Raw genomic sequence first — 112,188 nt, forward strand, 5'->3', positions numbered from 1 at the left:
TTGCTTCCCGTTATCCGGATTGATGCGCTCGATATACAGATCCTGCACGTCCGGCGCGGTATTCGTGAGTCCCCACGCAATGCGGTCGTTGCGGCCCAGAACGACGGTAGGCATCCCCGGCAGAGTCGCGCCGATCACGTTCAGCCCGGGTGCCGACAGATGCGCGAAGTACCATAGCGCCGGCGCGGACAGGCCGAGATGCGGATCGTTTGCCAGCAGCGGCTTTCCGCTTTCCGACAGCGCGCCCGATACCACCCAGTTGTTGGAACCCATGCCATCGACATACGAAGGCGGCGCGATGCCCGCCACCTTCTGCAACTGACGCGTCGTGCCGGACAATTCGCGATACAGCCTGGTGTAATCCTGCGTCTGCAACACCGGATCGCCCGGATACGGGGGAAGGAATTCATTGATCTGCGCCAACGACAAATGCTGCGCGAGACGCATGCGCAGCAACTCCTGCGACCAGTTCGCCCCCAGATCCCAAGCCATCATGGTTTGCCAGGCGACCGAATCGACCGGCTGCCACGGCGCGGGCGCAGGCGCGCCGGTGAGGATGAATTCCGGCGGCAGCGGCCCCTTCCGATTGGCGAGGTAGGCATTCACGCCTTTCGCGTAGGCATCCAGTGCGGCGCGCGTATCCGGCGACAGGTTGGCCAGAATCTTTTCCGCATTGCGCCGCACGCCGAGCGTGCGCAGGAAGCGATCCGTGTCCAAGGCACTCGGGCCAAGGATTTCGGCCATCCTGCCGGCAGGAATGCGGCGATTGAGCTCGAGCTGCCACAAGCGATCCTGCGCATGCACGAAACCGAGCGCAAAATAGGCGTCATCGGCGGACGCGGCGTAAATATGAGGAATGCCCTCGGCATCGCGCACGATATCGACCGCTGCGCTCAGGCCGGCGATTTTCATGTTGCCGTCAATCTGCGGCTGGCTCGCGCTGCGATACCAGAGGAAGGCAACAATCGCAGCCACCAGCAGCAGGGCCAGCAGGCCGGCAAGTTTTCTGAGTATTTTTGTCATGCTGATTTGCTCCTCCTGCCCTCTTTTCGCTATCGTCTCGATTGACCGCTAGAGCGTATCACAGCACCTAATCAGCGAATTGCTGAATGGTAAGATTCGATCTGCATTGCAACCCTCACAACTTTTGCATTGAACCAAACATGATGAAATTTGATGTCGCGATTGTCGGAAGCGGACTGGCGGGATTGTCGGTCGCTCTGCATCTCGCCGATACCCGCAAGGTTGTCGTCATTTCCAAGCGCAGCCTGCTCGACGGAGCCAGTAACTGGGCACAAGGCGGCATCGCCGCCGTGCTCGACTCGGGCGACAGCCACGAGCAGCATATTTCGGACACCTTGATTGCCGGTGCCGGCTTGTGCGACGAGGGAGCGACCCGCCACATCGTCGAACACGGCCGCGAAGCGATCGAATGGCTGATCGAACAAGGCGTTCCATTCACACGCGATGCCACGGCGGAACTTGGCTATCACCTGACACGCGAAGGTGGTCACAGCCAGCGCCGCATCATTCATGCCGCCGACGCGACGGGACACGCGGTACAGGTGACGCTGGAACAGAAAGTGCGTTCCCACCCCAATATCACCATCCTCGAAGACCATTGCGCAATCGACGTCATCCGATCCGACAAACTCGATGCCAATGCCGTGCCAAGCTGTCTCGGCCTGTATGTGCAAGAGATTGCCAGCGGCAAGGTGAAAACGCTGGCGGCGGACCAGACCGTGCTGGCCACGGGCGGTGCGGGGAAGGTCTATCTGTACACCACGAATCCCGATACCGCGACAGGCGACGGCATCGCGATGGCATGGCGCGCCGGATGCCGCGTTGCGAACATGGAATTCATCCAGTTCCATCCCACGTGCCTCTACCACCCTTACGCGAAATCCTTCCTGATCAGCGAAGCGGTACGCGGCGAAGGTGGCATACTCAAGCTGCCGGCCGCAGCCGGTAGCGCGGCAGGAAAACGCTTCATGCTCGAGCATGACCCGCGCGCGGAGCTTGCGCCGCGCGACGTGGTGGCGCGCGCAATCGATTTCGAGATGAAGAAACGCGGCCTCGATTACGTCGAACTCGACATCACGCACCAGCCGCCGGAATTCCTGAAGACGCATTTCCCGACAATTTACGCACGCTGTCTCGAGCTCGGCATCGACATCACCACCCAACCCATCCCCGTCGTTCCCGCCGCGCATTACACCTGCGGCGGTGTCGTGACCGACATGCACGGCCGCACCGATTTGCCGAGCCTGTATGCGATCGGCGAAACCGCCTATACTGGCTTGCACGGCGCCAATCGGCTGGCGAGCAATTCTCTGCTCGAATGCCTGGTCCTGGGACGTTCAGCAGCCCGGCACATCGAGCAGCAGCCGAAGCCGAAGACGCTCGATCTTCCCGCATGGGACGAGAGCCGCGTCACCGACGCCGATGAGGAAGTGGTGATCACTCAAAACTGGGACGAGCTGCGTCGCTTCATGTGGAATTACGTCAGCATCGTGCGCACCACCAAGAGGCTGGAACGGGCACAGCATCGCATCGGCCTGTTACGAGAGGAAATCTACGAGTACTACTCGCACTTCCGCATCACGCGCGACTTGCTGGAGTTGCGCAACCTGGTCGATGTGGCATCGATGATTGTCGACAGCGCATTGTCGCGCCGCGAGAGCCGCGGCTTGCACTACAGTCAGGATTTTCCGGAAACGCTGCCGAAGGCGCTGCCGACCGTATTGTCACCACCGGCCCGGAAATAGAAGTTCTGTCTTGAACGTGCTGCCAGATTCACCTGGCAGCACGGCTGGCGGAAAAGCACGCCCTTGGCGGGCGCGGCGCTAGCCGACGATCCGCAACGAATAGTCCGTCGCCTGCACGTCCTTCGTCAGGCTGCCGATCGAAATGCGGTCAACGCCGGTCTCGGCAAAGGCCCGCACCGACTCCATGTTGATGCCGCCGGACGCCTCCAGCACGGCCCTGCCGTCGGTAATCTTCACGGCTTCGCGCATCGCATCCAGCGTAAAGTTGTCGAGCAGGATGGACACGGCTCCGGCTTGCAATGCCTCCTCCAGTTCCGTCAGCGATTCGACTTCGATCTGAATCGACACGCCGGCGTTCAGCCTTTGCGCCGCCTGCATCGCAGCCGTAATACCACCGGCGGCAGCGATATGGTTTTCCTTGATCAGAATGCCGTCGTACAACGCAAGACGCTGGTTCTGCCCGCCGCCGACACGCACTGCATACTTCTGCGCGAGGCGCAGCCCCGGCAGCGTCTTGCGCGTATCGAGAATCGCCGCACGCGTACCCTGGATCACATCAACGTACTTTCGCGTCGCACTTGCCACGCCGGACATCAACTGCAGGAAATTCAGCGCGCCGCGTTCGGCGGTCAGCAAAGCCCGCGCCGGCGCTTCGATCGCACATACTTCGCTATCGGCGGCCATCATTGCACCTTCCGCGAACCGCCATTCGATGCGAATGTGAGGATCGAGCTGCTTCATCACGCCTTCAAACCACGGTGCGCCGCACAACACCGCAGGCTCGCGCACGATCACGCGCGCCTTCACCCATTCACTCGCCGGCACCAGCTTCCCGGTCACATCGCCGGTTCCGACGTCTTCCGCGAGTGCCGCATTGATGTTGTTCTCAAACGCTGTTGCAAGCGCCGCGTCGAACGGCGCAAAAGGATTCTGCAAAGTACTCATGCCGGGCCGATTCCTGCAAACAGTTTTTGTTCTTTGGCGAGATCGCTGCCTGGACGGACATTGGCTTTTTGCCTGGCGGCGAAATCGAGCATGCGGTCGATGCACTTGTACGCCTGACGGCCGGTCTCGGGATCAACATGAACTTCATTCCGGCCCGACTCAAGCACATCGGCCAGATTCTGCAAACCGTTCATCGCCATCCACGGGCAATGCGCGCAGCTCTTGCACGTCGCGCTGTTGCCGGCGGTCGGCGCATCGATGAATGTCTTGCCGGGTGCCGCCATCCTCATCTTGTGCAGAATGCCGTTGTCGGTCGCCACGATGAACTCGGTCGCATCCAGGCTGCGCGCCGCCGCGATCAGCTGCGAGGTCGAGCCGACGACATCCGCCTGCGCAACCACCGCTTCCGGCGATTCCGGATGCACCAGTACCTTCGCACGCGGATGCTCTTTCCTCATCAATTCGAGTTCAACGCCCTTGAACTCGTCGTGCACGAGACACGAGCCCTGCCACAACAGCATGTCGGCGCCGGTCTTTTTTTGAATGTAGCTGCCCAGATGCTTGTCGGGCGCCCACAGGATCTTTTTGCCTTGCGCATGCAGATGTTCCACGATCTGCAATCCGATAGACGATGTCACCATCCAGTCCGCGCGCGCTTTCACGGCTGCACTGGTATTGGCATACACCACCACGGTACGGTCGGGATGCGCATCGCAAAACGCCGCGAATTCATCCGCAGGGCAACCCAGATCGAGCGAACAGGTCGCATCAAGATCAGGCATCAGCACGCGTTTTTCCGGACTCAGTATCTTTGCGGTCTCGCCCATGAAGCGAACACCCGCCACCACCAATGTCTTCGCAGGATGATCGCGGCCGAAACGGGCCATCTCCAGCGAGTCTGACACGCAGCCGCCGGTCTCTTCGGCCAGATCCTGCAAATCGGCATCGACGTAATAGTGTGCGACCAGTACCGCCTGCTTTTCCTTGAGGAGCCGCTTGATGCGCTCCTTGAGCGCCTTTCTTTCCGCCTGCGACTGCTCCTGAGGCACACGCGCCCACGCGTCGGCTGTACAACTCGTACCCGCGCTCATTTGAGGCCGCTCGAACTCGACGATTTTGATAGATTGAGTCTGCATAGATTCTTAAAACATCATTCAGGGCACATCGCACTACCGCGCCCGCAACAATCAGGATACTCAATCCCTCTTTCGAGCGGTTGAGTCCTATTTACAGCTTATATTGGATTCACTTTTCGTGCCGACGAAACGGAAGGGATGGGATTGTCAGTGGTCTGCCACAGCTTGTCAGGTATATGGGAATGCGTCTTTGAATATGAAATGCCTTTTTTTGCAACACGCATAAATATTTACGTGCGGCAAAATCGGTAGCATACTGGGCTCCATAATAATCATAACCATGGAGACACCCCTCATTTCAAATGGTCAATTCTATACGTTGCGCCTTGGAATTGACAAACCGTGGGTGTCGCTTTCTCGCGCTGTATTTTTCTAATGAAAAAGCATGCCTATGACGAATTCCGTTTTCGACAAGACCGAGAAAGGCCGTGAAGAAATCGCGACACGGAAACATCACCTCGCGCACCGGCTGCGGACATTACTGCTGTTATTCGACGGCAAACATGCGACCGAAGACATACTGGAAAAAGTATCCGGAATCGGGCTGAATCACGCGAACATCGGTGAGCTTCTGGCCGAGGGTTTCATCCACATCACACAGACCGGCGCACAGGAATCCGCCGAAACGCCAACGCCGCAGCCACCCGCGCAACAGCAACCGGAACCGCATGCCGGGCGCACCCTTGCGAACGGCGAGAGCCAGTTCGAGGCGATCTATCATTTTTACACCGAAACCATCAAGAGCACGATCGGCCTGCGCGGTTACGCGTTGCAGCTCAAGGTAGAACGCGCGGGTTCGCTTGACGAATTTCGCGCCCTGCGGCAGCAGTATCTGGAGGCAGTCTTGAAAGCCAAGGGCAGCGAAACCGCGAAAGCATTGAAGATGCGGCTCGATGAAGTGCTGTACCTCGGCGAGAGCGCACCGCCATTGACCACGATCGCCGGCCTCTGATCGAACCGAACCGGCAACTGCAGCCGATAAAAAACGGCAACGGTTTATGTCCGTTGCCGTTTTTGATCACGCAGAAAGACCGGATTATTCGATGCCCTGGCTGCTCAGATAATCTTCATAACTGCCCTGGAAGTCGATGATCTCGCCATCCTTCACTTCCAGCACGCGCGTGGCAAGCGAAGACACGAATTCGCGGTCGTGCGACACGAAGATCAACGTGCCTGCATATTTTTCCAGCGCGATGTTGAGCGACTCGATCGACTCCATATCCATGTGATTGGTCGGCTCGTCCAGCAGCATCACGTTATGGCGGCCCAGCATGAGTTTGCCGTACATCATGCGTCCCTTTTCGCCGCCCGATAAGACTTTCACGGTTTTTTTCACATCGTCGCCGCTGAACAGCAGCCGTCCGAGAATGGAGCGGACCGCTTGGTCATCGTCGCCCTCCTTGGTCCACTGCCCCATCCAGTCGGTCAGGTTCTTGTCAGTCGCAAAATCCTGCGTCGGATCCTGCGGCATGTAGCCGACGTTGGCATTCTCGGCCCATTTCACCGTGCCGTGATCGACTTGCATATCACCGATTTCACCAGCGATAGAGCGCAGGAGCGTCGTCTTGCCGGCGCCGTTGGCGCCGATGATGGCAATCTTCTCGCCGGCTTCCACCAGGATGTTGAAATTCTTGAAAATGCTGCGATCGTACGCCTTCGACAAGCTCTCCGCCTCGACCGCCTGACGATGCAATTTCTTCTCGCCTTCAAAGCGGACAAAGGGATTCTGGCGGCTGGACGGCTTGACGTCTTCCATCTTGATCTTGTCAATCTGCTTTGCGCGGGAAGTCGCCTGCCGCGCCTTCGACTTGTTCGCAGAGAAGCGGCGCACGAAATCCTGCAATTCAGCGACGCGCTCCTTCGCCTTGGCGTTTGCCGCGAGTTGCTGCGCACGCGCCTGTGACGAGGCCAGCATGTAGTCGTCGTAGTTGCCCGGATAAACCTTCAACGTGCCATAGTCCATGTCCGCCATGTGCGTGCAGACCTGGTTCAGGAAGTGACGATCGTGCGAGATGATGATCATCGTGGAATTGCGCTCGTTCAGCACATTTTCCAGCCAGCGAATGGTATTGATGTCGAGGTTGTTGGTCGGCTCGTCGAGCAGCAGAATATCGGGATTCGAAAACAGCGCCTGCGCAAGCAATACCCGCAGCTTCCAGCCAGGGGCGACGTTGCTCATCGGCCCTTGATGTTGCTCGATCGGCACACCCACGCCCAACAGCAACTCCCCGGCGCGCGCTTCAGCGGTGTAACCATCGTACTCGGCGAATTTCGCTTCGAGGTCAGCCGCGCGCATGTAGTCATCATCGGTTGCATCGGGATTGGCATAAATGGCATCGCGCTCGCTCATCGCCGCCCACATTTCTGTGTGGCCCATCATCACAACATCCAGCACGCGCATTTCTTCGAATGCGAACTGATCCTGACGCAGCTTACCCAGACGCTCATTCGGGTCGAGCATGACAGTGCCTGAAGTCTGCTCCAGATCGCCGCCAAGGATTTTCATGAACGTGGATTTGCCGCAACCGTTCGCGCCGATCAGGCCATAGCGATTGCCGTCGCCGAATTTGACGGAGATATTTTCAAACAACGGCTTGGGGCCGAACTGCATCGTAATGTTGGCGGTGGAAAGCACTGAAAAAGCCTTTACTGTAAAGAATTCGAATAACCGTACATTTTACCATTGCGCAGGGCTGCCTCTGCTGCAGCAGCAAGCATGCGCAAGCGCAAAAATTAACAGACTACCAATTGGTCAATGACAAGAAAGGATACCCACTCATCGTCAAACGGATGCTCTCTCCATTCGACACAAGATGCGCGGTGCAACCAACCGGCAATGTCACCTTGTCGCGAATGTGCCCGAAAGGCAGACCAGTCAGTACCGGCACATTCAACTGCGCCCTGAGGTAGGCAAGCATTGCCGCGAAGTCATAACCATTGTCGTAGTCGCTCAAGCGGTAGTTCGAAAAATCCCCGAACACGATCGCTTTCTGGCGCGACAAGACGCCTGCATGAAACAGCTGGAGCAACATGCGCTCGACACGGTACGGATGCTCGTTGATGTCTTCCACAAACAGGATACCGTTATCGATTTGCGGCAGATAAGGCGTACCCGCCAAATGCGCCAGCATGGCCAGATTACCGCCCCACAGCACGCCGCTGACGTCAACGACGGGATTCTCCCGCACCTCAAATCGGACTGTGCATTCAGGATTGCGCAAGCATTGCCAGAAATGATGCAACGTGAAGTCACTCGGTTCCGGACGCGAAAAATCATCGCAGATCATCGGTCCGGAAAAGCTGACGGCGCCGGTCCGCACCAGCAATCCCATTTGAAATGCGGTGAAATCGCTATGCCCGACGAACAGTTTTCCGCTGGCCGCCAGCATGCTGAAGTCGATGGCGTGCAGCAAGCGCGACATGCCGTAACCGCCGCGCAACGACAAGACGACTTGTATGTCAGGATCATTTGCTGCGGCATGAATCTGCCCAATGCGGGCATCGTCCGTACCTCCGAAGCGCTGATGCTTCGCCGCAGGCTCGTAATAGCTCTTCACATGGCAACCATACGATGCCAGCAACGCCTCGGCGCGCGATAGCGCCATCTCATCAGGCGCATAGCCGCCCGGTGCAACAATCGCCACGCCGACACCGGCGCAAACGCCATCGTTCACGAACATCGATCCAGCCAGGTGCATCGCATTGGGAGCGTACTATGTTTCCGCTGCGATGTTCTTCCGTTGCGACTCACTGCGGCGCTCCACAAAAAATTCCTTCAGCAACGCGCTGCATTCATCGGCCAACGTGCCACCGGTCACCTCAGTGTGATGATTGAGCTTCTCTTGCTCAAACAGGTTGAGCACAGATCCGCAGGCACCTGTCTTGGGATCCGCTGCGCCAAACACGACGCGCGCCAGTCGCGCATGCATCATCGCGCCGGCGCACATCGCGCATGGTTCCAGCGTCACGTAAAGTTCGCAGCCGGGCAGCCGGTAATTGCCAAGGATATCGGCCGCGGCACGCAAGGCCATGATTTCCGCGTGTGCAGTCGGATCATGCGTGCCGATCGGTTGATTGAAGCCGGTCGCGATGACCTGGCCATCCTTGACCAGCACGGCCCCAACCGGGACTTCGCCCAATGCCCAAGCGTTATGCGCCTGGGAAATGGCTTGCTGCATGTATATCGAATCCTGCATCGTGTGAAGTCAGTCTGCGGTGATCTCGGCCCAGCAATTGGGCGTTTCGTGCAGCACCAGTTTTTGCAGTCGCAGCCCGGTACCGTAGCGGTCCTGATAAGCAGCCTTCAATAGGTTGAACGCGGTCCGCGCGAGATTTTCGACTGTGGGGATGCTGTCGATGATGACAGTCTTGTGTCCGGGAATGCTTTCAAGAAATTCGCGAACGGCACTGTCCTTTTTATAGACGAGAAAAGCATGATCCCAGACATCGACCAGATGCTGCTTCGCCAATGCCTTCACATCGGAGAAATCCATGATCATGCCATTGTCGGAACTGCCTTCCTCCTCGATCACTGCCCCCGCGAGCGTGATCTCCACGGTATAGCGATGTCCATGGAGATTGCGGCATTGGCTCTTGTGATCGGGAATTCGATGTCCTGCATCGAATTCAAGCTTGCGGGTAATAGTAAGCATGGCAAGACTCAAGGTATTTGTAGAAGCTTGTGCGTTTGCAGACTCAGCTTCCACTTCGGGTTTTTCTTGCAGATTTCGATGGCAAGGCGCGTATTGCTTTCGACTCGCGGACCGTCCATCGGCTGGATGTAGAAATTGTCGAATTCCAGCTGTTCATAGGCCTCAAGTGTTTGATTGTCCTGTGGAATGACGACCTTCAGCTCATTTCCTTTGCGAACCCGAAGCTCGGAGCCGACTTTGGGACTCACGCAAACCCAATCCACGCCGTGCGGGACCGTCAGGGTGCCATTGGTTTCTATCGCGACTTCAAAACCGTATTCATGCATGCTCTTGATCAACGCATCATCGAGTTGCAGCAGCGGCTCTCCACCGGTGAAGACAACAAATTTGCTCGAAGGATACATCGCGGGCCAAAGTTCGTTGATCGTCCGCGCGAGATTGTCACTATCGGCATATTTGCCGCCCAGCTCGCCGTCTGTTCCCACAAAATCCGTATCGCAAAACCTGCATACTGCGGTCGCGCGGTCACTCTCCCTCCCCGACCACAGATTGCAGCCAGAGAATCGGCAAAATACCGCCGGGCGACCGGCATGCGTGCCTTCGCCCTGCAAGGTGTAGAAAATTTCTTTAACGCTGTAAGTCAAGGTTTGTCTCTGCCGCAATTCGAATACGGTGACGCTCCGATTTTGAAACAGGAGAAAAAATCATCCTGTTCCAATCCCGGCATGCGATGGCATACGACCACGAGACGACTTGCGCCGCCCCGCAACCGATTATTGCATCAGGTCTGGCGGAAAATCAGGCGGATCATTCCCACTCGATCGTGGCGGGCGGTTTTCCGGAAATGTCGTACACCACGCGATTGATGCCCCGCACTTCGTTGATGATGCGATTCGACACCTTGCCCAGCAAGTCGTGCGGCAAATGCGCCCAATGCGCAGTCATGAAATCCTGCGTCTGCACGGCGCGCAGCGCAACGACGTACTCATACGTCCGTCCATCTCCCATGACGCCGACCGACTTCACCGGCAGGAAAACGGCGAAGGCCTGACTGGTCTTGTCATACCAGGACTTGCCCTCCTCATCCTTGGTAGCGCGCAGTTCATCAATGAAGATGGCGTCCGCACGGCGCAGCAAGTCCGCGTAGTCCTTTTTCACTTCACCCAGAATCCGTACGCCAAGGCCAGGGCCGGGGAACGGATGGCGATACACCATGTCGTGCGGCAGGCCGAGCGCCACACCGAGTTCTCGCACTTCATCCTTGAAGAGCTCGCGCAGCGGCTCCAGCAGCTTCAGATTCAAGGTTTCAGGCAATCCACCGACGTTGTGGTGGCTCTTGATCGTGTGCGCGGTTTTCTTTCCCTTGCCTGCGCTTTCGATCACATCCGGGTAAATCGTGCCTTGAGCCAGCCACTTCGCATTTTTCAGTTTGCCCGCTTCAGCCTGGAACACCTCGACGAATTCGCGTCCGATGATTTTCCGTTTGGCTTCGGGGTCGCTCACGCCGGCAAGCTGTCCCATGAACTGCTCGGTGGCATCGACATGAACCACCTTCACGCCGAGATTTTTTCCGAACATGTTCATCACCATCGTGCCTTCATCCAGCCGCAACAGGCCGTGATCGACAAACACACAGGTGAGCTGATCGCCAATGGCCCTGTGGATCAACGCAGCAGCAACGCTGCTGTCGACGCCACCGGACAGGCCGAGAATGACCTCATCATTACCGACCTGCTTGCGAATTGCTTCGACCGCCTCGGCAATATAGTCGGGCATGTTCCAATCCGATTTGCAGCCGCAGATTTCATGCACAAAACGGCCGAGAATCGCCTTGCCTTGCAGCGTGTGTGTCACTTCCGGATGGAACTGAACCGCATACAGCTTGCGCGTCTCGTCAGCCATGGCGGCAACGGGGCAATTGTCTGTCGACGCCATCAGCTTGAATCCAGGCGGCATCTCGTTGATCTTGTCGCCATGGCTCATCCAGACTTTCAGCATGCCGTGTCCCTCGGAAGTCACGAAGTCGCTGATTCCATTGAGCAATGTCGTATGGCCACGCGCGCGCACTTCAGCGTAACCGAATTCACGCACCTTGCCCATTTCCACCTTGCCTCCAAGCTGCTCTGCCATCGTCTGCATGCCATAGCAGATTCCCAGCACGGGCACGCCGGCATCAAACACGGCCTGCGGCGCGCGTGGCGTATCCCCTTCGGTAACGGAGTTGGGCCCGCCGGACAAAATGATGCCGGCCGCGCCGTAATTGCGCACGAATTCGTCGCTCACATCATATGGATAGACTTCCGAAAAGACGCCTGCCTCACGCACGCGCCGGGCGATCAACTGGGTAACCTGGGAACCGAAATCGAGGATGAGAATTTTGGAGTGCATGAATAATTCTTGATAAGAAAATCAGGATAAATCCGGTTGGGCCCGCATGACGCAGTTGCGGCCCGCATCTTTTGCAGCATACAGAGCCACATCGGCGCGGCTGATCAGCTCTTCCGTGGTGGCTGACGGAAACAGGTCCGTCGACGCGATGCCTGCACTGATGGTCAGATTGAGCGTCGTGTCGCCAATGGCCTCCGGTTGCGAGGCAATTGCGCGCCGCATCCGTTCCGCGACTGCCATCGCGGTATTGATCGACGAACCGGGCAAGACGACCAGGAATTCTTCACCGCCATAACGTCCGAGTGCTTCCTGCGGCCGAATGCAGGAACGCAACCGGCTCGCTACTTTCACCAGCACCGCATCGCCGGCCGGGTGACCATAGGTATCGTTGATCTTCTTGAAGTAATCCAGATCAGCCACGATCAACGATAGCGGCGCGCCGGCCTTGTCGCAACGAATGGCTTCGATGGTCAATATCCGCATGATTGCGCCGCGATTCCAGGTTCCAATCAGCGGGTCGATCAGCGACTTCCGTCGCAGGCTCTTGTTCTTTCTTTGCAGGTCAAGCTGCAGCGCACTCATCGAGCGCACCTGCATTTCACGCTCGACCAACGCCGCAAGATCAGCCAGCATTTGCCGGTCACTATCGCGGAAGATTCGCGGCGCATAGTCGATCAAATTCACCGCTCCGATCAACACCCTGTCCTGGTTATAGATCGGATGTGCCGCGTAGAACCGGACATACGGCGCGCCAACCACCAAACGATGCCGGGCAAGCATTTGATCATTCCGCGTATCGGTCACGACGACCGGCTCACCGGATAAAGGAACGCTGTAGCAAAACGCAGTTTCAATCGATGCACTCAAAGCACCCGCGCTGGAAGAATCCGGCGCGGTGCTGCCGAGAGTGACAATGCAGTTCGCCACATCGAACAAGCGCTTGCCGATACGCCGAATGCGAACAATCTCCGGATCGACCTCACCGAGCGGCACGTCGGCCTGCTCGGACATCAGCATGGGTATTTCAGCCTGCCTGAGGCGACCGGAACTTGTCATTTTCGTGTGGCTTCTCGCGGAGTGCGATGAACGATCAGTCCGCGCGATAGTTCGGGGCCTCTTTCGTGATCTGCACATCATGGACGTGCGACTCGCGCATGCCGGCGGCCGTGATCTCCACAAACTCCGCCTTCTCGCGCAACTCGTCAATCGTCGCACAACCGCAGTACCCCATCGAGGAGCGCACGCCGCCGACGAGTTGATAAAGGATGGCCAAAACACTTCCCTTGTAAGGCACACGACCTTCGATCCCCTCCGGCACAAGCTTGTCGGCATTGTTCGACGCGTCCTGGAAATAGCGGTCAGCGGACCCCTCCGCCATCGCGCCCAGACTGCCCATGCCGCGATACGACTTGTAGCTACGCCCCTGGAACAGGATCACTTCGCCCGGTGCCTCTTCGGTACCGGCAAACATGCTGCCCATCATCACGCTCGATGCACCGGCCGCCAGCGCCTTCGATACATCGCCTGAAAAGCGGATGCCGCCATCGGCAATGCAGGGAACACCCGTCCCCTTGAGCGCCTGAGCGACATTGGAGATCGCCGTGATCTGCGGCACGCCTACGCCGGCCACAATGCGTGTTGTGCAAATCGAGCCGGGGCCGATACCGACTTTTACGCCGTCGGCGCCATGTTCGACCAACGCGAGCGCAGCCGCAGCCGTCGCGATGTTGCCGCCGATGACCTCAACTTGCGGGTAACGCGTCTTGACCCATTTAACCCGGTCCAGAACGCCCTTGGAATGTCCATGTGCCGTATCGACCACGATGACATCCACTCCGGCTGCAACCAGCAGATCGATGCGCTCGTCGTTGTCGGAACCGACCCCGACTGCGGCACCCACGCGGAGTTTGCCGTGCTCGTCCTTTGATGCATTGGGGTGCTCGGTGGCCTTCTGGATGTCCTTGACCGTAATCAGTCCGCGCAGCTCGAAAGTTTCATTGACAACGATGACACGCTCCAGCCGATGCTTGTTCATCAGTCGCTTGGCTTCCGAGAGATCAGCGCCTTCCCGGACGTAGACCAGTTTTTCGCGCGGCGTCATCTTGGCGCGGACTTCCGCATCAAGCTCTTCCTCGAAGCGAAGGTCGCGATTCGTGATAATACCCACGACCTGCTTGCCCTCCACCACCGGAAAGCCGCTGATACCGTGCAGTTGCGACAGCGCCATGACATCACGAATCTTCATGGTCGGCGGGATCGTGATCGGATCGCGCACCACGCCCGATTCAAATCGCTTTACCTTGGCGACTTCGCGAGCCTGATCCTTGGGCTTGAGATTCTTGTGGATAATGCCGATGCCACCTTCCTGCGCCATCGCAATGGCAAGCCGCGCTTCCGTCACGGTATCCATCGCAGCCGAAAGCAGCGGGATATTCAGCGTGATATTGCGCGTGAGGCGCGTTTTTAGGGAGGTATCTTTGGGGAGGATGTCCGAATGTGCCGGCACGAGCAGCACATCATCGAATGTGAGTGCTTTTTGGAGGAGACGCATAGTGATTCCTATTGGCGCAAAGCCGCATTATACAGAAAACCGCAACAACCGTCGTACTTCAGCGCAAATTTGGGGTGAAAATGGTGTGAAATGCGGCGCTTGATTGACAGCCCGAATAAAGCATGGCGAAATCGAAATTCTGTTTACCCACAGGAATTCCAATGACTCGCCTGCACCTGAAAAATGTCATGATCGCCCTTGCCACCCTTTGCGTTACCAGCTCGGCTCTGGGGCAGTACGTATGGCTCAATGAAAAAGGCGTCAAGCAATATTCCGACATGCCTCCACCTGCTTCTGTACCCGAAAGTCGCATCTTGAAGGTGCCTGGCAAAACGCTTGGCAGCAGCAAGCCAAATCCGGCACCAGATGCCGACCGCTCTGTTGATGCTGCGACTGCGACCAAAGCGCCGCTTACCACTGCGGAAAAGAATGCGGATTTTCAAAAGCGCAGAAGCGAACAGGAACAAAAGGAAAAGAAGGCTGCCGAGGACGAGAAAGTTGCCGCGGCCAAAGCCAGAAATTGCGAGAATGCTCGCGACTATCAGCGCAGCCTAGAATCCGGTGTCCGCATCACAAAATCGGACAAGAATGGCGAACGCACGTTCCTGTCGGATGAACAACGTACGCGCGAATTACAGGATTCCAGGCGCATACTGGAAGACTGCAAATAACAAAGACATACGTGAAAAAGCCCGCAATTTCAGCGGGCTTTTTTCTGCTCCTTCTTTTCTGCTCTTTTTCGTCTGGACTCTTTGGGGTCGGCGATCAATCGTCGATAAATTTCGATCCGGTCACGATCTCGCAACCTTGTATCCGGCTCCCGCAGCTTGCCGTAGATGCCGACTGCGCAGACCGAAAGGTCCAGCTCCGGTTCGTCTCTCAAAACCCCGCTGCGATGGATCGCCTCGAAAAGAGTGGTTCCCTCAGGAACAAGCAAATCACGCAAGACCTGCATATCACGCTTCGCGAAGCACACCTGGACACGAATGTTTCCGATTTGATCAGCCATAAACGGTTTCCGCGCGTTTGCAGAAGGAATCAACAAAGCTGTTTGCGATCATGTTGAATACCGGCCCGATCACCTGCTCCAACATCCTGCTCGAAAATTCGTAATGCAACTCGAAATCGATCTTGCAGGCATCTGCACGCAAAGACTTGAAATTCCAGGTCCCGTCCAGATGTTTGAATGGCCCTTCCAGCAGCGTCATTTTCATCGAGACAGGCGGGACATTTGTGTTCTCGGTCGTGAACGTCTGCTTGATTCCGTGGTAATTGATCAACAGGGATGCGACCAGTTTGTTGTCGCTGCGCTGCTTGACTTCGACGCCGCCACACCATGGCAGGAACCTGGGATAGTCCTCGACACGATCCACGAGGGCGAACATTTGTTCGGCGCTATATCCCAGTAGTACGGATTTGTGTACGACTGCCATTGAATTAAAACCGTTTGATAGAATGCGAAGTTGAAATTTTAACCGACCCGGCCTCCTTCTCGTATCCATGAGTATTGTCGACAATAAAAAAGCATTCCACGATTATTTCATCGAGGAGCGCTACGAAGCAGGCATGGTTCTGGATGGCTGGGAAGTGAAGGCCATCCGTGCGGGCCGGGTACAGCTGAAGGAAGCCTACGTGATTGTCCGCCAAGGCGAGGTATTTCTGTTCGGCTCCCACATCAGTCCGTTGTCGACTGCGTCCACCCATGTCAACCCGGATCCGGTTCGTACCCGCAAGCTGTTGCTGAATGGGGAAGAAATCAAGAGATTGATCGGCAAGGTTGAGCGCGCTGGTTATACGCTTGTCCCGCTCGATTTGCATTACGCCAAGGGCCGCATCAAATGTGAAATCGGTTTGGCCAAAGGCAAAAAGCAGCACGACAAGCGCGAGAGCGAAAAGCAGCGTGATTGGCAGCGCGAGCAGCAATCCATCCTCAAGCAGAACCGGCGTTGATCGAGTTCCTGCAACAAAACGATACATCGTCGTTTGTACCAACCGGTCCACGACTGAATGCGTTCTTATCAGCCCAACGCATTGTCGAAAAGAAAAGCCCCCGCGACCTGAAAGGTAGCGGGGGCATTTAATACCACCAAGTACAGCTGTTTTTGTTGGTTGTTACCGAACCAAAATGCGGGAAACCAAAACCGGATTCAGTCTAATCGAAAATTACCCGGCTTCACATTCTTTTCTGCCTCTGTTTTGTGCTTCTACAACACATCAGCCCAATAGAAAACGTAGATAACACGAGCGCAAGGCCCGCGATATTCAAGCAGTGACAGCGCTTATTTCACTTCTGCCAGTTTTTGCCACGTGTCGATGACGGTATCCGGATTCAAGGAAATCGAGGCAATTCCCTCCTTCATCAGCCACTCCGCAAAGTCCGGATGATCCGATGGCCCTTGGCCACAGATACCGATGTACTTACCTTGCGCACGACATGCCGATATCGCCTTCGACAACAATGCCTTCACCGCCTCGTCACGCTCGTCGAAGTCGGCAGCGAGCAATTCCATTCCGGAGTCGCGATCCAAGCCAAGCGTAAGCTGTGTCAGATCGTTGGAACCGATCGAGAATCCGTCAAAGTGTTGCAGGAATTTTTCTGCAAGAATGGCGTTGGATGGCACCTCGCACATCATGATCAGACGCAGGCCGTTTTCACCGCGCTTCAGACCATTTGTGGCCAGCAGATTCACGACCTTTTCAGCCTGCCCCAGCGTACGCACAAATGGCACCATGATTTCCACATTGGTCAAGCCCATGTCGTTACGGACCCGCTTCATTGCCAGGCATTCCATCTCGAATGACTCTGCAAAATCGGCAGCAAGGTAGCGCGCTGCGCCACGGAAACCGAGCATCGGATTCTCTTCATCGGGCTCATAGCGAGAACCGCCAATCAGCTTCTTGTATTCGTTCGATTTGAAGTCCGACAGACGAACGATAACGGGTTTCGGCCAAAACGCGGCTGCAATCGTGGCAACGCCTTCCGCCAGCTTGTCGACGTAAAACGCCTTCGGCGACGCATGCCCGCGCGCCACCGACTCAACCGCCTTTTTCAGGTCCGCATCGATATTCGGGTATTCCAGAATTGCTTTCGGATGCACGCCGATGTTGTTATTGATGATGAACTCCAGACGAGCCAAGCCGACGCCACCGTTCGGGATGGACTGGAAGTCGAAAGCCAGCTGAGGATTGCCGACATTCAACATGATCTTGAGTGGAATCGACGGCAGTTCACCGCGCGAGATTTCGGTAACTTCAGTTTCCAGCAAGCCGTCATAAATCCTGCCTTCATCGCCTTCCGCGCACGACACCGTGACCAGCGTACCGTCCTTCAACATGTCGCTCGCATTGCCGCAGCCCACAACCGCTGGCACGCCCAGTTCACGTGCGATGATCGCTGCGTGGCAGGTACGCCCGCCCCGGTTGGTGACGATGGCCGCAGCGCGCTTCATCACCGGTTCCCAGTTGGGGTCGGTCATGTCAGCCACCAGAACATCGCCCGGCTGCACACGTTCCATTTCAGCCGGATCGCGAATGACGCGCACCGGACCTGCGCCGATTTTCTGACCGATCGCGCGGCCGGAGGCAAGAACGGTGCCGCTGCCTTTCAGTTTGAAGCGCTGTTGCGCATCGGTGGACTTCTGCTGAGACTTCACCGTCTCGGGGCGTGCCTGCAGAATATACAGCTTGCCATCGCGACCATCCTTGCCCCATTCGATATCCATCGGGCGGTCGTAATGCTTTTCGATGATGACCGCGTACTTCGCCAGTTCGACGATTTCCTGATCGTTCAGCGAATAACGATTGCGCAATTCGACCGGCACATCGACCGTCTTGACCGAACGGCCGGCCTTGGCTTCGCCGGTGAACTCCATCTTGATCAGCTTGGAGCCGATATTGCGACGAATGATCGGTAATTTGCCTTGCTCAAGCATCGGCTTGTGAACATAGAACTCGTCCGGGTTGACCGCGCCCTGGACGACGGTTTCCCCCAAGCCATAGCTGGAGGTGATGAACACCACGTCGCGGAAACCGGATTCGGTATCGAGTGTAAACATCACTCCTGCCGCGCCAACGTCGGAGCGCACCATACGTTGCACGCCTGCCGACAATGCCACTTCGGCGTGTGTAAAGCCTTTGTGTACGCGATAGGAAATTGCGCGGTCGTTGTACAAGGATGCAAACACATGCTTGATTGCTTCCAGCACATTGTCGATGCCGACCACGTTGAGGAACGTCTCTTGCTGTCCGGCGAACGACGCATCCGGCAGGTCTTCTGCCGTAGCCGACGAGCGGACGGCGAACGACATTTCGCTGGACGAATCGGCGGCAAGCTTTTGATAGAACTCGTGGATTTCTGTTTCGAGGCGAGGCTGGAACGGCGTCTCGACAATCCACTTGCGGATTTCTGCACCGGCCTCCGCCAGCTTGCGAACATCGTTGATGTCCAGTGGCGCAAGGCGGTCGGCGATGCGCTGCGCGAGCGTCGGCCCGCCATTGATGCTGTGTTCAAGAAAATCGCGGAAGGCATCCGCTGTTGTGGCGAAACCTCCCGGCACACGCACGCCAGCACCCGCCAACTGGCTGATCATTTCACCCAGCGATGCATTCTTGCCGCCGACGGACTCGACATCCGTCATCCGCAATTGCTCAAAGGAAGCGACGTAAGTAGCTCCCGGGGTACCCCCTGTAGATACTGCATTGGACATAACAACCTCTAGTTTGATGATGAGAAATCTTCACGTTTGCCATCGCCGTCCTGTTGTTTTTGTTATTCTTCTTTCCAAGGTGCGAGATCAGTAATCTGTTGATCAGCATTTTACAGTGCGCAAGTTCATTTGCCTTACCGACCGCGACTTTTCCTGCTTTATATTTAGCCAAGATTATGCCAGAGCTTCCCTCTCCTCTCATGTCGCCCGCCGACCGCACCGTCTTTTTCGTTTCCGACGGCACAGGTATCACCGCCGAAACATTCGGCCATTCCGTGTTGACGCAATTCGAGTTGCGATTCAAGCAAGTTCGCATTCCGTTTATCGATACGCTCGACAAGGCGCATGACGCGGTACGCGAGATCAATGAAGCATTTGAAATCGATGGCAAGCGTCCCATCGTTTTTTCGACGCTGGTGAAGGCCGAATTGTCCACGGTAATCAGGCAATCCAAAGGCATGCACATGGATCTGATCCAGACGTTTGTCGAACCGCTCGAGCAAGAGCTTGGTGTGAAATCCACGCATACCATCGGCCGCAGCCACAATATCGCCGATTCGGACGACTACAAGAATCGGATCGAAGCCATCAACTTCTCTCTTGCCCACGATGATGGTCAGTCAAACCAGAATCTGGAAGCGGCTGACGTGATCCTGGTCGGGGTATCACGCTCAGGAAAAACGCCAACAAGTCTCTATCTCGCCATGCAGTACGGCATCAAGGCGGCAAATTACCCGTTGATTCCGGAGGACTTCGAGCGCGGGAAATTGCCGAGCGGCCTTGTCCCGTTCAAGCAAAAGATCTTTGGCCTGACGATTGCCGCTGACCGCTTGTCGGAAGTGCGCAATGAAAGGCGGCCCGGCAGCAAATATGCCGCACTGGAAAACTGCCGCTATGAGATCAATGAAGCAGAAAAGATGATGCGCCGCGAAGGTATTCGCTGGATGTCGTCCACTGTGAAGTCGATCGAAGAAATTGCCACAATGATCTTGCAAGAAATCAAGTCAAATCGGCGAGCTTACTGACGACTTGAACCAAAGCATCGCTTCGCAGTTCTAAACGCCGTCGCACACAAGTTGCGGCGGCGTTTTCATTTGCCGATACTCTGCTCCTCCTGCCTTGCCACAATTTTTTCCAGAAGACTTACAAAATCCGATGAATTGGCTATAACAAAAGCAGGGACACGAAGGATATGCAATGGACATCCTGTTAATTGAACTGATTTTATGGGGGGGCTTGCTGCTTCTGTTTTGGTGCTTGAAGGATGGCTTGGGCAAAGTCGAGTCCGAAATCGAATCCTTGGGAATTTTGAAGAATCAACATCACCCCACCGAATCCATGCATCGCATGCGGTTTTCCGTTCCCGATGAAGTGACAGACGTGATCGGCACCTACCGTGACGAAGCGATTTATCGCCATGTCCTTGTCGACGGTAACCGGTATGTGTTTGATCGTGTTCAGATTGCAGAGCAAAGCATGGCATTGGGTGAAAACGAGCGTTGCATTGCGCCTGGACTGGTGTACGTCCGCTGCGACGGTTAGCCTTCTCGCTGCCGCACCTGCTCAAAAAAACACACTGCCGCGCTGGCGGCGACATTCAGCGACTCAATCGCTCCATAGTGTGGAATCGCAACTTGCTGGGTGGCGAGAGCAAGCAGTTCATCAGAAACTCCCTGTCCTTCATGGCCCAGCAACCATCCAACGGGCTGCGTCAAGTCTGCATCGTAAATACGCGTTGTCGCGTGCGAACTGGTGGCAAGAATCGGGATTCTTGCCGATTCCAGCAAGAACGCCAAGTCGGCATTCTCAAAGATATTCAGCAAAAAGTGCGCCCCCATTCCGGCTCGCAACACTTTGGGCGACCAGGCAAATACGGTTCCTTTGCTGCAAAAGACATTCTTGATTCCGGCCGCCGCCGCGCTGCGGAGGATCGATCCTAGATTTCCCGGATCCTGAAGATTGTCCAGCAGAACGGACGATTCGGTGATCTTGTAGGGAATTGCGACCTGCGGTGTGTCGATGACGAATAACAGACCAATGCCATTCTCGACCTGACTCAAATGCTGGTAGAGCGCATCGGGCAAGACGATGCAACGGCCATGCTGCTGCTCGCACTTTTCCAGAATGGGCTCGACCTCCGGATGGTGCTGCGAACCTTCACTCACCAGGCACAGAGATGGTTTACCGGCATGCTGCAGATATGCCTGGCACAAATGCACGCCATCCAGCAAGGTGCGCCCGGCCTTGCGGCGCGCCTGAGAGCTTGACGCCAAATGCTTCAGTTCCTTGTAGAGCGGATTGTCGCGAGAGGTGATGAGTTTCATTGCCAGATATAGTCGTGACGGACCTTAGCTCACCTTGTCTTGGCCGGCCGCCCCATGCAACGCAAGCAATGCGCGCACCGGCGCATAGGATTTGCGATGAACCGGCGATACGCCATGCTGGCGCAAGCGCTCAAGATGAAGTTCGGTCGGATATCCCTTGTGCCGGTCGAACGCATAGTGCGGATATTGTGCATGCAGTACCAGCAATGCGGAATCGCGTGCGGTCTTGGCCAGAATCGATGCAGCGGAAATGGCCGGCACTTTATCGTCGCCCTTGACGATCGCTTCAGAACGGATCGGCATCACGGGACAACGGTTTCCGTCGATCAATGCCAACGTCGGCGTGATCTGCAAGAATTCTACTGCTCGGCGCATGGCGAGCATCGATGCCTGCAGTATGTTCAATTCGTCGATTTCTTCTTCTGAACATTGTGCAATCGACCATGCCAAGGCATCCGCTTTGATCTGCACTGCCAACGTGTCGCGTCGCACTTCACTCAGCTTCTTTGAATCCTTTAAACCGGCAATGGGTTTGGCCGGATCGAGAATCACGGCCGCGGCAAACACCGGCCCCGCAAGCGGTCCTCGACCGGCCTCATCAACACCGCAGATGACTTCACCAGCGGAATCAAAAAGTGACAGGCTCGCTGCGTTCATGCGAGCCTCCCGGCAACCGGATTGCCAATCAATTCCAATACTGCGCGAGCACTTTCCTGCGCGGTATCCCTTGACAGTGCATGGTGCATGTCGGTAAAGCGCTGCTTTAGCCTTGCACGCAAAGCATCATTGTTGAGTTGCTCCAACAATGCGTCCGCCATTGCCTGCGGTGTCGCGGCGTCCTGCAACAATTCCGGCACCAAAAATTCACGAGCGAGGATATTCGGCAGGCCGATCCATGGCTGGTATCCCATATGCCGTAGCACCTCCCACGATGCGCGCATCATTTTGTATGCGATGACCATCGGTTTTTTGTACAAGGCTACTTCCAGCGTCGCTGTACCCGATGCAACCAGCACAGCGTCGGCTGCCGCAATCGCCACATGCGAACGGCCATCGATCAATTGCAGCGGCACATCGGCCAAGCCTGCCTTGCCGATCAATTCATTGAAATAGGCGCGTTGCCTGGCCCCCGCCATCGGCACCACGATCCGAATTGCCGGATCACGCTGCACCAGCAATCTGGCAGCCTCGATGAAGGCAACGGCGTTGTACTTGAGTTCGGACATTCGGCTGCCGGGCAAAATTGCAATCACGGCGGCATCGACAGGCAACCCAAGTGCATCACGGGCTTCAGCAACATCCGGCTCCATCGGTATCACCTCCGCCAATGGGTAGCCGACGTAGGTAACCGGGATGCCGGCCTTGCGGTAAATTTCCTCCTCAAAAGGAAATACCACGAGCATGTGCGATACCGCGCGTGCAATCTTTTTGATTCGTCCGCCACGCCATGCCCAGATCGACGGGCTGATGAAATGCATGGTTGGAATGCCGGCTTGCTTCAGCTGCGCTTCCAGACCAAAGTTGAAGTCCGGAGCATCGACTCCTATGAACGCAGCAGGCCTTTCAACGAGCAGCTTGTCTCGCAGGGAATTCTGGATTCCCTTGATCTCTCGATAATGCACGAGCACTTCGAACAGGCCGCGAACAGAGAGCTTCTCCATCGGCCAGTCGCTCTGAAATCCATACTCGGCCATCTTCGGGCCGCCGATGCCATGAATCCGGGCATCGGGAAGTTGCGGACGCAGGCCACAGAGCAGGCGATTTGCAAGCAGGTCACCGGAAGACTCTCCGGCAACCATTGCAATGGAAAGCTTATCGGACGATGCCACGAGTCGTCGTATCGAGGAATTCGCGCATGAGGCGCAATTCGGCAGCTGCATCCGGCGTATCGGCTTCTGCTGCAGCAAGTGCCGCTTTTGCCTCATCCAGGGTATGACCGGATTTGTAGATCAACTTATACGCATTGCGAATCGCATTGATTTGTTCGCGCGAGAAGCCGCGACGCTTGAGACCTTCGACGTTGATGCCATGCGGCGCGGCCGGATTGCCCGACAACAGCACATAAGGCGGCACGTCCTGCGTCAAACTGGTATTCATGCCGACAAAGGCGTGATCACCGATCTTGCAAAACTGATGGACCGCCGCAAAACCGCTGACAATGACCCAATCGCCGACATGCACATGACCTCCCAATGATGCATTGTTGGAGAAGATCGTGTTGCTACCCACTTGGCAGTCATGCGCCAAATGCACATAGGCCAGAATCCAGTTGTCGTTCCCGAGCCGCGTGACGCCGGCATCCTGGGCAGTACCCAGATTGAAGGTGCAGAACTCCCGGATCAAATTGCGGTCGCCAATCTCCAATCGCGTCGCTTCGCCACCGTATTTTTTATCCTGCGGCATGCCGCCGATCGACGAAAACTGGAAGAATGTGTTGTCACATCCAATCGTGGTGTGCCCTTCAACAACGACGTGTGGGCCGATCCTGGTACGCGCGCCGATTTTCACATTCGGCCCGATGATCGAGTAAGGTCCGACCTCTACCGAATCGTCGAGGTCGGCCTTGGAATCCACTATGGCGGTTGGGTGAATCCTTGCCATTACTGCCCCGCTGGCTGGCTCGCGTCATTGGCGCTACGCATGGTACACATCAGTTCCGCCTCGACTGCCACCTGCCCATCCACCGTGCCCTGTGCCTTGTATTTCCAGATGCCGCGTGCGGTACGCAAAATCTCCACCTGCATCTTGAGCTGATCACCCGGCTCGACCGGCCTCTTGAAACGCGCACCATCGATGCCGACAAAATAGACCACGCTGTTGTCATCAGGTTTTTGCCCCATCGTCAAAAAGGACAATAGCGCGGCAGTTTGCGCCAGCGCTTCGATCATCAATACGCCCGGCATCACCGGTTTGTGCGGAAAATGTCCGTTGAAAAACTCTTCGTTGATGGTAACGTTCTTGATCGCGGTAATCGACTTGCCAGACTCCCATTCCAGCACCCGATCAACCAGCAAGAGCGGATAACGGTGCGGAAGGTATTGTTTTATTTGATTGATATCGAGACTATTCATTGCTATTTCCGGTAAGCGATTTGAGCGTTTTTTCCAGCTCGCGGATTTTCTCACGCATTGATGAGAGGTTGCGCACAATTGCGGCAGATTTTTCCCATTCGGCATTTTTAGCGAGTGGATAGAACCCCGTATATTGCCCCGGCTCGAGTAACGAACGAGACACCATACTGCCTGAAGAAACATGCACGTTATCGACAATGGTCAAATGCCCCAGCACCATTGCCGCGCCGCCGAAGGTACAGAACTTCCCGATCTTCGCGCTTCCCGCGACACCAACACAGCCCGCCATCGCCGTATGCGCACCGATATGACAGTTGTGGCCGATCTGAATCTGATTATCAAGCTTGACGCCGTCCTCGATGACGGTATCTTCCAGCGCCCCTCGGTCGATGGTCGTGTTGGCACCGACCTCGACGTCATTGCCAATGACTACCTTCCCCGTTTGTGGAATCTTGATCCAGACGCCACGCTCATTGGCAAAGCCAAAGCCATCCGCTCCAATTACCGCGCCGGAATGAATGATTCCCCGCTCGCCGATTTCGCAAGCGCCGTGAAACACCACATGTGCATAAAAGTGCGTCAATGCCCCGATTCTTGCTGCACGGCCGACAAAGCACCCCGCATCAATGACTGCATGGTCTGCGATGACAACATCTGCTTCGATAACGGCGTGCGGCCCGATGCAGGCAGTTGATGCCACCTGAGCAGACGGATGCACAGCGGCGGTTGGATGGATCCCCGGAACGACTGGAGTCGCGCGCTGTTCGACAAACAATTGCGCGGCTTTCGCAAAATACGCGTATGGATTCTCGGTGATGATGCGCGCACCTTGATAGTCCGCACCGATGGCTGCATCATCCGCAGATGAAATGATCAGCGCAGCTGCTTTGGTCTGCGCGGCCTGCGTACGCAGTTTTGGATTGGAGAGGAATGTGATATGTGACGCATCAGCGTCACTCAGGGATGCGATGCCGGATATCTCAATGTCCGCATCGCCGATCAGTTGGCCTCCCAAGCGTTCGACCAATTTTCCCAGCCGACTGCTCATGTTGGCCTCTTCCTTGGTTACTTGCCGTTAAGCGCCTTGAGCACCTTGTCGGTGATGTCAATCCGCGGGCTGGCATATACCGCTTCCTGGAATACGATGTCGTACTTTTCCGCTTCGGCAATCTGCTTGATGACCTTATTGGTGCGTTCCAATACGATCGCCAACTCTTCGTTACGGCGCTGATTCAAATCCTCGCGGAACTCGCGTTGCTTGCGCTGAAAATCCTTGTCCAGATCAGCCAGCTCACGCTGGCGCTTGATGCGATCCGATTCGGACAGAACAGCCGCATCCTTATCCAGTTTATCGGACATGCCCTTGAGTCGCGCCGCCATTTCCTGCAAATCCTTGTCTCGGCGTGAAAACTCTTGTTCGATTTTCGCTTGTGCCGTTTTTGCAGGAGCTGCTTCACGGAAGATGCGCTCAGTGCTGACAAATCCGATCCTGGTATCTTGAGCCTGAGCATTCAACAGCGGGAGCAGAAACGCCCCGAGCAACACCGCGTGTTTAGGCATCATCAATGCTTTGGAAAGAAACTTCAAGGTCATTCTCCGCAATTCAAAATACTATTATGCCATTTGGCGATCAGAAGCCTGTGCCAAGCTGAAACTGGAACTGCTGCTGCTTGTCTTCAGGTTTTGCATTCAACGGCTTGCCGTAACTCAGCTTCAAAGGGCCAATTGGTGAAACCCACGTGATACCGATGCCGGCAGAATACCTCAATTCCGATAGTTGAATCCTTTGCCCCTCCCCAAATACATTACCCGCATCTGCGAAGGTAAACCAGCGCAATGTACGATCATTGCCGGAACCCGGGAACGGAAACTGAAGCTCGACATTGGCAATAAGTCGGGATGATCCACCCAGCGGATCGCCATTGTCGGAAGAACGCGGGCCAAGCGACGAGCCTTCATAGCCCCGCACAGACCCGATACCACCGGCAAACCAGTTCTTGAAAATCGGATATGGCTTACCGCCAAAGCCACGACCATAGTCAACTTCACCGTTCAGCGCCAAAGTCATTGTCCGGAACAGCGGCTTGAAATACTGATCCGAGTAGATCGCACGGTAATACTGCAAGCTGCCGCCCGGTGCCACTTCCAGGTTCGCTCGCTGGAGGCGGCCGGTGGTCGGGACCAAGGCGCTGTCGCGACTATCGCGCTGCCAAGCCACCGTCAGAGGAAAACTCGTCGTCTTCGCGGTATGTGTGCCAGGCACACTGGCATCGTCGCCGAATTGCGACACATAATCCCGATAGACCACCGGACTGTCATTGTGGCCGGGCACGCCAAGGAAAGTGGTCACCTTCGTCTGCTCGACTCCCGCGCCAAAATACACGGTGTCCACTTCAGAAAACGGCACACCGAACTTGATGTCCGCCCCATTGGTTTTGATCTCGTAATCGCCCGTATTGACTTCAGGCGGCCGGGTGGTCCGCGTGAACAGGTTATAGCTGCGGCTGATACCGTCATCGGTGAAATACGGATTGGTCTGGGAAAGTGCAATCGTCCGATTTCGCTTGCTGGTATTGACGTCAAGCCCGATCGTGTTGCCACTGCCAAATGCATTCGCCTGCTGGATCGAGCCCGTGAGCGTAAGCTTGTCGCTGCTCGAAAAACCAGCTCCCAGCAAAATATTGCCAGTGGGTTTCTCGGAAACGGTCATGTTGACATCCACCTGATCCGTATTGCCCGGCACTTCGGGAGTCTCGATGTTGACTTCCTTGAAGTAGCCCAACCGGTCAACACGGTCGCGTGACAAGCGGATTTTTTCGCCGTCATACCACGAATCTTCAAACTGCCTGAATTCCCGCCGGATGACTTCATCGCGCGTCTTGTTGTTGCCGACAATATTGATATTCCGCACATAGACACGCTTGCCTGGATCAATCAGCACCGTGAAGCTGACTTCTTTCTTCTCGCGGTTGATATCCGGATTCGCATTCACGTTGGCAAACGCGTAGCCGAAATTGCCCATCCGTTCGGAAATCTTCTTGACGCTCTCCGCCAGCTTTTCACCAGAATAGACATCGCCCGCTTTAAGCTGCAGCAGAGATTTCAGTTCGTCTTCACGACCGAACATCTCGCCTTCCAGTTTCACACCCGAGACAGTGTATTTCTCGCCTTCATTGATATTGACCGTAATGTAGATATCTTTTTTGTCCGGCGTGATCGACACTTGGGTCGATTCGACCTGCATCTCGATGTAGCCGCGGTTCAGATAATACGATTTCAGCGCTTCGATATCTCCGGTCAGTTTCTGCTTCGAATATTGATCCGCCTTGGTGTACCACGTGAACCAACCCGGCGTCCTCAGATTCAGAAGCCCTCGCAACTCGCTATCGCTGAAGGCCTTGTTGCCGACGATATTAATCTGCCTGATGCGCGCCACTTCCCCTTCATCTACGGCAAAAGTGATGTTCACGCGATTGCGCTCGATAGGAGTGACCGTCGTCGTGATCTGCACGCCGTACAAACCGCGCGACAAGTACTGACGCTTGAGTTCCTGCTCGGCACGATCGACCAGCGCCTTGTCGAAAATCCGCGACTCGCCCAACCCGATGTCTTTCAATGCCTTGGTCAGTTGCTCCTTGTCGAATTCCTTTGTTCCCGAGAAGTCAACGCCTGCGATCGATGGACGCTCCTCCACCATCACAACCAGAACATCGCCTTCGACTTCTATGCGCACATCCTTGAAGAAACCGGTGGCGTACAAGGCCTTGATGGCGGCTGCGCCTTTCTCATCGGTGTAGGTTTCACCAACGCGAACCGGCAGATAACTGAACACGGTACCCGCTTCGGTGCGTTGAATACCTTCGACACGAATGTCTTTCACAGTGAAGGGATTGACCGCTAATGCCTGACCTGCACAGATGGAAAATGCAGCGATGGCAATGAGACGACGCGGGAATAAAGGCAGGAAGGAACGCTCTGAATATAATTTCATTGGTTATATTGTTATCAATGCTTTTATCAGTCGCGCCCGTTGGGCATCGCCGACAGAAGCTTACGACATGAGCCGAACTATGTCATTGAAGACAGCGATTGCCATCAAGGTCATCAGGATGCCCACACCGGCTCGCTGGGCAATTTCTCCGAACCGCTCGGGAATCGGCCGCCCGGTCAAAATTTCCAGCGAATAATACAGTAAAAGCCCCCCATCTAAAACCGGGATGGGAAGCAGGTTCATGACGCCCAGACTGATACTGATAAAGGCGATAAACGTCAGGTAGCTGATGAGGCCGATACGCGCAGTCTGACCAGCGTAATCCGCTATGGTGATCGGCCCGGTAATATTCTTCCAGGAAACTTCACCGATGAGCATTCTACCAAGCATCTTGAGCGTAAGCACACTGGTATCCCACGTCCTTTTGACGCCTTTACCCAAGGCGGCGAGCGGAGGATCGCTGGCAATTGTCATTTCCGGCACGAGTGGAACCTCGACCATTACGCGTCCGAAGCTCTTTCCATTTTTGGTAACCAAATCCGGAATCACCATCGTGGCAAACTCCTGCTGGTCGCGCCTACCAACAATGTTGAGCGTCTTGCCGGCCGATACCCTCACAAGCTCAACAAATGCCAGGCCATCATCTATCCGCGAGCCATTTACTTCAAGGACGAGATCCCCTTCCTGCAATCCCGCCCGCATCGCAGGTCCGTCAGGAAGAATCTTGCCAAGGACTGGTTTCGGTCGCGCCAGATCCACGCCAAGCTTCTGGAGAAAATCACTCTCAAGGTCTGACGTAGAGAGCCCATCGAGTTCGAGAGTAATCACACCCACCTGACTACGATCCGATACGCCATTGGTGGATCGCTGAATGTCCAGCCGAGCCGGCACCTTGTCAATTGCCAACTGCAGCAACTTCCAGCGCATATCGGACCAGATCGTCACTGGCTCGCCATTGACTGCAGTAATAAGTTCACCACCGCGCAAACCAGCCTGGTAGGCAGCGGTGTTCTCTGGCACAGCCCGCAGGCGCGGTGTCGGCTCAGGAATGCCGTAGCTGTACAGGCAAGCAAATACCGCGATTGCAAGAATGAAGTTCGCAAGCGGCCCGGCGGCAACAATCGCAATTCGCTTCCAGACCGACTGTCGTGTGAATTCCCGTTTGAGATCTTCGGCAGACAGCGCGTTCACGTCCTGTTCACGCGCGTCCAGCATTTTCACGTATCCACCGAGCGGCAATGCGGAGATTGCCCACTCTGTCTGGTCCGGACCGAAACGGCGGGAATAAACGATCTTTCCCATCCCCACAGAGAAGCGCAACACCTTGACGCCGCACCAGCGCGCAACCCAATAATGTCCCAGCTCGTGCACCACAATCAGCACACCAAGAGCTACGACGAAAGCAATCAAGGTCTGCAGCAGAGTCATGATCAGTAGACCTTACTGAATAAAAGAGTATGCGGCCTCGCGCGCACAGCGGTCCTGCTCCAAGAGTCCGACTATATCTGTAATTTCGCCATGGGGTACTCGGTCCATCACTTGCGCTATCAACCGATCGATCATTCTGAATCCGATGCGGCGGTCGAGGAAAGCCTGGACCGCAACCTCATTAGCGGCATTCAGTATGGCAGGAGCGGTTCCGCCAGCCAACAGGGCGTCATATGCGAGCTTCAGGCACGGGAAGCGATTGAAATCGGGGCGCTCGAATGCCAACGGCCCTGCCCTCACCAAATCGACGGCATCCACACCGGACGCAACCCGATCAGGATAGGCCAAGGCATGCGCGATCGGCGTGCGCATGTCGGGATTTCCGAGTTGCGCAAGTATCGAGCCATCCACATAAGACACCATGGAATGGATCACGCTTTGCGGATGAATGACGACTTCAATCTTGTCCGGAGCCGCGCCGAAGAGCCAATGCGCCTCGATCACTTCCAACCCCTTGTTCATCATGGTGGCGGAGTCCACCGAAATCTTGCGGCCCATCACCCAGTTCGGATGCGCGATTGCCTCCTCCGGTGTTACGGTATCGAGCGTTTCAACAGCACGCGCACGGAACGGTCCGCCCGATGCCGTGAGCAGGATTTTTGCGACACCGCATTCCGATAACGACCTCTGATGAAGCGTCGGCAAACATTGGAAAATGGCATTGTGTTCGCTGTCGATCGGCAGCAGCATTGCGCGGTTTTCAGCAACTGCATCCATGAACAGGCGCCCCGACATGACCAGTGCTTCCTTGTTCGCCAGCAATACTTTTTTACCTGAACGTGCCGCTGCCAAGGTCGGGGCCAAACCTGCTGCACCGACGATTGCTGCCATCACGGCATCGCATTCCCCCGCACTTGCAACAGCGCATAAAGCAGTCTCGCCATATTCGACCACCGTCATCACACCCTTTTGCTTCAAGGAATGTGCCAGTTGGCCGGCTGCATCCGCAGATCCAACCACTGCAACTTGTGGCCGAAACCGTTCGCATTGCAAGGCAAGCTCCTCCACCCGGGAATGTGCCGTCAATGCGTAAACACGATAACGATCCGGGTGACGCGCCAAAACATCCAGTGTCGAGACACCGATCGAACCGGTCGATCCAAGAATCGTAATTTGTTGCATCCTGCCGACACCTATCCTAGAGCCACGAATCAAACAGGACCGCGAGCGGCAGCACTGGTATCAATGCATCGCTGCGGTCGAGAATGCCGCCGTGCCCGGGCAACAGATTGCTGCTGTCTTTCATCCCGGCGCGGCGCTTGAGCTGGGATTCGAACAAGTCTCCCACAATACTGGCCATGACGAGCAAGGTCATCACGATCAAAAATCCGAGCGTGCCCCATTTCGCGTGAACTTTCGGCGCAAAGCTGTCGCCTAGTTGGGGAACCGCCATGCTACCAGCCGCGACAACCAGGACCGCAATCCAGCCTCCGATGGCGCCCTCCCAGGACTTCCCGGGCGAAATGGAAGGAGCGAGCTTATGTTTGCCAAACGCCTTGCCCGCAAAATACGCTCCGATATCGGCGACCCATACGATGGCCATCACGGAAAGCAGATACGCTGGAGAATGTTGAAACAAAACGGCAATCGCGATGAAACAGCCGAGAATTGCAATGCCGTACAAGCCATTCAGCAAGCGATTGCGAAAACCTTCCATTGGCGGTAAGCCAAGCGCCAACGACGGTGCAAGGCGGATCGCCCAGATTGCGGCGCACAGAGCAAAGAGCAACGTTGTTCTGGACAAATCGCCCTTGACCAGCACAAAAACAAATGCTGCGGTCCAAATCAGTGCACCGATTACCGGCTGCTTGTTACCGAACAGGCGAAAGCTTTCCCATGCCGCGGCGGCAAAAAAGGCTGCGGTTACCAGTGTGACGAAAAGAAACGATCGGGAGAATAGAACAGAAAGCAATACCGCTAATAACACCAACGCAGTGGCAACACGCGTTCTCAGCATTATGATGCCTTTTTCTGTTCGATCAGCTGCTCGCTGGTACGCCCGAATCGTCGCTCGCGTTCGCGGTACGAGATGATGGCCGCATCAAGTGCCACAGCATCAAAATCAGGCCAGTATGTATCGGTGAAATACAGTTCCGTATAGGCGAGCTGCCACAGGAGAAAATTGGAAATCCGTTCCTCGCCACCGGTGCGTATGAACAGGTCGGGCTCGGGGGCATAGGCCATTGCCAGATAAGGCGCCAGTTGATCCTCCGAAAAACCGGTTGCGCCGGGGTTCGCCGCAAGCATTTTTTCGACCGCCTGCATGATATCCCAGCGCCCCCCGTAATTTGCACAAATCGTAACCGTCAGTCGTCGATTGTTGGCCGTTCGACGTTCCGCGCCTGCAATAAGAGTTTGCAAATTCGCGTCAAACCGGCTCAAGTCTCCAATGACTTTGAGACGGATATCATTGGCATGCATCTTCGCGACTTCGCGCTCCAGTGCGGTAACAAACAGGCGCATCAGAAGCGACACCTCATCCGCCGGACGACGCCAGTTCTCCGAACTGAATGCAAACAGTGTCAAATATTCGACACCGCGCACGATGCAGGCCTCGACCACGCTGCGTACGGCTTCCACACCTTTTCCATGCCCAGCCACGCGTGGAAGGAAACGCTTGGTTGCCCAGCGTCCGTTGCCATCCATGATGATGGCGATGTGACGCGGCACCGAAGAAATTTCCGGTACCGCTTGCGTTGAGCTCAAATGCGTCATGAGAAATACAAAGCCGAAAAAGAAGGAGAAATCACGCCTGTAATCAAACCGTTAGAAGCTCTTTTTCTTTATCTGTGATCAGCTTGTCGACTTCTGCGACAAACTTGTCCGTGAGCTTCTGCACATCTTCCTGCGCACGACGCTCGTCGTCCTCGGAACAGGCCTTGTCCTTCAACAGCTTTTTGAGCGCCTCGTTCGCGTCCCGACGGATATTGCGAATCGCCACCTTGGCGTCTTCGCCCTCGCCTTTCACAAGCTTGACGATTTCTTTGCGCCGCTCTTCCGTAAGCGGAGGCGTTGGTACGCGAATCAGATCGCCTTGGGTTGACGGATTCAAGCCGAGATCGGATTCGCGAATGGCCTTCTCGACCACCGCGACCATCTTCTTCTCCCACGGCTGAACGCCTATCGTGCGCGCGTCGATCAGGGTAACGTTGGCCACCTGCGTGATTTGCGTCGGTGTGCCGTAATAATCCACCTGAATATGATCAAGAATGCCGGTATGGGCACGGCCGGTCCGAACCTTTGCCAGATCGGCCTTCAAGGTCTCGATCGATTTGTGCATTTTCTGATCGGCGTTTTTTTTAACGTCAACGACTGTCATGTTGTTCTCCTCAATTGCAAGAGTATGGCTGAAGCTTAAACGTGAACGAGTGTGCCTTCGTCCTCCCCCATGATCAAGCGCTTCAGTGCTCCGGGCTTGACGATGGAGAAGACCTTGATCGGCAGTTTCTGATCACGGCACAGTGCGAACGCTGTCGCGTCCATCACTTGCAGGTGCTTGGCAATCGCTTCATCGAACGTAATTGTCGAGTAGCGCGTTGCATTGCGATCCTTGTTGGGGTCGGCGCTATAAACACCATCGACCTTGGTCGCTTTCAATACGATTTCGGCACCGATTTCCGAACCGCGCAATGCGGCAGCAGTATCTGTGGTGAAAAAGGGATTGCCTGTACCGGCAGCAAACACAACAATCTTGCCCTCTTCCAGATATTGCAGCGCCTTGGGCCGAACGTAAGGTTCCACAACTTGTTCAATGGCAATCGCGGACATGACGCGTGCCGTGATGCCAACCTGGCGCATTGCGTCAGCAAGCGCCAGCGAATTCATCACGGTTGCCAGCATGCCCATGTAGTCGGCCGTTGCGCGGTCCATGCCCTGCGCTCCGGGTGCCACACCGCGAAAAATATTACCTCCGCCAATGACGATAGCCAGCTCAACGCCGAGATTCGCCACTTCGGCCACGTCTGCCACCATGCGCTCGATGGTGGAACGATTGATGCCATATGCATCATCGCCCATTAAAGCTTCACCGGAGAGTTTGAGGAGGACGCGCTTGTAAGCTGGTTTTGTCATGAGACTAGACTCCTTTGATGTCCGGTTCAATTTGGTAATCGGTATTACCCGATCTCATCATCTGTCAGCCATTGTGAGGCTGAAGGATGGATGAAATCCAGTGTGGATATTGCACACCGCTATCGATACAACTGCAAATCTGCCAACTGCAAATCCGCTTCACCAGCAATGATCAATCAACTTGGCCATCGCACGCAATCGCTGCTGCCTGGATTGCCCTGTGACGCGAAGTTTCATGAATTGCAATATCAACAACGCGCATTTCCAAGTGATCCGGCAGATTGAATCACCTAGAAAAACGGGCCTTTCGGCCCGCTTTGTCCTGCTTACATCTGCTTGGCTGCGGCAACTTGCGCGGCCACTTCGGCAGCAAAGTCATCCTGTTTCTTCTCGATGCCCTCGCCGACAACATACATCGTGAATGCTTTCACGGTTGTATTGACGGCCTTGAGCATTTGCTCAACCGTTTGCTTGTCGTTCTTGACGAACGGCTGATTGAACAGGGAAACTTCCTTCAGATACTTCTGCACAGTGCCTTCGACCATCTTGGCAACAATGTCAGCCGGCTTCCCGGATTCGGCCGCCTTCTGCGACGCGATCGAACGCTCTTTTTCAATCAGATCCGCCGGCACGTCGTTGGCGGACAGTGCGACCGGCTTCATTGCTGCCACATGCATTGCCACGTCCTTGCCAACCTGCTCGTCCGCACCGTCGTATTCGACCAGCACGCCAATGCGAGTACCATGCAGGTACGAAGTCAGTTTGGCACCGGTTTCATAACGCTTGAAGCGACGAATCGACATGTTTTCGCCGATCTTGCCAACCAAGGCTGCACGCACTTCGTCGACGGTCTTGCCATCCAGCGGCAAAGCTGACAGTGCTGCAACGTCAGCCGGATTCTTTTCCGCGACCAGCTTTGCAACGGCATTGGCGAGACCGATGAATTCTTCGTTCTTGGTCACAAAGTCGGTTTCGCAGTTGACTTCAACAATCGCACCCACGCCCCCCGAAATAAATGTTGTGATCACGCCTTCCGCCGTGATGCGCGAAGCAGCCTTGGACGCCTTGCTGCCCAGCTTGACGCGCAGGATCTCTTCCGCCCGAGCCAGATCGCCGTCCGCTTCTGTCAGAGCCTTTTTGCATTCCATCATGGGCGCGTCAGTCTTTGCGCGCAGTTCACCTACCATCGCTGCAGTAATTGCCGCCATGTCATTCTCCTAATTCAATGAGCGCCATCAGACGCCTTCAATCAACATACCCTCACGCCTGTTCGAAAAAAAGGGGCGAACAGCTGTTGCCCCTTTTTTGCCGCCTGTGGCGCATCAGCCGCGGGCTTACGCCTGTTCGTTGACTTCAACGAACTCGTCTGCACCGCCCTTTACCGCTTCGACCAAATCATTGGTGGCGTTTGCACGACCCTCAAGGATCGCGTCTGCCACGCCACGCGCATACAGCGTGATCGCCTTGGACGAGTCGTCGTTGCCAGGGATGACATAGGCCACACCGTCCGGCGAGTGGTTGGTATCCACCACACCAATGACCGGGATGCCCAGCTTGGCAGCTTCGGTGATCGCGCCCTTGTGGTAGCCGACATCGACCACGAAAATCGCATCGGGAATGCCGCCCATGTCCTTGATGCCGCCGATGGATTTCTGCAGCTTTTCGAGTTCGCGGCGGAACATCAGCGCTTCTTTCTTGCTCAACTTCTCGACGGAACCGTCTTCAATCGAAGCTTCCATGTCTTTCAGGCGCTTGATCGAGGTCTTGATCGTCTTGAAGTTGGTCAGCATGCCGCCCAGCCAGCGCTGATCGACATACGGCATGCCGGCGCGTTGCGCTTCGCCGGCGATGAGTTCGCGCGCCTGGCGCTTGGTGCCGACAAACAGGATCGTGCCGCGGTTGGATGCCAATTGGCGAATGTACTTCATTGCCTCTTGATACATACCCAGCGTTTTTTCCAGGTTGACGATATGAATCTTGTTGCGGTGGCCGAAGATGAACGGGGCCATCTTGGGGTTCCAGAAGCGGGTTTGGTGGCCGAAATGAACACCGGCTTCCAGCATTTCGCGCATAGTAACGGACATGATATCTCCAGGGTTGGGTCTGGAATCCACTCAGTTACCCGAGGTCAATGAATTGACTGCGGGCACCCTTTGAGAGCGGATTCGCGATTTACAAAAAATCAACTTGAATGTCATTCAAGCTAACCCGCAATTCTACTCCAGGAATCTCCCTGTTTTCAAGCTCGGCGAAGCCCACCTTGAGCATCGGCCGGTCGGCTCGTCTATAATTTGATCTTGATCGATTCTCAAGCTGCTTCCGCGACGCTTTTCTCCATGGCTTCCATTTCCATCAAAACCGAAGACGATATCAAGGGCATGCGGGTTGCCGGCAGATTGGCTGCCGAAGTGCTTGATTTCATCCAGCCGCATATCAAATCGGGGATTACCACCGCCGAAATCGACCGGCTTTGCCACGACTACATGGCAAACGTGCAAGGCACGATCCCGGCACCGTTGAATTATTGTCCCCCAGGCTACACGCCCTATCCGAAGGCGATCTGCACTTCCGTCAACGATGTGATTTGCCATGGCATCCCGAGCGACAAGGTGCTCAAGAACGGCGATGTGATCAATATCGATATCACCGTCATCAAAGACGGTTACCACGGCGATACCAGCCGGATGTTTTTTGTCGGTGAGCCGTCCATACTGGCCAGGCGATTGACCGATATCACCTACGAATGCATGTGGCTGGGCATTTCCAAAATCAAGCCCGGCGCGCATCTGGGCGATATCGGCCACGTCATTCAGCAGCATGCCGAAAAGGCAGGCTACAGCGTAGTGCGCGAATTTTGCGGTCATGGAATCGGCAAGGTATTCCATGAGGAGCCGCAAGTGCTCCATTACGGCCGTCCCGGCACGCTGGATCGACTGGAAGCGGGCATGATCTTCACTGTTGAACCGATGATCAATGCCGGACGCCGCGAAATCCGCGAGATGGGCGACGGCTGGACCATCAAGACCAAGGATCGCAGCCTGTCGGCGCAATGGGAGCATACGGTGCTGGTCACCGAAACCGGTTTCGAGATACTGACAGTCTCGCCGGGCATGCCGGCACCGCCCGCGTTCATCCAGCAAGCGATCGCTCCACAATCCATCTCTGCCTGAACGATATGGCGTCTCTTGCGCTGGCGCTCAAGGAACAACTCAGATCAGGGCACCAGGATGTCATTGCTGCATTCAAGGTGGATGGCAAACCCGAAAAATTGCTCATCAAGCTGCGTCAGAACGTTGACGCAGCACTGACGCACGCCTGGCGATCCTTCCACCTTCCGGCAAACGCAGCCTTGGTGGCCGTGGGCGGCTATGGTCGCGGCGAGTTGTTTCCGCATTCCGACGTGGATGTGCTGATCCTGCTCGGCTCGGCACCGGATGCCGCCCTGCAGGGCAAACTCGAGGAGCTCGTTCAGCTCTTCTGGGATATTGGTTTGGAGATCGGGCATAGCATCCGGACCATCGATGAATGTCTTTCCGAGTCCGCTGCGGACATCACCGTGCAGACCAGTTTGCTGGAGGCGCGACTGGTAACCGGCAACCGCAAGCTGTTTCGCTTTCTGCAAGACCGCTTCAAGGCGGCCATGGACCCGCAAGCGTTTTTTCAAGCGAAAACGCTGGAAATGCGCCAGCGTCATGCGAAATACGAAGACACTCCTTACAGCCTCGAGCCGAACTGCAAGGAAAGTCCCGGTGGCTTGCGCGATTTGCAGGTGATTTTATGGGTGGCCAAGGCGGCGGGTTTGGGTGAATCCTGGCGCAAGCTGGCGGAGCGAGGATTGATCACGCCGACCGAGGCACGCCAGTTGACGCAAAAGGAACGCGCCTTCAAGGACATCCGCATCCGGTTGCACATTCACGCCGGGCGGCGCGAGGACCGGCTGGTATTCGACGTGCAGACATCGATCGCCGAAACCTTTGGCTTCAAAACGACCGAAACGCGCCGTGCCAGCGAATACCTGATGCAGCATTACTACTGGGCAGCCAAGGCCGTCACACAGCTGAACACGATCCTGCTGCAGAACATCGAAGCGCGCCTGTTTCCGCAGCCCGGATCGCCGCAACCGATCAATGCTCGCTTCAATGAAATCAATAGCCGAATCGATATCGCAAGCGACGATACCTTCGAAACGACACCGTCGGCGATGCTGGAAGTCTTTCTGCTCCTGGCGCAGCATTCGGAACTGAAAGGCATGACCGCACGCACTTTGCGCGCACTGTGGCATGCCCGCTTCAAGATCGACGGCAATTTCCGCCGCGATCCGGCGAACCGCGCGCTCTTTCTCAAGATTCTCCAAGCACCGCAAGGCATCACACACGCGCTGCGCGGCATGAACCAGACCAGCGTGCTGGGCCGTTATCTGCCGAATTTCCGGCGCATCATCGGGCAGATGCAACATGACCTGTTTCACGTCTACACGGTCGATCAACACATCCTGATGGTGGTGCGCAACGTGCGGCGTTTCACGATGACGGAGCATGCGCACGAATACCCGTTCTGCAGCCAGCTCATGGCGAATTTTGCGCAGCCATGGCTGCTTTACATCGCGGCGCTGTTTCATGACATCGCCAAGGGGCGCGGCGGCGATCACTCGAAACTCGGCATGGAAGATGCCCGCAGGTTCTGCAAGGATCACGGGCTGTCGAAGGAAGATACCGCGCTCGTCGTCTTTCTGGTCGAGCATCATCTGACCATGTCGCAAGTCGCGCAGAAACAGGATTTGTCCGATCCGGATGTGATCCGCAGTTTCGCCAACCTGATGAAGGACGAACGGCATCTGACGGCCTTGTATCTGCTGACCGTCGCCGACATTCGCGGCACCAGCCCGAAAGTCTGGAACGCATGGAAGGGCAAGCTGCTGGAGGATCTGTACTGGATGGCCTTGCGCGTCCTCGGTGGCGAGGATCCTTCAACCGAGCATGAGTTGAAGAATCGGCAGGAGCAGGCGCGTACGACCTTGCGCCTGTACGGCTTGCCGGATGATGCGCACGAACGGCTCTGGCAACAGCTCGACGTCGCGTACTTTCTGCGCCACGATGCCGGAGATATCGCATGGCAAACAAGATCCTTCTACAACAAGACGGACAGCAACGCCGCGGTAGTCAAATGCCGGGTTTCCCCGATCGGCGAAGGCGTGCAGGTCGCAGTCTATGTGAAGGATCAGCCGGATTTGTTCGCGCGCATTTGCAGCTACTTCGACAAGAAGAATTTCAGTATCCTGGACGCGAAAATCCACACGACCAGGAACGGTTACGCGCTCGACACGTTTCTCGTGACCGAACCAGCGTTCGCCAACAGTTATCGTGACATCATCAGCCTGATCGAACATGAACTGGCGGAATTGCTTGAGGCGCATGCTGCATTGCCACCGCCCAGCAAGGGGCGCCTGTCGAGACTGTCGCGGACATTCCCGATGACACCAACGGTCGACTTGAGGCCGGATGAACGCGGCCAGTACTATCTGTTGTCCGTGTCGGCCAACGACCGCAACGGCCTCCTGTATTCGATCGCCAACGTGCTCGCCAAATACCGGGTCAATCTGCATACCGCGAAAATCATGACCCTGGGCGAACGCGTGGAAGATGTTTTCCTTGTCGATGGACCGGTCCTGAACAATCCTCGCAGCCAGATCCAGCTCGAAACCGACTTGCTGGAAGCGCTGCGTGTGTGAGCACGCAGCACGGCCCTTTCTTCAACTTGCAATCACACCTCTACCATGACTGAACCTGTTCGCCTTTCCAAACGCATGTCGGAACTCGGCCTATGCTCGCGCCGCGAAGCAGACGAATGGATCGAGCGTGGCTGGGTGCGCGTCGATGGCATCATCGTCTCCGAACTCGGCAGCAAGGTCTTGCCGCATCAACGCATCACGGTTGAACGCCAGGCTGCCGCGCAGCAGGCCAAGCGCGTCACGGTTCTGATCAACAAGCCGGTCGGTTATGTGAGCGGCCAGGCCGAGGATGGCTACAAACCGGCGGTGACGCTGATCACTGCCGACACCAGATGGAAGGAAGACCGCGCGCCCACGGAATTTCACCCAAGCCAGCTGCGCAGCCTGGTGCCGGCAGGACGGCTGGATATCGACTCCGTCGGCCTGCTCGTTCTGACGCAGGATGGAAGAATCGCCAAGCAGTTGATCGGCGATGATACGTCGATCGAGAAGGAATACCTGGTACGCGTTCAATACAGCAAGCCGGGACGCCTGCCGGATGCGGATCTCAAGCGTCTGAATCATGGTTTATCGCTGGACGGCAAGAAACTGTTGCCGGCGAAGGTGCGCTGGCTGAACGACGATCAGTTGAGTTTCGTTCTGCGTGAAGGGAAAAAAAGGCAGATCCGACGCATGTGCGAAGCGGTCGGCCTCAAGGTTCTGGGATTGAAGCGGGTGCGAATCGGGCGAGTGATGCTGGGAGACTTGCCGCCCGGCCAGTGGCGCTATCTTCGCCCCGACGAACAATTCTGAAGTCAGTTCCAGCCGCCATGCCTGTCATTCTTCGCCGCCTCGGCATCACGCGCGAACATTGCTTCAAGCTCCTCACGCGCCTGTGCGGCAAGCGAGATCATTTGCTGCTGATCCTTGTAATACGGATAGACGGCATGCAAGGTCTTGATGTTATGCGAGCGAAATTTCATTGCGGCCTGACGCGCCTCGAACGCGCCGAATCCGAGTTCGTGCAGCACGTCTCGCCCTAGTTGCAGCGCCGATTCGAACGTTTCCCTTTCGATGACGGTCACGCCGCGATCCATCAGGTCGTAGTAATGGGTGACGTTGCGCGCACGCGCGACGATTGCCAGATGCGGAAACTCCCTTCTCACCGCGTCCACCAATGCCATGCTGTCCTCGACATCGTCAACGGCCACCACCATCACCCTCGCCTCACGCGCGCCCGCCGCGTGCAACAGATCGACGCGAGTCGCATTGCCGTAAAAGACATTGAAGCCGAACCGGCGCAGCAGATCCACCTGATCCGGATCGTGATCCAGCACGGTAACGCCGATGCGATTGGCGCGAAGCAGGCGGCCCACGATCTGTCCGAAACGGCCAAAACCCGCCATGATGACCGGATTGTGCTGCGGCGCGATCGTGTCGTCCGGCCGCGCTTTCGCGGATTGAAAACGCGGTGCGATCAGCTTGTCGTGCAGTATCAGCAAGAGCGGCGTGATCATCATCGATAGCGCGACAACAGCAACCAGCAGCGACGCCGTTTCCTTCGAAAAGACTTGCGCTCTTTCCGCCGCGCCGAATACCACGAAGGCGAATTCCCCGCCCTGCGACAGGATGAACGCAAAAAACGCCTGCTGTCCCCGCGGGATGTTGAACAGCTTGCTCAAACCGTACAGCACGCCGATCTTGAGCGCGAGGAACGCAGCCAACATGCCCGCCACCAGCCAGGGCCGCGTCAGAAACACGCCAAAGTCGATCGACATGCCGACCGCGATGAAGAACAGTCCGAGCAACAAACCCTTGAATGGTTCGAGATCGGTTTCCAGCGCATGCCGGTATTCGGAATCCGCCAGCAACACGCCCGCGAGAAAGGTTCCAAGCGCCATCGACATGCCGACAGACTCCATCAGCAGACCGATCGCGATCACCAGCAGCAGCGCGAACGCGGTAAAGATTTCGCGCATGTCGGTCTTGGCGATGATGCGCAGCACGGGACGCAAAAAGTAGCGGCCGCCGATGATCAGCGCAGCGATGACGGCCAATACCTTGAGCGCATTGAGCCACCCGAAACCATCGCTGCCACCTCCCGCGGTCCCGAGCATCGGAACGATGGCAATCATCGGAATTGCCGCAATGTCCTGAAACAACAGGATGGCAAACCCGGCTGCGCCAGCGGACGTTGCCATCAGGTTGCGTTCCTCCAGCGTTGCCAACGCAACTGCGGTGGATGAAAGCGACAGGCCGAGCGCGGCGATCAATGCCGTTTTCAGTTCGATGCCGAATGCGAGTCCTGCCGCGAACAAGACTGCTGTGACGGCAAGCACTTGCAGCACGCCCCATCCGAAAATGGAACGCCGCAATGACCACAGGCGCTTCGGCTCAAGTTCAAGCCCGATCAGGAACAACAGCAGGACCACACCAAATTCGGAAAAGTGCAGGATGTGTTCTACCTCGCTGATCAAGCGCAGGCCCCACGGACCGATGGCAATGCCGGCAAGCAGATAACCCAATACGGCACCGACGCCAAACCGTTTGGCGATGGGAACCGCGATCACGGCAGCGGTCAGATACACCAGCGCATTCAACAGCAAGTTGTTTTCCATGTCAGTCCCTGGTGCGGTTAATTGCCGACCGCCGCGCTGCCATTCGCATCGTTCACCGCAGTCGACTCTGGATAGCTCGCAAGATATTGTCGATAGGTTTCCGCATGCGCCTCAACCGTGTCGTCATTGACATCACGTGCGCCATACAGCACAAACGGTGTCAGCCAACGCATTCCGCAAAGCGTCGCCATTTGCTGGAACGATGGAAGAAATGCCGAAAACGGATAACCGTGATAGCCGCTTGCCTGATACGATCCGATGTCGCCGCCGGCAGTCGCCACCAGCCGGAAATCCTTTCCTTGCAAGGCGGTGCCGTCATTGCCATAGGCCCAGCCTTCCTCAAGCACGACATCGATCCATTCCTTGAGCAGTGACGGCATGCTGTACCACTGAACCGGATACTGGAAGACAATCAAATCGGCATCCCGCAACAAGGCCTGCTCGTGTTCGATGTCGATATGAAAATCGGGATAGGACTCGTAGAGATCGTGCACCCGCACATTGGGCACGCTCCGGGCAGCATCGCTCAACCGGCGGTTGACCCGCGAATGGTTGTGCATCGGATGGGCATACACGACAAGGATGCGCGGCGCTGTAGTCATGAAGATCCGTCGTTCAAATTGTCGCCATTCCGATAACAGACAGCATCGCGAACGTTACCGCCTGAATGGAGCCGCCAGCGGCCATCGCAAGACGCAGTCGAGTCAAATCCGGACGATCAACTGACACGATCGGTGCAGCCGATTCTAGCGGTTGCCGCGCACCGGGCCTTAAGCCAGATCAGTCGTCCGCGCTCGCGTCGAGTCCGGGAAACAGGATATCCACAAATCCGAATCGTGAGAAATCCTTGATCCGCATCGGATACAGGATGCCGGCAAGATGGTCGCATTCATGCTGCACGACGCGGGCATGGAAACCATCGACGTCGCGGCTGATCCGGTTGCCATATTGATCGGCCCCCTCGTAGTGGAGCTTGCTCCAGCGAGGAACCACGCCGCGCAGCCCCGGCACGGACAGGCAGCCTTCCCAATCTTCCACCATGTCGGTGTCGAGCGGATCGAGTACCGGATTGATAAGCACGGTTTCCGGCACTTGCGGCGCATTCGGATAACGGGGATTTTGCTTGAAGCCGAAAATGACAACCTGCAGATTCACCCCGATCTGGGGAGCGGCGAGCCCTGCACCGCTGGCTGCCCGCATGGTATCGAACATGTCCGCGACCAAGGCATGCAGTTCGGGAGTATCGAACTGGACTACGGGTTCGGCCTGCCGCAGCAGGCGCGAATCGCCCATTCTCAGAATTTCCCTGACGCTCATTTGATCTGCTCGAGATAATCGGAAAATGCCTGACCCGTTTCTGGATGTTTTTTACCCATCGCAACGGTCGCCTTCAGGTAACCCAGCTTCGACCCGCAGTCATAGCGCGTACCTGTGTAGCGATAAGCCAGAACCTGTTCAGCCCGCATCAATGCAGCAATGCCATCGGTGAGTTGAATTTCGCCGCCGGCTCCCGTGCCCAGACCTTCGAGGTAATCGAAAATCCTGCCGCTTAATACGTATCGGCCGACGACTGCCAATGTAGACGGCGCCACATCCGGCATGGGCTTCTCGACGATGCTGTTGATGCGTTCAAGATCGGGCTTGTAAGGAGTAACGCTGACGATGCCATATTGTTTGGTTTCACTGCGCGGCACATCTTGCACCGCCAGCAAACTATGACCTTCACGCGCATACACTTCCGTCATCTGCGCCAGGACTGGTGTTTGCCCCTGTTCGACGTCCATGAAATCGTCCGCCAGCAGCACCGCAAACGGCTCATCGCCGATGACCGGCCGCGCGCACAGCACGGCATGCCCCAAGCCCAAGGGTGCCGACTGGCGAATGTAGATGCAATTGACGTGACTCGGAACGGCATTGCGCGTGACCTCCAGCAATGCCGTCTTGCCTGCGGCCTCCAGCTCCGACTCCAGTTCGTACGCGGTGTCGAAGTGGTCTTCGATTGCGCGTTTGTTGCGTCCGGTAATGAAAACGATATCGGTGATACCGGCTGCCACAGCCTCTTCCACCGCATATTGAATCAATGGCTTGTCCACGATCGGCAGCATTTCTTTCGGTTGCGCCTTGGTGGCCGGCAGGAATCGCGTACCCATTCCCGCCACGGGAAAAACGGCCTTTTTTACTTTGTTCATTTTCGGTCCAATAGTTGAAACAATCCGGCTTCATCAAGAATCGTCACTCCCAGCTCCTGTGCTTTCGCAAGTTTGCTGCCGGCCTCTTCGCCCGCGACGACATAACTGGTTTTTTTGGATACCGAACCTGCCACCTTGCCGCCGGCGGTTTCGATCAATTCAGCCGCAGCATCCCGCGTGAGCGTAGGCAATGTTCCAGTCAGAACAAACGTCTTGTCTTGCAGCGGTTTCGGCTGATTCTCGACAGGTGCGCTTTCGGGCCAGTTCACGCCGGCAGCGCGCAATTGTGCGATCAACTCCACGTTCATCGGGTCCGAGAGGAATACGCGGATGGAATGCGCCACCACCGGGCCGATGTCCGCGACTTCGAGCAACTGCTCCTCCGATGCGTCCAGCACTGCATCGAGGCTGCCGAAATGGCTGGCGAGCTCCTTCGCCGTTGCTTCACCGACATGACGAATGCCAAGCGCGTAGATAAAGCGCGCCAGCGTGGTGGATTTCGATTTCTCCAGTGCGTTCAAGACATTCTGCGCGGATTTGGTCGCCATGCGGTCCAGTTCAGACAGCGCGCTCAAGCCCAGTTTGTAGAGGTCTGCGGCAGTCGTGATGACATGCTTGTCCACCAGCTGATCAACAAGCTGCTCTCCCAATCCCTCGATATCCATCGCGCGGCGAGATACGAAGTGCAGCAAACCGCCCTTGCGTTGCGCCGGGCATTTGATCCATCCGCCCGAGCAGCGGGCAATGGCCTCGTCTTCCAGTCTGACAATGGGGGAATCGCAGATCGGACAGGCGTCCGGCATGAGGAATTTCCGCGCGGTCGCAGGGCGCAGTTCGGGCACATAGGCGACCACCTCGGGAATCACGTCGCCGGCGCGACGCACAATCACTGTATCGCCAATCTGAATGTCCTTGCGATTGACTTCATCTTCGTTGTGAAGCGTCGCATTGGTCACGGTCACGCCACCCACGAAAATCGGAGCAAGACGAGCAACGGGTGTAATCGCGCCTGTGCGCCCCACCTGTACCGCAATGCCCTGCACAACCGTCATCGCTTCTTCGGCAGGAAACTTGTGCGCAACCGCGAAACGCGGCGCACGCGAGACGAACCCCAGTTTTTGCTGCAGCTCCAGACGATTGACTTTATAAACGACGCCATCGATGTCATACGGCAAGGCCTTGCGCTTCTCGCCGATCCCCTGGTAGAAATCCAGCAGACCCTGCGCACCTTTCACAACCAATCTTTCCTGACATACGGGCAGGCCGAGCGAGGCATACCATTCAAGCAGCGCTTCGTGCGAAGGCGGCATCTCCGCGCCCTCCAGCACACCAATTCCATAGGCAAAAAATCGTAAAGTCCGTTGTGCCGTGATGCGGGGATCGAGTTGGCGCAGGCTGCCTGCGGCTGCATTGCGCGGATTGGCAAATTCCTTTTGGTCGGCATCACGCTGGCGCGCATTCAGCTTGGCGAAGTCGGACTTGTACATCAATATTTCACCGCGCACTTCGAGTACCTTGGGCGCATGTTGCACATGCAGCCGCAACGGAATGGCCCTGACCGTGCGTACATTCGCGGTCACGTTTTCCCCGGTTGTACCGTCGCCACGCGTCGCTGCCTGGACGAGAACTCCCTCTTCGTAACGCAAGCTGATCGCCAAGCCGTCGAACTTCAGCTCGGTCGAATATTCAATGTCTGCAGCCGCTTGCAGGACTTCCCTTGCGCGCCGGTCGAAGCCCGCAATGTCGGTCTCATCAAATGCATTGTTGAGCGACAACATCGGCATGGAATGCCGAACCTGTTCGAATTGCGGCAGCGGCTTGCCACCGACACGCTGAGTGGGGGAATCCGAGGTGAGCAAATCGGGATGCAGCTGCTCGATCTCGACCAGTTCGCGAAACAACCTATCGTATTCCGCATCGGGAATGGTGGGATTGTCGAGGACGTAGTAGGCGTGGCTATGCCGGTTCAACTCGCTCTTGAGCCACGCGGCACGCGCGGCCCAGTTCTTTGCCTCGGGAATTGCAGAAGTATCCACTGCCTCGGTCCGGCCTGAAAAAAAATCCGGCTGCATCTTAGCTGAACAAGCGCAAGGCTCGGCTCGATCCCGCCGGGATGCCTGAATTTTCCATATGACTGTAGAACGCCTTCACCTGCCCGGCAATCTCTTCCAATGCCGCATCCTGCAAGGGTTGACCACCATCATCAACCACGGTTCCGCCAAGTCGCCCGGCAAGCACGCGCGCGCAGGCCGTTGTCGCACCGAAACCGTCATGCGATGGCGCAACACGCGGCACGTCGAGCAACAAGGTCAGGCGCGATGTCGTTTCGGCAGCCAGCGTCACATTGGTGGAAAGCGAAAACAGCACACCGCCATCGCCATCCGGCATCACCAGCCTGCCATCGGGTCGCAAATCAAAACCTTGCCGTTCAAGCGCTGCCAACAAGGTGTTGATTTCCCATGGCGCTCCATTGGATTGAACATTGACGCTGAGTTGCGCATCGTATTCGCTGACAAATTGATGCAGCGAACGCGCCGTCGACATCACTTCGGACATATCGGGAACATCCGGCTCCGCCTCGATCTCGTCGGCAATCTGCCGCAAGCGCATGATCAATTCGGAATACTCGATTTCGTTCAGCGCACTCATGCGGTTCGCCAATTGCACGCCCGCCTTCAGCGAAAAATAGATACCGCCATGTGCAATCGACTCCCACATGCCATCGTCCCGCTGACCAATGAAATGCACGGGTTTGTTGCCGACATGGCGCAGCGATTGCAGGCGCGGCAGAATCTTGTCGCCACGCACGGGCGCATCGACTGCGAGCGGAATGAGGCAATCGATCAACTCATCAACCGGAAGGTCTTTTTGGAGCGGCGCAGGCGCAACGCCGTGGTTCGGCATCAATGGCGCGCTATCCATCGGCGACGGACCGTTCTCCTCTTCACTTGCAACTGCAGTCGCATTTGCAGGCAGGCCATCCGGCTCGGTCAAGGTCGGCTCATGGCGTTCCACGTTGATCGGTGGCTCACTTGGCGAAGGGCTGTTCATCAGCACATCGTCGTGCTCTGACGAAAATGCCTTCTCTACACTTTTTCTCGCCTTGTATTCCTGCCATTTGTTGTAGGTGATCACACCCACGACTATCGTGCCGCCGATTGCCATCAAGCTGGTTTGAAGGTCTGTCATGCCGCTGAAATCCTGGAAAAGAAATTCAAAAATGATTGCCGTGCCATTGCGCAAAACTCAGCGCCGGACTGGATGGGAAATGCGGATGAAAGCATTGACGAAATCCAAAGAATTGATGCGACCATGAAGTTTATCGCAGAGAAAATCAGCGAGAATATTTCGATACAGAAAACACAAGACATGTAACGGCGAACTATCTCGACAAATTTATGCCATCTGCAGGAAAATAGAATCGAAATCACCCTGAAAGCCGCTTGGGGTCTGTTTGCAACAGATCCCTGCACGTCTCACTCATCAAGCGACCGAGGGTAGTGACGCTCTATAAAGTTGTCAAGCAAGATAGTATTTTCGGCCTCTCCGTACATTCGCAATCATGTCTGTGAGCAATATTTTCTCAGAACTTGATACAGATGGCACAAGGAAAGTTCGACGGTTGACATGAGTCAATGCAGGAAACAGAGCGTCCAAAATAAAATGGCAACTATTCCAGCGCGACACTTGCGCTCGAAGAAGTCTTCCTCGCTACAGCACCGCATTGTTGTTCATTCGATTTCGGAGTTCAGTTTGTCCGCCGCGATGCTCCGAAACCTACTTGATGATACGGAGAAGTACATGCAACCCAGCTATAGAGAACGCATGGCCACGTCCCATTCGGCCAGCATGTCGAAAGAAGAGCTCATCCACCACTCCCGTGACTCGAAAACAAGCGTATCGAGCCAGAAGGAATTCAAGCTCCACGAGCTTGCAATGCTCTCCTTCAGCCCGATCATTCGCGTCGTTCAACATTGGTGGCTGCAGCGTGCCGAACGGCACTATCTGATCTGTGCCGACGTTGAACAGCAACGGGCACGTGAAGCACAAATGAATGTTGCCTATTATCAAAAACGCGCTGCCTTGGCGCGTTCGGCACGCAACTGATCGAATCTCACTTTTTGCCGTCGCCGGGACACCACGCAAATCAAGGGCCCGGCGCCGAGCAACATCATTTCGGCGAAGTCATGAACCTAGTGTCCTGAATTCGAAAATCGCTGCATAAAAGATGACGAGAATCGCACCGATACCGCGTCAAAAATGCTCGCAAGGCCTCGGCCTTGCTGCGCTTTTTTTCCTTGTCTCGTCGCGATTTCATCACTTTTATTTGCAACGAATTTCAAACTCAGGACATTAGTGCCTGAGCTACGCCGCCTGCGCCTCCGACGCGAAGTTCGCCGCCGACTCCATATCCACTGCCACGATACGGGACACACCCTGCTCCTGCATCGTCACACCGATCAGTTGCTGCGCCATCTCCATCGCAATCTTGTTGTGCGAGATGAAGAGGAATTGCGTCTGCGATGACATGCGCTTGACCATGTTGCAGAAGCGTTCGGTGTTGGCGTCATCCAACGGCGCGTCCACCTCGTCGAGCAAGCAAAACGGCGCGGGATTCAACTGGAACATGGAGAACACCAGCGCAGTCGCGGTCAGCGCTTTTTCGCCACCCGACAGCAGATGAATCGTCGCATTCTTCTTGCCGGGCGGCTGCGCCATCACCTGCACGCCGGAATCGAGAATTTCTTCGCCGGTCATGGTGAGCTTGGCGTTGCCGCCGCCGAACAGGATCGGGAACAGTTCGCCGAATTCCTTGTTGACCCTATCGAAGGTATCCTGCAACAGCTCGCGGGTTTCCTTGTCGATCTTGTGGATCGCATCTTCGAGCGTCGTGATTGCTTCGGTCAGATCGGCATTTTGCGCATCGAGGAAATTCTTGCGCTCGGATGCCTGTACGAGTTCGTCGAGCGCAGCGAGGTTGACCGCGCCCAAGGCAGCGATGGCATTGTTCAGGCGCGTGACTTCACCTTGCAGATATGAGGCCTTCATGTCCGGACTGAGCTTTTCGGCCAGCGCGGCTTCGTCGGCCTGCGCTTCGGCGAGCTGCTGCGTGTACTGTTCCTGATTCAGACGCGCCGCCTGCTCCTTCAGTTGCAATTCCATGATGCGATCGCGCTGTGGCTGCAAGCTGCGTTCGCCTTGCATGCGCGCCTCTTCCTGATGGCGCAATTTCTGCGTCAATTGATCCAGTTCGTGGCGAGCATCCGCTAACGCCCGCTCCTGGTCGGTCCGCTTTTCCAGCAGCGATTGCAGGCCGGCCTGTGCCGCCTGATCATCCAGGCTTTCCAGCTCCAGATGCCCCTGCTGCATGTTCGCGAACAATTGCGCCGCCTGCTCCTGCGCGGTGGCAATGCTGCGCCTCAATTCCTCGATCTTGTTGCGATGCGATTTTTCGGCGAACTCGGCTTCCTGCGCCGCACGCTCAAGTTCACGCAGACGCTGCCGCGCATCATTCAACTGCTGCTCTTTGGAGAGATAGTCGGTCTGCCCTTCTTCGTGCTTTTCCTGCAGCTCAGCCAGTTCGATATCCAGTTGCTCGAATTTCGCTTCCGATTCGACCTTGATCTGCTGCTGCTCGGCTTCCTGCGCGGCGATTTCGGCGAGATCGGTTTCGATCTGCGAGCTGCGCTGGTTGAAGCGTTCCTGCACTTCCGACAGTTTCATCACGTCGATCTGCAAACCGTGCACGGTCTGCGTCAGCGTATTGACGCGCTGGCGCATTTCCTGCAGCCGCTGTGTCGCCTGCGATACGGCAGCTTCCGCGCGGACGGCGCGCGATTTCGCCTCGTCGGCCAGCATCTGCTGCGCGCGCAGCTGTTTGGTGATGTTGTCGATTTCCTGCTGGCGCGCGAGCATGCCGTCCTGCTCGGAATCGGACGCATAGAAACGCACGCTCGACTTGCCGATCACATGCCCCTGCTTCGTCACGAAACAGCCGCCGACCGGTAACTTGGCGCGATCGACGAACGCGGCATTGACATCATCTGCAACAAAGACGTTGCACAGCCAGTCCTGCATCAATGCACGCAGCCCCGGATCGTTCAATTGCAACAGATTCAGGAACGGCTTCAGTCCCGCCGGGGCTTCGGTGTTGGCAGCTGCACTGCTGCCGTTTGGCGTAAACAAGGCCAGCTTCGCGGGAGGAGCGTCGCTGAAAAACGCCTTCGCCCAATCCAGATTCGACACTTCCAGCGCCGAGGTTCGTTCGCGCAGCACCGACTCCAGCGCGGTTTCCCATCCCTGATCGATATGCAGCTTTTGCCACAGGCGCGGCAGCTCGCCGAGCTCGTGCTTCTTCAGCCAAGGCTGCACCTTGCCTTGCGTCTGCACGTTCTCCTGCAATTGCTTCAAGGCAGCCAGACGCGCCTCCAATTGCGCATTGTTCGCGGTTTCGGTATTGACCTGCTGCTGCGCGGCACGACGCTCTTCCTCCAGCTTTGGCTGCTGTTCCTGCGCAATCTCCAGATGCTGCCTTGCCTCTTCCATGGCTGCCTGCTTTTCTTCCAGCTGCATCTTCATGTTGGAAAGATGCGCCGTATCCGGCAGGCTCAAGCCGCTTTTCTCCTGCGACAGGCGCTCGCGACGCGTCGTCAGATTGGCGAGAATATTGGAGGCATTGCGTTGATGCGCGGACTCCAGTTCGATCTGTTGCTGAATCTGCATGATCCTGCCGCGCGACTCGGTGGTTTTCAATTGCGATTCGCGCCAGGCTTGCTCCAGTTCCGGCAGGCTGTCATGACGCTGCTGCGCCGCCTGCTGCGCCTGCTCGACGCGGGCGGCAGTTTCTTCCAGATGCATTTCGGCTTCGGCCAAGTCTTCCTGATGCTGCTGACCCTGACGTTGCCACTGATCGCGCTGTGCGGTCAGGGAATTGAGTTGCGATTGCAGCCGGTTGCGCGATTCGATGACGAACTTGATCTGTGCTTCGAGACTGCCAATCTCTGAATTGGTCTGATACAGGTGACCTTGCGCCTGATGCATGCGGTCGCCGGCGCCGTAATGTGCCTGACGCATGTGCTCGAGTTCGGTCTCGACATGACGCAGTTTCGCGGTCTGTTCTTCGAGATCGATCTGCGCCCTTTCGATATCGCGAAAATGCTTTTCCTGCTCCGCCTTGGCTTCATTCTTGCGCAACAGCCACAGCAATTTCTGCTTCTCGTCCTGATCGGCTTGCAGCTCGCGGAATTTTTGCGCCACTGCGGCTTGGGCTTCCAGCTTTTCCAGGTTGGCGTTCAATTCGCGCAGGATGTCTTCCACGCGGGTCAGATTCTCGCGCGTATCGTGCAACCGGTTTTCCGTTTCCCGACGACGCTCCTTGTATTTGGACACGCCGGCGGCTTCTTCCAGGAAGATGCGCAATTCTTCCGGGCGCGCTTCGATGATGCGCGAAATCATGCCCTGCCCGATGATCGCGTAGGCGCGCGGGCCAAGACCCGTGCCGAGGAAGATGTCCTGAATGTCGCGGCGGCGTACCGACTGGTTATTGATGTAGTAGGTAGAGGTGCCATCGCGAGTCAACGTCCGCTTGACCGCAATTTCCGCATATTGGCTCCATTGTCCCGCCGCGCGGCCATCGCTGTTGTCGAACACCAGCTCGACCGAGGCGCGCCCCGCCGGTTTGCGGTTGGTCGAACCGTTGAAAATCACGTCTTGCATCGATTCGCCGCGCAACTCGGACGCCTTGGATTCGCCCAATACCCAGCGCACTGCGTCGATGATGTTGGACTTGCCACAACCGTTGGGACCGACGACGCCGACCAGCTGGCCCGGCACCTGGAAATTGGTTGGATCGACGAAGGACTTGAATCCCGATAATTTGATGGAAGTTAGACGCACGTTATCGACTGTTCCGAAAATAAGCTGGCAAAAACCTCAATGCCACGCTTGTATTTGAAAATGACGGGAAACCCGAAACGAAGGGCTGAAGAAGCGGCTAATCATATCATTTCAGAGTTGCCGTCCATCACGTCCCGCATGATTGCCGCAGGCGCTGCAAGGGGGTGAACGGTATAATTCTGCCTTTGGCCTTTTGACACCCATTCGCCCCCAAATTCCAAGTGAATCCGCTACTCGACAAGCTTCAACCCTACCCTTTCGAAAAGCTGAAACAGCTCTTTTCCGACATCAAGCCGAATGATGCCTACAAGGCAATCAGCTTGGGTATCGGCGAACCAAAACATCCGACTCCGGCATTCATCCAGAAAGCCTTGGCCGACAATCTGAACGGTCTGGCGAACTACCCCACAACGGCCGGCTCCGATGCCTTGCGTTCCGCGATTGCCGGCTGGCTGGAACGGCGCTATGGTTTGCCAAAATTCAATGCCGCCACGCAAATCCTGCCGGTAAACGGATCGCGGGAAGCGTTGTTCTCTCTCGCGCAAACCATCGTGAATCCGGTGCCGGGTGCATTGGTGATGTGCCCCAATCCGTTCTACCAGATCTATGAGGGCGCAACTTACCTGGCCGGCGCGCAACCGTATTTCGTCAACTCCGATCCGGCCCGCAATTTCGCCCCCGATTTCAAGACCGTCCCGGCCGACGTATGGCCAAATGTGCAACTGCTTTACATCTGTTCGCCCGGCAATCCGACCGGCGCGGTGCTGACGCTGGAGGACTGGAAAGAGCTGTTTGACTTGTCAGACCGTTACGGGTTCGTCATCGCAGCGGACGAGTGCTATTCAGAAATCTATTTCAAGTCCGAAGCGCCGCTGGGTGGACTTGAGGCGGCGCACAAACTCGGGCGAACCGGCTATCCGCGTCTGATCGCCTTTTCCAGCCTGTCGAAGCGCTCGAATGTACCGGGCATGCGCTCAGGCTTTGTCGCGGGTGATGCCGACATCCTGAAAAAATTCCTGCTTTACCGCACCTACCATGGCAGCGCCATGAGTCCTTCCGTGCAGGCCGCTTCAGTCGCCGCATGGCGTGACGAAGAACATGTGGCGGAAAACCGCGCGAAATACGTCGCAAAATTCACGCAAATCACGCCGATGCTGCAGGAAGTGCTTGATGTCCAGCTGCCGGATGCCGGTTTTTATCTGTGGGCAAAGGTCGACAGGAACGCCGTTATCTCCGATACCGAGTACGCCAGACGCCTGTACGCTGAATATAATGTCACGGTATTGCCGGGCAGCTACCTTGCGCGTGAAGCGCACGGCCTTAATCCCGGGCAAAACCGCATCCGCATGGCACTGGTGGCCGAGGTAGACGAGTGCCTTGAAGCCGCGCGCCGCATTGTCGAATTCACAAAGAAACTTTCCTGATCATTTCACTTAACGAGTCTCAAATGACCCAACAACTTCAACAGATCATCGACCAGGCATGGGAAGACCGCGCCAACTATTCCCCCAAGTCTGCTCCGGCAGAGGTCCGCGATGCAGTTGCGCATGTGCTTGAGCAGCTCAATCAGGGCACGCTGCGCGTGGCGCAGAAGGACAGCGGCAACTGGGTCGTCAACCAGTGGATCAAGAAGGCAGTGCTGCTGTCCTTCCGTCTGGAAGACAACGTGCCGATGCCGGCCGATGGCAGCATGCAGTTCTACGACAAGGTTCCCACCAAGTTCGCCAACTACACGGCGGAAGACTTTGCCAAGGGCGGCTTCCGCGTCGTGCCGCCCGCCGTGGCGCGCCGCGGCAGCTTCATCGGCAAGAACGTCGTATTGATGCCTTCCTACGTCAACATAGGCGCCTATGTCGATGAAGGCACGATGGTTGATACCTGGGCCACCGTTGGTTCCTGCGCACAGATCGGCAAGAACGTTCACCTGTCCGGCGGCGTCGGCATCGGCGGCGTGCTGGAACCGATGCAGGCCAACCCGACCATCATCGAGGACAACTGCTTCATCGGCGCCCGTTCCGAAATCGTCGAAGGCGTGATCGTCGAGGAAAATTCCGTGATTTCGATGGGCGTCTACATCGGCCAATCGACCAAGATCTACGACCGTGCAACCGGCGAAGTCAGCTATGGTCGCATTCCGGCCGGCTCGGTCGTGGTCTCCGGCAGCCTGCCCTCGGCGGATGGCAAATACAGCTTGTACTGTGCCGTGATCGTCAAGCGTGTCGATGCCAAGACCCGCGCCAAGACCGGCATCAATGAATTGCTGCGCGACGCCTGATCGTCCCACGCATTGTATGCATTGAGTTGTTTCGTTCCTCTTTCCTTGGGAGTGCGTAATGGCAATGGATCGCTTGTTCCAGCTGATGAAGGACAAAAAGGCGTCGGACATGTTTCTGACGGCGAACTCCCCGATCCATATCAAGATGAACGGTCATGTTTTGCCGATCAACCAGCAGAAGATGGACGATGCGACCATCAAGGCGCTACTGGCCGAAGTTGTGACGGCGGCGCAGCTTGAGCAATTGCAACGGGACAACGAGCTCAATCTTGGCATCCCGGTGAAAGGGGTCGGCAGCTTCCGGCTGTCGGCCTTTCGCCAGCGCGGCAGCGTGTCGGCAGTGTTCCGCTACATCCCGGGCGACATTCCGCGCCTCGCCGACCTGCATGTGCCGCCTGTGCTGGCCGACATCATCATGGAAAAGCGCGGACTGGTGCTTGTCGTCGGCGCAACAGGTTCCGGCAAATCGACCACGATTGCCGCAATGCTGGATCACCGCAACGCGATGAAGTCGGGACACATCTTGACGCTGGAAGACCCGATCGAATTCCTGTTCACTAACAAGAAGTCGCTCGTGAATCAGCGCGAAATCGGCACCGATGCGGAAAGCCTGAAAGTCGCGCTGAAGAATGCGTTGCGGCAAGCGCCGGACTGCATTCTGATTGGCGAGATTCGCGACAAGGAAACGATGTCGAATGCGCTGGCCTATGCGCAGTCAGGCCATCTCGTCGTCGCGACACTGCATGCGAACAACAGCTATCAGGCGTTGACCCGCATCATTAATTTCTATCCGCTGGAAACCCGCCCGTCGCTGCTGTCTGACCTGGCAGTCACGATCAAGGCAATCGTGTCGCAACGCCTGGTGCTCGCCAAGGATCAGGGACGCCGGGCTGCGGTGGAGGTACTGCTGAATACGCGCCATATCGCGGAATTGATGGAGCAAGGTGAAATCAGCCAGATCAAGGAAGCGATCGAAAAAAGCATGTCGCCGGGCTCGCAGACTTTCGAACAGGCCTTGATGCAGTTGATCCAGGCTGGCGTGGTTACGCAGGAAGAAGCCCTGGCCAACGCGGATTCCGCCACCAATCTCTACTGGCTCCTCAACAATGCCGAGGCGAGCAAGAAAACCCAGGCGGAGCCCGAGGACAACAAGGATGACGGCCCGACATTTACCGAATTCACACTCAACGTATGACACGATGACAATGACTCTTTACGGCATCCCGAATTGCGACACGGTGAAGAAGGCGCGCACATGGCTGGATGCAAATGGTGTCGACTACGCTTTTCACGATTTCAAGAAAGCCGGGCTCGACAGCGATACCATCAAAGGCTGGCTTGCCGATGTCGCGTGGGATGTGTTGGTGAACCGCAAAGGCACGACCTGGCGCGCGCTTTCCGATGATCGCAAGGCATCCGTCGTCGATGCACGAAGCGCGACCGAGCTGATGCTCGAATCGCCATCCGTCATCAAGCGCCCCGTCCTCTCGCATGACAGCGGCACGCATGTCGGATTCTCCGCCGACACCTACCAACAGATTTTCAAGAAGTAATCCATGAGCAAAACCCTCGCGCTCACCGAAGAATTGATTTCCCTGTCCTCAGTGACCCCGGAAGACAAAGGTTGCCAGCAACGGCTGATCGAACTGCTGTCGCCGCTCGGCTTCCAATGCGAAACCGTGCAGTCCGGCGACGTCACGAACCTGTGGGCGCGCAAAGGCACTGCGCAGCCGCTGATCGTCTTTGCCGGCCATACGGACGTCGTGCCGACCGGTCCGCGCGAGCAGTGGCAATCCGATCCGTTCAAGCCGACGCATCGTGATGGCAAGCTCTATGGCCGCGGCGCTGCCGACATGAAGACCTCGATTGCGGCAATGGTTGTTGCGGTCGAGGAATTCACCGCCGCGCATCCGGATCACAAGGGCTCTATCGGCTTTCTCGTTACAAGCGACGAAGAGGGACCCGCCGTCGATGGCACGGTCATCGTGTGCGACAAGTTGAAGGAGCGCGGTGAACAACTCGATTACTGCATCGTCGGCGAGCCGACCTCGGCGGAGCAACTGGGCGACATGATCAAGAATGGCCGCCGCGGCACGATGTCGGGTCGGCTGACCGTCAAGGGCATTCAAGGCCACATCGCCTATCCGCAGCTGGCAAGGAACCCGATCCATCTGGCAGCGCCGGCACTGGCGGAGCTGGTTGCGGAAAAATGGGACGAGGGCAACGAATACTATCTGCCGACCTCATGGCAAATGTCGAACATTCATGGCGGCACCGGTGCATCGAACGTCATCCCAGGTGAAGTCGTGATCGACTTCAACTTCCGTTTTTCCACCGCCAGCACGGTGGAGGACTTGCAAAAGCGGGTCCATGCGATTCTGGACAAACACGGCTTCGAGTACGGACTGAAGTGGACGGTAGGCGGATTGCCTTTCCTTACCCCACGCGGCAATCTCAGTGAAGCACTCAGCGCGGCGATCAAGGCGGAAACCGGGATCGATACCGAGCTGTCAACCACGGGCGGTACCTCCGATGGTCGTTTCATCGCACAAATTTGTCCGCAAGTCATCGAGTTCGGCCCGCCGAACGGCAGCATCCACAAGATCGACGAGCATATCGAAATCCGCTTCATCGATCCGTTGAAAAACATCTACCGTCGTACGCTGGAAAACCTGTTGACGTAAGCTCCTTGCCGACACATTGAACCACCCGCTTATTGTCATTCCGAGTGCAGCGAGAAATCCCGGCGCTCGGAATGACACATTCTGAATGCACCTCATGAGCACAGCCAATTTCTCCACCCTGCGCGACCTGCTTCGCTACGCAGTCAGCCGATTCAATCAAGCCAAGCTGTTTTTCGGCCATGGCAGCAGCAATGCCTTCGATGAAGCCGCGTATCTTCTGCTGCACACGCTCGCATTGCCACTCGACAAACTCGAGCCGTTTCTCGATGCCAGATTGCTGCCGGAAGAAATCGATGCCGTTTTGAAGGTGATCGAGCGCCGCGCGACCGAACGCGTGCCAGCCGCCTATCTCACCAACGAAGCCTGGCTGGGCGATTATCGCTTCTACGTGGATGAACGCGTGATCGTGCCGCGGTCTTTCATTGCCGAACTGATCCCTGAACAATTCGCACCATGGGTCGACCTCCCGGAAACGGTAACGAACATTCTCGAACTCTGCACCGGTTCCGGCTGCCTGCCAATCATGCTGGCCGACGCATTTCCCAATGCGCAGGTCGATGCAGTCGATATTTCCGCCGACGCGCTGGCCGTGGCCCGGCGCAATGTCGAGGACTATCACCTCGCGGGGCGCATCAACCTGATCGAATCGGACCTGTATGCGAAGGTGCCGGACAAGAAGTACGACCTGATCATCAGCAATCCGCCGTACGTCAACGCCGGCTCGATGGGCAAGCTGCCGCAGGAATATCTGCACGAGCCGCAAATTGCGCTGGCAGGCGGCACTGACGGCATGGATCTGGTGCGCAAGATCATCGCGGGCGCGGCTCAGCGTTTGACCAGACAAGGCGTGCTGATTGTCGAAATCGGCAACGAACGGGAATTCGCGGAAGCGGCATTTCCAGACCTTGACCTGACTTGGCTGTCGACCAGCGCCGGCGACGACATGGTCTTCCTGCTGACGGCCGACAAGTTGAAACAGCCATGATTCGTTTTCAGCAAGTCAGCCTGATGCGCGGTGTGAAGCCGTTGTTCGACAGCGCGGACCTCACGCTCAATCCCGGCGACAAGATCGGGCTGATCGGCGCGAACGGCGCAGGCAAGTCAAGTCTGTTCGCGGTGTTGCGCGGCGAGTTGCACGCGGATCAGGGCGAGATCGATTTCCCCGCGAAATGGCGCATGGCCTACGTGGCGCAGGAAACGCCTGCACTCGATCGTCCTGCGCTCGAATATGCCATCGATGGCGACGCCAACTTGCGCAAGCTGGAAGCGGAACTGGCGCAATTGGAAAGTCATCCCGAGAGCGATGCCAACGGCACCCGCATCGCGGAACTGCACGTTGCATTGGGCGATGCGGACGCCTACACCGTGCGCTCGCGCGCCGAGCAGTTGCTGACCGGTCTGGGATTTTCGCTGGAGCAGATGCAGCAGCCGGTGGCGAGCTTTTCCGGCGGCTGGCGCATGCGCCTCAACCTGGCGCAAGCCTTGATGTGCCCGTCCGATCTGCTCCTGCTTGACGAGCCGACCAATCACCTCGACCTCGACGCGATCATCTGGCTTGAAGACTGGCTCAAACGTTATCCGGGCACACTCATCATCATTTCGCACGATCGCGATTTTCTCGATGGCGTGGTCAACGTGATCGTCCATATCGACGACCGCAAGCTGAAGCGTTACACGGGCAACTACACCTCGTTCGAGCAGCAGCGCGCGACCCAGATGGCATTGAGCCAGGCAGCATTTGAAAAGCAGTCGCGCCAGCGCGCGCATCTGCAATCCTTCATCGACCGCTTCAAGGCCAAGGCATCCAAGGCAAAGCAGGCGCAAAGCCGCATGAAGATGCTGGCGAAGATGGAAGAACTGGCACCGCTACGCGCCGCTGCGGAATTTTCGTTCGAGTTCCGCGAGCCCTTGAGCGCGCCGAATCCCCTGCTCGTGATGGAAGACGTCAACGCAGGTTATTTGATTGCGGAGAACGGCGGCGCGCAAGAGATGCAAAAGACGATCGTCTCGGGCATCAATTTTTCGCTCCAGACAGGGCAGCGTATCGGCCTGCTGGGCGTGAACGGCGCGGGCAAATCGACCTTGATCAAAACCGTTGCGGGCGAGCTCAAGCCGCTGGCCGGCGACGCCCGCCTGGGCAAGGGCCTGTCGATCGGTTACTTCGCCCAGCATCAGGTGGAAATGCTGCGCCACGACGAATCGCCGCTCTGGCATCTCGCGCGCATTGCGCCGAATGTGCGCGAGCAGGAACTGCGCAATTTCCTGGGTGGCTTCAATTTCGGCGGCGAGATGGTGACGAGCAAGATCGCACCGTTTTCCGGCGGCGAGAAAGCGCGTCTCGCGCTGGCCCTGATTGTCTGGCAGCGGCCCAATCTCCTGCTGCTGGACGAACCGACCAACCATCTGGACCTCGAAACGCGGGAGGCGCTGACGATGGCCCTGGCGCAATTCGAGGGAACGCTGGTTCTCGTCTCGCACGACAGGCACTTGCTGCGCGCAACCACGGATCAATTCATCATCGTTGCCGACGGCAGGCTGCAGCCTTTCGACGGCGACCTGGACGACTATCGCGACTGGCTGTTCAAGACCAAGCTGAACAAGACCGACGCGCCACTTCCTGCGAAAGAAGGCAACGACAAAACGCCGACAAATCCCGCTTCACGGGAGGACAAGCAGGAACGCCGCCGTCTCGAAGCAGAGGAACGGCAGCGCCTGTCGAGCCGCAGGAAACCGATCGAGTCCCGCATCAAGCGGCTGGACGAGCAAATGGCAAAGCTGAATGCGCGCAAGGAAACGGTGGATGCCAGGCTGGCCGATCCGGCGATTTACGATGATGCAAACAAGGAAGAACTCAAGGCCTTGATTCTGGATCAGGCGTATATCGCAAGGGAGCTTGAGCAGATGGAGAGCGAATGGCTGGAGCAACATGAGGCGCTGGAACAACTGACTGCATGAAGTTCGTCGAAGTCGGGAGGGCCGCTGCACCTGGTCCGCAAGACTTCACTCAGCGCTGAATGGTCGCGTTCGACGGAGCGACGCTCGTGGTGGCACATGCTTGGAGGATTGCATATGGCAAATGTTCAGGACATTCACGGCAATGAGGAAAGCGCCTATTCCGGAGCCGTACAGCCAGCCGGAAAACCCCTCGCCGGCATTCGCGTTCTTGATCTGACCCGCCTGCTTCCAGGTCCTGTCGCCACGATGCATCTGGCGGATATGGGTGCCAAAGTCATCAAGATCGAGGATCCCGGCGTCGGCGACTACGCGCGTACGATGGGACATGTGCGGCATGAAGTGTCGCAATTCTTCATCGCCGTCAATCGCGGCAAGCAATGCATCCGGCTCGACCTCAAGGACTCTGCGCAACGCGAGGAATTCCTGCGCATGACCGAAACGGCCGATGTCGTGGTCGAAAGCTTCCGCCCCGGCGTGATGGACAAGTTCGGAGTCGGCTGGAATATCCTGAAGCAACGCAATCCGAAACTCGTCATGTGTGCCATTTCCGGCTATGGCCGCAACGGTCCGTTCGCGCATCTGGCCGGCCACGATATCAACTACATCGGCTATGCCGGCATGCTGGAGCAGAACGTCGGCCCGGACGGCGTGCCGGCATTGCCCAACCTGCAGATCGGCGATTTGCTCGGCGGCGCGCAAACCGCGGTGCAAGGCATTCTTGCCGCGCTGATTGGAGCAAGAAGCAGCGGCCTCGGACGCTTCGTTGATGTGTCGATGACGGATGCCGTGTTTGCGCACAACATCATGCCTCTGGTGGCGGTCAACAATTTCGGCCGTCCGGCTGCGCCGGGACGCGACCTGCTGACCGGCGGCGTGCCCTGCTACAACGTGTACCGCACGAGCGATGACCGCTTCATGGCAGTCGGCGCGCTCGAACTGAAATTTTGGCAGGCATGCTGCGATGTATTGGGTCGTCCGGATCTGAAGGACAGGCATTGGAGCCTTGGCCAGGAAATCGGCGGCGACGATGCGATGACCGTGAAAACGGAACTCGACCGGATGTTTGCGGAAAAATCCCTGTTCGAATGGACGAAAATCTTTGCTTCCGCTGACTGCTGCGTCACGCCGATCCTGCGCGCGGACGAGGCGCTTGCGCATCCGCTGTTCCAGTCCCGCGGCATGGCGAGCCGCAAGACGCATCCGACCGAGGGCGAATACTGGGAAACCGGCCCGGCGGTAAAGTTCGAGAATTGATTTACACTGACGTCATCGCCGTTACGCCCAGGTCAGTGGGCTGAAATGATGAGTCAACCTTTCCCCCTGCTCCTCACCGAACGCCTGCGCTTGCGGCAAATCGTGAACTCCGACGTCGATGAGCTGTTCAGGCTCAATTCTGACGCGGACTGGATGCGCTGGTCCGGCAACGACCCGCTCACCGAGCGATCGCAAGTCGACCATATCCTGGAATGGTACGCAGCGCTAATGACTACCGGCACAGGGCTGCGATGGGGGCTTGAGCGAAAGCATGACGGACGACTGATCGGCACGTGCGGATTTTTCGCCTGGAACAAATTTTGGCAGAGCTGCCTGACCGGCTATGAAATCGCACAGGATTGCTGTGCGCAAGGCTATATGCGCGAAGCGCTGACCGCGATCTTCGACTATGGATTTGAGGATTTGCAATTGCATCGCGTGCAGGCGGAACCGCATCCCGACAATACCGCTTCGATCGGACTGGCGACCCGCCTCGGTTTTCGCTTCGAAGGCGTGCATCGCGAGCAGGCATTCTGGTCCGGCCGCTTCCATGACTTGCACTGCTACTCGCTGCTCAAACAGGAATGGCACGCAGTCCGATCAAACCATGTCGGGTAAAACACAAGCACCGGACATCTTGTCACCCCCTGGCGGGGAAAGGGCTGCGTCGTGCGCAAGACACTAAGTATTGTCGGTTGCGGCAATGTCGGCAAGACGCTCGGCCGCTTATGGCATTTGAACGAAACCTTTATCGTTCAGGATGTGCTGAACCGTTCGTTCGAGAGCGCGCAGCGCGCCGTTTCCTTCATCGGCAACGGCCGCCCGGTTGCGGAGTATGCCGACCTGCGGCGATCCGACATCTACATGATTGCAGCGACTGACGATCAGATTGCGGCTTGCTGCGAAGCGCTGGCCGACGCGGGATGGCTGACGCCTGGTACGGTCGTGTTCCATTGCAGCGGCGCACTGCGCTCGACGGAATTGAAAGCCGCGATCAGATGCGGCGCGTCCGTCGCCAGCATCCATCCGATTCGCAGCTTCGCTTCGCCAAATCAGGTAGTACAAACATTTGCAGGGACCTGGTGCGGCGCAGAAGGCGATGCGAATGCAATCAACCAGTTAACGGAAGCCTTTTCGGCCATCGGGGGGCAGTTGGTAGCGCTTGATGCGGACTTCAAGATCATTTATCACTCCGCCGCGGTGTTTGCCAGCAATTACCTGGTGACCCTGCTTGATGTCGCACAGCAAGCCTACGAAAAGTCCGGCATCCCCCGGGACGTCGCACTCAAATTGATGGAGCCGCTGGTCAAGGAAACGGTGGAGAATGTTTTCCGCCTGGGCCCGCCGGAAGCATTGACTGGCCCGATCGCGCGCGGCGATGTGGCGACCGCCATGAAGCAATATCGCGCGGTAGGCGACTGGAACAAGCGCTTCGGTGCGCTCTACAGGCAGTTGGGAAAGTTGACGGTGAATCTTGCTGCCCGGCGTTCGCGCAAGCGTGGCAAGGATTGATTCGCGAAGGCAGCGAGGCCTTGCAAAGAGTTAGCGCCTCGGCGCGTAAATATCGTGCCCCGCTTCGTCGATCTGGCGGCGCAGCGCGCGGCGTTCCTCCGGCGACATCTTGCCTTGCTTGCGCTGTGAATCATAGGCGTTATTCTGATTCGAAAAATTATCGCCAAGTGAGCCGAACCCGCTGTTTTCAGGATTGCCGGATTCTCTCCCGCGGCGGTCGTTGGCGCGTTGCGCTTGCTGCTCGCCGCCATGCGCCCCCTTGTCGGTGAGCAGCTGAACAGAATACATCCGCCCCGCATCGCGGTCGTGACGGCCGACCTCTACAGCCTGCTTCGTTTGCGCGAACACACCGCCCATGCCTAAAATCATCAGCAAGGAGATGGCGATTGGCTTGAATCCCATTTTCATAACTGCATTTCCGCGAAGCATGAAATTACTTCCTGCATTGATGCCGCGCCGGATTTCATCTATATACATCTCAGGTTCGAAGGGTGATAACAAAGTGTATGTCGCATTGTGCGATGCGATAACCTGATTAAGGTAAAGTTTGTAACACTTTGTAATGCTTTTCATCATGGTCATTGCCGCCGGTTTTTCTGACGTTACCATAGCGCTATGAATACGACAAATCTGACAAGCAATCCTCCCCCATCCCAAACCGCCAGCGGTCATCAGGCGCGCATTCTGGTGGTCGATGACGACTTGCGTCTGCGCGATCTGCTCAGGCGCTATCTGGCCGAACAGGGATTCAACGTCGTGACTGCGGAGAATGCGCAGGCGATGAACAAGCTCTGGATCCGCGAGCGCTATGACCTGCTGGTGCTGGACCTGATGCTGCCCGGCGAGGATGGCCTGTCGATTTGCCGGCGGCTGCGCGGTGCCGGCGATCAGACGCCAATCATCATGCTGACCGCCAAGGCCGAGGACGTGGACCGCATCGTTGGACTCGAAATGGGCGCGGACGACTACCTGCCCAAACCGTTCAATCCACGCGAACTGGTTGCCCGCATCAACGCCGTGCTGCGCCGCAAGGGGCCGGACGAGATTCCCGGTGCGCCGTCGGAAACGCCGCAAACTTTCCAGTTTGGCGATTTTCTTTTGGACCTGGGTACCCGCACGCTGAAAAAGCATGGCGACACGATTTCCCTGACAACGGGTGAGTTTTCGGTGCTGAAAGTGTTTGCGCGTCATGCGCGACAACCGCTTTCGCGCGAGAAACTGATGGAACTTGCGCGCGGACGAGAGTACGAAGTATTCGACCGCAGTCTCGATGTGCAGATTTCCCGTCTGCGAAAACTGATCGAGCCAGATCCGTCCAACCCGATCTACATTCAGACCGTGTGGGGACTGGGCTACGTGTTCATCCCTGAAGGGCAACCGCGCTGAATTGCATGAACCGCCTGCGCCTTGCGCACCTGCGATACCCTGTGCCGCAAGATCGTTGCAATAGAATGTGACGAACTCGCGCTGACTTGCGCGCATCCTTGACGCCGTATCGGCGTGGCGTTCATCGCTTCTTATGCAATAAATCTGCGGAACAAATCACGAGATGCCCATCCACCGAAATCGCCTCAACTGGCTGCGCAGCGGCCTCTTCTGGCGCACCTTCTTCCTGTTGGCGTTTCTCATCACCGCCAGCATGGCTGCATGGGTGGCGAGCATCAGCATCGTGGAACGCACGCCGCGCGCGCAGCAACTGGCGGCGCAGGTCATTTCCATCGTCACCGTTACCCGCGCCGCGCTGACCCATTCCGCGCCTGACCTGCGGCGCGAATTGCTGTTCGATCTCGCCAGCAACGAGGGCATCCGCATCTATCCCCTGGAAAAGACCGACGTCGTCGAGCCATTACCAGACAGCACCCTGCTGCCCGTGCTGAAAGACAGCGTGAAGGCGCGCCTCGGCAGCGACACCAAGTTCGCGGGCAGCGTCAACGATGTGGCCGGTTTCTGGGTCAGCTTCATGATCGAAGACGACGAATACTGGCTGAGGCTGGACCGCGAGCGCATCGAACGCGTCTCGGGCATCCAATGGCTCGGATGGGGCACGATCACGCTGATCCTGGCACTGCTGGGTGCCGTGTTCATTTCGCGCCTCATCAACCAACCGCTCGCGCGCCTGACCAGCGCCACGCGCGCCATCGCGAAAGGGCAGCAGCCGGATCCGTTGCCGGAAAGAGGTCCTACCGAAATCCGCGAAGCCAACCACAGCTTCAATCAAATGGTCCGCGATCTCAATCAGGTCGAGTCCGACCGCGCCATCATCCTGGCCGGTATCTCGCATGACTTGCGCACACCACTGGCGCGCATGCAGCTGGAAGTCGAAATGGCGAAACTGCCTGACGAAGCCCGTACCGGCATGCAATCCGACCTCGGCCAGATGGATGCGATCATCGCGCAATTCCTGGATTACGCACGGCCGACAGATACCGCGAATTTCACCCTGATCGATGTCAGCGGCCTGCTCGCCGACAGTGCGCGGGAAGCGTCGCGTCTGCCGGATACTCAGGTCAACACCGTCATCACCGCCAATGCGGAGGTCTTCGGCAACCCCACCGATTTGCAGCGCGTGATCAACAATCTCGTCGAGAACGCACGCCGCTACGGCAAGATGCCGGACAAGGAAACAATCGAAATCGACATCACGTGCCGTGTCGATGCGGATCAGGTACATATCCAGATCGCCGATCGCGGTCCCGGCATACCGGATTCAGATATGGAACGGCTGGTCCGTCCTTTCACCCGCATGGACGTCGCTCGCAGCCAGGCCAACGGTGCCGGTCTGGGTCTGGCGATTGTCGATCGCGTCGTAAAGCGCCACGGCGGACAGCTTCGCCTTTCCAATCGCAAACCACATGGCTTGATGATCGAAATCATCATCCCCGGTGGCAAACGACGCATTGCAGCCGCAGAAAGAGCCTGAATCTTCTGCGCAGGGCTTTCCCCACCCTTCAGCATGGCGAACGATCAACAAGCGAACCGCCCTGCTGCACCGACATGCCATTTGGGCTACAGTCACCATTTGCAACGAACAGCGCTTCGTTTCACTTCCCAAGAATACGATGACGAAAGGTATGCCATGCTGAATTTCGATTTCTATAATCCGACGCAAATTCTTTTCGGCAAAGGCAGAATTGCCGACTTGAACAAAGTCGTCCCGGCAGATGCCCGCGTGCTGGTGTTGTACGGTGGCGGAAGTATCAAGAGCAACGGCGTATTTGCCGAAGTCATGGCCGCGCTGGCTGGCCGTACCGTCAAGGAATTTCCCGGCATCGAGCCCAACCCCAGTTACGAAACCTTGATGCGGGCGGTTGAAATCGTGCGCGAGGAAAAACTGGATTTCCTTCTGGCGGTAGGCGGCGGTTCCGTGATCGACGGTACCAAGTTTGTCGCCGCAGCGGCGAATTTCGAAGGCGAGCCTTGGGCAATTCTTGAAACGCGCGGCAGGAACATCAAGCAGGCGCTGCCCTTCGGCACAATTCTCACCTTGCCGGCCACCGGCTCGGAAATGAACAACGGCTCGGTGATCACGCGCAAATCGCTCAAGGCCAAGATGGCGTTTTCGAGCCAGCTGGTATTTCCGAAGTTTTCCATCCTCGACCCGGCCAAAACCTTCACGTTGCCCGTGCGGCAAATCGGCAACGGCGTGGTCGATGCCTACGCGCACATCATGGAACAGTACCTGACCTATCCGGTCAATGCGCCGGTGCAGGATCGCTTCGCCGAAGGCTTGCTGCTGACCCTGATCGAGGAAGGTCCGAAGGCGCTGGCCAACCCGGAGGATTACGATGTGCGCGCCAACATCATGTGGTGCGCCACGCTGGCACTGAACGGCCTGATCGGCGCCGGTGTGCCGCAGGATTGGGCAACGCACATGGTCGGGCATGAACTCACCGCACTGTACGGACTGGATCACGCGCAAACGCTGGCAATCGTGCTGCCCGGCATGCTGCGTGTGCGCAAGGAAAGCAAGCGCGCGAAGCTGCTTCAATACGCCGAACGCATCTGGAACATCACCGCTGGTACCGAGGATGCACGCATCGACGAAGCCATCAAGCGCACGCAGGATTTCTTCGAGCAGATGGGCGTGAAAACCCGCCTGTCCGACTACAAGCTTGGCTCGGGAAACATCGACGAGGTCCTCCAGCAACTCGAAAGCCATCGCATGGTGGCACTTGGGGAGCAGCGCGATGTCACGCTCGACGTCAGCAGAAAAGTACTGGAATTGAGCGTGTAAAAGACAGTGACCAGCTTGAACGCCACCGGCAACAGTGGCGAACTTCGCGGCGATTCATCAATCTACCTGGTTGAATGGATTGGTCATCGGCATGGACGGTCATGCCATGCCGAATGTTTCCTCAGGAGGTCACATGAATTTGCCAGCGTCAGGTGCGTCAAACGATCCGCCGAACCATCTCAAGCCTGGAGATGAAGCGCTGCCGGGCACGCCCGGCACCGGCGAAGACATCTGTCCGACATGCAGCGGCAGCGGGAAAATCGAGGGTGGCAAGGAGTGCCCGACCTGCGAAGGCACCGGCGTCATCATTCAAGGCATTGGCGGCGGCTGACGTCACGCCGCACTATGCGCGATAAAGCAGCGCAATCGCCTCCGTCGCAATACCCTCCTCGCGCCCAAGAAAGCCGAGTTTCTCGTTCGTCTTGGCCTTGATGTTGATCTGCGCTTGCGCCACATCCAGATCGACAGCGATGTTTGCCGCCATCAGCGGAATGTGCGGCGCCATTTTCGGCGCCTGCGCGATGATGGTCGCATCCACATTGCCGATCAGGTAACCGGCTTCGCGCACCCGCTTGCACGCTTCGCGCAACAGCACGCGCGAATCCGCGCCCGCAAAGCGCGGATCGGTGTCGGGAAAATGTCGTCCGATATCGCCCAGGCCCGCCGCACCGAGAATCGCATCGGTCACCGCATGCAGCAACACGTCGGCATCGGAATGCCCCAGCAGCCCCGTTGCATGCGGGATGCTCACACCGCCAATGATGAGTTTTCTGCCCGGAACAAGGGTGTGGCAGTCGTAGCCTTGCCCGATTCGAAATGGTGGAGTGGACGTGACGTTCATGCGATTCCTTTCAGATACAGTTCCGCCAGCGCGATATCGTGCGGCAGGGTTACCTTGAAGTTGCGCGGGCTGCCTTCGACCAGCTTCGGTTGCAAGCCCATGGCCTCGACCGCGCTGGCCTCGTCGGTCACTTCGGCCGGCTGCTCCAGTGCGCGTCGCAACAATGCATAGCGAAACATCTGCGGTGTCTGCGCAGCCCACAATCCTTCACGCGACACGGTGTTTTCAATGCGGACATCTCGGGCCGCACGCTTGAGCGTATCGACCACGGGCAGCGCCAGGATGCCGCCAACCGGATCATCCCGCAGTGCATCCACAAGGCGGTCGATCAACTCAACTGTCAAACCGGGACGAGCCGCATCATGCACCAGCACCCAATCGTCATCGCCCGCCTGTTCTCGTATTGCGTGAAGGCCATTCAGCACCGACTGCTGCCGGGTCGCGCCGCCGTTGTAGATCACCGTGACGCGCCCGGCGAGGTGCGGCACCGCCGCCAGCGCATCGCGGATATAGCCATCCTCCGCGCTCACCACCAGAAACACATGCGCAATCGCCGACGACGAGGCGAACGTTTCCAGCACGTGCAGCACCATCGGCTTGCCCGCAATCGGCAGATACTGTTTCGGATACCCGGCCCCAAGGCGCGCACCGACGCCGGCAGCGGGGATAAGAGCGAAATGACGGGGCAAACTCATTGTTTTTTTGCAATTCGAGATGGACGTGCGACGAATACGCAATGATACGCGAAGGTTCCCCCTTCAACGGCTGGCCGGGAGGGCATCGTTTATAATCGCATCTTGATTTCCATCGCCAATCGGGGTGCAAACGCGGCGCTCCGACCGCCCTCCCCCGATGTCATTTGACCTGAAAAAATCCCTTCCCAAACCAGGCAATCGCTTCGCCCTGCCCGCTGTGCACGGTTCGGCCGACGCCTTTGCGCTGGCACAGGCAGCCATCGAATTGAAATCGCAGCATCGCATGCTGGCCGTCGTCGTCGCCAACGCGACCGACGCGCAGCGACTGCTGGCGGAAATTCCGTGGTTCGCCAACAAGGATGGCGCAGAGCTGCGCTGCAACCTGTTGCCGGACTGGGAAACATTGCCTTACGACGCGTTTTCCCCGCACCATGACCTGGTGTCCGAGCGGCTCGCGACCCTGCATGAAATCCGCAACGGCCAGTGCGACGTGCTGATCGTGCCGGCGACCACGGCACTCCTGCGCATGGCTCCGCCATCGTTCCTCGCCGCGTACACCTTCTTTTTCAAACAAGGCGAAACACTGGACGAGGCACGCCTCAAGTCGCAGCTGACGCTGGCGGGCTATACCCACGTGACGCAGGTCATGTCACCCGGCGAATATTCGGTGCGCGGCGGATTGATCGACCTGTTTCCGATGGGCTCTGCGCTGCCTTACCGCATCGACCTGTTCGGCAATACGATCGAAACCATCCGCACCTTCGATGCGGATACGCAGCGTTCCCTGTATCCGGTCAGGGAAGTGCGGATGTTGCCGGGCCGCGAATTCCCGATGGACGAAGCCGCGCGCACCGCATTTCGCGGCCGCTGGCGCGAAGTGTTCGAAGGCGATCCGACCAAGTCCTCCATCTACAAGGACATTGGCAACGGCATTGCGTCCGCGGGGATCGAATACTATCTGCCGCTGTTTTTCGAAGAGACGGCGACGCTGTTCCAGTACCTGCCGGAGGAAACCACGTTCGCCCTGGTCGGCGATATCGACAGCACGATCAAGCGCTTCTGGAGCGATACGCAGTCGCGCTACAAGTTCTTGAAGGCGGACCGCGAGCGCCCCCTGCTGGCGCCGGAAGAATTGTTTCTGAAGGACGAGGATTTTTTCACGCTTGCCAAGCCTTATGGACGCTGGGTGATTCAGCAAGGCGAGCTTGCGTCTGAAATATCCGCACCGATTCCGAACATCGCCGTCAACCGACGTGTAGACGATCCGCTCGTCAATCTGCGTTCCTACCTGCTGCAAACCGGCAAGCGCGTGCTGATCTGCGCAGAATCCAACGGACGGCGCGAGACACTGCAGCAGTATTTCAATGATTTCGACCTGCCGCTCGCCGTGTGCGACGGCTATGCCGATTTCGTGACCGCCTCGGCAAAGCTGATGCTGGGCGTCGCGCCACTGCATGCCGGCTTCGAACTGAGCGCCGATCTCGGCAATCTGGCATTCATCACCGAAACCGAACTGTACGCAGGCTCGGGCCGCCGCGCGGGACGACGCAAGCAAGAATCGGTCACGCAGGTCGAGTCGATGGTGCGCGACCTGTCGGAACTCAAGATCGGCGACCCGGTGGTGCACGTCAATCACGGCATCGGCCGCTACGTCGGCCTGCTCAGCATGGACCTCGGGGAAGGCGAGACGGAATTCCTGCACCTGGAATACGCCAAGGAAACCAAGCTGTATGTGCCGGTGTCGCAGCTGCACGTCATCTCGCGCTATTCCGGCGCATCGCCCGAAGACGCCCCCTTGCATGCGCTCGGATCCGGCCAGTGGGACAAGGCCAAGCGCCGTGCCGCGCAACAGATTCGCGACACGGCGGCCGAATTGCTCAATCTCTATGCGCGCCGCGCGCTGCGCCAGGGGCATGCATTCCAGTATTCGGCTCGCGACTATGAGGCATTTGCGGAGAGTTTCGGCTTCGAGGAAACCGCCGATCAAAGCGCCGCGATCAATGCCGTGATCAAGGACATGACCGGCGGTAAACCGATGGACCGCCTGATCTGCGGCGACGTCGGCTTCGGCAAGACCGAAGTCGCGCTGCGCGCCGCATTCGTGGCGGTCATGGGCGGCAAACAAGTAGCGATCCTCGCGCCGACCACGCTGCTGGCTGAACAGCACGCGCAAACCTTCGCCGACCGCTTCGCGGACTGGCCGGTCAGGATCGCGGAACTGTCGCGCTTTCGTACCGGCAAGGAAGTCACGCAAGCGATCAAGGGCATGGGTGACGGCACGATCGATATCGTGATCGGCACGCACAAGCTGCTGTCGGACGACGTGAAATTTTCCCGCCTCGGACTGGTCATCATCGACGAGGAACACCGCTTCGGTGTGCGGCAGAAGGAAACATTGAAGGCGCTGCGCGCCGAAGTCGATGTGCTCACGCTGACCGCGACGCCGATCCCGCGCACGCTCGGCATGGCGCTGGAAGGATTGCGCGACTTCTCGATCATCGCCACCGCACCGCAGAAGCGCCTTGCCATCAAGACATTCGTGCGCAGCGAAGGCGAATCGATCATCCGCGAAGCCTGTCTGCGTGAATTGAAACGCGGCGGCCAGGTGTACTTCCTCCACAACGAAGTGGAAACCATCCTGAACCGCAAGGCAATGCTGGAAGAGCTGCTGCCCGAAGCACGCATCGCGGTCGCGCACGGCCAGATGCACGAGCGCGATCTGGAAAAAGTCATGCGCGATTTCGTCGCGCAACGTTTCAACATCCTGTTATGCACGACGATCATCGAAACCGGCATCGACGTCCCTACCGCCAACACCATCATCATGCACCGCGCCGACAAGTTCGGTCTTGCACAATTGCACCAGTTGCGCGGCCGCGTCGGCCGTTCGCATCACCAGGCGTATGCCTACCTGCTGGTGCACGACGTACAGGGACTGACGAAGCAGGCGCAACGCCGGCTGGACGCAATCCAGCAGATGGAAGAGCTGGGCAGCGGCTTCTACCTCGCCATGCACGACCTGGAAATCCGCGGTGCGGGCGAAGTGCTGGGCGAGAACCAGTCGGGCGAAATGCTGGAGATCGGTTTCCAGCTGTATTCCGACATGCTCAACGAAGCCGTGCGCTCGCTCAAGAACGGCAAGGAACCCGATCTGGCCGCGCCCCTTTCCACCACGACCGAAATCAATCTGCATGTGCCGGCGCTGCTCCCCAACGATTTCTGCGGCGACGTACACGAGCGCCTTTCGCTCTACAAGCGCATGGCCAACTGCGAAACGCAGGACAGCATCGACGATATGCAGGAAGAATTGATCGACCGATTCGGCAAGATGCCGGAGCCGGTCAAGGCGCTGATCGAAACGCATCGCTTGCGCGTCGCCGCCAAGCCGATCGGAATTGTTAAAATCGACGCCCACACCGAATCGGCAGTGCTGCAGTTCCAGCCGAATCCACCGATCGACGCGATGCGCATCATCGACCTGGTCCAGAAGAACCGCCACATCAAGCTTCATGGGCAGGACAAGCTGCGCATCGCAGTCAGCATGCCGGACCTTGCTGCCCGCGTCTCGCAGGTGAAGGCGACGATCCGCTCGCTGGTGGCATAGAAACCGTTTTTGATAATTGAATAAACTGCATCGAGCAGCCTGATAATGAATCTGATTTTGCAAGGACTGGCAACCGACCGGTCCACCATTGAACGCATTGCCGGCATGGCGGATGCAAAGCGCCTCATCCCTCTTCACTCCAACGCGTATCGCTGCGAAGACGTCGCATGGTCGCCGGTGCTGAAGGAAAAAATCGATGCGGAATGTTTCGCCGCCAAACTGGATGGCACTTTCATCGAGAGCGGCCGCAAGCTGTCCGACTTCAAGCTGGTTGCAATGGACATGGACTCCACGCTGATCACCATCGAATGCATCGATGAGATCGCCGACATGCAGGGATTGAAGCCGCAAGTCGCGGAGATTACCGAAGCGGCCATGCGCGGCGAAATCGAGTTTCGCGAAAGCCTGACGCGGCGCGTCTCGCTACTGAAGGGTCTGGATGCATCGGCATTGCAGCGCGTCTACGACGAGCGGTTGCATCTTTCGCCAGGCGCGGAAAACATGTTGAATGCCATCAAGGCGGCCGGTTTGAAGACGCTGCTGGTGTCAGGCGGCTTCACCTTCTTTACCGATCGGATGAAGACGCGGCTTGGACTGGATTTCACGCATTCGAACGTGCTTGAAATCGTTGACGGCAAGCTCACCGGCAAAGTGCTTGGTGGCATCGTTGATGCCGACGAAAAGAAAAGCACGGTCGAACGCGTCTGTTCCGAGCTTGGCATTACCCCAGAACAAGCGATCGTCATGGGCGACGGCGCCAATGATCTGAAGATGATGGACATTTCCGGCATGTCGGTGGCATTCCGAGCAAAGCCGGTTGTGCGCGCGCAAGCCGACGTGGCCTTGAACTTTGTCGGGCTCGACGGCATCTTGCCATTGTTCGAATAATCCCGACCGCGAACCACCAATCAATTGGAGGCATTGCATGGCCCAGGAACTGGTACTCGACATGAAGTTGCAATCTGTCAAAAACCTTGCATGGTGGTTGTACATAGCGCACGGGATCAGCTTCATATTTTCGCTGGGCGCCTTTTCCTGGATTCCGCTGATCCTCAACTACGTCAAGCGCGACGACGCGGCCGGCACGTTCGTCTACAGCCATCACGGCTGGCAGATACGATCCTTCTGGTGGTATTTCTTCTGGATGGTGGCGGGCGGCATCCTGTTCATCACCATCGTCGGCATTCCGCTCGCCTATCTGGTATGGGCGGGAGCATGGATCTGGAAAGCCTATCGACTTATCAAGGGCATGGTTGATCTGAACGACAACAAACCCATGCCGACATAGCGGCAGGCTGCTTTCTATAAAGCCGAAAAAACCTGCTCGATATCTGCAATCAGATCGGCCGGATCCTCCAGGCCGATATTGAAGCGCAGCAGTTGCCCTTGATCTGTCCAGTTTTTCCGCATGCTCTGGATGCGGTAAGGCACGCACAAGCTGCCCGGCCCGCCCCAGCTGTAACCGATCTTGAACAGCTTCAGGCTATCGATGAAGCGATCCGTCTGCTCCTCCGTGTAACGCGCGTCGAAGATGACGGAAAACAATCCACCCGCACCGCTGAAATCGCGTTTCCAGTTTTCGTGTCCCGGACAATCGTCGAATGCCGGATGCAGCACCCAGGCAATCTCGGGCCGCGCTTTCAACCATGCAGCAACCTTGCGCGCCCCCGCATCATGCGCATCGAAGCGCAATTTCATCGTCGGCAAACCGCGCAGCACGAGATACGCATCGTCCGCACTGACACCGAATCCAAGCCGCATGTGCGCCAGTGCAATGCGCTGAATCAGTTCCTTGTCCTGCGTAATGACGGCGCCCATCAGTACATCCGAGCCGCCGGACTGGTACTTCGTCAACGCCTGCATCACGATATCGATGCCATGCTCGAATGCGTTGAAGGCGATTCCCGCCGACCAGGTGTTGTCGAGCGCGACATGAACCTTCTGTCCGCCTGCGCTCTTTTCGGCGGCCGCCTTGCAAATGGCAGGAATGTCCGGCACTTCCATCGTGACCGATCCCGGTGCCTCGGTCCAAATCAGGCGGGTATTCGGCTGAATCAGGCCGGCAATACCCGCTCCGATCATGGGATCGTAGAAACGCGCGGTCACGCCGAAGTCCTGCGTCAGCCAACGTGCAATGTCGCGGTTCGGGTTGTACACGTTATCGGGGAGCAGCACGTCATCGCCGCTTTTGAGCAGCGCGAAATCGACCATTGCAATCGCCGCCAAGCCGCTGGGCGCCAACAGGCAATGCTTGCCATTCTCGATTTCCGCCAGCCGCGCCTCCAGCGTGAAGGTCGTCGGCGTGCCATGCAAGCCGTAGGTATAGCCCGTCTTTTCCTGCCAGTTGCGTGAACGCAAGGCGGCGACATTCTTGAACAGTACCGTCGAAGCGTGGTGTATCGCGACGGGAAACGCGCCGAATCCGGCGGGCGGTGTGTAATCGCTATGGACGAGTTCTGTTTGCAGGGATTTCCGATCCGTCACACCGCCTCCGTATCTGCATCTGTATGTATTTATGGTTGTGTGCGAGCCGTCGGCTTGATGCCGCGCACCTGCTGCTGTCCCGCCTTCGACTTGTCGTCGATTCGCACGATCTTCAATGCGAACGGCTTCGACACAGATCCATCGGCAGACTGCCAGTCGCCGCGGAACGTGCCGGCGTCGACCGTGCCGATCCATTGACCCGACACATCGGTGCCGTTTTCCGACTCTTCCATCAACACTTCATTGCCGTCGACTTCCCCGGCCAGCAGAATTCTCTGCGACTTGCCGAAGACAAAATAATCACCCTCGATGCCATCCTCGGCCGGGACTTTCGGACGCAGGTTGATTTGAATCTGTTCGCTACCCAGCGTGCCGCGAAGTGAAACCGGGTTGGCAAATGTCTGTGCAAGCATCGCGCCGGATGCCGTGTGCGAATGCGCCGACACATTGCCTTGCGCACCTTCACCTGCGGCAAATGACGCGCCGCTGATACACAGGACCGCAACGACTGCCGCGCAAATCGGTGCTACACAACGCATCTCAGGCTTCCGCCCACAAATCGTGCGCATCCGCAGCCGTCACCCTGACCTCGACGAACTCGCCGACATGAAGCTTTTTATGCGGCTCGTACGGTGGCTTCACATACACCACGCCATCGATCTCGGGGGCGTCAGCCACCGACCGAGCGACTCCACCCTGGCGGGTCACTTCATCGATCAAGACGCGCATGGTCGCGCCGACCTTCGCTTGCATGCGTTTTTTCGAAATCTCTTCCTGCAGTTCCATCACGCGGCCGCGGCGTTCCTCACGCACTTCTTCCGGCACCGGATCAGGCAATGCATTTGCTGTCGCGCCTTCCACGGGAGAATACGCAAAGCAGCCGAGGCGGTCGATTTCCGCCTCCTTCAGGAAGTCGAGCAGATACTGGAACTCCGCTTCCGTCTCGCCGGGAAAGCCGGCAATGAAGGTCGAGCGGATCGTCAAGTCGGGACACATCTTGCGCCACGCCTGAATCCGTTCGATATTCTTTTCGCCATTTGCGGGGCGCTTCATGCGCTTCAGCACATCGGGGTGCGCGTGCTGCAATGGCACGTCCAGATACGGCAGGATTTTTCCTTCTGCCATCAACGGAATCACGTCATCGACATGCGGATACGGATAGACATAGTGCAACCGTACCCACGCGCCGTATTGCGCGGCCAGTTCGCCCAGCGCCGTGACCAGCTGCGTCATGTGGGTCTTGACCGGCTTGCCGTTCCAGAAGCCGGTACGGAATTTCACATCCACGCCATACGCGCTGGTGTCTTGCGAAATCACCAGCAATTCCTTGACGCCGGCCTTGAACAAATTCTCCGCCTCCAGCATCACGTCGGCGATCGGGCGCGACACAAGGTCGCCGCGCATTGATGGAATGATGCAGAAGCTGCAACGGTGATTGCAGCCTTCGGAAATTTTCAAATACGCATAGTGCTTCGGCGTCAGCTTGATGCCTTGCGCCGGCACCAGATCGATGAACGGATCGTGCGGCTTGGGCAAATGCTTGTGCACCGCTGCCATCACCTCGCCCACCGCATGCGGACCGGTGACTTCCAGCACCTTGGGATGGACGCTCTGGATGATGTCGTTACCGGCCGCATCCTTCTTGGCACCCAGACAACCGGTGACAATCACCTTGCCGTTTTCATTGAGCGCTTCGCCGATGGCATCCAGCGACTCCTGGACCGCAGCATCAATGAAGCCGCAGGTATTGACGATGACAAGATCGGCGCCGTCGTACGACTTGGCGGTTTCATAACCTTCCGCGCGGAGCTGCGTCAGTATCTGTTCGGAATCGACCAATGCCTTTGGACAGCCGAGAGATACCATACCTATACTTTTGCGTTCCCCTATGGGAAACTTCTTGATTGTCATAAATATTGCCAAAATTCGGATGGAAAACACCAAAGTATACAGCTACTTACGATTCTCCGATCCAAAACAAGCTGCGGGAAGCAGCGCAGAACGCCAGTTGAAATACGCCGAAAAGTGGGCGACCGATCGCGGCCTTCCGCTCGACAGCGCCCTATCGCTGCGTGATGAGGGCCTATCCGCCTATCATCAAAAGCACGTCAAGCAAGGCGCTCTCGGCACGTTCCTTGCCGCGATCAGCGACGGGCGAATCCCGCCCGGTTCGGTCCTGGTCGTCGAAGGACTGGACCGCCTGTCCCGCGCCGAGCCGATTCAGGCACAGGCCCAGCTCGCGCAGATCATCAATGCCGGAATCACGGTCGTGACGGCAAGCGACGGTCGCGAGTACAACCGCGAGCGTCTCAAGGCCCAGCCGATGGACCTTGTTTACAGCCTGCTGGTCATGATCCGCGCCCACGAGGAGTCCGACACCAAGAGCAAGCGCGTCAAAGCGGCCATCCGGCGCCTATGCGAGGCGTGGATTGCAGGCACCTATCGCGGCATCATCCGCAATGGCAGGGATCCGCATTGGGCCCGATGGAACGGCAAGGCGTTCGAGCTGGTGCTCGAGCGGGCTGAAGCGGTCAAGGTTGCCCTGCAGCTGTTCAAGACAGGATATGGCGGCACGCGTCTGGTAAAGGCATTGGACGAGCGCGGACTCCGTGTGTTCGATACCGGCAATTACTCGGCGTCACTCTACAAATTGTTCAAGCGGCCGGACCTCGCCGGCATCAAGGTGCTTGAACTCGATGGCGAGGAATACCGTCTGCACAACTATTACCCGCGGCTGATCGACGACACCGAGTTAGCCGAGCTTCAATCAATGAATGCGACCCGGAAGCGTCGCAAAGGCAAGGGAGAAATTCCCGGCATCATCACCGGCTTGTCGACTCTTTACTGCGGCTACTGCGGATCAGCCGTCGTCGGTCAAAACCTGATGGGGCGTGCGAAAAAGCCGGACGGAACCCTGCAGGACGGTCACCGTCGGCTAATCTGCTGCGGGCACTCGATAGGCGGCCGTTGCTCCATACCCGGCAGCTGCAGCGTGGTCCCAGTTGAGAAGGCAATCCTGAGCTACTGCTCGGATCAGTTCAATCTGTCGCGGTTGATGGGCAACGACGACCGGGCGCAGACTCTCCACGTCGAATTGATCGCAGCTCGCGGGCGGATCGTGGATCTCGAGCGCCAACTCGCCCGCGTCACCGAAGCACTGCTCGCAGATGAAGGAGGCGCTACGCCGCTTGTCTTCGTGCGCAAGGCACGCGAACTTGAGGGCGCGATCGCGCAGACCCGTTCCGAAGAAAACCGCATCGAGGTTGAAGTCCGTCGCGCAAGTCAGCGCCACATGCCAGACGTGGCGCAAGCGTGGGCGGAGCTGGTCGATGGCACCCTTGCGCTCGATTACGACAGCCGCATGCGCGCGCGGCAGCTCGTCGAGGACACGTTCGAGCGAATCGTAATCTACCAGCGAGGCATGACACCGGGCGATACGGACGTGAGGCCGATTGATCTGCTGCTAATTGCCAAGGGCGGCCGTCCACGCGCGCTGCGGATCAACCGCAGGACGGGAGCATGGATTGCCGGCGAGGAGGGAGGGATATAGCTGGCGACGATTGTCGCCAGCCTCCTTTGCTGGTCGCGCTCAGGATCTCGCATGAGGCAGCTCATCCCAATGCGTTGTATATCTCGGCGTTCGGCTCTCGAACCGCGCTGCCCATCGCTGTTGAATGCCGGCTGATCCCAAAGAAACGGTGTTGCGTCCGTATTCCCGGTTGAGCAAGTCCATGGTCTGCATCAGCTTATCTGACCGCGGATTCTCTTCCCGGAAAAGCAATTGCTGCCGAACCGCCGCCGGCGTCAAATCCAGCAGCATCACGCCGGCCTTCTTGTACAGATATCCGGGCCGGTAAATACTCTTGAGACCATGCAACACCGCAGCCACCAGCCGGCGGGAATCGCTGCTGGCTTCGGTCAGCGGCACGGTCACCCCATTGCTGTATTGCGCATCCTGCTCCCGAAAGCGATTGGTGTGGATGAAGACGTGCACCGCGCTGCACATCGAATGCTGCCGGCGCAATTTCTCGGCGGCGCGCAGCATGTACGACGTGACGGATTCCCTCAGCTCGTCATAGGTCACCACTGGTGCGCCGAAGGAACGGGATGCAATGATCTGCTGATTGGCTGGCGCGACCTCGTCCAGCTCCAGGCAGGACATGCCCTGCAGCTCGTTGACGGTCCTTTCCATCACCACGCCGAAGTGCAGCCGGATCTGCTTCGGGCAGGCTTGCCGAAGTTGCTGGACGTTTTCGATGCCCATGCTCCGCAACCGCGCCGAAATCTGGCGGCCGACGCCCCACACTTCGCCGATGTCCAACGATGCGAAATACTCCGCCTGCTGCATTTCGGTCAATGACGTCAAATCGCACACACCGTCAAATTCCGGCCGCTTTTTCGCCAGATGGTTCGCCAGCTTGGCCAAGGTCTTCGAGCCGGCACCGGTACCAACACACACAGGCAGGCCCGTCCATATCCTGATCTTCTGACGGATCGCCTGCCCCATCTCGCCATACGACTTCCAGACCCCGATCAGGCCGTCGATCTGCAGGAAGCTCTCGTCGATCGAATAGACCTCAATGTTCGGCGAAAAGTCACGCAGGATCGTCATCACGCGGTTCGACATATCGCCGTAAAGGCAATAATTGGACGACAGCGCGATGATGCCGTGTTGGCGCGCAAGGTCTTTCAACTGGAACCATGGTGCGCCCATCTGGACACCGAGTGCCTTGACCTCGTTCGAGCGGGCGACGCAGCAGCCGTCGTTATTGCTTAAAACCACAACCGGCTTTCCTTCCAGCTTTGGATTGAATACCCGCTCGCAGGACACGTAAAAATTGTTGCAATCGACCAGCGCGAACACGCTACACCTCGAACCGGCGAACCGTACCGATAGCCACACCCCACACCACCAACTCCTGCCCTTCACAGAGACGAATCGGCTCGTAGTCGGGGTTTTCCGGCCGGAGCTCGATGACACCGGCACGGCGATACAGGCGCTTGACCGTGAAATCGCCGTCGATGGACGCCACGACGATATGATGATGCTTCGGTTTGATGGATCGGTCGGCCGCCAGAATGTCGTTGTCGAGGATGCCGGCGTTTCTCATCGAATGGCCACGCACGCGAAAGAAGAATGTCGCGGTCCGATTGCGGACCAGGTACTCATTGAGATCGAGGGCCGCTTCCAGATATTCTTCCGCCGGAGACGGGAAGCCTGCCTGGATACGCTGCGCGAAAAACGGCAGTGCGCAAGGTGGCGGCATGTCGGCGACCGTAATGAACGGATGCGGCAAGGATTCGTCTTTTGTTTGATGTTTGCTCATGGATATATACTGTATATAAATACAGTATATTTGGCAAGCCATGATGGTCAAGATCAATTCATCGTGTTCAAACTACCGTACATCGATCACCAATTCTTTTCCGAGCGCACGAAGCGCCTGCTCGATCGTATCGATCTTGGTCGCGTGATCAAGGTTAAGCAATCGGTTCACGTCCTGCGGGCTCGTATCGAGCATGCGTGCCAGTTCTGTCGGCTTTACCTTCTGCGACAGCATTTCATTGAGCAGCAAGACCTTTGCCGACATGCTGGCCGGCAAATCGACCGCTTGCTGGCCGCGCTTGATTTTGCTCGGCAATGGTACCGGCCGCCCGTCTTCGAAGTAAAACTCCATCGCGGTAGCAAGCGCATCCTTTGCCATCTCCAGCGCCTCCTCTTCGGTAGCGCCGGAGGTCAACGCCTCCGGAATATCTGGAAAGGCTGCCATAAAACCATCGCCGTCTGGCGTCAAAACTACCGGGTAACGCATCGTGTATCTCCCATGTGGTGAACAAAGATGCCGTGAACAATCGCGAGTTTGGAAGCCCCTTGCGGGGCTCCCTTCATTTCAATCCTAGCTGCCTCAAGATTGCCTGCCTCAGTCCTTCACCGATTTCATGGCTCGGGTGCCGTGGCAGTGTGGTTTGCTTCCCGTTCAGGTAGACCTTCAAGTGTCTGCTTCCATCCTTGAATGTCGCCCCTTGGTCAGCGAGCCACCTTTTGAACTCGCTTTGTTTCACCGCACCTCCCTTATTCGTTGAACATGGAGAAACTATAAACATTTTTGTTTATATACGCAAGAGATTTTTTAAACATTTTTGTTTATTTTTATAAGGTGCCTTTTACCGCGTTGTATTTGTCGATACAGGCGTTGAGGTCGCGCACCGCGTCGTCAGCCTCTCCGATGATGCCGACAATTCGGTCAGCAGCCGCTGGCAAAAGTTCGGCGCGCGCTTCTGAATTCCCAGCTCCGGAAGTTCCGGTCTGACAGGCAGCGACGGCGAGGGACAGCCGCTCAGTGCCATTGCGCATATCAGCGCGCAAACTAGCGATCGTAGCGTTTGCATTTTCCTTTTCCTTTTGACTGTTGACCGTGATGGCATCGAACGCGCGACGCGTCTCGCGTGCCAGGTCTGCCGCCGCTTCGACTCGTTCGCGATCCGCCGCCGCCCATTGCGCTCGCACGCTGTCGCCACCCATCTTGAAAATGAACAGCGCGGCGGCGATGAAGGCAGCGGCGCGGATGAATCCGATGTACGGCGCAAGCGCGTTCATCCCTCCTCCATCATCTTCGCCAGCCGTTCGGCACGTGCACCGACCTGATTGGCCCACGACGAATCCCGCATGCCGCGTGCTGCGACCTTGTAGTCGCCGCGCTGCATTGCTGCCAGCGTGTTCCTGAAGCTCAACAGGCCGCGCTTCGAATTGCCGATGCCCATGTTGAAGCACATGTTGGAGAGTACCTGTTGCCGCACATCGCTCATGCCACGCCACCACGGCAAGCAACGATCAAGATCGGCTTCCACCCGATCGATGTCCGCGCCAAGCAGCATCATGGCTTCGGACTTCGTGATACCGACATCATCGAGATTGCGCCCGACACCGATGGTGAGCCGTCCTGCGGTGCAGCGATAGGGCTTCAACCGGATGTCTTCATCGATCACCAATTGGTTTGCCAGTGCGTCACGATTCATATTGACTCCTTTGCTTCACGAACAATCTCGACGATGTCCTTGTCCTCTCGCTTGCGCAACGAGAGGGCCACGGCGCGCGTGATCCACCAGAATGGCGCGCCGACCAGCAGGTACACGGCGCTCGTATGCTGATCGGCATGCAAGCTTGGCAGGTACAGCATGATCTGCTGCACGGCGACATCGCCGAAAAAGCACGACCCGATTCCGGCCGCTGCCAGCCGCACTACGAATTCCTGTTGACTGAAGCGACCGTCGGACCTGAGCGGCGGCAGCACGAAGTACAGTAGCGCGGCACCGACCATGCCGAACACGGCTTTCAGTCCATAAAGTTTGATGATGGCGAATCCGGCCACGCTGGATGTTGGTTCAGTCATGTGAGGTTCTATAGTGAGCGGAAGAAAAAACCCGCCGGAGCGGGTTCAATGCGTTACTGCTGAAATTACGGTCTAACGTGCAGGCCGCGAGGGTCGAACGGGTCGAGCATGACACGGGCGAACCATTCTGTAAGCGTGCGCCGCCAATCAGTTCTCGGTTCTGCGTGAGCGACGACCACATAACAAATCCGCAGCCTGCCGTCCTCGCGCACGATGCGCAGGCCTTTGACTGCGCCGCCATACTTGTATCGCTCCATGCGCGCCGTCAGCAACGGTTCTCGCGGCAGGTCGAGGTATATCAGTGTCGCCCATGTCCAGTTAAACGCGAGATCGAGGAACAGGCCGGGATACAGCACCAGGTTCCCCAATACTGTTTCCACTTCTTTCGGCAGCCGCCCGTCGTCGCGAATATGCTGCAAGTGCATCACGGCGAGGTAATGCACCCACAGCAAATAGGTGTGCGCGAACACAGCGGCGGGGATCCACGCAATCGCGGCGATCATGCCAGCACCTCGATGAATGCGCTTTTGACGCTCGCCGGCGCGTCGTCGGCAATGGCGCGGTACTCATCCATAATGGCAGCGTACATTTCATCGTAGACAGTCGCCGCGAGAAATGCCGGTAATACTGTGATGTTGAGCAGCTTTTGCGCAGCGGCGTCGGATGCTTCGGCCGTCGCTGCGTCACCAGCGCGAGCAGCGCGGCTGGCGATTCCATTCAGCGCATCGAGAAGCGGGGCGCGATTGCGGCGAATCCCAACCAGCGCACGAGCGCGGGTTTGTTCGACGGTTTCCGGCGGGGGGAACACTGCGACCGGGTGGCCGCTCTCACTCGGTTGTATCGTCGCGCTAGGCTGACCGTCCGGTTGCACCCCCTGTGCCGCCATCAGGGCGCGATAGTTTTCGTCCTCCACTTCACGGGCATCGGACGGAATTTTGCATTCGGGATTCGGAACTTCAATCGTGCGCGGCACTGCGTCAGGATCATCGATCATGTAACGGTCGAGGGTGAATCCCGTGTCGGGGTCGGTATCGACCTGCTCAATCTGCGGGCAAACCCACGAAGGATCGATGATGCGCAATGTGCGCGTACCGTGAATGTCGTCATCATAGAAACCGCGCGTCGTCGGCGAGTAGTATTTCATCTTGAATCCCTCTCAGTAGCCTATAGCCATCCAGTCGATATTTGACGACGACGGAACACCGTTGTAGTCGTACACGTACACCGTTATTCCGACATTCGTCGGTCGATGCGCGGACACGATGTAGCCCGCGCTATGCGCGGAGCACGTCGCCGCTACACTGAATGTCGGAAATGCGATTGGAAAACCAACCGACTGGCCGCCCCCGCTAGTGATCGTTGCCGAACCGCATTGCAGGATCAGACCGCCCGGCAGCTTTTGATATCCGGGCGTGCTGAGAAGCGATGCGAATCCCGCGTCATATGGAAATGCGGCGCTACCCTCTGCATACCATGTGCTGCTACCGTTGCTCGTCAAGGTCAGGTTCTGGCCGGGCCTCACCAAGAGAGACGTCAGTGGCGAGTTAGCCGGGAATATGCTGTCTGTCCCGCCACGTTGAATGGTGTGCGTGCCAGAGTTGATACTCTTGAAGCTGAACGTCGTGCCTGACGGAAGCGAGTTTGCGGCGGGCAACGTAAGCGTAAATGCGGAGCTGTTGTCGAGATAGATCAGCGCGCCCGCATCGGCGGCAGTCAGACTCCCGGTCGCATTCCTTGAACGCACAGATGCATATTGAAAACCTGCCGCCTTCAAAAATTCAGTCGTCGCCGGTCTCGTCGAGCTGTTGAACTGCGCAGGCGATTGGAAGACACCTGCAGACCGAAGCGCGGCAAGTAGCTGCGTCCGGTTCGCCGGGTCCAATGCGATACCTGCCGCTTCGACGACACCTGCAATTTCTTCCTGCACGTGGTCGAACCACCCAGCTTCTAAATCAGTGGGCCAAATACCGCCAGCCGCATTTCCATCCGTAAATCCATGCCTCCCCGCGCCAAACTTGTCGACCACCTTTGTAGCCGTTGAAATTCGCCTCATGCGTCACGCTCCATAAGAAATGAAAAGAATCGTATGCGCTGGCTTGTACTTCGCCAGCAGGCACATCAGCCCCGGGTCACCCCACGATGCCAACGGCTCATTACAGCGCCCAGTCACTGTCAGCACCTTTACCGTCACCGCTTGCGGCACATTCACGCGCCACGCATACCGCCAGCCGCCCTGGTTAATTGCGGCATTGCACTTGCTATTGGCCCGCATCGGCCGGAACTCGGTGATCGTGCAGCCGGGATAGCCGAGCGCGTCGAGCAGGGAAATAAAAAAGGCGGCCGACTGGCCGCCTCTCCATGAGACACGCTGATGCAGCCGCCGCCTTCGCTCATCGACGCCGGCCGCCGGTGTCAGGCAGTCATCCGGCAGACCAAAGCTCTTCTCCCAGTCCGGCAGCATCTCGCTGGTCGAGCGCGGATCGTTTTCCTTGACCAGGTCATCGACGCGCGCATCGATCCGGGCCAGTTCCTCCGCCGAAGCCGCAATCAGCCGCTGAACCCATGAGGCGTCGATCCTCGGCCAGGCAGGACCGTGCGGCAGGAGTGACGCCAGATGGTCCTTGTAATCAGCAGCCGTCATACCCATGCGATGACTCCTAGCACCGGGATTTCACCAACCGCCGGAACGATGTCCGCGGTCGGCGACGCCAGGACATGATCCGCTTCGCCAGCCGCGACACTGATTGCCTCGCGGCTGTGCGACAGATAAAGCCTGCCGCCCGGCTGCGCCTCCCTGTCATACAGCCCTGCCAACTCGGCCTGCACCGCAGCCCGCACCTCCAGCGTGTCCGGCGTGATGTCGATGGTGTAATCCACCGGCAGCGGCAGCGGCGCAACGACATGGACTTCCGCCGTTACCGGCTTGCGCGCATCGATATAGGCCTGCACCGCAGCGACTTCGCCGGCATCCGGAATGATCGAAGCATCGTTATCCCGCACGAAGCGCACCGTCACCGTGCCCGGCCCCAGTTCGCCGGGATAGACCCAGGCACGCGTTACGCCGGGCACTTCCAGCGCCCAGGCGACATAGTCGTCGCGCGACCCGCCGTTCGGCGGTTGCCGCAGCCGTGACAGCAAGCGGGCGCGCAAGTCATCGATCTCTTCGATGTCGGAGCCGTTGACGATTCCGCTAGCCGCTACCGCGGCGTCTGACTGGACGCCGACCACCGGCGACAGGAACGCGAGACGCGTTCCTGAAACAAGGTTGCCTGCGGCGCCTGCGGCAATTGCGACGACCGACACCGTCTGCGACGATGTGGTCAGCACCTGTTCGCCCTCGACTGCATACTCGCGGCCGTCCGCGTGCTTGATGAGCGCGCCGTCCGCAATCACCGATCCGACGATCCCGGAAACCGACACCAAACCCGAGGCCACCTGCGGATCCTTGCGCTGCAGGCCGAAGATCGACGCCCATCGGATCAGGAATTCATCCTCGGAGGAATCCGGCAGGATCTGCCTGGCGATGAAATCGAGATAGCCGTGCAGCTCGTGCGATGCGCCGGCCAGCACGCGCGCGAGGATCTCCGCATCGGAGAACCGCAGCAGCTCGTCCTGACTCAGGCGAGAGAAAGTGTCCGCGCGCGTGCGCGTGACGATCTCGGAAAGAGATGGCCTATTAAACATTGATCAAGCTCCATGCATTGTCAAAACGAAGGTCACGCACGGATCCATCCTCCCGGTAGATCCGCACCAGGATCGCGAGGCCATCGACGCCCATGCGCTCGACCGTGACGTCGTAGCGGCTGGCGACGTCATCTTTCACGAGCCAGGCAAGCGCCTCGATGCCATAGTCACGCGCGCGGTTGATGACCTGCGTCGTCAGCTTTTGCCTGGCCAGCAGCCACAGCCGCGAGCCGATCTGATCTGAAGTGAACTGCGAAACGTTGTCACCCCACCAGCCCCAGCGTTCGCCGTCGTGCTGATCGTCCGGTGCAGCGCGCCGCCATGTGAACAGCGATACAAAGACAGCGCGCACCAGCGGATCCTCCGCGGCGAGTGCAGACGTCTGCATTCCATCGGTCACGATGGAGAGGTCTTGCGAGTAGCTGGCCATTACATCCCCTGAGTCGGTGTTCCGGTGGTGCCGCCGCTGTCGCCCGGATGCTTGTGCTGGTCAAAGGAGGTCCGCATGCCTGCCATCGACTTGGTGCCACCCTGGTCCTTGACGTCGCGTCCGGCCACGATGTCGCGCACGACACGCAGATCCTGCGGCACATGCACGACGGGAGCGTTCTGGATCGTCACGTCCATCCCGGCGCCGTCGATGATGATGCCGTTGCGCGTCAGATGGATCTTCTGTCCGAGGTCGTCATACATCGCGACCTCGCCATCCTTAAGCCCCTTGAGACGGTAACGGCGATCGGCCGCAACAATGACGACGCCATGCGAGCGGTCGCCGTCGAAGAACATGGCCAGCACTTCCGCGCCCTGCTTCGGCCTGGAGGTGTAGCCGTACGGCTCGAAGTGTTCAAGGTCGTCGGCCGTCTCGCCGTCGAGCAGCTTGGCCTGAAGTCTCTGCATCTTTTGCGACGGTTTGACGGTAATCACAGTTCCGCGCACAAGCATGTTCGACAGCCGCCGATTCGTCGGCCCGAGCATTTTCCGGATTGTTCTTTCGTTCATCACTTCCCCGCCTTTGCATCCGCCCAGCCGCCCGACTTGACGCCGGCGGTCTTGACCGGCCTGCCGACCTGACTGTCAGCCGGCTGCACGTCCGTCCACTGACCGCTGTCGGATTTGCCCTTTGTCCGCGTCGCGGTGTTCATGACGAACGCCTCCGGCGGGCAGACCTTGAGGTGGCAGAGCGTGCCCTGCTCGCCCTTCTCGTACGTCACTTCCGAGATCAGCAGGTCATTGTCAAAGCCGATGATCGGATCGATGACGCGCACCAGCTGGTTGTGCCGCCAGAGCGATCCATCCTCCTGCCGCCATCCCTGCACGCTGTAGCTGGTCGCAAAGGCCTTGCCGCGCCTGTGCGCCTTTTCCCACTTGACGCGATCGGCGGCGCTGCCGCCGTCGGTCTGTCCGCTGGACTTGATCAGCATGACGCGCCGGCGCGCGATCGTGTCATCCTTGAGCGAGGCCGTCACGCCAGCGACGGCGTCACCGAAGTCGAGGTCATCGCCGGCGCGCTGTCCCTTGCAGATGTACTCGCTGTAGACATCCTTGAAGTCCAGTTCGGCCGCGCCGCCCAGGACGTTGTGTCCGACCCTCAGCGCCGTCCCTGCACGCCCGCCGCTGCCGACGGCGATGAACACCAGCCGTCCGCGCGCGTCATCCGTTGCCAGCAGCTGTCGCAGCTTCAGCATGCGTTCGATCGACTCGAACACCGTCTCGCCCTGGTCGATGGCATGCGTCAAGGCAGCGCCGACCGCGACCTCGGCGATGACATCGACCCCGTACGGCCGCGCGAGATCCGCCGCGATACGGTCGATGGTCGCGCCACGCCACTGACCCGGCGAATTGACGGCGGAGCAGTCAACCAGGTCGCAGGTCTTGCTGCGCCCCTTGACGCCGACGGAGATACTGCGCGCGTCATAGCGGATCGGTGTGCCATCGACATAGCCGGTCAGCAGCTTGTCATTGTCGATGTAGACTTCGCAGCGATCGCCAGGACGAATCCGCCGCGGCAGATCCTGCTGACCCGGCCATTTATCGGTTACGGACAGCGTGAAGTCGCGCACCTGCCGCTCGATGCCGGCCGTGATCTCGACCGCCTTCCAGCCGCCGTATTCCCGGCCGCTGATGATCAATCGGACATTGTTCATGCGGAAAGCACCTTCAAGGGTTCGGCCGGCACGAAGCCGGGCCGTGCGAGCCGGTTCGTCTCGACCAGCTGCTGCTCGCGTCCGACATCCTCGTAACGGTCGTAGGCGAGCACCAGACCCGGCATCACCGACACCGGCCGGATCGTCTGCAGCCGGGCCGACGACCCGAGCCGGTTGGTGACATCCGCATGCACTTTTGCGCGCAGATCCTGCAGCGCCACATAGACGGCATCATTCGCCGTCATCGCATCGCCGTCGAGCGCGCCGGTCAATTGCTGGCGGAGCTGGATCGCGTCGTCATGGACCGGCAGATCCATCGTCGCTGTCATGCCCGAGGCCTGCACCAACGCCGCGCGACTCATGAGCGCATTGATCGCCTGCCTGTTCTCGACGATACGTTGCCGGCTGGGCGAGGCGGTTGCCGATGGCAGCGGCGCTGCCTGAAATTGCCTGCTGACCGACGTCAGCGCACGCACGGCATCCCGGTTCATAGAGTAGGAGCCACCGCCGCCAAACAATCCCTGCGCCGACGCGAGAACCGCTTCGCCGCGCCGGAACATGCCGAACACCGACGTGCCCAGCGCGACCGGATCTCCCAGCAGATCCGGGAGCTGCTTTTGCAGAAAGCCGAGCGGATTGGCAAACAAGCCACGTGCGCCCCCAAGCGCTCCCTCGATGCCCGTCAAGCCATCGCCGAGCGCGCCCAGCGCGTCGGCCGTCACGAATGACGGCATCTGCCGCAGGGAAAAGGAGCCCGCAAAGTCGGAGATCGCGACCTCCTGCGCCTTGTCGGCCGCAAGCAGCGTCTGCGCGCCATGCGAGTCTCTGGCGCTCGGGAAGGCGAGCTCGCCCGCCTCGACGAACGACAGCGTGATCGTGCACATGCCGCCGTTCTTGCTGATGTGCGAGACACGCGCCGGCTCTTTCAACGCGACCTTGCGCTCCCCATACCAGGGATGAATCAAGGTGCCCGGACCGGCCTCCTCGATCGCCGCCAGCAGCCGGTCCCGCTTGTCCATGTAATCGGCGCCGATCAGGAACGCCGCGATGTTCATCTCCCTGGTCGCGCGGCCCAGATCCTCGACATATGGCTCGTTGCGATCCGGATATTCATGGACCTGCACCCGGCGGCCGAAGCTGCCGTCATCCGACTCGACCTCGAACGGCACGCCGCGAAACGACGCCGGCTGCAATTTGTCTTTCCAAGCCATGGCGTTGCACCATAAAAAAGGCCCGCGACATGCGGGCCGGAATCAATATGCCAGCCGATACCCGACGTCCGGATTGAACGCGACCGACCGCTGGTTCGTCGTGCCCTGCTCGACACGCATGCCGGGCGGCGCATTCTCGAAACGCACACGCATCTCGCCCTTCAGATTGGCGGAAGGGCTCATCGCACCGGCGCTCGCAAGCGGCGTCCGGTTCGCGCCAGCCTGCAGCCCTGACAATGGGCCGCCTGCGCCCACGCCAGACCGGGATGCGGCCATACCTTGTTGACCAGCCGGCAAACTCTCGTCGCCGCCAACCCAGCCGGAAACCGCTTTCCCTGCCTGCAGGATGGGATCGACGAAGCCGCTGATCCGGTCCCACAGGCTGGAGAACCAGCCCACGATCGGCTCCCAGTTGTTGATGATCAGGCCGAGCGGCGACCAGCCGAAAACGGTCTTGAGCAGCTCCCAGCCGGCGGAGAAATAGCCGCCCAATTGCTCCCATAACGCAGCCGCCCATGGGCCGATCTTGTCCCAGTTGGCGTAGATCAGGTACGCCGCACCGGCTATCGCGGCCGCGATGATGCCGATGGGTGTCGTCAGCATCGCTCGCCCCATGAGCAGCATGCCTTTTCCAACCATCAGAAACGCCTTGAGCAGCAGCGGCGCCACATAGGTCGCCATACGACCGAATACCATCAGCAGCTGCCCCATCGAGGCCACCGGCCCGATCAGGATCAACGCGCCAAGCCCGAGCAGCAGGTTCTTGACGCCGCCGATGGCGCTGATGAATGTCCCGATGCCGGAGACCACATCGCCGATCCCTTCCTTCAGTCTGGTCAGGCCGCCGCCGGCGACCCATGCCTTGACCGATTCAGCGACATCCCTGACCCATGCGCCAACTTCGGAGCGGATCAGATCCTTGTTCGCCGCGATCCATTCCTTGACGTCCGTAATGATCGGCGTCAGGAAGGGCGCCATCTCGCCGAACAGCTCCGCCGTCTGCGAGCGGACCTGCTTCATAACGAGACCGATCTCGTCGCCCATCTCGTCGAGCGCGCCGATGGAATCCTTCGTCACCACCGTGCCGAGCCGGGCCGCCTCTTCCTGCATCTTGCGGATGCCGTCGCGGCCTTGCGCCAGGATCGGGATCATCTTCGCGCCCGACTTGCCGAACAGCTCCATCGCCATCCGGGTGCGCAGCGCCGGGTTCTCATTCCTGGCGAAGGCGTCGGCCAGCGCCGGCAGCGCCTCTTCGACGCTGGTGATCTCGCCCCTGGCATTGCGCAGAGGTATCCCCAGCCGCTGGAACAGTTCGGCAAAGCCCTTGTCCTTGCCGGCCGCGCCGTCGGCCATGCCCTTGTTCAGCTTGGTCATGGCCTCGTTGACGCCGTCGGCTTCGACGCCGGCGGCAGAGAATACGGTCTGCAACGACTGCAACTGCTCGACCTGCATGCCCGTGACCTCGGCCGCGTCCTGGATCGCGCCGGCATAGTCGAGCGAGGCCTGCGCGGCGCGTTGCGCGCCGAAGGCGACCGCGGCGAAGGAAAGCGACGCCGGGACGCCAAGGCTGCCGAGCAGGCCGCGGCTGGCGCCGCCGAGATCACGGAAGGTCTTGTGCGTCGCATTGATGCCCTGCCGGATGCCCTTCAAGGCCGGCGAGATCTTGTCGACCGCGCTGATGATTGCTTGCAGGTGAAATTTATTCGACATCGTCTTCCCTCATTTGCCGCTGCTTCTCGATGATGCCGACGGCCTGTCGTTCGTACTGGAGGAATCTGGAGAGAGGTTTTCGCGCGAGCAAATCGGGATCGATCCGCCAGAAGTGCGCTAGTTCGAAGACGCGCTCTTCGAACTGATCTTCCCTTCCTCCGAGACGCCGAAAAAACCCATGACCACTCCCTGCATCTGCTGCAGGTCGGCAATCGCCATCTGCTTGACCGACGACATCGGGATCTTCGCCAGCCGCGAGACGTAGCGGCCGACCACCTTCGGCCGCAACTCGATGCCGGTGTCATCGGTATCGCTCGGCACCACCAGGTACGGATAGCCCAGCTCCATGACGTCTTCCGACGTCGGGTCCGCCAGATCCAGTTCGGAGACTTCCGCGCCGTGCGCAATGATCGGTTTTGACAATCGGATTTTCATTGCCAGATCCCCTTGTTGCCCTCGAAATGGAGCTCGACTTCGCCCTCGTCGCCCTTGACGTCGGATTCGCCGACCAGGTAGCCGCCGGACAGCGTGTAGACCTTGCCGTTCGCGAGCTCTGCCGTGACGGTCAAGTCGGTGTTTTCCGCCACGACGTCCGTCGGAAAGTCATCGCGGAAGATGGCGGTGAGCTTGACGAACGGCGTGCGAACTTCCTCTTTGTAGCCGGCCGGTCCGGCCGGGCCGGAAACTGTCTCGCGCTTCTTGTCGGTCAGCGGCACCTCGATGCTGCCCTTGACTTCCAGCTGCGCGCCGTTGACCTTGATGTAGCAGATGCCTGCAACTCTCTTACCCATGATTGCCTTTCAGTTTTTGAAAACGGGATGACGTCAGTTGCTTGCCGGGTACTGCTGCCGGAACTGCGCCAGCACGGCAAACACGCGCAGCTGGTCGACCAGATCAGGCGGCAGCAGCACGTTCAATCGCTTCGGATCGTTGCTCGGTCGCTCGACGATCAAATGTTCCTTGAAGGCCTTCGCATTCTCGACAATGCCCGCCTCCTCCAGCTCCGCATATTTCGCGATCAGTTCGCCGCGAATCACCGACGGTGTAACTATCGCCTGCCCTGCACCGTAGCGCGTGCCGTCGTCGGCCAGCTTGTGGCGCGGGTACTTGCTTGTGATCGCACTGCGAAGACTGCGCAGGATGTATGCCAGCTGGTGCATCGTCTCGCTGTCCAAGTAGGACGGGTCCGCCTGGTTGAAGGCGTTTTTCTGGTACGTCGTCACCGCACGTTCGACGCGCACCGCGCCGCCGCCGACATAGCTGGTCGCGATACCGGAGTTCAGCAGCGTCTGTCGCTCGGTCTGGATGAAACGGTTCGGCCCCGGCGCCGGCAGGATGCCGACCAGCTCACCGGTCTGGGTTGGTCGCGCAGGATCGGCAGCGATGAACACCGCATTGCGGGCACCGTAGGCTGCCGCATATTCCCACGCAGGATTCGGCACGCCGGTCTCGAAGCCTGCGACCGTCACATGCTGGTCATTGCGTGCGACCCCGAAGGTCTGCAGCGCGGCGAACGTGCCGCGCTTGGCCGCATAGACGTGACCGTAGATCTGCCGGTTCCATGCCCAGCGGCCGGTCGTGTCGTTCATCAAGGCCATGAGCGCGTCCAGAGTTGCGCTGTCGGTGTACGGGCAGATGATGAAGTCGAACTCCTCGTCGCCCATTGCCGCGATCCCGGCTGTCAGCGACGGAGTCGTCGTGCCACCCGCCATCGCAGTGATCACGACCGTCAGCCCGGCCGGCGTCGTTTCGCCGCCGGCCGCACCGCGGTAATTCATCTGCAGCAGGATGTCATTGCCCAGCTCGCCCTTGTGCTTTGCCGTGACCGTGACGGCGCCGGCTGCGGCTGCGGCCGTGACAGGCAGGTCCGAGTTCGCATTGATGGCAGCAGCCAGCGCGGTCGCTGCTGCAGCTGCAGTATCGGCTGCGGCGACCGCAACCTGCACCCGATCCCCGCCGATGTAGGCACTCAGCGTCCCGGCCTTGGAAGCCGAGCCGGTGAGCCCGATGGTGCCAGTCGCCACGGCACCGGCGCCATCGGCCAGCGGCAGGCACCACACCTCGCCGAACGCATCGTTCGCGCGGTATTTGGCGTGCATGGCCGCCAACATGGACCCGACGCCGAACTGCTCTTTTGCTGCATCGGTGCGGGACACCAGCTGCGGCATGTTGGTAGCCGCGACGCCGGAAGGGAGCATCTGCCCGATGATCAGCGTGCGCAGGGTCTGCGAGAAGTAGCCGGCCTGAGAGTTGTCGACCTCCGCGTAAAACAGCGGAACACGCAGATTCTGCGGCGTATTGTTAAAACTGATCATTGCTTCGCTCCTTTCTTCGGTTGAACTTCGATGACGTCGCCGTCAACGATGCGACGCAGCCAGTACTGCGACGCTTCGACGGTGCGGCCGTCTTCGGACAAATAGCCGCCCCGATCCGGATCGGGCACTTGCCGACCGGGCACAGGTTTTACAAACATGGAATTGCTCCTACGGTGGAGGGAAATTGATGGATGTCTTTGCTTCGATCTGGCCGTCCGGTTCAGCGACATCGACCTCGATGTCGAGGCCTTGCCAGTCCGGCAGCTCGCTGTCACGCACAGCGAGCCACGTGTCGTCTTCACCGATCTCGTAATCGACGACGAACTCGAACTGAAAATAGAGACGCGCGCGATCCATGTGCAGCAGGTTGCCGCCGTCGTATTCGATCGCGTCATACTCTTCTGCAGGTCGGAATCCGAGAAGCGCCCTGAACAGCAGCGCGCGCATGTCATGCACCGACAGCAAGGCGCTCTGCCCCCGCTCGTCCGCAACATTGCTGACAACGACGATGACCCCAAAGCCTTCCTGCACTCTTTGCCGATATCCGTTTCCGCTTTGATTGCGCTCGGGGCTCTCATCCATCGGGATGACATACGCAGCAGGGGCGTGGAAGTTGGCGGCCTCCGGAAGAATCTTGAAGTTTGCCGCACCGCCGACACGGTTCCCGAATTCCGGCACGCGAGCGCGCAGCTGCGCAATGATGAGACTGAGATTCATCGTGGTTTAAGCGCATCTTTCAGCGCTTCCCTTATCCCGGTTTGTGCAGCCTCACGCCGCGCATCAAGTGCGGCAGTCATGTAGTTCTTTCGCGGAGCCACGACATAATTGCCTTTTTCCGCTCGTGCTGCGACCAGCGCCGCTCTTTCACCACGGCGCCGACGATTGCTTCTGCCGACTCCCTCGCCAGGGGCAAGCCGCTCAATGCGTCCAAGGCCTCGCGTGCCATACCAGAGATAGGCCGGATAAAAATCCTTTCCCATTTCTGCTGTTTTGTAAGGCGCCACACGCACAGCAAAACCATGTCGTGAAAGAATCTTGAACTTGATCGACCGCTGCAGCGCACCCGAGTCTTTACCCGGAAACTCGCCCGGCTCTGATATTGCGCGCCTTGCGACAAGCCGTCGGGCAATTTTTCGAACGGCTTGCGCTTCGGTACGCAAAGCCTTGCGCACCCGCTTGCGATCGAAGTCAATCCTGCTGTGCCCGGCAAGCGTGACATTTACTTCAGCAATGCTCATGGAATCGCCCCCAGCAGCTCGCACTCAACATGCAGGAACCTGCCATTGCCTTTCGCATCCATCGATCGCTTGACCCGATATCGCAAGCCTGCGGTAACGTCGTCAATCACATGGTTCGGCGTGACGGTCGCCTCCCGCACACTGGATGAGATCCTCATTGCGATGAGATGCGTAACGTCATTGCCGGTTTGCTTCGCGCCGTAATAAACGGATCCTTTTGTCGGCTCAATCGACGCCCAAGCGTCGATGCCCGCATCGAAGGTTTGCTCGATGCCGAAGGCCGCTGCCGGCATGTCCTGCCATGCGCGAATTTTCACCTGCTTGTTTAACTTGCCAGCTGACATGTCACCTCCAGACCTTGTAGCGATCGAGGAGGCCATCGATATGCGGCAGCTCCTGGATTGACGCACCGACAATGACGCTCTCGCGGTTTTCGTACAGCGTGCCGATCAGCAGCAACATCCATTGCCTGATTGCCTGCGGCACCTCAGCCGCATTCTCATAACCCGCCGTGAACTGGATCCGGACCGCGTTGATTTGTCCGAGCGTAGCGGGCCAGCTGCGCCCGGTAGCCGGCAACAGACGGCCAGGCTCTGAGAAGTCGTCGAGCACATAGGCGCTCGGATCCAGTGTCTGCAGAGCGCCATTTCCATCCAGGTATTTGACGCTACCAATCGACTGGACGGGCGACTTGTCGAGCTCGATGACCGGCGCAAAGCGGTCAAGCGCAAGCTCCCATGTTTGCGTCATGAGCGCGCGGCCGGTCAAGTGCTCGGCACGCTGACCTGCCGCAGCGATCAAGGACTTGATCAGGCTGTCATCCGGATGCGCCGACGTGTCTGCAGGATCCACGATGAGACGCACATGCAGCCTCGCCTCGTTAAGCGAGATCGGGTCTTCTGTCGCAGGAGCAATGAGGCGGAGGTTCATGGTCATTCGCGGCTTGTCCGGCATGATGGTCTGGGTGTTATTGCTGGTTCACTACCGGGTCGGCGGGATCGGTTGGCTTGGATGAGTCGGTTGGCGCGGATGAATCGGCCGGATCGACGGGGTCGGTCAGCTTGGACGGACCGCCAGTCTTTTTGGGCTCTCTGTACTCGACCGCCTTTTTCTCGGCGATCAGCTTTTCGGCGACTTCCGGATCAAAGCCCGCGATCTCGCCGGACTGATATGGACTCACCGTCTTCAAGAATTTGACGACAACTTTTTTCATGGACACCTCGAAAAGAAGGATTCACTTTGTGCAGACGTCTGCACAAATAAAGAGGCGGACCGCTCGGCCCGCCCTCTGCTATTGCGCGTTCGTCAGCTGGCGATTACGGCGCCCACTTGACGCCCGTGAGCACCGCAACTGCCACGTCATGGCGTGGCTGGATATCGTGCTCGGTGATCGCCCGAATCAGCGTGAGATCCTGAGAGAAAGCCGACACCATGGTCGCGCCGCTCTTGAACGATGCCTCGGTCGATACGTCGATGATCAACCCGGTCGCCTCGCCGATGATGACTTCATTGAAGTCAACCAGATAAATCTCAGACTCATTGCTGCCGGCACCCAGGTTTTCCGGGATCTGCGTCGTCAGTCGGAACGGCTTGCCGCGCAGCTGCCCTGCGTCGATCTCGGGGAATGCCTTGTTGCCATTACCGTCGACCAGGTTCTGCAGATAGACCATGGTGCGCGGGGAGAATACCCATCCCGGCTTGATCATGCGGACCTTGCCGGTCAGCAGTGCCAGCTCCAGCTTGCCCAGATCGTTCTTGACATTCTGCAGGTTGACTGTCGCATTGGCGGCGATCACATTTCCGGCAGGCGCCCAATAGCGAAGACCCTTCGGCAGATTGCCGGTGCCGTTGTCGCGCAAGAATCCGATATCCTCGCGCAGCGCGATCGCTTGCAGCATGTCGTCGCGGACCATCGTGTTTGCTTGCGGATTGGAGAAGCGGATCAGGTCGTTGGAAACCGGAACCAACGCGGTCAACTTCTTTTTCGACAGCGTCATCTGGCCGAAGGTTTGCTCGGAGGCCGCAATGTCGTCGTTCTCGCCCTGATAGTTCGCCGAGGCGCCACCGACGATCTTTGGCATGGTCAGCGAGCCATTCGGCATCGGGATGGTTCGCGCGCCGGAGGCTCGCACGACCGACATCGGCTGCAGCAGTTCGACGAACTCCGGAACATAACCCGGTGGAACGATGAAGCCGCCGGCGGCGCCGGTGCCGGTGTTGAGGACGGCGGCAATCTCGGGGAACCCATTGGTGTCCGCATAATGCGCAGCCCCGCGGGGGTCGCCCTTCGACGCGCACAGCGCACGGACGATCATGCCGATGTCTTCGCCTTTTTGCTTGGCAGCCTTCGGTACTGCCGACATGGATGCCAGTGGCGTCGCGGTCACGGCTGCCATTTTTTCGGCTGCCTGGATACGATCAATTCTGGCGGTCAGGTCATTGAACTCGGCTTGCAGCTGATTGAACTCGGCGAGCTGCTCGGCAGTGAGGTCGGTTCCGTCGGCTTCAATCGCCGCCAATTCCGCGACACGTGCTTGCACCCCCGCGCGGCGCTGCAGAAGACTGGTGATGTCTTTCATTGCTTTCCTTTCGCAAATAAAAAAGCCGCCCGAAGGCGGCGCTATACCCCTCGCGGGGATCCTGATGGATTCTGTTGCGCGCCGATTATCTGCATCGCCTGCGCGGCGCGCTGGACACGCCCGCCGGCTTTGCCTTGCGGCTGAGTGTTCACGTTGCGCGCAATGATGTCGCGTAGCGCATCCTTGGCCGTCATGACCTTGTCCGCGAGTCCGATCCTGATCGCGTCGTCACCGCGGTAAGTGTCTGCCTCGGTCGCCCTGACTGCGGCAGCGGTCATTCCGCGATTCTTCGCGACCGTCTCGACAAAGAGCTCGTAAGCTCGATCGACTTCGGCCTGCAGTCGGGACAGCGCCTCATCGGTCAACGGTGAGTCGGGCAGACCGTCGGCCTTGCGCGCGCCGGCATAGATCGGCGTGACCTTGATTCCGGAGTTGGCCAGCATGGCGCTGCGATCTACGTGCGCGGCAATGACGCCAATCGAGCCGACACCGCCCATGCGCGGCACGATGATCTCGTCAGCCGCAGAGGCAATCGCATAGCCTGCGCTATAGGCGGACTCATCGACGATCGCGGATATCGGTTTGATGCCGCGTGCGCTGCTGATCTCATCGGCCAGGTCGAACAGACCGTTGACCGAGCCACCCGGTGTGTTGAGGTCCAGCACGATATGCCGCACAGAGCCGTCGTTGACCATTGCATGGAAGTCTGCGGAGAGTTGTTTATAGCTCTGGATGCCGGACATCGCATCGAGGCCGCGCGTGCGATGCGTCAGCGAACCATAGATCGGCAACACCGCGACGCCATGACCGACGTCCTGGAATGCCGGACCGGACTTTGCCGCATTCAGCGACGCCGGCAGTTCGTCATCCTCCATGGCACCGATCTCGGCGATGTTGAGATGCGCTTGCAGGACGTTGAGGATGATCTCCAACTTGCTGCCGTGAATGGCCAATGGCGTATTGAAGATCAATTCGGCCAGATATGCTTTTTTCATGCTTGCCCTTCCCGCGGCGCTCCTGCGCGCTGCATGTTGAGAGGTTCCAGATAAATGTCGCCACCCTCGTAAGGATCGCGGTCCTCCAGATCGCGGATCTCGTTCGCGTTGTAGACGCCGATCTCTCGGCCGGTGCGATATGCCTCAAAGCGGGACTTCATGTCTGCCCGCATCAAGGCGTCGACATTGAACTTGAAGAAATACCCCTCGCTACGCTCGTCCTCTGACAGCAGCGACAGGTTGAGGCGCTGCTCCCAGCGCGCGATCCATGGAATCAATGTGTATTTCAGGAACTGCAGATCCTGATGTTCGATATTGCTGAACGTTGCTTTTTCCAGGTCCGCCAGCATGTGAGGCGGGATCCGGAACATCCGCGCGATCTCCGTCACCTGAAATTTTCGCGATTCCATGAACTGCATGTCCTTCATGTTGATGCGCAGATCGTGCAGCTTCATGCCAGCGCCGAGAACAGCGATGTCGTTGCGGTTGCCGGCATGGATATCCCGCCACGACTGGCGGATATCGTCTCGCTGTTTTTTGTCGGGATTGCCGACAACTTCGATTGCCGCCGGCGGAACGATGCCGCGTCCGACCGTCTCTGCGCCGGCCCGCTCGCCAGCGATCGCCAGTCCGACCGTCTCGCGCGCGAGCTCAATCGGATTCAGGCCGATCAAGCCATCGAGCGAGAAGCCCCGAAGATGCAGCATCCGTCGTGCCGGGATACCGTTCTCGCCCCCCGAGATGTCGTAGTAGATCGAGCCGTCGTCCGGATTGCGCCTTACCGTCACCTTGTCTGGCGCCTGCGGATACAGCGCGCCGACTTCGCCCTTTCCATCGCGCTCGATGAGCGAGTAGGCATTGCCACGCAGGCCCATGTGCGCCTGCTTCATTTCCTTGAAGTCGAACGCTGTCATCTGCGGGTTCGGCGCATCGTGCAGCAGCGCATGAAGCGGATGATCATCTGCATCGACGCGCTTGCCGCCCTTCTCCTTCATTTTCAGCGATAGCGGAAGTGAGGCGATCGACTCCGCCAGGATCCGCACGCTGGCATAGACCGCCATCACGTGCATCGCGGAGTCCGGCGTTACGTACTCGCCGGAGATCGACTTGCCGCCGCCGAACAGACCGACAATCCATCCGGCCGGCTTGCTCGGCGTGCCGCCGCTTGCGTCTGCGCGCAGGCTTCCGCCTCGGTTGAAAAAATTGAACATCACTAGACTCCGTCCGGTATGGTTTGCGCCTGGTCGGCGATCGCGCGATTGAGGCACATCAGGAGGGCGACAACGCCGTCGATCTTGTTCTCCTCGCGCTCCTTGCGCGGGAATATGTTGTCCTTCGCGTCGCGATGGCAGACCACATTGCTGACCATCCACGTCAAGACCGGATCCCCGTCATGATGGAACCGCCCTTCGAGGACCAACGCCTCCAACCATTTCATCGGCTCGCTGAAGTTCTTGACCGTCTGCCCGACTTCTACCATCGGCAGGTTCGCCGCGACCATGCGCTGCGAGAACTGCGTTGCCTGGAATGGATCGTAAGGTGCCTCCTGAACGCGGAACCGCGCCGCATCGATGAGTAGATCGTCCTCGATAACGCCGAAGTCGGTCACGTTGCCCGGCGTGACCGTGATCAAACCGCGGCGCGCCCAGCCGCTGTATTGCGAATTGCGGCCATCTTCGATGGCTTGCTCATTGAGGTAGTGCTGCGCAAAGGCGTAGTAATGCCGTCGCCCCTCAATGTCCCTCCAGAACAGGCGGACCTTGTCGGCGATATCGACCTTGGATGCCAGATCGTGCGCGATCAGGCACTCCGCGCCCTCGAACTGCTCCAGCGTCAAGACTGGATCGCCGCATGCGTCCCACGCGCGCATGTCCATCCACGCGCTGTCGGCATTGACCCATACATTGAGCCGCTTGGTCAGGAAGCCATTGACCGCGCTCGGCATGGACATCGCCTTGCGGCAAGCCGCTTCCATGTCGTCCGGCAGGACCGAGACCCCATAGTTCGGATTCGCCTTCGCCCAGACGGCGGGATCGGCCCAATCGTCCTCATCGTCGATCGTGTAGATGATCCCGAAGAACGACTCATCCTCGAATACGCGCTCCAGCACCTTGATCACGTGCGCGCGCTGCTCGTAGCAGATGCCGCTGCGATCGCTGCCGGCGGTCGTGATCATCCACAGCAGCGGCTGCGATCGGGAGCCAGTGCCGGAATCCAGTACGTCGTACAACTCGCGTCGTTTGTGCGCATGCAACTCATCGACAATGGCACAGTGAATGTTCAAGCCGTCGAGCGTCGATCCTTCTGCGTTCAATGCGCGAAACGTGCTGGCGGTTTCGGCGATCGTGATGTCGTAGGTCGCCACACCGACACCGAACCGCTCCAGGAGCGCGGGCGAGCGCAGCGCCATGCGCTTCGCGTCATCGAACACGATGCGCGCCTGCTCGCCGGTCGTCGCCGCGCTGTAGACTTCCGCACCCGGCTCGCCATCCGCTGTCAGCATGTAGAGCGCAATGCCGGACGACATGGTGGACTTCGCGTTCTTGCGCGGAACCTCGACATAGACTCGCTTGAAGCGCCGCTTGCCGCGCTGGTCGATCCATCCGAAGACGACGCAGATAATGAAGCACTGCCAGTCTTCGAGATTGATGGTCGGATAGACCATCACGCCATCGACATTCACCGGCCTCGCCCAATCGCCCTTGATGTGCGGCAGAAGTTCGACGTACCGGCAGACCCGATTCGCCCGCGCAGCGTCAAAGCGATATTTCCAACCCTCGCGCTGCAGGTCGTCCAGATGCCGCTGGCATGCCAGCTTGACCCACTTGCAGGCGATGATCTCGCCCGAGGTCACGCCAGCCGCATAGCGGAGCGTGCGATCGACGTAGTCCATTCAAAACTCCGCGAAGCTCTGCGGTCCGTCTTTCTTTTCCTTGCCGTCGCCATCGGCCTTGCCGCCCTCGAACAGTGTGAGCTGCTTCGCGCCGGGCTGGCCGAGAACGACACGCGCACGCATCGCCGGCGACAGGCCGAACTCGCCGAGCAGTTTCATGAGAATTTCGCGCTCTTTGTTCAGCAGCTGATACTCGATGCACTGCATCTCATAGCCTTGCGAGGTTCGCGCGATGTAAGCTTGTGCCGGATCCTGTTCCTGATCTGACGGCCGCTCCTTGTTTTCCGTGAGGATGCGAAGCATGCGCCGCTGCAGCGCGGTCTCGAACAGCGCAACCCGCTCGACCGCCTGGCACAGCATGCCGAGCATCTGCTGGTCGAGTCTGGAGATGATGTTGTAGCGAACCAGCTCGACCGTGATGCGCTTCCACTCCTTGCGTGCCTCCTTGCCCAGATGCTTCGGCGGGTCCGGCGTCTCGACCATCGGCCGCAGTTGACCGTCCGCAATCATCGGCCGATGGCCGCGATTTCCTTCCAAGACCTTGAGCTCGGTTGGTTTTGATTTTGGTCCTCGAAGACCCATGTCAGACTCCTGTCAATACCCCCCCGTCCGAAACTTGCGCGGCCAAAAAAAAGACTAGGCAGACGGTCTTCAATGGGAGGCTGTAGAGATTGGACCGCCCCCCCTATCGACCGAAGCCGCCATCCTCGCGGGCTGTCTTGCGGTCATGGCACGGCTTCGACATCGCCTTCCAGTTCTTCCGATCCCAGAAGAGCGCGAAGGCTTTCTTGATCCGCACCGGATCGCCGCTGTCTTTCGCTTCCTTCAATCGATGCGGAATTGTGTGATCCACGACGGTCGCAGCAATCAAGCGACCACGATCGCTGCACTCATCACACTCGCATAACGAATGCTCACGCAGGAATGCATCGCGCGCCTTGCGCCATTTGCCGTCATAGCCGCGCTCATGTGCAGAGCCGCGATCGGCATCGGCTTTCTGCTGCACCAGCTTCGCGTGCTTCTCGCAGCGTCCCGGTTCATCGATCAGCTTTCCGCATCCCGGATGCCTGCAGATCGACTTTGCGCGAGTAGCCATGACAGACCAAAATGAAAAAGCCGCCGCATCGAAGGAGATGCGACGGCGAATCCGATGCAGGAAGGAGACATCGGAGGAGACACAAAGATGGTGGCCACGTATTGCGGCGCGCGAAGCCGGAAAACAAAAAGCCCCGATCAACGTGATCGGGGCTTTTGACGTACTGGCTTCGAGGTTGGTGAAATTTTGAGGCAACTGTAACAACCTTGTCAAACACTTTTTGATTTTTCTCAATTCGTCGACTGGCAAGCGACAATGCCCTGCTCCTCGAAGTGTGGCTGCAGGCGCGCAATCGCCATCGCTTCCAGCGGCTTGAGCAGCGCCTTCACCTTCGGGAACGCGCGCGCATACGACATATGGTTGCCGCCGAACTCAATTGCCAATTGCCGAAAGCTGATCTCGGTCTTTTTGTGATTGGCGTAGAACTTGGCCACCATGCAATCCAGTGCCAGCCGCGGCACACATTCGAGCGCCCTTCTCTCTGCAAGCCAGCGCGCCACATTGCGAATCGCCGCCGCCTTCTCCTTCGAGAATGCGTAACGTCTGCTTTCAATCGGACCTTCGTAATCCGTGCGGCTGTACTTGGCCTGCAGCGCCCAGATCTCCGCTTGCGGCAAAAGAGCATGGATGGCCGACATGATCAACGCGCACTGCGCGCGAATGTCATTCGACGACAATCCCTCGAAGTCCACCGTCGAATCGGCCCGCGTCCCGCGCAACTGTGCCAGCCATTCGCTCTGCTCGTCGGACTGGAGGTTGATCGACTCCATGACGCGGATGAGCGCCTTGCGCATGGTGCTGTCCTGCTGCTCGCTGCCATGGATCTGGAAGGCCACGTAAATGGCTTGCCCCGTCGTCTCAAAAATCGGCTTCATCATCCCCTGCCCTTTTTCTTCGCTTGTTCAATCAAATCCCGCAGTTCCCGCGCCTCGCGCTCCAGATCGCCCGGCATCAATGGATCAGCCTCACGCACATCAGCGCCGCACTTCTTCGCAAAGGCCCGCGCCTCGATGATCCATTCGGCGGTCACCGAGCACGACAGGCCGCGCTCGTCGTACCGGATCGCAGACGTATGCACGGTGCATCGCGTGCCGAGCCGATGCCCGTTTTCACGCGCCCAGAATGTCGGCTCACCCTTCAGCCCCCTCCGTATCTGTGCATCGATCGCCTCCTTCCCGAACGCCGCTCTGAGGTCGTCGAGGAATGCTGCTGTCAGAGGCATTTCTTGCCGAAGGTCCTTTGTCATCTGTCCAACCCCCTTTTTGGTTGGACGTGGGGTTGGACGACGCAAAGCCGCTTCAGACCTTGATCCGCCAACCTCCCAACCTGTCCAACCTGTTTTTGAGTTTTATCAATAGCGTTTTGTCGAAAATGATCCGTCGCGTATACGCGTGCGTGTGTGCGCATGTGTGAGCGGAAACGGTTGGCGAGGTCGGGAGGTTGGCGAGGCCAATAACCACGCGGGTTTGCGCCGTCCAACCTGCTGAAAGCGAGGTTGGACGAGGTTGGGAATCTGCCTGTCATTCCGAACGCAATGGCCTTTTCCGCCCGCCGCGATGCGGCGCACGATCTCTGGCGCAAAGATGCCCGTTTGAAAGCAAAATCCTTAAATCGGGAGCGGATCATCACCCTCCCCTTGTGCCGCTTGCGCCGACGGCGCTGGCCTCGTATAGAAGCGTTCGCGCGCCCCGCTCGTCTCGCGATCCTTGATCCACCCCAGCTTGCGCATGCAATTCGCGATGCGCATCTGCTCCTGCTTGGCCGGTCCCAACTTGCCGATCTCGATATGCAGCGCCTTCGTCAGCAGCTCGCGCATCGTGGCGCGATCCAGCCGGTTATGCACCGAAGGCTTGCCATCCGGCCCGATCGCTTCGACATAGTCATAGATGCGGCCGACCCAGATGTCCGCGATTTCGCGCGTCTCCTGCTGCGGATCGATGAGCGTGCGCTGCTCCTGCGGCGTCGGATACCAGAGCTCGCCACTGCGCATCAAATGGACCGCCTCACCCAGCAGCTGCTCGCGATCACGCCGCAATGCCTCCAGGTCGATGCGGCCGGTTTCAACCGGCCAGAAGCGCCGGTTTCCGGTCGGATCCTTGAAGTACTCAGCCTCATTGGTCGTGGCAGCAAAGACCGTCCGGCGTGCGACGTTCTTCATCCGTCGTCCATACGGCTCCCGGTAGCGGTCCGTCTGGCTCGACATGAACGCCTTGATGGCCGTGACCTCGGATCGGTTGAATTGCTCCAGCTCGGCAATCTCGTACAGCAGCACGCCCTGAATGGCGAGAAAGCCGTCCTTGTCCCCCATCTTGAACGGCGTGTCCGCAAACCACACGCCGCCCAGCACCGCCAGCGCCGTCGATTTGCCCTGCCCCTGCCCGCCCTCGAACACGGGCGCATAGTCATGCTTGACGCCCGGGCAGAATGCACGCTTGGCGAGGCCCACGAAGAACATCAGCGAGATCAACCGCATGTAATCCGAATCCGGCGCACCCCAATACGTGCTGAAGGCCGTCACGACGCGCAGCTGCCTGTCCCACTTGTCCGCGCACTGGTTCAGGAAGTCGGTGACCGGATTGAACGCATTTTCCCGAGCCGCCTGAGAGACCGCCTTCTCGATCTCGCTAACCGAAGCCACCACAAGCCGGTAAGTGTTCGCAAGGTACATCCCGAGGTGAAAGTCATCCGCCTCGGTCCATTCGCCTTTTTCCGATTGCCACGGAGTGGCCTTGCGCTTCATCTGCAACTGTGAGAACTGATCCAGCGCCACAAGGCCCGCGAGTCGACGGTCATGCTTCAACGCCATGTAGACATTCTCGCGGCACCCCTTCACTCCGCCATTCGCCGTCTCGATCATCATCGCGCGCAGCTCTTCCCAGCTCAAGCCGCCCGCGCAAGCGGGATCAGGGGTGGAAGAGCCTTCTAGCCCCTCCGTCACCCAGGGCGGAACATCCGGCCCATCCGAAGCCGATGCAGCCACCTGCTCCGACGCAGAGAGATTCTCGACCGGCACGGGCCGCAGTCTTTTCAGCCAGGCCGCGACATAATCCTCCGATACCCCCTCCTCAATCAGATCGTAGATATCCCACCCATCCGGCTTCACGCCCGGTGCGGGAATGTCGATCAGCCGGACCTCGCAGCCGAGACCGATCAGGATCTCGCGGATCTTCAGCGCCGTGCCCATGCCCGGCTGCTCGTGCTCCGGCCGGAGCTCGCCTGCGCGTGGATGCCCATCCTTGTAGACCTTCGCGTCGGCATCCGCCCAGATGAGCACCCTGCGCCCGGCCAGCGGGCTCCAATCGGCCTTGCCGGCCGCCTTGCCTCCGCCCGGCCACGACACCGTATCGATGAGATCGGCAAGCATCTCGAACGCCGCATCGGCGCACTTCTCCCCCTCCACCACCAAGACAGGAAAGCCGTCACGCAGCGGCCCCGGCAGATACAGCGGGCGCGGCTCAGGGAACGACATCCAGCGCCACTCGCACTTTCCGCTGTCGGGATGGCGTGCATAGACGCACGGAATGATCTCCTTACCGCCGTCGGATGTCTTGAATCGATAGATGCCGCCGAGGAGGCGGCGCTCCTGGTCGCGATACTCCCAGACCCGCTCCGGCCGGCCGCGAACGACATGCGCCACTGGATACGGACCTGCATCGTCAGGCACCGGCAAGACCGGCATCCACTCCGTTTTCGCCTTCCTCGGCGGAGCCCCTACCCCCTGTCCCGCTTGCGCATGCGGCGATTTCTGTTGTGCCTTGGCAGGCGGCAGATGCGCACGCCCTTTTTCATCTTGATGAGCGCGAGGAGCAAGCTCGATGCCAAGTTCCTGTGCGAGTTCCGCGCAGGCCTTGCCCTGCGTGATGCCATGGATATAGGCATAGAGCGAGATCAGATCACGGCCGGCGTCGCCGCCTGCGCTTCCGTCGTAATACGTAAAGTCAGACCAGTATCCGGCCTTATGGCCGGATAGACGAATACGCATCGACTTGCCGGCTTCGCCGGACTTGGAACCGATACAGAACTCCTGCCCATCGATGACACCCAGCGGAAACCACTTGCTCAGCAACGACTCGATGGAAACGAGCGCAGCGTCTGCGACGCGGCCAAAATCGTCGAGATTCACTTGTCGCTCACCCCGCTGTACGACCCTGTATAGGGCACACGCTCATCACCCATAACGGATGGATAGGTTCGATAATCCATCGACCCCGCACGCTTCGCATCGACCGAATAGTGCTTCGCCAAGTCAAGCGGCTTGGTATTGACGGACACGACGCGCGGCGTCGGCATGGAACGGCGATACGCCTCGACCAGCACGCGCCCTTCAGCCGTGATCATCATCGTGTCGCGCTTGCCTAGCTTGACGAGACCGCGCATCGTGAGGGGCACCATCGCGACCTGCTCGAATTGCTTCGGTGATCGGAAGCCGCCGAACAGGATATTTCTCAGCTGCAAAATGGGCGCGACGCCATTCAGGTCATACAGACGTGAAAGCACCTTGAAGCCGGCACTGTCCGGCGCCATCGGAGTCATCTTTGCCATCTAGCCCTCCCAGGCTTTTTTCTTGTTGATCGCAGGCTTGCGCCCGAGCGTCGCTTTGTATTTGGAATGCGTTTGTGCAATCAGGGTTGAGCCCGGCTATGGATGCGATATCGCAGCTCCTCAATCGCTGCGAGCGCCTCCTGCGCCTCCTTTTCGATGGCTTCCATCTCCGCGTGAGTGATGTTCCGGTGCGAGACCGTTTCCGATGCGGCGGACGAGAGATCGGAAAACTCCTTGACCGCCTTGCACAGGGCCTTGGTCAAATCGTCGTCTGATAGAACGTCAACAGGTGGGCGCGGGAAAGCAATCAATCCGTGCCGCCAGTTCTTTGCGACGAGCGGCTGCAGCGCATCCGCGACCTTGGCCTCCTCGCAAAACTCGATGATCAGCGACTCTTCCTCGCTGTTGATATGGTGCGTATTGATTGACGGCCGCAGCTTGTTGCGCAGGACATTGACCGACATGCCCATACGCAAAGCCAATGCCTCCAACCCACCCGGATATGCACGCGCCACTGTGTAGAGCGCGTCAGCCTGATTCATCGACGAATAACGAAGCGTCACGGTAAACCTTTCCTTTTTTTGCCGATGCACACTTGTTGGCATCGGGATATCTTTCGTTCAAACATCAACTTGCAATAAGGCGGGAGATTCCAACGTGATAAATTGCCATTCCCCAACAACAAAATCTCAACAAAGGAACTCCCATGAAACCAGGCATCACCTACGAACTATTATTTACAAACGAAGCGAAAGCCCGCATCAAGAATCCCGCATCGATCAAAGCCAACATTCCACATATCGAAGAATCGGCATTCCCGATAACCGGCGAATTCATTCAAATCCTCTGCGACGGGCAGCTAACCCGCTTCCAGGTTGTGTCCAGAGACTTCATTTTTTTGGAAGGGGAAAATGTGGTGATTCAAGCCGTACTCGCATTTCCCCTCTAAGCGCCCCTGTCAGCTCCGTCTGCATACTGTCGAGGGACGCTGCATCGAATTTGGTAACCGCGACGCGATGCTTTTTGTCGTCCACATTCATGGCGATCCTTCCGGCATTGAGCGCCAGCGCCGGCCGGATCAGCCAGAGCATGAACCGTGCGTAAAGAGCCTTCATGAAACCTCCTTCAAAGAAAATGACAAAGCGGGAGCGCCGGCTGGCGCAAAGGGACGGCCTGCCCGCCAAGGGCAAGCTGAATCGGCGGACGTTCGCACGACTGGCAGGCCGCACTGGAATGGGGCTGCGCGCATGGCGGGAATTGCGATCAATCCTGAGTGCAAGCGATGAAACGTCATGCAACCGCCTGTTCTGATTGATCGGGAACAGGTGCTGCCGGCAGTTGGAGCAACTGACTCCGCGTTATTTGTCCCTGCGTTTCGCGCTCAATAACCAGCGAGTATTGCGTTTCGCCGGTCCACTCGGTGCGAGGAAGCCGTCCGGCTCGCTCCCACTTTCTGATTGCCGGATACGTAACGTTGCAGGCTTGTGCGAGCTTGCCCAACCCGACAATTCGCACGGCTTCACTTATGAGGTTTATTGTTTCCATCACAAAATAATACCTAATGTATTACTTTGCGTCAAATACCGAATGTATTTTCTTAATAGATAAAGTACAGGGATGACAGAAGAGAAAATGCAATTCGTAGCGCGGCTCGTTGATGTGACCAGCATGCTTGGATACCCCGAGCATGGACGCCAAACCCAGTTGGCGTCGCACTACAAAGTGACCCAAGGCGCAGCTCGTAAATGGTTTGCTGGCGAAACCATGCCGAGCTATGAGATTTGCGCGGATATGTGCAAACGCGCACAAGTCCACTACGAATGGTTAATGACGGGGCGAGGCACAAAATCCATTCATGCAGCGCAGCCATTGCTTGCGCTGGTATACCTCGACCCCGAGGAGTTGAGCATCATTACTGCATTTAGAGAAGCGACCCCCATAGGGAAGGCCTCTATTTCAACGGCCGCGGAAACCGCACCCCGCGCAGAATCACTAAATATTGCTCCAGTTCGAAACCAAGCGTAGCACCACCTCCTGCGGTGCCGGATACTTTGCAGCCAACGCCTGCGCATAACGCAGCAGAATCACCCTTGCTTCCGGCGACATTTGCCGCACAGCATCCAGCACTTCCAACTCCAACTTTTGCATAATCCCTTTCCTTATTCCACATTATGGAACGAGGATACTCAGCGATGCCCGGCGCATCGAGAATCCCATGAATATGGGATATAAAAATTGATCAACAGAATTGATCACCCCACAGAAACTTAAGCCGCGCCAAATTATACAAAATTAATACAATTGGTATTTACACCAAATAATACCTTATGTATTATTTGCTCCGTCGAAACCTTATTGACGGAGCGAACGATGAAGAAGCCCAAAAGCACCGCCCCTAACACCTTCCTCGAAAGGGTGGTCGAGCGAGAAGAAAGCCGGCATGCCGGCCGCCGCAAGGAAATCAAGCAGATGCGCTCCGCTTTAGTGATGGCGGAACCGACCATCCGTTCACTGGAAGCACAAGGGCTGCGCATCGCCACAGAGAGCAACTGGCTGTCAACGTGCGATCGTGTTCTGATAATAGAGCTCGTGGCAGCAGCCGGCTTCAACAATCCCAAGCTGTATAACGCCCTGGTCGACCTTGGCTTCAAGGAAGTCAAACGCTACGAACACGCATCCTTCGCCACCGCTCACCTTAAGAAGAGCCGCCTGACGCTCTCGGTTTCCATTCCTCCGAACTACCAATACGCACCGCAACAGGGGGCAGCATGAACGCCTTCTCCGTCACGGTTCGCACAAGTGATTGCCGCCTTGCCTATACCGCCATCGGGCAAAGCAGCGGCGCCATTCACGAAGTTGCACTGGACCATTTTGGCGGCCTGTGCAGCGTCACAGTCATTCCTCTCAAGGAGGGCGCATGCCAGTGATCCAGCCCGACGCTTTCTCTGCCGCCGGCGCGGTCAAGGTGCGCGCCAAGGCCGTCGATCCGCTCGAAGGCTTGAGCGGCCATGCCTATGTCGCCGCGCGCAAGCTCAACCAACCGGTGCCCCGCCTGGATGCGGCCGATCCCGCCAAGGAGGCAGCGGCGCGAGACATCATCGCCACAGTCAAGCGGCATCCGCCGTCCAATGCCGTCTTTCTGTCCGGTGACAGCGACTATCTGCCGAATCCGGACCGCCGATTCTTTGCCGTCAGCCTTCGGAGGTCGAAATGAGCTCTCTCTACGGCAAGCTGGCCAGCCAACTCACGCGCCAGCACGAAGTGCAGACGTCTGCATTCCATGCGAACGCCGCCACCATCAATCGCTTCGGCGATGCAGTTCAGCCGCTTGACCTCGTGCCGCATGTGCAGGCGCTGGACGCGGGCAAGGTTCGGCTGTCCGCCAACTGCACCCGAGGCCGCGACCATCAGCCGGTGTTCACCGCGCTGGCCGGGCATGGATACACCATCGGCGAGCCGGAGCTGCTGCCGCAGCAATTCAATGACGGCTACCTGATGTGGACCGTTTCCGTCACCGGCAGCACGCTCCAGTTCAAGCTCCTTTTCTACACGCGCACCGATGTGCGCCACGCGCCCCACGCGCATCAACCTTCGCTCGTCTGATCTATCCATGACTACCCACAACAACATCCAGCGCAATACGCCGGTCGAATTCGACTGCGATGACGGCCGGCTCACCGGCACCGTCATCGACATCCAGCGCAGCGTCGAGAATGCGCGCGCATTCGCCATCATCGAGATCGATCACGAACTGCCCGGCGTCGTGCGCAGCGTCCCGCTCGACCAGCTACGGAGGGCGGCATGAAGCACCTCAGACGCCGCAACAAGGCATACCGCCCGAAGCACGTCCACGTGCCCGTCATGCCGGAGCTGCAGCAGGAGTTCGCCTACTCCGGCCATGGCGCGCTGGCCGCGCTGCGCCTGGCACCGAATCCCGACGCCTTCGAGCAACTGGCGGCCATCTTCAACGTGGTCTACCTCGGACTCGCAGCGAAGGGCGACAAGAGCCTCATCCTCGAATCCGGCATGCGCGCCATGCAGGACATCTCGGTCCGCGCGGACCGGACCGGCACGGTCGGACTGGCGCGCCACGAACTGCCGCCGATCCGGAACGCCGTGCTCGAGTGCGAGAAGCTGATCCGCGCACTCGACATCGTCACGCTGCACAACGCCCGCGTGAAGTCGCTTGCGCTGGCGCAGCAAAGCCGCGCACAGAACCGGCAGGGAGCGTCGGCATGAAGGCCGCGATCAGGCATGACCACGTGCATCGGTGCGTGATGGTCTATCCGGACGGCATGCGCCTGACCGAGCCGCGCCGCACCGCCAACCTTCGTATCTGGATTCTCAGCAACCGAACTTTTCACCCGACCGCCGCCCTCTTCGTCGACGGCAAGTGTCGTTACCGTGGCCATCTATCCGACGAAGCCATCCATCAACTCGAAGGAGAATTCAAATGACAGCTGTCGCCTCAAATTTCAGCAATCCGCATTTCGGCAACATACCTCTGGCCTGCGTCATCCCGTCGAAGACCAACCCGCGGAAGCACTTCAACGAGGCAGATCTGGCTGAGCTCGCAGAGAGCATCAAGAACCACGGCCTCGCACAACCGATCCTCGTCCGCCCGCTGCCGACCAGCGAAGACATGATCGATTGCGTCGAGATCGTCGCCGGCGAGCGCCGTTACCGCGCCTCGAAGCTGGCCGGACTGGAATCCATTCCGGCCATTGTGCGCGAGCTCACCGACGTGCAGGCGCTGGAGCTCCAGATCATCGAGAACCTGCAGCGCAAGGACGTGCACGAGATCGAGGAGGCCGAGGGCTACGACCAGCTGATGAAGCAGCACGGGTACACCGCCGACAAGCTGGCAGACAAGGTCGGCAAGAGCCGGTCATATATCTATGGCCGCTTGAAGTTCTGCGCGCTTTCGCCGAGCGTGCGCGAGGCATTCTTCGACGGCAAGCTGTCTGCATCGACGGCCCTGCTCATCGCCCGCATCCCGGTCGAAAGTCTGCAGGACCAGGCGACGGAAGAGATCGTCAATGACGGCGATCCCATGTCCTATCGCAGCGCCTTCGAACACATCCAGCTGCGCTACATGCTCACACTGGACCGCGCACGCTTCCCGATCAAGGACGCCAGGCTGGTCGCAGACGCCGGCTCGTGCGACGCCTGCCCGAAACGCACCGGCAATCAGCCGATGGTGTTCAAAGACGTCGCTGCAGACGTGTGCACGGATCCGAATTGCTTTGCCTCCAAGTGCCGCGCGCACGACAACAAGGTGCTGGCAGTCGCGGAGAAGAAAGGCACGCCGGTCTACGAGGGCGAAGAAGCGAAGCAGTTCAAGAAAGATA

122 protein-coding genes (2 of these 122 cut by a window edge) are annotated in these 112,188 nt (G+C 58.2%); 41 read left to right on the forward strand and 81 right to left on the reverse strand.

Features of this window, described 5'->3' with window-relative positions:
• Window positions 1-1,023, reverse strand: the beginning of a protein-coding gene (locus D3870_RS09270) for a penicillin acylase family protein (protein ID WP_119738503.1). Its footprint begins 1,410 nt before the window's first position; 1,023 of the gene's 2,433 nt are visible here — the first part of the coding sequence; its start codon is at window positions 1,021-1,023; its stop codon lies beyond the left edge, outside the window.
• A 143-nt stretch (window positions 1,024-1,166) separates the two neighbouring features.
• Here D3870_RS09270 and nadB point away from each other — a divergent pair, with 143 nt between their 5' ends.
• On the forward strand, window positions 1,167-2,768 hold the full coding sequence (gene nadB, locus D3870_RS09275) for an L-aspartate oxidase (RefSeq protein WP_119741904.1): 1,602 nt from the start codon (window positions 1,167-1,169) through the stop codon (window positions 2,766-2,768).
• Between the two features lie 78 nt (window positions 2,769-2,846).
• Here the strand turns inward: nadB and nadC are convergent, their stop codons facing one another.
• A complete protein-coding gene (gene nadC, locus D3870_RS09280; protein WP_119738505.1) occupies window positions 2,847-3,713 on the reverse strand; it encodes a carboxylating nicotinate-nucleotide diphosphorylase in 867 nt (288 codons plus the stop codon).
• Complete coding sequence (nadA, locus tag D3870_RS09285; RefSeq protein WP_119738507.1) at window positions 3,710-4,849, reverse strand: quinolinate synthase NadA; 1,140 nt, start codon at window positions 4,847-4,849, stop codon at window positions 3,710-3,712. The genes nadC and nadA overlap by 4 nt, the downstream gene beginning before the upstream one ends.
• A 385-nt stretch (window positions 4,850-5,234) precedes the next feature.
• Here nadA and D3870_RS09290 point away from each other — a divergent pair, with 385 nt between their 5' ends.
• Window positions 5,235-5,801 carry a hypothetical protein gene (locus D3870_RS09290; protein ID WP_242489920.1) on the forward strand — a complete coding sequence of 189 codons (567 nt, stop codon included), beginning with the start codon at window positions 5,235-5,237 and terminating at the stop codon, window positions 5,799-5,801.
• Window positions 5,802-5,885: 84 nt separating this feature from the next.
• Here the strand turns inward: D3870_RS09290 and D3870_RS09295 are convergent, their stop codons facing one another.
• The 8 genes from D3870_RS09295 to guaB form a co-directional block, all read right to left on the reverse strand.
• Window positions 5,886-7,484 (reverse strand): ABC-F family ATPase, encoded by a 1,599-nt coding sequence (locus tag D3870_RS09295; RefSeq protein WP_119738510.1) that lies wholly within the window; start codon window positions 7,482-7,484, stop codon window positions 5,886-5,888.
• A gap of 106 nt (window positions 7,485-7,590) precedes the next feature.
• Complete coding sequence (ldcA, locus tag D3870_RS09300) at window positions 7,591-8,523, reverse strand: muramoyltetrapeptide carboxypeptidase (protein ID WP_277986354.1); 933 nt, start codon at window positions 8,521-8,523, stop codon at window positions 7,591-7,593.
• A gap of 39 nt (window positions 8,524-8,562) precedes the next feature.
• A complete protein-coding gene (tadA, locus tag D3870_RS09305) occupies window positions 8,563-9,045 on the reverse strand; it encodes a tRNA adenosine(34) deaminase TadA (protein WP_119738514.1) in 483 nt (160 codons plus the stop codon).
• Between the two features lie 9 nt (window positions 9,046-9,054).
• On the reverse strand, window positions 9,055-9,501 hold the full coding sequence (gene queD / locus D3870_RS09310) for a 6-carboxytetrahydropterin synthase QueD (protein WP_119738516.1): 447 nt from the start codon (window positions 9,499-9,501) through the stop codon (window positions 9,055-9,057).
• Between the two features lie 8 nt (window positions 9,502-9,509).
• On the reverse strand, window positions 9,510-10,145 hold the full coding sequence (gene queE, locus D3870_RS09315) for a 7-carboxy-7-deazaguanine synthase (RefSeq protein WP_119738518.1): 636 nt from the start codon (window positions 10,143-10,145) through the stop codon (window positions 9,510-9,512).
• A gap of 163 nt (window positions 10,146-10,308) precedes the next feature.
• Window positions 10,309-11,889, reverse strand: a complete 1,581-nt coding sequence (guaA, locus tag D3870_RS09320) for a glutamine-hydrolyzing GMP synthase (RefSeq protein WP_119738520.1) — start codon at window positions 11,887-11,889, stop codon at window positions 10,309-10,311.
• 21 nt (window positions 11,890-11,910) lie between these two features.
• Window positions 11,911-12,906: a GGDEF domain-containing protein gene (locus D3870_RS09325; protein WP_158590421.1), complete on the reverse strand. Its 996-nt coding sequence runs from the start codon at window positions 12,904-12,906 to the stop codon at window positions 11,911-11,913.
• A 73-nt stretch (window positions 12,907-12,979) separates the two neighbouring features.
• On the reverse strand, window positions 12,980-14,440 hold the full coding sequence (gene guaB / locus D3870_RS09330; RefSeq protein WP_119738523.1) for an IMP dehydrogenase: 1,461 nt from the start codon (window positions 14,438-14,440) through the stop codon (window positions 12,980-12,982).
• 161 nt (window positions 14,441-14,601) lie between these two features.
• Between guaB and D3870_RS09335 the strand changes: the two genes are divergently transcribed.
• A complete protein-coding gene (locus D3870_RS09335; RefSeq protein ID WP_119738525.1) occupies window positions 14,602-15,111 on the forward strand; it encodes a DUF4124 domain-containing protein in 510 nt (169 codons plus the stop codon).
• Window positions 15,112-15,140: 29 nt separating this feature from the next.
• On the opposite strand, the gene D3870_RS09340 is transcribed toward D3870_RS09335, so the two are convergent.
• On the reverse strand, window positions 15,141-15,449 hold the full coding sequence (locus tag D3870_RS09340; protein ID WP_119738527.1) for an RnfH family protein: 309 nt from the start codon (window positions 15,447-15,449) through the stop codon (window positions 15,141-15,143).
• The gene (locus D3870_RS09345) at window positions 15,442-15,873 is read right to left on the reverse strand and encodes a type II toxin-antitoxin system RatA family toxin (RefSeq protein WP_119738529.1); all 432 of its coding nucleotides are present in this window, start codon (window positions 15,871-15,873) and stop codon (window positions 15,442-15,444) included. The genes D3870_RS09340 and D3870_RS09345 overlap by 8 nt, the downstream gene beginning before the upstream one ends.
• A gap of 67 nt (window positions 15,874-15,940) precedes the next feature.
• Here D3870_RS09345 and smpB point away from each other — a divergent pair, with 67 nt between their 5' ends.
• A complete protein-coding gene (smpB, locus tag D3870_RS09350) occupies window positions 15,941-16,390 on the forward strand; it encodes an SsrA-binding protein SmpB (protein WP_119738531.1) in 450 nt (149 codons plus the stop codon).
• Window positions 16,391-16,719: 329 nt separating this feature from the next.
• On the opposite strand, the gene ppsA is transcribed toward smpB, so the two are convergent.
• Window positions 16,720-19,146: a phosphoenolpyruvate synthase gene (gene ppsA, locus D3870_RS09355; protein WP_119738533.1), complete on the reverse strand. Its 2,427-nt coding sequence runs from the start codon at window positions 19,144-19,146 to the stop codon at window positions 16,720-16,722.
• A gap of 176 nt (window positions 19,147-19,322) precedes the next feature.
• Between ppsA and ppsR the strand changes: the two genes are divergently transcribed.
• Both ppsR and D3870_RS09365 read left to right on the forward strand, forming a co-directional pair.
• Entirely contained in the window at window positions 19,323-20,171 is an 849-nt protein-coding gene (gene ppsR / locus D3870_RS09360) for a posphoenolpyruvate synthetase regulatory kinase/phosphorylase PpsR (protein ID WP_119738535.1), read from the forward strand.
• A 172-nt stretch (window positions 20,172-20,343) separates the two neighbouring features.
• Window positions 20,344-20,688 carry a hypothetical protein gene (locus D3870_RS09365; protein WP_119738537.1) on the forward strand — a complete coding sequence of 115 codons (345 nt, stop codon included), beginning with the start codon at window positions 20,344-20,346 and terminating at the stop codon, window positions 20,686-20,688.
• On the opposite strand, the gene D3870_RS09370 is transcribed toward D3870_RS09365, so the two are convergent.
• The 14 genes from D3870_RS09370 to pyrH form a co-directional block, all read right to left on the reverse strand.
• On the reverse strand, window positions 20,685-21,470 hold the full coding sequence (locus tag D3870_RS09370; protein ID WP_119738539.1) for a TrmH family RNA methyltransferase: 786 nt from the start codon (window positions 21,468-21,470) through the stop codon (window positions 20,685-20,687). The genes D3870_RS09365 and D3870_RS09370 overlap by 4 nt on opposite strands.
• A gap of 24 nt (window positions 21,471-21,494) precedes the next feature.
• A complete protein-coding gene (gene rnhB, locus D3870_RS09375; protein ID WP_119738541.1) occupies window positions 21,495-22,127 on the reverse strand; it encodes a ribonuclease HII in 633 nt (210 codons plus the stop codon).
• Entirely contained in the window at window positions 22,124-23,269 is a 1,146-nt protein-coding gene (gene lpxB / locus D3870_RS09380; protein WP_119738543.1) for a lipid-A-disaccharide synthase, read from the reverse strand. The genes rnhB and lpxB overlap by 4 nt, the downstream gene beginning before the upstream one ends.
• A gap of 13 nt (window positions 23,270-23,282) precedes the next feature.
• Entirely contained in the window at window positions 23,283-24,071 is a 789-nt protein-coding gene (gene lpxA / locus D3870_RS09385; protein WP_119738545.1) for an acyl-ACP--UDP-N-acetylglucosamine O-acyltransferase, read from the reverse strand.
• A complete protein-coding gene (fabZ, locus tag D3870_RS09390) occupies window positions 24,071-24,541 on the reverse strand; it encodes a 3-hydroxyacyl-ACP dehydratase FabZ (RefSeq protein WP_119738547.1) in 471 nt (156 codons plus the stop codon). The genes lpxA and fabZ overlap by 1 nt, the downstream gene beginning before the upstream one ends.
• On the reverse strand, window positions 24,534-25,589 hold the full coding sequence (gene lpxD, locus D3870_RS09395) for a UDP-3-O-(3-hydroxymyristoyl)glucosamine N-acyltransferase (RefSeq protein ID WP_119738548.1): 1,056 nt from the start codon (window positions 25,587-25,589) through the stop codon (window positions 24,534-24,536). The genes fabZ and lpxD overlap by 8 nt, the downstream gene beginning before the upstream one ends.
• A gap of 17 nt (window positions 25,590-25,606) precedes the next feature.
• Window positions 25,607-26,104 carry an OmpH/Skp family outer membrane protein gene (locus D3870_RS09400; RefSeq protein WP_242490056.1) on the reverse strand — a complete coding sequence of 166 codons (498 nt, stop codon included), beginning with the start codon at window positions 26,102-26,104 and terminating at the stop codon, window positions 25,607-25,609.
• Between the two features lie 67 nt (window positions 26,105-26,171).
• On the reverse strand, window positions 26,172-28,532 hold the full coding sequence (gene bamA / locus D3870_RS09405) for an outer membrane protein assembly factor BamA (RefSeq protein WP_119738550.1): 2,361 nt from the start codon (window positions 28,530-28,532) through the stop codon (window positions 26,172-26,174).
• A gap of 60 nt (window positions 28,533-28,592) precedes the next feature.
• Window positions 28,593-29,960 carry an RIP metalloprotease RseP gene (rseP, locus tag D3870_RS09410; protein WP_119738552.1) on the reverse strand — a complete coding sequence of 456 codons (1,368 nt, stop codon included), beginning with the start codon at window positions 29,958-29,960 and terminating at the stop codon, window positions 28,593-28,595.
• A 12-nt stretch (window positions 29,961-29,972) separates the two neighbouring features.
• Complete coding sequence (gene ispC, locus D3870_RS09415) at window positions 29,973-31,142, reverse strand: 1-deoxy-D-xylulose-5-phosphate reductoisomerase (RefSeq protein ID WP_119738554.1); 1,170 nt, start codon at window positions 31,140-31,142, stop codon at window positions 29,973-29,975.
• A gap of 16 nt (window positions 31,143-31,158) precedes the next feature.
• Complete coding sequence (locus D3870_RS09420) at window positions 31,159-31,977, reverse strand: phosphatidate cytidylyltransferase (RefSeq protein WP_119738556.1); 819 nt, start codon at window positions 31,975-31,977, stop codon at window positions 31,159-31,161.
• Window positions 31,977-32,735: a polyprenyl diphosphate synthase gene (uppS, locus tag D3870_RS09425; RefSeq protein WP_119738558.1), complete on the reverse strand. Its 759-nt coding sequence runs from the start codon at window positions 32,733-32,735 to the stop codon at window positions 31,977-31,979. Before uppS ends, D3870_RS09420 begins: the two co-directional genes overlap by 1 nt.
• Window positions 32,736-32,778: 43 nt before the next feature.
• Complete coding sequence (frr, locus tag D3870_RS09430; protein WP_119738560.1) at window positions 32,779-33,339, reverse strand: ribosome recycling factor; 561 nt, start codon at window positions 33,337-33,339, stop codon at window positions 32,779-32,781.
• Between the two features lie 35 nt (window positions 33,340-33,374).
• Window positions 33,375-34,091, reverse strand: a complete 717-nt coding sequence (gene pyrH / locus D3870_RS09435; protein ID WP_119738561.1) for a UMP kinase — start codon at window positions 34,089-34,091, stop codon at window positions 33,375-33,377.
• A 90-nt stretch (window positions 34,092-34,181) separates the two neighbouring features.
• Between pyrH and D3870_RS22030 the strand changes: the two genes are divergently transcribed.
• Window positions 34,182-34,376, forward strand: coding sequence for a hypothetical protein (locus D3870_RS22030; protein WP_147375757.1), 195 nt, complete (start codon window positions 34,182-34,184; stop codon window positions 34,374-34,376).
• Window positions 34,377-34,417: 41 nt separating this feature from the next.
• Here D3870_RS22030 and tsf read toward each other — a convergent pair whose 3' ends face one another.
• Complete coding sequence (gene tsf, locus D3870_RS09440) at window positions 34,418-35,299, reverse strand: translation elongation factor Ts (RefSeq protein WP_119738563.1); 882 nt, start codon at window positions 35,297-35,299, stop codon at window positions 34,418-34,420.
• 126 nt (window positions 35,300-35,425) lie between these two features.
• Complete coding sequence (gene rpsB, locus D3870_RS09445; protein WP_119738566.1) at window positions 35,426-36,175, reverse strand: 30S ribosomal protein S2; 750 nt, start codon at window positions 36,173-36,175, stop codon at window positions 35,426-35,428.
• A gap of 252 nt (window positions 36,176-36,427) precedes the next feature.
• On the opposite strand from rpsB, the gene map reads away from it, so the two are divergent.
• From map to D3870_RS09460, 3 genes are read left to right on the forward strand one after another with little or no spacing between them, the layout of a single operon-like run.
• Window positions 36,428-37,261, forward strand: coding sequence for a type I methionyl aminopeptidase (gene map, locus D3870_RS09450; RefSeq protein WP_119738568.1), 834 nt, complete (start codon window positions 36,428-36,430; stop codon window positions 37,259-37,261).
• A gap of 5 nt (window positions 37,262-37,266) precedes the next feature.
• A complete protein-coding gene (locus D3870_RS09455) occupies window positions 37,267-39,819 on the forward strand; it encodes a [protein-PII] uridylyltransferase (RefSeq protein WP_119738570.1) in 2,553 nt (850 codons plus the stop codon).
• Between the two features lie 45 nt (window positions 39,820-39,864).
• Entirely contained in the window at window positions 39,865-40,611 is a 747-nt protein-coding gene (locus D3870_RS09460) for a pseudouridine synthase (protein WP_119738571.1), read from the forward strand.
• A 2-nt stretch (window positions 40,612-40,613) separates the two neighbouring features.
• Here the strand turns inward: D3870_RS09460 and kefC are convergent, their stop codons facing one another.
• From kefC to D3870_RS09490, 6 genes are all read right to left on the reverse strand, one after another.
• Window positions 40,614-42,416: a glutathione-regulated potassium-efflux system protein KefC gene (gene kefC, locus D3870_RS09465; RefSeq protein ID WP_119738573.1), complete on the reverse strand. Its 1,803-nt coding sequence runs from the start codon at window positions 42,414-42,416 to the stop codon at window positions 40,614-40,616.
• 17 nt (window positions 42,417-42,433) lie between these two features.
• Window positions 42,434-43,018: a glutathione-regulated potassium-efflux system oxidoreductase KefF gene (kefF, locus tag D3870_RS09470; RefSeq protein WP_119738575.1), complete on the reverse strand. Its 585-nt coding sequence runs from the start codon at window positions 43,016-43,018 to the stop codon at window positions 42,434-42,436.
• Between the two features lie 178 nt (window positions 43,019-43,196).
• Window positions 43,197-43,733, reverse strand: coding sequence for a peptide deformylase (gene def / locus D3870_RS09475; protein ID WP_119738577.1), 537 nt, complete (start codon window positions 43,731-43,733; stop codon window positions 43,197-43,199).
• Window positions 43,730-44,605 carry a UTP--glucose-1-phosphate uridylyltransferase GalU gene (gene galU, locus D3870_RS09480; RefSeq protein WP_119738579.1) on the reverse strand — a complete coding sequence of 292 codons (876 nt, stop codon included), beginning with the start codon at window positions 44,603-44,605 and terminating at the stop codon, window positions 43,730-43,732. Before galU ends, def begins: the two co-directional genes overlap by 4 nt.
• A complete protein-coding gene (ligA, locus tag D3870_RS09485) occupies window positions 44,602-46,677 on the reverse strand; it encodes an NAD-dependent DNA ligase LigA (RefSeq protein WP_119738581.1) in 2,076 nt (691 codons plus the stop codon). The genes galU and ligA overlap by 4 nt, the downstream gene beginning before the upstream one ends.
• 1 nt (window position 46,678) lies before the next feature.
• Window positions 46,679-47,794 (reverse strand): cell division protein ZipA C-terminal FtsZ-binding domain-containing protein, encoded by a 1,116-nt coding sequence (locus tag D3870_RS09490; RefSeq protein WP_119741908.1) that lies wholly within the window; start codon window positions 47,792-47,794, stop codon window positions 46,679-46,681.
• Between D3870_RS09490 and D3870_RS22035 the strand changes: the two genes are divergently transcribed.
• Window positions 47,780-47,980, forward strand: coding sequence for a hypothetical protein (locus D3870_RS22035; protein WP_147375758.1), 201 nt, complete (start codon window positions 47,780-47,782; stop codon window positions 47,978-47,980). The two genes, D3870_RS09490 and D3870_RS22035, sit on opposite strands and share 15 nt — an antisense overlap.
• 426 nt (window positions 47,981-48,406) lie before the next feature.
• Window positions 48,407-48,712, forward strand: a complete 306-nt coding sequence (locus D3870_RS09495; protein WP_147375759.1) for a hypothetical protein — start codon at window positions 48,407-48,409, stop codon at window positions 48,710-48,712.
• 258 nt (window positions 48,713-48,970) lie between these two features.
• Here D3870_RS09495 and smc read toward each other — a convergent pair whose 3' ends face one another.
• Window positions 48,971-52,501 carry a chromosome segregation protein SMC gene (gene smc, locus D3870_RS09500; RefSeq protein WP_119738585.1) on the reverse strand — a complete coding sequence of 1,177 codons (3,531 nt, stop codon included), beginning with the start codon at window positions 52,499-52,501 and terminating at the stop codon, window positions 48,971-48,973.
• Between the two features lie 221 nt (window positions 52,502-52,722).
• Here smc and dapC point away from each other — a divergent pair, with 221 nt between their 5' ends.
• The 10 genes from dapC to D3870_RS09550 all read left to right on the forward strand — a co-directional run bounded on the left by dapC (window position 52,723) and on the right by D3870_RS09550 (window position 63,181).
• Entirely contained in the window at window positions 52,723-53,925 is a 1,203-nt protein-coding gene (gene dapC, locus D3870_RS09505; RefSeq protein ID WP_119738587.1) for a succinyldiaminopimelate transaminase, read from the forward strand.
• A gap of 23 nt (window positions 53,926-53,948) precedes the next feature.
• Window positions 53,949-54,776, forward strand: a complete 828-nt coding sequence (gene dapD / locus D3870_RS09510) for a 2,3,4,5-tetrahydropyridine-2,6-dicarboxylate N-succinyltransferase (protein ID WP_119738589.1) — start codon at window positions 53,949-53,951, stop codon at window positions 54,774-54,776.
• Window positions 54,777-54,834: 58 nt separating this feature from the next.
• Window positions 54,835-55,971, forward strand: a complete 1,137-nt coding sequence (locus D3870_RS09515; protein WP_119738591.1) for a PilT/PilU family type 4a pilus ATPase — start codon at window positions 54,835-54,837, stop codon at window positions 55,969-55,971.
• A 4-nt stretch (window positions 55,972-55,975) separates the two neighbouring features.
• Complete coding sequence (locus tag D3870_RS09520) at window positions 55,976-56,329, forward strand: ArsC family reductase (RefSeq protein WP_119738593.1); 354 nt, start codon at window positions 55,976-55,978, stop codon at window positions 56,327-56,329.
• Between the two features lie 3 nt (window positions 56,330-56,332).
• A complete protein-coding gene (gene dapE / locus D3870_RS09525) occupies window positions 56,333-57,460 on the forward strand; it encodes a succinyl-diaminopimelate desuccinylase (RefSeq protein WP_119738595.1) in 1,128 nt (375 codons plus the stop codon).
• Between the two features lie 94 nt (window positions 57,461-57,554).
• Window positions 57,555-58,445, forward strand: a complete 891-nt coding sequence (prmB, locus tag D3870_RS09530; RefSeq protein ID WP_119738597.1) for a 50S ribosomal protein L3 N(5)-glutamine methyltransferase — start codon at window positions 57,555-57,557, stop codon at window positions 58,443-58,445.
• Window positions 58,442-60,415: an ATP-binding cassette domain-containing protein gene (locus tag D3870_RS09535; protein WP_119738599.1), complete on the forward strand. Its 1,974-nt coding sequence runs from the start codon at window positions 58,442-58,444 to the stop codon at window positions 60,413-60,415. The genes prmB and D3870_RS09535 overlap by 4 nt, the downstream gene beginning before the upstream one ends.
• A 114-nt stretch (window positions 60,416-60,529) precedes the next feature.
• Window positions 60,530-61,669 (forward strand): CaiB/BaiF CoA transferase family protein, encoded by a 1,140-nt coding sequence (locus D3870_RS09540; protein WP_119738601.1) that lies wholly within the window; start codon window positions 60,530-60,532, stop codon window positions 61,667-61,669.
• Between the two features lie 48 nt (window positions 61,670-61,717).
• Complete coding sequence (locus D3870_RS09545) at window positions 61,718-62,287, forward strand: GNAT family N-acetyltransferase (RefSeq protein WP_119738602.1); 570 nt, start codon at window positions 61,718-61,720, stop codon at window positions 62,285-62,287.
• A gap of 51 nt (window positions 62,288-62,338) precedes the next feature.
• On the forward strand, window positions 62,339-63,181 hold the full coding sequence (locus D3870_RS09550) for a Rossmann-like and DUF2520 domain-containing protein (protein WP_119738604.1): 843 nt from the start codon (window positions 62,339-62,341) through the stop codon (window positions 63,179-63,181).
• A 30-nt stretch (window positions 63,182-63,211) separates the two neighbouring features.
• Here D3870_RS09550 and D3870_RS09555 read toward each other — a convergent pair whose 3' ends face one another.
• The gene (locus tag D3870_RS09555) at window positions 63,212-63,757 is read right to left on the reverse strand and encodes a hypothetical protein (protein ID WP_147375760.1); all 546 of its coding nucleotides are present in this window, start codon (window positions 63,755-63,757) and stop codon (window positions 63,212-63,214) included.
• Window positions 63,758-63,796: 39 nt separating this feature from the next.
• Here D3870_RS09555 and ompR point away from each other — a divergent pair, with 39 nt between their 5' ends.
• From ompR to D3870_RS09575, 4 genes are all read left to right on the forward strand, one after another.
• A complete protein-coding gene (gene ompR / locus D3870_RS09560; RefSeq protein WP_119738608.1) occupies window positions 63,797-64,567 on the forward strand; it encodes an osmolarity response regulator transcription factor OmpR in 771 nt (256 codons plus the stop codon).
• 163 nt (window positions 64,568-64,730) lie between these two features.
• Complete coding sequence (locus D3870_RS09565) at window positions 64,731-66,101, forward strand: ATP-binding protein (protein ID WP_119738610.1); 1,371 nt, start codon at window positions 64,731-64,733, stop codon at window positions 66,099-66,101.
• Between the two features lie 156 nt (window positions 66,102-66,257).
• Window positions 66,258-67,415, forward strand: a complete 1,158-nt coding sequence (gene yqhD / locus D3870_RS09570; RefSeq protein ID WP_119738612.1) for an alcohol dehydrogenase — start codon at window positions 66,258-66,260, stop codon at window positions 67,413-67,415.
• Window positions 67,416-67,548: 133 nt separating this feature from the next.
• Window positions 67,549-67,746: a hypothetical protein gene (locus D3870_RS09575; protein WP_119741910.1), complete on the forward strand. Its 198-nt coding sequence runs from the start codon at window positions 67,549-67,551 to the stop codon at window positions 67,744-67,746.
• Between the two features lie 12 nt (window positions 67,747-67,758).
• Here D3870_RS09575 and ispF read toward each other — a convergent pair whose 3' ends face one another.
• Window positions 67,759-68,256: a 2-C-methyl-D-erythritol 2,4-cyclodiphosphate synthase gene (ispF, locus tag D3870_RS09580; RefSeq protein WP_119738614.1), complete on the reverse strand. Its 498-nt coding sequence runs from the start codon at window positions 68,254-68,256 to the stop codon at window positions 67,759-67,761.
• The gene (gene ispD / locus D3870_RS09585; RefSeq protein ID WP_119738616.1) at window positions 68,253-68,951 is read right to left on the reverse strand and encodes a 2-C-methyl-D-erythritol 4-phosphate cytidylyltransferase; all 699 of its coding nucleotides are present in this window, start codon (window positions 68,949-68,951) and stop codon (window positions 68,253-68,255) included. The genes ispF and ispD overlap by 4 nt, the downstream gene beginning before the upstream one ends.
• Before the next feature lie 157 nt (window positions 68,952-69,108).
• Here ispD and mfd point away from each other — a divergent pair, with 157 nt between their 5' ends.
• From mfd to D3870_RS09600, 3 genes are read left to right on the forward strand one after another with little or no spacing between them, the layout of a single operon-like run.
• Window positions 69,109-72,555 (forward strand): transcription-repair coupling factor, encoded by a 3,447-nt coding sequence (gene mfd, locus D3870_RS09590; protein ID WP_119741912.1) that lies wholly within the window; start codon window positions 69,109-69,111, stop codon window positions 72,553-72,555.
• A gap of 45 nt (window positions 72,556-72,600) precedes the next feature.
• Entirely contained in the window at window positions 72,601-73,443 is an 843-nt protein-coding gene (serB, locus tag D3870_RS09595) for a phosphoserine phosphatase SerB (protein ID WP_119738618.1), read from the forward strand.
• A 37-nt stretch (window positions 73,444-73,480) separates the two neighbouring features.
• Window positions 73,481-73,843, forward strand: a complete 363-nt coding sequence (locus D3870_RS09600; protein ID WP_119738620.1) for a DUF4870 family protein — start codon at window positions 73,481-73,483, stop codon at window positions 73,841-73,843.
• A gap of 14 nt (window positions 73,844-73,857) precedes the next feature.
• On the opposite strand, the gene D3870_RS09605 is transcribed toward D3870_RS09600, so the two are convergent.
• Genes D3870_RS09605 through rimO form a run of 3 tightly spaced genes read right to left on the reverse strand, consistent with a single transcriptional unit; the run spans window position 73,858 to window position 76,950 of the window.
• Window positions 73,858-75,039, reverse strand: coding sequence for a cystathionine beta-lyase (locus D3870_RS09605; protein WP_119738622.1), 1,182 nt, complete (start codon window positions 75,037-75,039; stop codon window positions 73,858-73,860).
• 29 nt (window positions 75,040-75,068) lie between these two features.
• On the reverse strand, window positions 75,069-75,578 hold the full coding sequence (locus D3870_RS09610; protein ID WP_119738624.1) for a hypothetical protein: 510 nt from the start codon (window positions 75,576-75,578) through the stop codon (window positions 75,069-75,071).
• A gap of 1 nt (window position 75,579) precedes the next feature.
• The gene (gene rimO / locus D3870_RS09615; protein ID WP_119738626.1) at window positions 75,580-76,950 is read right to left on the reverse strand and encodes a 30S ribosomal protein S12 methylthiotransferase RimO; all 1,371 of its coding nucleotides are present in this window, start codon (window positions 76,948-76,950) and stop codon (window positions 75,580-75,582) included.
• Between rimO and D3870_RS09620 the strand changes: the two genes are divergently transcribed.
• Entirely contained in the window at window positions 76,940-78,589 is a 1,650-nt protein-coding gene (locus D3870_RS09620; protein ID WP_340638439.1) for a recombinase family protein, read from the forward strand. The two genes, rimO and D3870_RS09620, sit on opposite strands and share 11 nt — an antisense overlap.
• 39 nt (window positions 78,590-78,628) lie before the next feature.
• On the opposite strand, the gene D3870_RS09625 is transcribed toward D3870_RS09620, so the two are convergent.
• The 37 genes from D3870_RS09625 to D3870_RS09805 all read right to left on the reverse strand — a co-directional run bounded on the left by D3870_RS09625 (window position 78,629) and on the right by D3870_RS09805 (window position 107,400).
• Entirely contained in the window at window positions 78,629-79,903 is a 1,275-nt protein-coding gene (locus D3870_RS09625; protein WP_119738628.1) for a Y-family DNA polymerase, read from the reverse strand.
• A 1-nt stretch (window position 79,904) separates the two neighbouring features.
• Window positions 79,905-80,408: a LexA family protein gene (locus D3870_RS09630; protein ID WP_242490057.1), complete on the reverse strand. Its 504-nt coding sequence runs from the start codon at window positions 80,406-80,408 to the stop codon at window positions 79,905-79,907.
• Between the two features lie 30 nt (window positions 80,409-80,438).
• Entirely contained in the window at window positions 80,439-80,852 is a 414-nt protein-coding gene (locus D3870_RS09635; protein ID WP_119738630.1) for a type II toxin-antitoxin system HicB family antitoxin, read from the reverse strand.
• Between the two features lie 73 nt (window positions 80,853-80,925).
• On the reverse strand, window positions 80,926-81,144 hold the full coding sequence (locus tag D3870_RS09640) for a type II toxin-antitoxin system HicA family toxin (protein ID WP_422879645.1): 219 nt from the start codon (window positions 81,142-81,144) through the stop codon (window positions 80,926-80,928).
• 46 nt (window positions 81,145-81,190) lie between these two features.
• Entirely contained in the window at window positions 81,191-81,637 is a 447-nt protein-coding gene (locus D3870_RS09645) for a lysis system i-spanin subunit Rz (protein WP_119738634.1), read from the reverse strand.
• Entirely contained in the window at window positions 81,634-82,056 is a 423-nt protein-coding gene (locus tag D3870_RS09650; protein WP_119738636.1) for a glycoside hydrolase family protein, read from the reverse strand. Before D3870_RS09650 ends, D3870_RS09645 begins: the two co-directional genes overlap by 4 nt.
• Entirely contained in the window at window positions 82,053-82,430 is a 378-nt protein-coding gene (locus tag D3870_RS09655; RefSeq protein WP_119738638.1) for a hypothetical protein, read from the reverse strand. Before D3870_RS09655 ends, D3870_RS09650 begins: the two co-directional genes overlap by 4 nt.
• Before the next feature lie 65 nt (window positions 82,431-82,495).
• Window positions 82,496-82,933, reverse strand: a complete 438-nt coding sequence (locus D3870_RS09660) for a hypothetical protein (protein ID WP_119738640.1) — start codon at window positions 82,931-82,933, stop codon at window positions 82,496-82,498.
• Complete coding sequence (locus D3870_RS09665; protein ID WP_147375761.1) at window positions 82,930-83,511, reverse strand: hypothetical protein; 582 nt, start codon at window positions 83,509-83,511, stop codon at window positions 82,930-82,932. The genes D3870_RS09660 and D3870_RS09665 overlap by 4 nt, the downstream gene beginning before the upstream one ends.
• 75 nt (window positions 83,512-83,586) lie before the next feature.
• Window positions 83,587-84,483, reverse strand: coding sequence for a gp53-like domain-containing protein (locus tag D3870_RS22545; RefSeq protein ID WP_199710592.1), 897 nt, complete (start codon window positions 84,481-84,483; stop codon window positions 83,587-83,589).
• 3 nt (window positions 84,484-84,486) lie between these two features.
• Complete coding sequence (locus tag D3870_RS09675) at window positions 84,487-85,077, reverse strand: YmfQ family protein (RefSeq protein WP_119738644.1); 591 nt, start codon at window positions 85,075-85,077, stop codon at window positions 84,487-84,489.
• The gene (locus D3870_RS09680; protein WP_119738645.1) at window positions 85,068-86,114 is read right to left on the reverse strand and encodes a baseplate J/gp47 family protein; all 1,047 of its coding nucleotides are present in this window, start codon (window positions 86,112-86,114) and stop codon (window positions 85,068-85,070) included. Before D3870_RS09680 ends, D3870_RS09675 begins: the two co-directional genes overlap by 10 nt.
• Window positions 86,107-86,544, reverse strand: coding sequence for a phage GP46 family protein (locus D3870_RS09685; protein ID WP_199710594.1), 438 nt, complete (start codon window positions 86,542-86,544; stop codon window positions 86,107-86,109). The genes D3870_RS09680 and D3870_RS09685 overlap by 8 nt, the downstream gene beginning before the upstream one ends.
• A complete protein-coding gene (locus D3870_RS09690; RefSeq protein WP_199710596.1) occupies window positions 86,544-87,113 on the reverse strand; it encodes a phage baseplate assembly protein V in 570 nt (189 codons plus the stop codon). The genes D3870_RS09685 and D3870_RS09690 overlap by 1 nt, the downstream gene beginning before the upstream one ends.
• Window positions 87,113-88,258, reverse strand: coding sequence for a phage baseplate assembly protein (locus D3870_RS09695; protein ID WP_199710598.1), 1,146 nt, complete (start codon window positions 88,256-88,258; stop codon window positions 87,113-87,115). The genes D3870_RS09690 and D3870_RS09695 overlap by 1 nt, the downstream gene beginning before the upstream one ends.
• Window positions 88,255-89,469 (reverse strand): DNA circularization protein, encoded by a 1,215-nt coding sequence (locus D3870_RS09700; protein WP_119738649.1) that lies wholly within the window; start codon window positions 89,467-89,469, stop codon window positions 88,255-88,257. The genes D3870_RS09695 and D3870_RS09700 overlap by 4 nt, the downstream gene beginning before the upstream one ends.
• Window positions 89,470-89,511: 42 nt before the next feature.
• On the reverse strand, window positions 89,512-91,179 hold the full coding sequence (locus D3870_RS09705; RefSeq protein ID WP_119738651.1) for a phage tail tape measure protein: 1,668 nt from the start codon (window positions 91,177-91,179) through the stop codon (window positions 89,512-89,514).
• Window positions 91,180-91,296: 117 nt separating this feature from the next.
• Window positions 91,297-91,614: a phage tail assembly protein gene (locus tag D3870_RS09710; protein WP_119738653.1), complete on the reverse strand. Its 318-nt coding sequence runs from the start codon at window positions 91,612-91,614 to the stop codon at window positions 91,297-91,299.
• Window positions 91,611-91,970 carry a phage tail tube protein gene (locus D3870_RS09715; RefSeq protein ID WP_119738654.1) on the reverse strand — a complete coding sequence of 120 codons (360 nt, stop codon included), beginning with the start codon at window positions 91,968-91,970 and terminating at the stop codon, window positions 91,611-91,613. The genes D3870_RS09710 and D3870_RS09715 overlap by 4 nt, the downstream gene beginning before the upstream one ends.
• 33 nt (window positions 91,971-92,003) lie before the next feature.
• Window positions 92,004-93,494 carry a phage tail sheath subtilisin-like domain-containing protein gene (locus D3870_RS09720; RefSeq protein ID WP_119738656.1) on the reverse strand — a complete coding sequence of 497 codons (1,491 nt, stop codon included), beginning with the start codon at window positions 93,492-93,494 and terminating at the stop codon, window positions 92,004-92,006.
• The gene (locus D3870_RS09725) at window positions 93,491-93,652 is read right to left on the reverse strand and encodes a DUF2635 domain-containing protein (protein WP_119738658.1); all 162 of its coding nucleotides are present in this window, start codon (window positions 93,650-93,652) and stop codon (window positions 93,491-93,493) included. The genes D3870_RS09720 and D3870_RS09725 overlap by 4 nt, the downstream gene beginning before the upstream one ends.
• A gap of 10 nt (window positions 93,653-93,662) precedes the next feature.
• Entirely contained in the window at window positions 93,663-94,211 is a 549-nt protein-coding gene (locus tag D3870_RS09730) for a phage tail terminator protein (protein WP_119738660.1), read from the reverse strand.
• Complete coding sequence (locus tag D3870_RS22040; protein WP_147375762.1) at window positions 94,208-94,732, reverse strand: hypothetical protein; 525 nt, start codon at window positions 94,730-94,732, stop codon at window positions 94,208-94,210. The genes D3870_RS09730 and D3870_RS22040 overlap by 4 nt, the downstream gene beginning before the upstream one ends.
• The gene (locus D3870_RS09740; protein ID WP_119738664.1) at window positions 94,729-95,112 is read right to left on the reverse strand and encodes a phage head closure protein; all 384 of its coding nucleotides are present in this window, start codon (window positions 95,110-95,112) and stop codon (window positions 94,729-94,731) included. The genes D3870_RS22040 and D3870_RS09740 overlap by 4 nt, the downstream gene beginning before the upstream one ends.
• Window positions 95,078-95,686: a head-tail connector protein gene (locus D3870_RS09745; protein ID WP_119738666.1), complete on the reverse strand. Its 609-nt coding sequence runs from the start codon at window positions 95,684-95,686 to the stop codon at window positions 95,078-95,080. Before D3870_RS09745 ends, D3870_RS09740 begins: the two co-directional genes overlap by 35 nt.
• 13 nt (window positions 95,687-95,699) lie before the next feature.
• Window positions 95,700-95,945, reverse strand: a complete 246-nt coding sequence (locus tag D3870_RS09750) for a hypothetical protein (protein ID WP_119738667.1) — start codon at window positions 95,943-95,945, stop codon at window positions 95,700-95,702.
• A 103-nt stretch (window positions 95,946-96,048) separates the two neighbouring features.
• On the reverse strand, window positions 96,049-97,311 hold the full coding sequence (locus D3870_RS09755; RefSeq protein ID WP_119738669.1) for a phage major capsid protein: 1,263 nt from the start codon (window positions 97,309-97,311) through the stop codon (window positions 96,049-96,051).
• Window positions 97,312-97,352: 41 nt separating this feature from the next.
• A complete protein-coding gene (locus tag D3870_RS09760) occupies window positions 97,353-98,306 on the reverse strand; it encodes a S49 family peptidase (protein WP_119738671.1) in 954 nt (317 codons plus the stop codon).
• Window positions 98,303-99,517, reverse strand: a complete 1,215-nt coding sequence (locus D3870_RS09765) for a phage portal protein (RefSeq protein ID WP_119738673.1) — start codon at window positions 99,515-99,517, stop codon at window positions 98,303-98,305. Before D3870_RS09765 ends, D3870_RS09760 begins: the two co-directional genes overlap by 4 nt.
• A gap of 2 nt (window positions 99,518-99,519) precedes the next feature.
• A complete protein-coding gene (locus tag D3870_RS09770) occupies window positions 99,520-101,199 on the reverse strand; it encodes a terminase large subunit (RefSeq protein WP_119738675.1) in 1,680 nt (559 codons plus the stop codon).
• On the reverse strand, window positions 101,200-101,781 hold the full coding sequence (locus D3870_RS09775) for a phage terminase small subunit P27 family (protein WP_119738677.1): 582 nt from the start codon (window positions 101,779-101,781) through the stop codon (window positions 101,200-101,202). It lies immediately after the preceding gene.
• Between the two features lie 103 nt (window positions 101,782-101,884).
• Window positions 101,885-102,544 carry a hypothetical protein gene (locus D3870_RS22725; RefSeq protein ID WP_242489922.1) on the reverse strand — a complete coding sequence of 220 codons (660 nt, stop codon included), beginning with the start codon at window positions 102,542-102,544 and terminating at the stop codon, window positions 101,885-101,887.
• Window positions 102,526-103,170, reverse strand: coding sequence for a hypothetical protein (locus D3870_RS09785; protein ID WP_147375763.1), 645 nt, complete (start codon window positions 103,168-103,170; stop codon window positions 102,526-102,528). The genes D3870_RS22725 and D3870_RS09785 overlap by 19 nt, the downstream gene beginning before the upstream one ends.
• On the reverse strand, window positions 103,170-103,517 hold the full coding sequence (locus D3870_RS22550; protein WP_199710602.1) for a hypothetical protein: 348 nt from the start codon (window positions 103,515-103,517) through the stop codon (window positions 103,170-103,172). The genes D3870_RS09785 and D3870_RS22550 overlap by 1 nt, the downstream gene beginning before the upstream one ends.
• A gap of 384 nt (window positions 103,518-103,901) precedes the next feature.
• Window positions 103,902-106,418 (reverse strand): virulence-associated E family protein, encoded by a 2,517-nt coding sequence (locus D3870_RS09795; protein WP_119738683.1) that lies wholly within the window; start codon window positions 106,416-106,418, stop codon window positions 103,902-103,904.
• Complete coding sequence (locus D3870_RS09800) at window positions 106,415-106,837, reverse strand: hypothetical protein (protein WP_119738684.1); 423 nt, start codon at window positions 106,835-106,837, stop codon at window positions 106,415-106,417. Before D3870_RS09800 ends, D3870_RS09795 begins: the two co-directional genes overlap by 4 nt.
• A gap of 80 nt (window positions 106,838-106,917) precedes the next feature.
• A complete protein-coding gene (locus tag D3870_RS09805) occupies window positions 106,918-107,400 on the reverse strand; it encodes a phage regulatory CII family protein (RefSeq protein WP_242489923.1) in 483 nt (160 codons plus the stop codon).
• 143 nt (window positions 107,401-107,543) lie between these two features.
• Here D3870_RS09805 and D3870_RS09810 point away from each other — a divergent pair, with 143 nt between their 5' ends.
• The 3 genes from D3870_RS09810 (at window position 107,544) to D3870_RS22050 (ending at window position 108,862) form a co-directional block, all read left to right on the forward strand.
• Complete coding sequence (locus D3870_RS09810) at window positions 107,544-107,786, forward strand: hypothetical protein (protein ID WP_119738688.1); 243 nt, start codon at window positions 107,544-107,546, stop codon at window positions 107,784-107,786.
• 164 nt (window positions 107,787-107,950) lie between these two features.
• On the forward strand, window positions 107,951-108,148 hold the full coding sequence (locus D3870_RS22045; protein WP_147375764.1) for a hypothetical protein: 198 nt from the start codon (window positions 107,951-107,953) through the stop codon (window positions 108,146-108,148).
• A gap of 306 nt (window positions 108,149-108,454) precedes the next feature.
• Window positions 108,455-108,862, forward strand: coding sequence for a helix-turn-helix domain-containing protein (locus D3870_RS22050; protein ID WP_147375765.1), 408 nt, complete (start codon window positions 108,455-108,457; stop codon window positions 108,860-108,862).
• Here the strand turns inward: D3870_RS22050 and D3870_RS22295 are convergent.
• Complete coding sequence (locus D3870_RS22295; protein ID WP_158590422.1) at window positions 108,830-108,985, reverse strand: hypothetical protein; 156 nt, start codon at window positions 108,983-108,985, stop codon at window positions 108,830-108,832. The genes D3870_RS22050 and D3870_RS22295 overlap by 33 nt on opposite strands.
• 222 nt (window positions 108,986-109,207) lie before the next feature.
• Here D3870_RS22295 and D3870_RS09815 point away from each other — a divergent pair, with 222 nt between their 5' ends.
• The 8 genes in view from D3870_RS09815 to D3870_RS09845 are tightly spaced (at most 7 nt apart) and all read left to right on the forward strand, a layout consistent with a single transcriptional unit that may run on beyond the window.
• Window positions 109,208-109,609, forward strand: a complete 402-nt coding sequence (locus D3870_RS09815; protein ID WP_119738690.1) for a hypothetical protein — start codon at window positions 109,208-109,210, stop codon at window positions 109,607-109,609.
• The gene (locus tag D3870_RS22300) at window positions 109,606-109,764 is read left to right on the forward strand and encodes a hypothetical protein (RefSeq protein ID WP_158590423.1); all 159 of its coding nucleotides are present in this window, start codon (window positions 109,606-109,608) and stop codon (window positions 109,762-109,764) included. The genes D3870_RS09815 and D3870_RS22300 overlap by 4 nt, the downstream gene beginning before the upstream one ends.
• Entirely contained in the window at window positions 109,755-110,051 is a 297-nt protein-coding gene (locus D3870_RS09820) for a hypothetical protein (protein ID WP_119738692.1), read from the forward strand. The genes D3870_RS22300 and D3870_RS09820 overlap by 10 nt, the downstream gene beginning before the upstream one ends.
• Complete coding sequence (locus D3870_RS09825) at window positions 110,048-110,440, forward strand: hypothetical protein (RefSeq protein ID WP_119738694.1); 393 nt, start codon at window positions 110,048-110,050, stop codon at window positions 110,438-110,440. Before D3870_RS09820 ends, D3870_RS09825 begins: the two co-directional genes overlap by 4 nt.
• A gap of 7 nt (window positions 110,441-110,447) precedes the next feature.
• On the forward strand, window positions 110,448-110,642 hold the full coding sequence (locus tag D3870_RS09830) for a hypothetical protein (RefSeq protein WP_119738696.1): 195 nt from the start codon (window positions 110,448-110,450) through the stop codon (window positions 110,640-110,642).
• Window positions 110,639-111,076 carry a hypothetical protein gene (locus D3870_RS09835; protein ID WP_119738698.1) on the forward strand — a complete coding sequence of 146 codons (438 nt, stop codon included), beginning with the start codon at window positions 110,639-110,641 and terminating at the stop codon, window positions 111,074-111,076. The genes D3870_RS09830 and D3870_RS09835 overlap by 4 nt, the downstream gene beginning before the upstream one ends.
• A complete protein-coding gene (locus D3870_RS09840; protein ID WP_119738699.1) occupies window positions 111,073-111,294 on the forward strand; it encodes a hypothetical protein in 222 nt (73 codons plus the stop codon). Before D3870_RS09835 ends, D3870_RS09840 begins: the two co-directional genes overlap by 4 nt.
• Window positions 111,291-112,188 carry the 5' portion of a ParB/RepB/Spo0J family partition protein gene (locus D3870_RS09845; RefSeq protein WP_119738701.1) on the forward strand. It continues 833 nt past the right edge of the window, so the window shows 898 of its 1,731 coding nt (coding positions 1-898); its start codon is at window positions 111,291-111,293; the stop codon falls past the right edge of the window. The genes D3870_RS09840 and D3870_RS09845 overlap by 4 nt, the downstream gene beginning before the upstream one ends.

It is taken from the genome of Noviherbaspirillum cavernae, assembly GCF_003590875.1.
Classification (GTDB): Bacteria; Pseudomonadota; Gammaproteobacteria; order Burkholderiales; family Burkholderiaceae_D; genus Noviherbaspirillum; species Noviherbaspirillum cavernae.

Excerpts from the sequence above, each read along its gene's own strand:
- nadB (WP_119741904.1), top strand. The coding sequence starts at position 1,167 with ATGAAATTTGATGTCGCGATTGTCGGAAGCGGACTGGCGGGATTGTCG.
- nadC (WP_119738505.1), bottom strand. The coding sequence starts at position 3,713 with ATGAGTACTTTGCAGAATCCTTTTGCGCCGTTCGACGCGGCGCTTGCA.
- nadA (WP_119738507.1), bottom strand. The coding sequence starts at position 4,849 with ATGCAGACTCAATCTATCAAAATCGTCGAGTTCGAGCGGCCTCAAATG.
- D3870_RS09290 (WP_242489920.1), top strand. The coding sequence starts at position 5,235 with ATGCCTATGACGAATTCCGTTTTCGACAAGACCGAGAAAGGCCGTGAA.
- tadA (WP_119738514.1), bottom strand. The coding sequence starts at position 9,045 with ATGCAGGATTCGATATACATGCAGCAAGCCATTTCCCAGGCGCATAAC.
- queD (WP_119738516.1), bottom strand. The coding sequence starts at position 9,501 with ATGCTTACTATTACCCGCAAGCTTGAATTCGATGCAGGACATCGAATT.
- guaA (WP_119738520.1), bottom strand. The coding sequence starts at position 11,889 with ATGCACTCCAAAATTCTCATCCTCGATTTCGGTTCCCAGGTTACCCAG.
- D3870_RS09325 (WP_158590421.1), bottom strand. The coding sequence starts at position 12,906 with ATGCTGATGTCCGAGCAGGCCGACGTGCCGCTCGGTGAGGTCGATCCG.
- guaB (WP_119738523.1), bottom strand. The coding sequence starts at position 14,440 with ATGCGTCTCCTCCAAAAAGCACTCACATTCGATGATGTGCTGCTCGTG.
- D3870_RS09335 (WP_119738525.1), top strand. The coding sequence starts at position 14,602 with ATGACTCGCCTGCACCTGAAAAATGTCATGATCGCCCTTGCCACCCTT.
- D3870_RS09340 (WP_119738527.1), bottom strand. The coding sequence starts at position 15,449 with ATGGCTGATCAAATCGGAAACATTCGTGTCCAGGTGTGCTTCGCGAAG.
- D3870_RS09345 (WP_119738529.1), bottom strand. The coding sequence starts at position 15,873 with ATGGCAGTCGTACACAAATCCGTACTACTGGGATATAGCGCCGAACAA.
- smpB (WP_119738531.1), top strand. The coding sequence starts at position 15,941 with ATGAGTATTGTCGACAATAAAAAAGCATTCCACGATTATTTCATCGAG.
- ppsA (WP_119738533.1), bottom strand. The coding sequence starts at position 19,146 with ATGTCCAATGCAGTATCTACAGGGGGTACCCCGGGAGCTACTTACGTC.
- ppsR (WP_119738535.1), top strand. The coding sequence starts at position 19,323 with ATGCCAGAGCTTCCCTCTCCTCTCATGTCGCCCGCCGACCGCACCGTC.
- D3870_RS09365 (WP_119738537.1), top strand. The coding sequence starts at position 20,344 with ATGGACATCCTGTTAATTGAACTGATTTTATGGGGGGGCTTGCTGCTT.
- D3870_RS09370 (WP_119738539.1), bottom strand. The coding sequence starts at position 21,470 with ATGAAACTCATCACCTCTCGCGACAATCCGCTCTACAAGGAACTGAAG.
- rnhB (WP_119738541.1), bottom strand. The coding sequence starts at position 22,127 with ATGAACGCAGCGAGCCTGTCACTTTTTGATTCCGCTGGTGAAGTCATC.
- lpxB (WP_119738543.1), bottom strand. The coding sequence starts at position 23,269 with ATGGTTGCCGGAGAGTCTTCCGGTGACCTGCTTGCAAATCGCCTGCTC.
- lpxA (WP_119738545.1), bottom strand. The coding sequence starts at position 24,071 with ATGGCAAGGATTCACCCAACCGCCATAGTGGATTCCAAGGCCGACCTC.
- fabZ (WP_119738547.1), bottom strand. The coding sequence starts at position 24,541 with ATGAATAGTCTCGATATCAATCAAATAAAACAATACCTTCCGCACCGT.
- lpxD (WP_119738548.1), bottom strand. The coding sequence starts at position 25,589 with ATGAGCAGTCGGCTGGGAAAATTGGTCGAACGCTTGGGAGGCCAACTG.
- D3870_RS09400 (WP_242490056.1), bottom strand. The coding sequence starts at position 26,104 with ATGATGCCTAAACACGCGGTGTTGCTCGGGGCGTTTCTGCTCCCGCTG.
- bamA (WP_119738550.1), bottom strand. The coding sequence starts at position 28,532 with ATGAAATTATATTCAGAGCGTTCCTTCCTGCCTTTATTCCCGCGTCGT.
- rseP (WP_119738552.1), bottom strand. The coding sequence starts at position 29,960 with ATGACTCTGCTGCAGACCTTGATTGCTTTCGTCGTAGCTCTTGGTGTG.
- ispC (WP_119738554.1), bottom strand. The coding sequence starts at position 31,142 with ATGCAACAAATTACGATTCTTGGATCGACCGGTTCGATCGGTGTCTCG.
- D3870_RS09420 (WP_119738556.1), bottom strand. The coding sequence starts at position 31,977 with ATGCTGAGAACGCGTGTTGCCACTGCGTTGGTGTTATTAGCGGTATTG.
- uppS (WP_119738558.1), bottom strand. The coding sequence starts at position 32,735 with ATGACGCATTTGAGCTCAACGCAAGCGGTACCGGAAATTTCTTCGGTG.
- frr (WP_119738560.1), bottom strand. The coding sequence starts at position 33,339 with ATGACAGTCGTTGACGTTAAAAAAAACGCCGATCAGAAAATGCACAAA.
- pyrH (WP_119738561.1), bottom strand. The coding sequence starts at position 34,091 with ATGACAAAACCAGCTTACAAGCGCGTCCTCCTCAAACTCTCCGGTGAA.
- D3870_RS22030 (WP_147375757.1), top strand. The coding sequence starts at position 34,182 with ATGAAATCCAGTGTGGATATTGCACACCGCTATCGATACAACTGCAAA.
- tsf (WP_119738563.1), bottom strand. The coding sequence starts at position 35,299 with ATGGCGGCAATTACTGCAGCGATGGTAGGTGAACTGCGCGCAAAGACT.
- rpsB (WP_119738566.1), bottom strand. The coding sequence starts at position 36,175 with ATGTCCGTTACTATGCGCGAAATGCTGGAAGCCGGTGTTCATTTCGGC.
- map (WP_119738568.1), top strand. The coding sequence starts at position 36,428 with ATGGCTTCCATTTCCATCAAAACCGAAGACGATATCAAGGGCATGCGG.
- D3870_RS09455 (WP_119738570.1), top strand. The coding sequence starts at position 37,267 with ATGGCGTCTCTTGCGCTGGCGCTCAAGGAACAACTCAGATCAGGGCAC.
- D3870_RS09460 (WP_119738571.1), top strand. The coding sequence starts at position 39,865 with ATGACTGAACCTGTTCGCCTTTCCAAACGCATGTCGGAACTCGGCCTA.
- kefC (WP_119738573.1), bottom strand. The coding sequence starts at position 42,416 with ATGGAAAACAACTTGCTGTTGAATGCGCTGGTGTATCTGACCGCTGCC.
- kefF (WP_119738575.1), bottom strand. The coding sequence starts at position 43,018 with ATGACTACAGCGCCGCGCATCCTTGTCGTGTATGCCCATCCGATGCAC.
- def (WP_119738577.1), bottom strand. The coding sequence starts at position 43,733 with ATGAGCGTCAGGGAAATTCTGAGAATGGGCGATTCGCGCCTGCTGCGG.
- galU (WP_119738579.1), bottom strand. The coding sequence starts at position 44,605 with ATGAACAAAGTAAAAAAGGCCGTTTTTCCCGTGGCGGGAATGGGTACG.
- ligA (WP_119738581.1), bottom strand. The coding sequence starts at position 46,677 with ATGCAGCCGGATTTTTTTTCAGGCCGGACCGAGGCAGTGGATACTTCT.
- D3870_RS09490 (WP_119741908.1), bottom strand. The coding sequence starts at position 47,794 with ATGACAGACCTTCAAACCAGCTTGATGGCAATCGGCGGCACGATAGTC.
- D3870_RS09495 (WP_147375759.1), top strand. The coding sequence starts at position 48,407 with ATGCAACCCAGCTATAGAGAACGCATGGCCACGTCCCATTCGGCCAGC.
- dapD (WP_119738589.1), top strand. The coding sequence starts at position 53,949 with ATGACCCAACAACTTCAACAGATCATCGACCAGGCATGGGAAGACCGC.
- D3870_RS09515 (WP_119738591.1), top strand. The coding sequence starts at position 54,835 with ATGGCAATGGATCGCTTGTTCCAGCTGATGAAGGACAAAAAGGCGTCG.
- D3870_RS09520 (WP_119738593.1), top strand. The coding sequence starts at position 55,976 with ATGACAATGACTCTTTACGGCATCCCGAATTGCGACACGGTGAAGAAG.
- dapE (WP_119738595.1), top strand. The coding sequence starts at position 56,333 with ATGAGCAAAACCCTCGCGCTCACCGAAGAATTGATTTCCCTGTCCTCA.
- prmB (WP_119738597.1), top strand. The coding sequence starts at position 57,555 with ATGAGCACAGCCAATTTCTCCACCCTGCGCGACCTGCTTCGCTACGCA.
- D3870_RS09535 (WP_119738599.1), top strand. The coding sequence starts at position 58,442 with ATGATTCGTTTTCAGCAAGTCAGCCTGATGCGCGGTGTGAAGCCGTTG.
- D3870_RS09540 (WP_119738601.1), top strand. The coding sequence starts at position 60,530 with ATGGCAAATGTTCAGGACATTCACGGCAATGAGGAAAGCGCCTATTCC.
- D3870_RS09545 (WP_119738602.1), top strand. The coding sequence starts at position 61,718 with ATGAGTCAACCTTTCCCCCTGCTCCTCACCGAACGCCTGCGCTTGCGG.
- D3870_RS09555 (WP_147375760.1), bottom strand. The coding sequence starts at position 63,757 with ATGATGAAAAGCATTACAAAGTGTTACAAACTTTACCTTAATCAGGTT.
- ompR (WP_119738608.1), top strand. The coding sequence starts at position 63,797 with ATGAATACGACAAATCTGACAAGCAATCCTCCCCCATCCCAAACCGCC.
- D3870_RS09565 (WP_119738610.1), top strand. The coding sequence starts at position 64,731 with ATGCCCATCCACCGAAATCGCCTCAACTGGCTGCGCAGCGGCCTCTTC.
- yqhD (WP_119738612.1), top strand. The coding sequence starts at position 66,258 with ATGCTGAATTTCGATTTCTATAATCCGACGCAAATTCTTTTCGGCAAA.
- D3870_RS09575 (WP_119741910.1), top strand. The coding sequence starts at position 67,549 with ATGAATTTGCCAGCGTCAGGTGCGTCAAACGATCCGCCGAACCATCTC.
- ispF (WP_119738614.1), bottom strand. The coding sequence starts at position 68,256 with ATGAACGTCACGTCCACTCCACCATTTCGAATCGGGCAAGGCTACGAC.
- ispD (WP_119738616.1), bottom strand. The coding sequence starts at position 68,951 with ATGAGTTTGCCCCGTCATTTCGCTCTTATCCCCGCTGCCGGCGTCGGT.
- mfd (WP_119741912.1), top strand. The coding sequence starts at position 69,109 with ATGTCATTTGACCTGAAAAAATCCCTTCCCAAACCAGGCAATCGCTTC.
- serB (WP_119738618.1), top strand. The coding sequence starts at position 72,601 with ATGAATCTGATTTTGCAAGGACTGGCAACCGACCGGTCCACCATTGAA.
- D3870_RS09600 (WP_119738620.1), top strand. The coding sequence starts at position 73,481 with ATGGCCCAGGAACTGGTACTCGACATGAAGTTGCAATCTGTCAAAAAC.
- D3870_RS09610 (WP_119738624.1), bottom strand. The coding sequence starts at position 75,578 with ATGCGTTGTGTAGCACCGATTTGCGCGGCAGTCGTTGCGGTCCTGTGT.
- rimO (WP_119738626.1), bottom strand. The coding sequence starts at position 76,950 with ATGACAATCAAGAAGTTTCCCATAGGGGAACGCAAAAGTATAGGTATG.
- D3870_RS09630 (WP_242490057.1), bottom strand. The coding sequence starts at position 80,408 with ATGGCTTGCCAAATATACTGTATTTATATACAGTATATATCCATGAGC.
- D3870_RS09635 (WP_119738630.1), bottom strand. The coding sequence starts at position 80,852 with ATGCGTTACCCGGTAGTTTTGACGCCAGACGGCGATGGTTTTATGGCA.
- D3870_RS09640 (WP_422879645.1), bottom strand. The coding sequence starts at position 81,144 with ATGTTTATAGTTTCTCCATGTTCAACGAATAAGGGAGGTGCGGTGAAA.
- D3870_RS09645 (WP_119738634.1), bottom strand. The coding sequence starts at position 81,637 with ATGAACGCGCTTGCGCCGTACATCGGATTCATCCGCGCCGCTGCCTTC.
- D3870_RS09650 (WP_119738636.1), bottom strand. The coding sequence starts at position 82,056 with ATGAATCGTGACGCACTGGCAAACCAATTGGTGATCGATGAAGACATC.
- D3870_RS09655 (WP_119738638.1), bottom strand. The coding sequence starts at position 82,430 with ATGACTGAACCAACATCCAGCGTGGCCGGATTCGCCATCATCAAACTT.
- D3870_RS09660 (WP_119738640.1), bottom strand. The coding sequence starts at position 82,933 with ATGATCGCCGCGATTGCGTGGATCCCCGCCGCTGTGTTCGCGCACACC.
- D3870_RS22545 (WP_199710592.1), bottom strand. The coding sequence starts at position 84,483 with ATGAGGCGAATTTCAACGGCTACAAAGGTGGTCGACAAGTTTGGCGCG.
- D3870_RS09675 (WP_119738644.1), bottom strand. The coding sequence starts at position 85,077 with ATGGGTATGACGGCTGCTGATTACAAGGACCATCTGGCGTCACTCCTG.
- D3870_RS09680 (WP_119738645.1), bottom strand. The coding sequence starts at position 86,114 with ATGTTTAATAGGCCATCTCTTTCCGAGATCGTCACGCGCACGCGCGCG.
- D3870_RS09685 (WP_199710594.1), bottom strand. The coding sequence starts at position 86,544 with ATGGCCAGCTACTCGCAAGACCTCTCCATCGTGACCGATGGAATGCAG.
- D3870_RS09690 (WP_199710596.1), bottom strand. The coding sequence starts at position 87,113 with ATGAACGAAAGAACAATCCGGAAAATGCTCGGGCCGACGAATCGGCGG.
- D3870_RS09695 (WP_199710598.1), bottom strand. The coding sequence starts at position 88,258 with ATGAACAATGTCCGATTGATCATCAGCGGCCGGGAATACGGCGGCTGG.
- D3870_RS09700 (WP_119738649.1), bottom strand. The coding sequence starts at position 89,469 with ATGGCTTGGAAAGACAAATTGCAGCCGGCGTCGTTTCGCGGCGTGCCG.
- D3870_RS09705 (WP_119738651.1), bottom strand. The coding sequence starts at position 91,179 with ATGTCGAATAAATTTCACCTGCAAGCAATCATCAGCGCGGTCGACAAG.
- D3870_RS09710 (WP_119738653.1), bottom strand. The coding sequence starts at position 91,614 with ATGAAAATCCGATTGTCAAAACCGATCATTGCGCACGGCGCGGAAGTC.
- D3870_RS09715 (WP_119738654.1), bottom strand. The coding sequence starts at position 91,970 with ATGGGTAAGAGAGTTGCAGGCATCTGCTACATCAAGGTCAACGGCGCG.
- D3870_RS09720 (WP_119738656.1), bottom strand. The coding sequence starts at position 93,494 with ATGATCAGTTTTAACAATACGCCGCAGAATCTGCGTGTTCCGCTGTTT.
- D3870_RS09725 (WP_119738658.1), bottom strand. The coding sequence starts at position 93,652 with ATGTTTGTAAAACCTGTGCCCGGTCGGCAAGTGCCCGATCCGGATCGG.
- D3870_RS09730 (WP_119738660.1), bottom strand. The coding sequence starts at position 94,211 with ATGAATCTCAGTCTCATCATTGCGCAGCTGCGCGCTCGCGTGCCGGAA.
- D3870_RS22040 (WP_147375762.1), bottom strand. The coding sequence starts at position 94,732 with ATGAGCATTGCTGAAGTAAATGTCACGCTTGCCGGGCACAGCAGGATT.
- D3870_RS09740 (WP_119738664.1), bottom strand. The coding sequence starts at position 95,112 with ATGGCCTCCTCGATCGCTACAAGGTCTGGAGGTGACATGTCAGCTGGC.
- D3870_RS09745 (WP_119738666.1), bottom strand. The coding sequence starts at position 95,686 with ATGCCGGACAAGCCGCGAATGACCATGAACCTCCGCCTCATTGCTCCT.
- D3870_RS09750 (WP_119738667.1), bottom strand. The coding sequence starts at position 95,945 with ATGAAAAAAGTTGTCGTCAAATTCTTGAAGACGGTGAGTCCATATCAG.
- D3870_RS09755 (WP_119738669.1), bottom strand. The coding sequence starts at position 97,311 with ATGAAAGACATCACCAGTCTTCTGCAGCGCCGCGCGGGGGTGCAAGCA.
- D3870_RS09760 (WP_119738671.1), bottom strand. The coding sequence starts at position 98,306 with ATGAAAAAAGCATATCTGGCCGAATTGATCTTCAATACGCCATTGGCC.
- D3870_RS09765 (WP_119738673.1), bottom strand. The coding sequence starts at position 99,517 with ATGTTCAATTTTTTCAACCGAGGCGGAAGCCTGCGCGCAGACGCAAGC.
- D3870_RS09770 (WP_119738675.1), bottom strand. The coding sequence starts at position 101,199 with ATGGACTACGTCGATCGCACGCTCCGCTATGCGGCTGGCGTGACCTCG.
- D3870_RS09775 (WP_119738677.1), bottom strand. The coding sequence starts at position 101,781 with ATGGGTCTTCGAGGACCAAAATCAAAACCAACCGAGCTCAAGGTCTTG.
- D3870_RS09785 (WP_147375763.1), bottom strand. The coding sequence starts at position 103,170 with ATGAAGCCGATTTTTGAGACGACGGGGCAAGCCATTTACGTGGCCTTC.
- D3870_RS22550 (WP_199710602.1), bottom strand. The coding sequence starts at position 103,517 with ATGCCTCTGACAGCAGCATTCCTCGACGACCTCAGAGCGGCGTTCGGG.
- D3870_RS09800 (WP_119738684.1), bottom strand. The coding sequence starts at position 106,837 with ATGGCAAAGATGACTCCGATGGCGCCGGACAGTGCCGGCTTCAAGGTG.
- D3870_RS09810 (WP_119738688.1), top strand. The coding sequence starts at position 107,544 with ATGAAACCAGGCATCACCTACGAACTATTATTTACAAACGAAGCGAAA.
- D3870_RS22045 (WP_147375764.1), top strand. The coding sequence starts at position 107,951 with ATGAAACCTCCTTCAAAGAAAATGACAAAGCGGGAGCGCCGGCTGGCG.
- D3870_RS22050 (WP_147375765.1), top strand. The coding sequence starts at position 108,455 with ATGACAGAAGAGAAAATGCAATTCGTAGCGCGGCTCGTTGATGTGACC.
- D3870_RS22295 (WP_158590422.1), bottom strand. The coding sequence starts at position 108,985 with ATGCAAAAGTTGGAGTTGGAAGTGCTGGATGCTGTGCGGCAAATGTCG.
- D3870_RS09815 (WP_119738690.1), top strand. The coding sequence starts at position 109,208 with ATGAAGAAGCCCAAAAGCACCGCCCCTAACACCTTCCTCGAAAGGGTG.
- D3870_RS22300 (WP_158590423.1), top strand. The coding sequence starts at position 109,606 with ATGAACGCCTTCTCCGTCACGGTTCGCACAAGTGATTGCCGCCTTGCC.
- D3870_RS09820 (WP_119738692.1), top strand. The coding sequence starts at position 109,755 with ATGCCAGTGATCCAGCCCGACGCTTTCTCTGCCGCCGGCGCGGTCAAG.
- D3870_RS09825 (WP_119738694.1), top strand. The coding sequence starts at position 110,048 with ATGAGCTCTCTCTACGGCAAGCTGGCCAGCCAACTCACGCGCCAGCAC.
- D3870_RS09830 (WP_119738696.1), top strand. The coding sequence starts at position 110,448 with ATGACTACCCACAACAACATCCAGCGCAATACGCCGGTCGAATTCGAC.
- D3870_RS09835 (WP_119738698.1), top strand. The coding sequence starts at position 110,639 with ATGAAGCACCTCAGACGCCGCAACAAGGCATACCGCCCGAAGCACGTC.
- D3870_RS09840 (WP_119738699.1), top strand. The coding sequence starts at position 111,073 with ATGAAGGCCGCGATCAGGCATGACCACGTGCATCGGTGCGTGATGGTC.